This is a genomic window from Pseudoduganella umbonata (assembly GCF_014192225.1).
GTDB lineage: Bacteria > Pseudomonadota > Gammaproteobacteria > Burkholderiales > Burkholderiaceae_D > Rugamonas > Rugamonas umbonata.
In genome coordinates, this window is the sequence record NZ_JACHXS010000001.1 from 608421 (window position 1) to 722910 (window position 114490).

Annotated in this window: 105 protein-coding genes and 2 pseudogenes (1 of these 107 running past the window's edge); 56 read left to right on the forward strand and 51 right to left on the reverse strand. The window is 64.7% G+C overall.

Features of this window, described 5'->3' with window-relative positions; genetic code table 11:
- Positions 1–473, forward strand: partial view of a nucleotide 5'-monophosphate nucleosidase PpnN gene (gene ppnN / locus FHS02_RS02490; protein ID WP_137312647.1) — the 3' end only. 898 nt of this gene lie to the left of the window's left edge; 473 of the gene's 1371 nt are visible here — the last part of the coding sequence; its start codon lies off the left edge, out of view; the stop codon is at positions 471–473.
- A 238-nt stretch (positions 474–711) separates the two neighbouring features.
- Here the strand turns inward: ppnN and lysS are convergent, their stop codons facing one another.
- The 3 genes from lysS to prfB form a co-directional block, all read right to left on the reverse strand.
- Positions 712–2265 carry a lysine--tRNA ligase gene (gene lysS / locus FHS02_RS02495; RefSeq protein WP_137312648.1) on the reverse strand — a complete coding sequence of 518 codons (1554 nt, stop codon included), beginning with the start codon at positions 2263–2265 and terminating at the stop codon, positions 712–714.
- A 2-nt stretch (positions 2266–2267) separates the two neighbouring features.
- On the reverse strand, positions 2268–2960 hold the full coding sequence (locus tag FHS02_RS02500; protein WP_137312649.1) for an HAD family hydrolase: 693 nt from the start codon (positions 2958–2960) through the stop codon (positions 2268–2270).
- Between the two features lie 3 nt (positions 2961–2963).
- Positions 2964–4068 (reverse strand): peptide chain release factor 2 gene (gene prfB / locus FHS02_RS02505; protein WP_131145986.1). Its coding sequence is split into 2 segments (ribosomal slippage): positions 2964–3986 and positions 3988–4068, totalling 1104 coding nucleotides; the frame shifts between segments, so codons are not numbered across the junction.
- Positions 4069–4245: 177 nt separating this feature from the next.
- Between prfB and FHS02_RS02510 the strand changes: the two are divergent.
- Positions 4246–4616: pseudogene (locus FHS02_RS02510) on the forward strand (pectate lyase).
- Between the two features lie 186 nt (positions 4617–4802).
- On the opposite strand, the gene FHS02_RS02515 reads toward FHS02_RS02510, so the two are convergent.
- Positions 4803–5297: a PEPxxWA-CTERM sorting domain-containing protein gene (locus FHS02_RS02515; RefSeq protein WP_137312650.1), complete on the reverse strand. Its 495-nt coding sequence runs from the start codon at positions 5295–5297 to the stop codon at positions 4803–4805.
- A gap of 436 nt (positions 5298–5733) precedes the next feature.
- Between FHS02_RS02515 and FHS02_RS02520 the strand changes: the two genes are divergently transcribed.
- Both FHS02_RS02520 and FHS02_RS31345 read left to right on the forward strand, forming a co-directional pair.
- Complete coding sequence (locus FHS02_RS02520) at positions 5734–7743, forward strand: bifunctional 2',3'-cyclic-nucleotide 2'-phosphodiesterase/3'-nucleotidase (protein WP_137312651.1); 2010 nt, start codon at positions 5734–5736, stop codon at positions 7741–7743.
- A gap of 175 nt (positions 7744–7918) precedes the next feature.
- Complete coding sequence (locus tag FHS02_RS31345) at positions 7919–8320, forward strand: SEL1-like repeat protein (RefSeq protein ID WP_260115625.1); 402 nt, start codon at positions 7919–7921, stop codon at positions 8318–8320.
- 68 nt (positions 8321–8388) lie between these two features.
- Here FHS02_RS31345 and FHS02_RS02530 read toward each other — a convergent pair whose 3' ends face one another.
- From FHS02_RS02530 to FHS02_RS02545, 4 genes are all read right to left on the reverse strand, one after another.
- Positions 8389–9072, reverse strand: coding sequence for a class I SAM-dependent methyltransferase (locus tag FHS02_RS02530; RefSeq protein ID WP_229422525.1), 684 nt, complete (start codon positions 9070–9072; stop codon positions 8389–8391).
- A gap of 83 nt (positions 9073–9155) precedes the next feature.
- Positions 9156–9929, reverse strand: a complete 774-nt coding sequence (locus FHS02_RS02535; RefSeq protein WP_137312654.1) for an XrtA-associated tyrosine autokinase — start codon at positions 9927–9929, stop codon at positions 9156–9158.
- Between the two features lie 12 nt (positions 9930–9941).
- On the reverse strand, positions 9942–11471 hold the full coding sequence (locus tag FHS02_RS02540; protein ID WP_137312655.1) for an XrtA system polysaccharide chain length determinant: 1530 nt from the start codon (positions 11469–11471) through the stop codon (positions 9942–9944).
- A gap of 150 nt (positions 11472–11621) precedes the next feature.
- The gene (locus FHS02_RS02545) at positions 11622–12512 is read right to left on the reverse strand and encodes an EDSAP-1 family PEP-CTERM protein (RefSeq protein WP_137312656.1); all 891 of its coding nucleotides are present in this window, start codon (positions 12510–12512) and stop codon (positions 11622–11624) included.
- Between the two features lie 219 nt (positions 12513–12731).
- Between FHS02_RS02545 and FHS02_RS02550 the strand changes: the two genes are divergently transcribed.
- Positions 12732–13475 carry an N-acyl amino acid synthase FeeM domain-containing protein gene (locus FHS02_RS02550; RefSeq protein ID WP_137312657.1) on the forward strand — a complete coding sequence of 248 codons (744 nt, stop codon included), beginning with the start codon at positions 12732–12734 and terminating at the stop codon, positions 13473–13475.
- A gap of 1 nt (position 13476) precedes the next feature.
- Complete coding sequence (locus FHS02_RS02555; RefSeq protein WP_137312658.1) at positions 13477–15105, forward strand: FAD-binding oxidoreductase; 1629 nt, start codon at positions 13477–13479, stop codon at positions 15103–15105.
- Between the two features lie 113 nt (positions 15106–15218).
- Here the strand turns inward: FHS02_RS02555 and prsT are convergent, their stop codons facing one another.
- From prsT to FHS02_RS02600, 9 genes are all read right to left on the reverse strand, one after another.
- Positions 15219–18008, reverse strand: a complete 2790-nt coding sequence (gene prsT / locus FHS02_RS02560; protein ID WP_137312659.1) for an XrtA/PEP-CTERM system TPR-repeat protein PrsT — start codon at positions 18006–18008, stop codon at positions 15219–15221.
- Positions 18009–18090: 82 nt separating this feature from the next.
- Positions 18091–18750: a LuxR C-terminal-related transcriptional regulator gene (locus FHS02_RS02565; protein WP_229422526.1), complete on the reverse strand. Its 660-nt coding sequence runs from the start codon at positions 18748–18750 to the stop codon at positions 18091–18093.
- Between the two features lie 232 nt (positions 18751–18982).
- The gene (locus tag FHS02_RS02570) at positions 18983–19474 is read right to left on the reverse strand and encodes an SEL1-like repeat protein (RefSeq protein WP_175424709.1); all 492 of its coding nucleotides are present in this window, start codon (positions 19472–19474) and stop codon (positions 18983–18985) included.
- 429 nt (positions 19475–19903) lie between these two features.
- Positions 19904–20305, reverse strand: a complete 402-nt coding sequence (locus FHS02_RS02575; RefSeq protein ID WP_137312660.1) for an Hpt domain-containing protein — start codon at positions 20303–20305, stop codon at positions 19904–19906.
- Entirely contained in the window at positions 20302–21579 is a 1278-nt protein-coding gene (locus tag FHS02_RS02580) for an alpha/beta hydrolase (RefSeq protein ID WP_137312661.1), read from the reverse strand. The genes FHS02_RS02575 and FHS02_RS02580 overlap by 4 nt, the downstream gene beginning before the upstream one ends.
- A gap of 102 nt (positions 21580–21681) precedes the next feature.
- On the reverse strand, positions 21682–22521 hold the full coding sequence (locus FHS02_RS02585) for a proteasome-type protease (RefSeq protein WP_137312662.1): 840 nt from the start codon (positions 22519–22521) through the stop codon (positions 21682–21684).
- A gap of 51 nt (positions 22522–22572) precedes the next feature.
- Positions 22573–23376 (reverse strand): transglutaminase family protein, encoded by an 804-nt coding sequence (locus tag FHS02_RS02590; RefSeq protein WP_137312663.1) that lies wholly within the window; start codon positions 23374–23376, stop codon positions 22573–22575.
- Between the two features lie 9 nt (positions 23377–23385).
- On the reverse strand, positions 23386–24318 hold the full coding sequence (locus FHS02_RS02595; protein ID WP_137312664.1) for an alpha-E domain-containing protein: 933 nt from the start codon (positions 24316–24318) through the stop codon (positions 23386–23388).
- Between the two features lie 16 nt (positions 24319–24334).
- Positions 24335–25723: a circularly permuted type 2 ATP-grasp protein gene (locus FHS02_RS02600; protein ID WP_137317269.1), complete on the reverse strand. Its 1389-nt coding sequence runs from the start codon at positions 25721–25723 to the stop codon at positions 24335–24337.
- A gap of 202 nt (positions 25724–25925) precedes the next feature.
- Between FHS02_RS02600 and FHS02_RS02605 the strand changes: the two genes are divergently transcribed.
- Both FHS02_RS02605 and FHS02_RS02610 read left to right on the forward strand, forming a co-directional pair.
- Positions 25926–26441 (forward strand): chemotaxis protein CheD, encoded by a 516-nt coding sequence (locus FHS02_RS02605; protein WP_137312665.1) that lies wholly within the window; start codon positions 25926–25928, stop codon positions 26439–26441.
- Positions 26442–26640: 199 nt separating this feature from the next.
- Positions 26641–27357 (forward strand): SDR family oxidoreductase, encoded by a 717-nt coding sequence (locus FHS02_RS02610; RefSeq protein ID WP_137312666.1) that lies wholly within the window; start codon positions 26641–26643, stop codon positions 27355–27357.
- Positions 27358–27438: 81 nt separating this feature from the next.
- Here FHS02_RS02610 and FHS02_RS02615 read toward each other — a convergent pair whose 3' ends face one another.
- The 3 genes and pseudogenes from FHS02_RS02615 to FHS02_RS31355 form a co-directional block, all read right to left on the reverse strand.
- Positions 27439–28470: a pentapeptide repeat-containing protein gene (locus FHS02_RS02615; RefSeq protein WP_137312667.1), complete on the reverse strand. Its 1032-nt coding sequence runs from the start codon at positions 28468–28470 to the stop codon at positions 27439–27441.
- Between the two features lie 146 nt (positions 28471–28616).
- Positions 28617–29378 (reverse strand): TonB-dependent receptor domain-containing protein, encoded by a 762-nt coding sequence (locus FHS02_RS31350; protein ID WP_229422756.1) that lies wholly within the window; start codon positions 29376–29378, stop codon positions 28617–28619.
- A 976-nt stretch (positions 29379–30354) separates the two neighbouring features.
- Positions 30355–30738 (reverse strand): annotated as a pseudogene (locus tag FHS02_RS31355) (TonB-dependent receptor plug domain-containing protein); the annotation flags it as partial.
- A gap of 236 nt (positions 30739–30974) precedes the next feature.
- Between FHS02_RS31355 and FHS02_RS02625 the strand changes: the two are divergent.
- From FHS02_RS02625 to FHS02_RS02645, 5 genes are all read left to right on the forward strand, one after another.
- Positions 30975–32027: a DNA-binding protein gene (locus FHS02_RS02625; protein WP_137312668.1), complete on the forward strand. Its 1053-nt coding sequence runs from the start codon at positions 30975–30977 to the stop codon at positions 32025–32027.
- Between the two features lie 458 nt (positions 32028–32485).
- The gene (locus FHS02_RS02630; protein ID WP_229422527.1) at positions 32486–35083 is read left to right on the forward strand and encodes a TonB-dependent receptor; all 2598 of its coding nucleotides are present in this window, start codon (positions 32486–32488) and stop codon (positions 35081–35083) included.
- Between the two features lie 266 nt (positions 35084–35349).
- The gene (locus FHS02_RS02635) at positions 35350–35646 is read left to right on the forward strand and encodes an iron uptake protein (protein WP_137312670.1); all 297 of its coding nucleotides are present in this window, start codon (positions 35350–35352) and stop codon (positions 35644–35646) included.
- 12 nt (positions 35647–35658) lie between these two features.
- A complete protein-coding gene (locus FHS02_RS02640; RefSeq protein WP_137312671.1) occupies positions 35659–37338 on the forward strand; it encodes a PepSY-associated TM helix domain-containing protein in 1680 nt (559 codons plus the stop codon).
- Complete coding sequence (locus FHS02_RS02645; RefSeq protein WP_137312672.1) at positions 37331–37648, forward strand: DUF3325 family protein; 318 nt, start codon at positions 37331–37333, stop codon at positions 37646–37648. The genes FHS02_RS02640 and FHS02_RS02645 overlap by 8 nt, the downstream gene beginning before the upstream one ends.
- Positions 37649–37676: 28 nt before the next feature.
- Here the strand turns inward: FHS02_RS02645 and FHS02_RS02650 are convergent, their stop codons facing one another.
- A complete protein-coding gene (locus FHS02_RS02650) occupies positions 37677–38714 on the reverse strand; it encodes a LacI family DNA-binding transcriptional regulator (protein WP_371870551.1) in 1038 nt (345 codons plus the stop codon).
- Between the two features lie 192 nt (positions 38715–38906).
- A complete protein-coding gene (locus FHS02_RS02655; protein ID WP_221403761.1) occupies positions 38907–39068 on the reverse strand; it encodes a hypothetical protein in 162 nt (53 codons plus the stop codon).
- Between the two features lie 153 nt (positions 39069–39221).
- Between FHS02_RS02655 and FHS02_RS02660 the strand changes: the two genes are divergently transcribed.
- From FHS02_RS02660 to FHS02_RS02670, 3 genes are all read left to right on the forward strand, one after another.
- Entirely contained in the window at positions 39222–40472 is a 1251-nt protein-coding gene (locus tag FHS02_RS02660; RefSeq protein ID WP_137312675.1) for an Hsp70 family protein, read from the forward strand.
- 9 nt (positions 40473–40481) lie between these two features.
- Positions 40482–41108: a 3'-5' exonuclease gene (locus tag FHS02_RS02665; RefSeq protein ID WP_137312676.1), complete on the forward strand. Its 627-nt coding sequence runs from the start codon at positions 40482–40484 to the stop codon at positions 41106–41108.
- 179 nt (positions 41109–41287) lie between these two features.
- Positions 41288–42655: a tetratricopeptide repeat protein gene (locus FHS02_RS02670; protein WP_137312677.1), complete on the forward strand. Its 1368-nt coding sequence runs from the start codon at positions 41288–41290 to the stop codon at positions 42653–42655.
- A 147-nt stretch (positions 42656–42802) separates the two neighbouring features.
- Here the strand turns inward: FHS02_RS02670 and FHS02_RS02675 are convergent, their stop codons facing one another.
- A complete protein-coding gene (locus FHS02_RS02675; protein ID WP_137317271.1) occupies positions 42803–44656 on the reverse strand; it encodes a GGDEF domain-containing protein in 1854 nt (617 codons plus the stop codon).
- Positions 44657–44894: 238 nt separating this feature from the next.
- Here FHS02_RS02675 and FHS02_RS02680 point away from each other — a divergent pair, with 238 nt between their 5' ends.
- The gene (locus FHS02_RS02680) at positions 44895–47105 is read left to right on the forward strand and encodes a prolyl oligopeptidase family serine peptidase (protein WP_137312678.1); all 2211 of its coding nucleotides are present in this window, start codon (positions 44895–44897) and stop codon (positions 47103–47105) included.
- 167 nt (positions 47106–47272) lie between these two features.
- On the forward strand, positions 47273–48994 hold the full coding sequence (locus tag FHS02_RS02685) for a DUF4214 domain-containing protein (protein WP_137312679.1): 1722 nt from the start codon (positions 47273–47275) through the stop codon (positions 48992–48994).
- A gap of 15 nt (positions 48995–49009) precedes the next feature.
- On the opposite strand, the gene FHS02_RS02690 is transcribed toward FHS02_RS02685, so the two are convergent.
- Positions 49010–49981, reverse strand: coding sequence for a sensor domain-containing diguanylate cyclase (locus FHS02_RS02690; protein WP_229422528.1), 972 nt, complete (start codon positions 49979–49981; stop codon positions 49010–49012).
- A 457-nt stretch (positions 49982–50438) separates the two neighbouring features.
- Between FHS02_RS02690 and queE the strand changes: the two genes are divergently transcribed.
- From queE to hisC, 8 genes are all read left to right on the forward strand, one after another.
- The gene (gene queE / locus FHS02_RS02695; protein WP_137312681.1) at positions 50439–51074 is read left to right on the forward strand and encodes a 7-carboxy-7-deazaguanine synthase; all 636 of its coding nucleotides are present in this window, start codon (positions 50439–50441) and stop codon (positions 51072–51074) included.
- Between the two features lie 15 nt (positions 51075–51089).
- Entirely contained in the window at positions 51090–51536 is a 447-nt protein-coding gene (queD, locus tag FHS02_RS02700) for a 6-carboxytetrahydropterin synthase QueD (protein ID WP_137312682.1), read from the forward strand.
- A gap of 55 nt (positions 51537–51591) precedes the next feature.
- Positions 51592–52113: a tRNA adenosine(34) deaminase TadA gene (gene tadA / locus FHS02_RS02705; protein WP_137317272.1), complete on the forward strand. Its 522-nt coding sequence runs from the start codon at positions 51592–51594 to the stop codon at positions 52111–52113.
- Positions 52114–52158: 45 nt separating this feature from the next.
- A complete protein-coding gene (ldcA, locus tag FHS02_RS02710; protein WP_137312683.1) occupies positions 52159–53076 on the forward strand; it encodes a muramoyltetrapeptide carboxypeptidase in 918 nt (305 codons plus the stop codon).
- Between the two features lie 88 nt (positions 53077–53164).
- Positions 53165–54763 (forward strand): ABC-F family ATPase, encoded by a 1599-nt coding sequence (locus tag FHS02_RS02715; protein ID WP_137312684.1) that lies wholly within the window; start codon positions 53165–53167, stop codon positions 54761–54763.
- A gap of 105 nt (positions 54764–54868) precedes the next feature.
- Positions 54869–56023 (forward strand): quinolinate synthase NadA, encoded by a 1155-nt coding sequence (nadA, locus tag FHS02_RS02720; protein ID WP_137312685.1) that lies wholly within the window; start codon positions 54869–54871, stop codon positions 56021–56023.
- A 10-nt stretch (positions 56024–56033) separates the two neighbouring features.
- Entirely contained in the window at positions 56034–56912 is an 879-nt protein-coding gene (gene nadC, locus FHS02_RS02725) for a carboxylating nicotinate-nucleotide diphosphorylase (protein ID WP_137312686.1), read from the forward strand.
- A gap of 28 nt (positions 56913–56940) precedes the next feature.
- Positions 56941–57999: a histidinol-phosphate transaminase gene (gene hisC / locus FHS02_RS02730; RefSeq protein WP_137312687.1), complete on the forward strand. Its 1059-nt coding sequence runs from the start codon at positions 56941–56943 to the stop codon at positions 57997–57999.
- Positions 58000–58005: 6 nt separating this feature from the next.
- Here the strand turns inward: hisC and FHS02_RS02735 are convergent, their stop codons facing one another.
- On the reverse strand, positions 58006–58509 hold the full coding sequence (locus tag FHS02_RS02735; protein WP_137312688.1) for a GNAT family N-acetyltransferase: 504 nt from the start codon (positions 58507–58509) through the stop codon (positions 58006–58008).
- A 321-nt stretch (positions 58510–58830) separates the two neighbouring features.
- On the reverse strand, positions 58831–60543 hold the full coding sequence (locus FHS02_RS02740) for an MFS transporter (RefSeq protein ID WP_137312689.1): 1713 nt from the start codon (positions 60541–60543) through the stop codon (positions 58831–58833).
- A gap of 204 nt (positions 60544–60747) precedes the next feature.
- On the opposite strand from FHS02_RS02740, the gene FHS02_RS02745 reads away from it, so the two are divergent.
- The 4 genes from FHS02_RS02745 to FHS02_RS02760 are packed head-to-tail and all read left to right on the forward strand — an operon-like array spanning position 60748 to position 63313.
- Complete coding sequence (locus FHS02_RS02745; protein ID WP_137312690.1) at positions 60748–61050, forward strand: Dabb family protein; 303 nt, start codon at positions 60748–60750, stop codon at positions 61048–61050.
- Position 61051: 1 nt separating this feature from the next.
- The gene (locus FHS02_RS02750; protein ID WP_137312691.1) at positions 61052–61831 is read left to right on the forward strand and encodes an SDR family oxidoreductase; all 780 of its coding nucleotides are present in this window, start codon (positions 61052–61054) and stop codon (positions 61829–61831) included.
- A 25-nt stretch (positions 61832–61856) separates the two neighbouring features.
- Complete coding sequence (locus tag FHS02_RS02755) at positions 61857–62852, forward strand: NADP-dependent oxidoreductase (protein ID WP_137312692.1); 996 nt, start codon at positions 61857–61859, stop codon at positions 62850–62852.
- Positions 62853–62887: 35 nt separating this feature from the next.
- On the forward strand, positions 62888–63313 hold the full coding sequence (locus FHS02_RS02760) for a GNAT family N-acetyltransferase (protein WP_137312693.1): 426 nt from the start codon (positions 62888–62890) through the stop codon (positions 63311–63313).
- Positions 63314–63329: 16 nt separating this feature from the next.
- Here the strand turns inward: FHS02_RS02760 and FHS02_RS02765 are convergent, their stop codons facing one another.
- Positions 63330–64355 (reverse strand): alpha/beta fold hydrolase, encoded by a 1026-nt coding sequence (locus tag FHS02_RS02765; protein WP_137312694.1) that lies wholly within the window; start codon positions 64353–64355, stop codon positions 63330–63332.
- A 262-nt stretch (positions 64356–64617) separates the two neighbouring features.
- On the opposite strand from FHS02_RS02765, the gene FHS02_RS02770 reads away from it, so the two are divergent.
- Positions 64618–64917: a hypothetical protein gene (locus tag FHS02_RS02770; protein WP_137312695.1), complete on the forward strand. Its 300-nt coding sequence runs from the start codon at positions 64618–64620 to the stop codon at positions 64915–64917.
- 13 nt (positions 64918–64930) lie between these two features.
- Here the strand turns inward: FHS02_RS02770 and FHS02_RS02775 are convergent, their stop codons facing one another.
- The gene (locus tag FHS02_RS02775; protein ID WP_137312696.1) at positions 64931–65839 is read right to left on the reverse strand and encodes a LysR family transcriptional regulator; all 909 of its coding nucleotides are present in this window, start codon (positions 65837–65839) and stop codon (positions 64931–64933) included.
- A 108-nt stretch (positions 65840–65947) separates the two neighbouring features.
- Between FHS02_RS02775 and FHS02_RS02780 the strand changes: the two genes are divergently transcribed.
- Positions 65948–66955, forward strand: coding sequence for a zinc-binding alcohol dehydrogenase family protein (locus tag FHS02_RS02780; protein WP_137312697.1), 1008 nt, complete (start codon positions 65948–65950; stop codon positions 66953–66955).
- Positions 66956–67036: 81 nt separating this feature from the next.
- On the forward strand, positions 67037–67690 hold the full coding sequence (gene nfsB, locus FHS02_RS02785; protein ID WP_137312698.1) for an oxygen-insensitive NAD(P)H nitroreductase: 654 nt from the start codon (positions 67037–67039) through the stop codon (positions 67688–67690).
- Positions 67691–67790: 100 nt separating this feature from the next.
- Here nfsB and FHS02_RS02790 read toward each other — a convergent pair whose 3' ends face one another.
- From FHS02_RS02790 to ygfZ, 3 genes are read right to left on the reverse strand one after another with little or no spacing between them, the layout of a single operon-like run.
- Positions 67791–68615, reverse strand: coding sequence for an NRDE family protein (locus FHS02_RS02790; RefSeq protein ID WP_137312699.1), 825 nt, complete (start codon positions 68613–68615; stop codon positions 67791–67793).
- On the reverse strand, positions 68606–68893 hold the full coding sequence (locus FHS02_RS02795) for a DUF4936 family protein (protein WP_137312700.1): 288 nt from the start codon (positions 68891–68893) through the stop codon (positions 68606–68608). The genes FHS02_RS02790 and FHS02_RS02795 overlap by 10 nt, the downstream gene beginning before the upstream one ends.
- Before the next feature lie 45 nt (positions 68894–68938).
- Entirely contained in the window at positions 68939–69946 is a 1008-nt protein-coding gene (gene ygfZ / locus FHS02_RS02800; protein ID WP_137312701.1) for a CAF17-like 4Fe-4S cluster assembly/insertion protein YgfZ, read from the reverse strand.
- Between the two features lie 144 nt (positions 69947–70090).
- Between ygfZ and mltG the strand changes: the two genes are divergently transcribed.
- The 9 genes from mltG (at position 70091) to FHS02_RS02845 (ending at position 77018) form a co-directional block, all read left to right on the forward strand.
- On the forward strand, positions 70091–71083 hold the full coding sequence (gene mltG, locus FHS02_RS02805) for an endolytic transglycosylase MltG (protein ID WP_137312702.1): 993 nt from the start codon (positions 70091–70093) through the stop codon (positions 71081–71083).
- 26 nt (positions 71084–71109) lie between these two features.
- Entirely contained in the window at positions 71110–71739 is a 630-nt protein-coding gene (gene tmk / locus FHS02_RS02810) for a dTMP kinase (RefSeq protein ID WP_137312703.1), read from the forward strand.
- Positions 71740–71741: 2 nt separating this feature from the next.
- A complete protein-coding gene (locus tag FHS02_RS02815; RefSeq protein ID WP_137317273.1) occupies positions 71742–72767 on the forward strand; it encodes a DNA polymerase III subunit delta' in 1026 nt (341 codons plus the stop codon).
- Between the two features lie 27 nt (positions 72768–72794).
- Positions 72795–73184 (forward strand): PilZ domain-containing protein, encoded by a 390-nt coding sequence (locus tag FHS02_RS02820; RefSeq protein WP_137312704.1) that lies wholly within the window; start codon positions 72795–72797, stop codon positions 73182–73184.
- Positions 73185–73216: 32 nt separating this feature from the next.
- The gene (locus FHS02_RS02825; RefSeq protein ID WP_137312705.1) at positions 73217–73732 is read left to right on the forward strand and encodes a GNAT family N-acetyltransferase; all 516 of its coding nucleotides are present in this window, start codon (positions 73217–73219) and stop codon (positions 73730–73732) included.
- 179 nt (positions 73733–73911) lie between these two features.
- On the forward strand, positions 73912–74694 hold the full coding sequence (locus tag FHS02_RS02830) for a TatD family hydrolase (RefSeq protein ID WP_137312706.1): 783 nt from the start codon (positions 73912–73914) through the stop codon (positions 74692–74694).
- Positions 74694–75428, forward strand: coding sequence for an ankyrin repeat domain-containing protein (locus FHS02_RS02835; RefSeq protein ID WP_137312707.1), 735 nt, complete (start codon positions 74694–74696; stop codon positions 75426–75428). Before FHS02_RS02830 ends, FHS02_RS02835 begins: the two co-directional genes overlap by 1 nt.
- Before the next feature lie 326 nt (positions 75429–75754).
- Positions 75755–76672 carry a class I SAM-dependent methyltransferase gene (locus FHS02_RS02840; RefSeq protein WP_137312708.1) on the forward strand — a complete coding sequence of 306 codons (918 nt, stop codon included), beginning with the start codon at positions 75755–75757 and terminating at the stop codon, positions 76670–76672.
- 148 nt (positions 76673–76820) lie between these two features.
- The gene (locus FHS02_RS02845) at positions 76821–77018 is read left to right on the forward strand and encodes a hypothetical protein (protein ID WP_137312709.1); all 198 of its coding nucleotides are present in this window, start codon (positions 76821–76823) and stop codon (positions 77016–77018) included.
- Positions 77019–77025: 7 nt separating this feature from the next.
- On the opposite strand, the gene FHS02_RS02850 is transcribed toward FHS02_RS02845, so the two are convergent.
- Positions 77026–78120, reverse strand: coding sequence for a phospholipase A (locus FHS02_RS02850; RefSeq protein ID WP_137312710.1), 1095 nt, complete (start codon positions 78118–78120; stop codon positions 77026–77028).
- 182 nt (positions 78121–78302) lie between these two features.
- On the opposite strand from FHS02_RS02850, the gene fusA reads away from it, so the two are divergent.
- Both fusA and FHS02_RS02860 read left to right on the forward strand, forming a co-directional pair.
- A complete protein-coding gene (gene fusA / locus FHS02_RS02855) occupies positions 78303–80411 on the forward strand; it encodes an elongation factor G (protein WP_137312711.1) in 2109 nt (702 codons plus the stop codon).
- A gap of 263 nt (positions 80412–80674) precedes the next feature.
- Positions 80675–81241 carry an SRPBCC family protein gene (locus FHS02_RS02860; protein ID WP_137312712.1) on the forward strand — a complete coding sequence of 189 codons (567 nt, stop codon included), beginning with the start codon at positions 80675–80677 and terminating at the stop codon, positions 81239–81241.
- A 154-nt stretch (positions 81242–81395) separates the two neighbouring features.
- Here FHS02_RS02860 and FHS02_RS02865 read toward each other — a convergent pair whose 3' ends face one another.
- Both FHS02_RS02865 and FHS02_RS02870 read right to left on the reverse strand, forming a co-directional pair.
- Positions 81396–83792, reverse strand: coding sequence for a bifunctional diguanylate cyclase/phosphodiesterase (locus FHS02_RS02865; RefSeq protein WP_137312713.1), 2397 nt, complete (start codon positions 83790–83792; stop codon positions 81396–81398).
- A gap of 200 nt (positions 83793–83992) precedes the next feature.
- Positions 83993–84475: a hypothetical protein gene (locus FHS02_RS02870; protein ID WP_137312714.1), complete on the reverse strand. Its 483-nt coding sequence runs from the start codon at positions 84473–84475 to the stop codon at positions 83993–83995.
- A 174-nt stretch (positions 84476–84649) separates the two neighbouring features.
- Here FHS02_RS02870 and FHS02_RS02875 point away from each other — a divergent pair, with 174 nt between their 5' ends.
- Entirely contained in the window at positions 84650–85465 is an 816-nt protein-coding gene (locus FHS02_RS02875) for a M48 family metallopeptidase (protein ID WP_137312715.1), read from the forward strand.
- Positions 85466–85485: 20 nt separating this feature from the next.
- Here the strand turns inward: FHS02_RS02875 and FHS02_RS02880 are convergent, their stop codons facing one another.
- Both FHS02_RS02880 and FHS02_RS02885 read right to left on the reverse strand, forming a co-directional pair.
- Positions 85486–85974, reverse strand: coding sequence for an arsinothricin resistance N-acetyltransferase ArsN1 family B (locus tag FHS02_RS02880; protein ID WP_137312716.1), 489 nt, complete (start codon positions 85972–85974; stop codon positions 85486–85488).
- Positions 85971–87941, reverse strand: coding sequence for a peptidase U32 family protein (locus FHS02_RS02885; protein WP_137312717.1), 1971 nt, complete (start codon positions 87939–87941; stop codon positions 85971–85973). The genes FHS02_RS02880 and FHS02_RS02885 overlap by 4 nt, the downstream gene beginning before the upstream one ends.
- Positions 87942–88127: 186 nt before the next feature.
- On the opposite strand from FHS02_RS02885, the gene FHS02_RS02890 reads away from it, so the two are divergent.
- Positions 88128–89681, forward strand: coding sequence for a TerC family protein (locus tag FHS02_RS02890; protein WP_137312718.1), 1554 nt, complete (start codon positions 88128–88130; stop codon positions 89679–89681).
- Positions 89682–89744: 63 nt separating this feature from the next.
- Here FHS02_RS02890 and FHS02_RS02895 read toward each other — a convergent pair whose 3' ends face one another.
- Positions 89745–91193 carry a Gfo/Idh/MocA family protein gene (locus tag FHS02_RS02895; protein WP_137312719.1) on the reverse strand — a complete coding sequence of 483 codons (1449 nt, stop codon included), beginning with the start codon at positions 91191–91193 and terminating at the stop codon, positions 89745–89747.
- A gap of 287 nt (positions 91194–91480) precedes the next feature.
- Here FHS02_RS02895 and FHS02_RS02900 point away from each other — a divergent pair, with 287 nt between their 5' ends.
- Positions 91481–91873: an Hcp family type VI secretion system effector gene (locus tag FHS02_RS02900; RefSeq protein WP_137312720.1), complete on the forward strand. Its 393-nt coding sequence runs from the start codon at positions 91481–91483 to the stop codon at positions 91871–91873.
- A gap of 49 nt (positions 91874–91922) precedes the next feature.
- Here FHS02_RS02900 and FHS02_RS02905 read toward each other — a convergent pair whose 3' ends face one another.
- Together FHS02_RS02905 and FHS02_RS02910 are read right to left on the reverse strand one after the other, a co-directional pair.
- Positions 91923–93953 (reverse strand): LTA synthase family protein, encoded by a 2031-nt coding sequence (locus FHS02_RS02905; RefSeq protein WP_137312721.1) that lies wholly within the window; start codon positions 93951–93953, stop codon positions 91923–91925.
- A 153-nt stretch (positions 93954–94106) separates the two neighbouring features.
- Positions 94107–95204 carry an acyltransferase family protein gene (locus tag FHS02_RS02910; RefSeq protein ID WP_175424710.1) on the reverse strand — a complete coding sequence of 366 codons (1098 nt, stop codon included), beginning with the start codon at positions 95202–95204 and terminating at the stop codon, positions 94107–94109.
- Here FHS02_RS02910 and FHS02_RS02915 point away from each other — a divergent pair.
- Both FHS02_RS02915 and FHS02_RS02920 read left to right on the forward strand, forming a co-directional pair.
- Positions 95181–95420: a hypothetical protein gene (locus FHS02_RS02915; RefSeq protein WP_175424711.1), complete on the forward strand. Its 240-nt coding sequence runs from the start codon at positions 95181–95183 to the stop codon at positions 95418–95420. The genes FHS02_RS02910 and FHS02_RS02915 overlap by 24 nt on opposite strands.
- 201 nt (positions 95421–95621) lie before the next feature.
- Complete coding sequence (locus FHS02_RS02920; RefSeq protein WP_137312723.1) at positions 95622–97823, forward strand: OsmC domain/YcaO domain-containing protein; 2202 nt, start codon at positions 95622–95624, stop codon at positions 97821–97823.
- Between the two features lie 50 nt (positions 97824–97873).
- Here the strand turns inward: FHS02_RS02920 and FHS02_RS02925 are convergent, their stop codons facing one another.
- The 10 genes from FHS02_RS02925 to FHS02_RS02970 all read right to left on the reverse strand — a co-directional run bounded on the left by FHS02_RS02925 (position 97874) and on the right by FHS02_RS02970 (position 107826).
- Positions 97874–98248: a hypothetical protein gene (locus FHS02_RS02925; RefSeq protein WP_137312724.1), complete on the reverse strand. Its 375-nt coding sequence runs from the start codon at positions 98246–98248 to the stop codon at positions 97874–97876.
- 73 nt (positions 98249–98321) lie between these two features.
- Positions 98322–101417, reverse strand: a complete 3096-nt coding sequence (locus FHS02_RS02930; protein ID WP_137312725.1) for an efflux RND transporter permease subunit — start codon at positions 101415–101417, stop codon at positions 98322–98324.
- A gap of 7 nt (positions 101418–101424) precedes the next feature.
- Positions 101425–102570, reverse strand: coding sequence for an efflux RND transporter periplasmic adaptor subunit (locus FHS02_RS02935; RefSeq protein WP_371861453.1), 1146 nt, complete (start codon positions 102568–102570; stop codon positions 101425–101427).
- Positions 102567–103124 carry a hypothetical protein gene (locus FHS02_RS02940; protein WP_137312726.1) on the reverse strand — a complete coding sequence of 186 codons (558 nt, stop codon included), beginning with the start codon at positions 103122–103124 and terminating at the stop codon, positions 102567–102569. The genes FHS02_RS02935 and FHS02_RS02940 overlap by 4 nt, the downstream gene beginning before the upstream one ends.
- The gene (locus FHS02_RS02945) at positions 103121–104359 is read right to left on the reverse strand and encodes a TolC family protein (RefSeq protein ID WP_137312727.1); all 1239 of its coding nucleotides are present in this window, start codon (positions 104357–104359) and stop codon (positions 103121–103123) included. The genes FHS02_RS02940 and FHS02_RS02945 overlap by 4 nt, the downstream gene beginning before the upstream one ends.
- Positions 104360–104456: 97 nt before the next feature.
- Entirely contained in the window at positions 104457–104816 is a 360-nt protein-coding gene (locus tag FHS02_RS02950; protein WP_137312728.1) for a hypothetical protein, read from the reverse strand.
- 143 nt (positions 104817–104959) lie between these two features.
- On the reverse strand, positions 104960–105676 hold the full coding sequence (arsH, locus tag FHS02_RS02955; protein WP_137312729.1) for an arsenical resistance protein ArsH: 717 nt from the start codon (positions 105674–105676) through the stop codon (positions 104960–104962).
- Positions 105669–106097 carry an arsenate reductase (glutaredoxin) gene (gene arsC / locus FHS02_RS02960; protein WP_137312730.1) on the reverse strand — a complete coding sequence of 143 codons (429 nt, stop codon included), beginning with the start codon at positions 106095–106097 and terminating at the stop codon, positions 105669–105671. Before arsC ends, arsH begins: the two co-directional genes overlap by 8 nt.
- 9 nt (positions 106098–106106) lie before the next feature.
- Positions 106107–107387 (reverse strand): arsenic transporter, encoded by a 1281-nt coding sequence (locus FHS02_RS02965; protein WP_137312731.1) that lies wholly within the window; start codon positions 107385–107387, stop codon positions 106107–106109.
- Positions 107388–107502: 115 nt separating this feature from the next.
- Entirely contained in the window at positions 107503–107826 is a 324-nt protein-coding gene (locus FHS02_RS02970) for an ArsR/SmtB family transcription factor (RefSeq protein ID WP_137312732.1), read from the reverse strand.
- Positions 107827–107922: 96 nt separating this feature from the next.
- Here FHS02_RS02970 and arsN2 point away from each other — a divergent pair, with 96 nt between their 5' ends.
- From arsN2 to FHS02_RS31795, 4 genes are read left to right on the forward strand one after another with little or no spacing between them, the layout of a single operon-like run.
- A complete protein-coding gene (gene arsN2, locus FHS02_RS02975) occupies positions 107923–108468 on the forward strand; it encodes an arsenic resistance N-acetyltransferase ArsN2 (RefSeq protein WP_175424712.1) in 546 nt (181 codons plus the stop codon).
- A 46-nt stretch (positions 108469–108514) separates the two neighbouring features.
- Complete coding sequence (locus FHS02_RS02980; RefSeq protein ID WP_137312734.1) at positions 108515–109528, forward strand: DUF1176 domain-containing protein; 1014 nt, start codon at positions 108515–108517, stop codon at positions 109526–109528.
- A 9-nt stretch (positions 109529–109537) separates the two neighbouring features.
- On the forward strand, positions 109538–109801 hold the full coding sequence (locus FHS02_RS02985; RefSeq protein ID WP_137312735.1) for a hypothetical protein: 264 nt from the start codon (positions 109538–109540) through the stop codon (positions 109799–109801).
- Between the two features lie 50 nt (positions 109802–109851).
- On the forward strand, positions 109852–109983 hold the full coding sequence (locus FHS02_RS31795; RefSeq protein WP_259772479.1) for a hypothetical protein: 132 nt from the start codon (positions 109852–109854) through the stop codon (positions 109981–109983).
- A gap of 587 nt (positions 109984–110570) precedes the next feature.
- Here FHS02_RS31795 and FHS02_RS02990 read toward each other — a convergent pair.
- Positions 110571–110966, reverse strand: coding sequence for a cytochrome ubiquinol oxidase subunit II (locus FHS02_RS02990; RefSeq protein ID WP_137312736.1), 396 nt, complete (start codon positions 110964–110966; stop codon positions 110571–110573).
- Positions 110967–111110: 144 nt separating this feature from the next.
- On the opposite strand from FHS02_RS02990, the gene FHS02_RS02995 reads away from it, so the two are divergent.
- The gene (locus FHS02_RS02995) at positions 111111–112520 is read left to right on the forward strand and encodes an aminotransferase-like domain-containing protein (RefSeq protein ID WP_137312737.1); all 1410 of its coding nucleotides are present in this window, start codon (positions 111111–111113) and stop codon (positions 112518–112520) included.
- 326 nt (positions 112521–112846) lie between these two features.
- Here FHS02_RS02995 and FHS02_RS03000 read toward each other — a convergent pair whose 3' ends face one another.
- Positions 112847–113080, reverse strand: a complete 234-nt coding sequence (locus FHS02_RS03000; RefSeq protein WP_137312738.1) for a hypothetical protein — start codon at positions 113078–113080, stop codon at positions 112847–112849.
- 84 nt (positions 113081–113164) lie between these two features.
- Between FHS02_RS03000 and FHS02_RS03005 the strand changes: the two genes are divergently transcribed.
- Entirely contained in the window at positions 113165–113407 is a 243-nt protein-coding gene (locus FHS02_RS03005; RefSeq protein ID WP_137312739.1) for a hypothetical protein, read from the forward strand.
- A gap of 645 nt (positions 113408–114052) precedes the next feature.
- Positions 114053–114211, forward strand: coding sequence for a hypothetical protein (locus FHS02_RS03010; RefSeq protein WP_175424713.1), 159 nt, complete (start codon positions 114053–114055; stop codon positions 114209–114211).
- Positions 114212–114490: the final 279 nt, after the last annotated feature.

The window sequence follows — 114490 nt, forward strand, 5'->3', positions numbered from 1 at the left end:
AGATCAACGAGTTCATCGGGCTGACGCTGGGCGAGGAAGCGCAGAAGCGCTACAAGATCATCGTCGACGACCCGGAATCGGTGGCGCGCGAAATGCAGGAAGGGATCAAGCAGGTGCGCGAATACCGCAAGGCGCGCAGTGATGCCTATTACTTCAACTGGGCGCTGCGCATCGACGAGGAATTCCAGCGGCCGTTCGCGCCGACCCATGAAAACATGCGCAACCTGAAACTGCACAAGAACCAGCCGGTGCACGTGCTGGCCGCGCACCTGCGGCGCGCATTCTCGGGCGTGGTGGCCGGCAATGTGAAGGCCGACGGCATCCGCGCGATCGAGGAGCACGGCCACTTCGAGATCCACGGCGACGCGGCGATCATGGAGCCGATGGACCGGCTGCTGGCATCGTTCGTGGCGCAGAGCCGGATGAAGTTGCCGGGCAAAGCCTACGTGCCTTGCTACCGTGTGGTCTTGTAAGCTGGCGAAACCGGTGACGTCAAAACCGGTGACAGGCTCCGGTTCTTGAGAAATATTTCAAAATAACGGGTGTCTGTCACCGGTTTTCGAGAAATATTTCAAAATAACGGGTGTCTGTCACCGGTTTTCGGCCTTGCGCGGCTTCCAGTCCGGTTGGCGAATGAGCTTGGTCCTGCCGGACAGCACCCGAAAAAAACGCGCGGTGGAAGCCGCGCGTTTTTGGTGGAGCAGGTGAAGGTCAGTCTTCCTTGCGCAGGTGCGGGAACAGCAGCACGTCGCGGATGTTCGGCGAGTCGGTCAGCAGCATGATCAGGCGGTCGATGCCGATGCCGCAGCCGCCGGCCGGCGGCATGCCGTATTCGAGCGCGCGGATGTAGTCGGCATCGTAGAACATGGCTTCGTCGTCGCCGGCTTCCTTGGCGGCCACCTGGGCCAGGAAGCGGGCCGACTGGTCTTCCGCGTCGTTCAGCTCCGAGAAGCCGTTGGCGATCTCGCGGCCGACCATGAACAGCTCGAAGCGCTCGGTGATGCCCTTGCGGGTATCGGAGGCGCGCGCCAGCGGCGACACTTCTTCCGGGTAGTCGATGATGAACGTCGGTTCCCACAGCTGCGCTTCGGCGGTTTCCTCGAACAGTGCCAGTTGCAGCGCGCCCAGTCCCGAGTGCGCATGCGGCTTGACGCCGAATTTCTTCAGCTCGGCCTTGATGAACTCCGCGTCGTCCAGCTGCTCGTTCGTATAGTGCGGTGCGAACTTGTTGATCGCGCCGACGATCGTCAGCCGGTGGAACGGTTTCGACAGGTCCAGCTCGCGGCCGCCGTACGTCAGCACCGCGGAGCCGTGCGCATCGACGGCGGCCTGGCGGATCACGGCTTCGGTGAAGTTCATGATCCACTGGTAATCCGTGTACGCGGCGTAGAACTCCATCATCGTGAACTCGGGGTTGTGACGGATCGACACGCCCTCGTTGCGGAAGTTGCGGTTGATCTCGAACACGCGGTCGAAGCCGCCCACTACCAGGCGCTTCAGGTACAGCTCCGGCGCGATGCGCAGGAACATCTGCATGTCCAGCGCGTTATGGTGCGTGATGAACGGCTTGGCCGCCGCGCCGCCCGGAATCGTGTGCAGCATCGGCGTTTCCACTTCCATGAACTCGTTTTCCTGCATGAAGCGGCGGATCGACGAGATGGCGGCGGTGCGGGCCTTGAACGTGCGGCGCGTGTCCTCGTTCATGATCAGGTCCACGTAGCGCTGGCGGTACTTGGTTTCCTGGTCGGCCAGGCCGTGGAACTTGTCCGGCAGCGGGCGCAGCGACTTGGTGATGAGGCGCAGTTCGCTGACCTTCACGGTCAGTTCGTCGGTCTTGGTCTTGAACAGCGTGCCCGTCACGCCCAGGATGTCGCCCAGGTCGTAGGTGCGGAACGCCTCCATCGCCGCCTCGCCGGTCGCGTCCAGCGTCACGTAGATCTGGATGCGGCCGTCGCAGGCCTTGCCGGACGAATCCTGCAGCGTCGCGAACGCGGCCTTCTTGCCGGCTTCGCGCTTGAGCATCATCCGGCCGGCCAGCACCACGGGCACCGGCTCGGCTTCCAGTTCTTCGCGCGACTTGCCGGCGTATTGCGCCTGCAGGTCGGCCGCCTTGTGCTCGGGGCGGAAGTCGTTCGGGAAGGCGATGCCCTGTTCGCGGATCGCGGCCAGCTTGGCGCGGCGCTCGGCGATGATCTTGTTGTCGTCGAGGCCTGGCGCCTGGTCCTGGACTTGGCCCTGATTGTCGCCTTGATTTTCGATCGTCATGATTACTGTGCTTGTTGGATGTGTGGAGTGGTGTCGAACAGGGCGGCGATGTCGAGTTCCGTGAAGTCGCGCGCGACGCAGATCACGTTGTCGAATTCGGCGAAAGCCTCGGCCGGCAGGGTAGTGGTCAGGACCACGGCGCGCATGCCGGCGCGGCGCGCGGCTTCGACGCCCAGCGGCGCGTCCTCGAACACGATGCAGTGCTCGGGCGCGACGCCGCAGCGTTCGGCGGCCAGCAGGAAGACGTCCGGGTTCGGCTTGCCGCGGGCGACGTCGGCGGCGCCGACGACCGCGTCGAAATGGCGGCGCAGGTCAAGGCCATCGAGCGTGAACACGATGTTGGCGGGTGGCGCGGCCGTGGCCACGGCCAGGCGCACTTGCTGTTCCTGCGCCGCTTCGATGAACTGGTCGAAGCCGGCCACCGTTTCCAGGTGCGGCGCGTACAGTTCGCGGTACAGCGCTTCCTTCTCGGCGTCGAGCAGCGCTGCGTCTTCCTTCGTCAGTCCGGCGCCGAGGTAGGTGCGCATGATTTCATGGCCCTGGCGGCCTGCCGTCGCACGGAAGAAGTCGTCCGGGTCGATCGCATGGCCGCGCCGTTCGAAGAAGGCAACCCACGACTTCGTGTGGAATGCCATGTTGTCGACGATGGTGCCGTCCATGTCGAAGACGAACGCACGGGGAGCGTGGTGGCTCATGCGTTACACCCCTTGCTTCAGCGAGGCGGCGATGAAGTCGTCCAGGTCGCCGTCCAGCACGTTCTTCGTATTGCCGGTCTCGAAGCCGGTCCGCAGGTCCTTGATGCGCGACTGGTCCAGCACATAGGAACGGATCTGGTGGCCCCAGCCCACGTCGGTCTTGGAATCTTCCAGCTTCTGCTGCTCGCTCATGCGCTTGCGCAGCTCCTGCTCGAACAGCTTGGCCTTCAGCATTTCCATGGCCTCGGCCTTGTTGCGGTGCTGCGAGCGGTCGTTCTGGCACTGCACGACAATACCCGACGGCGCGTGCGTCAGGCGCACTGCGGAGTCGGTCTTGTTGATGTGCTGGCCGCCGGCGCCGGATGCGCGATACGTGTCGATGCGCAGGTCGGCCGGGTTGATCTCGATCTCGATCGAGTCATCCACTTCCGGATAGACGAACAGGGACGTAAACGACGTGTGGCGCCCGTTGGCGCTGTCGAACGGCGACTTGCGGACCAGGCGGTGCACGCCGGTCTCGGTGCGCAGGTGGCCGTAGGCGTAGTCGCCTTCGACCTTCAGCGTGGCGGTCTTGATGCCGGCAACCTCGCCGTCGGACTGTTCCATCACCTCGACCTTGAAGCCCTTGCGTTCGCAATAGCGCAGGTACTGGCGCAGCAGCATCGAGGCCCAGTCCTGCGCTTCGGTACCGCCGGCGCCGGCCTGGATGTCGATGAAGCAGTTGTTCGGGTCCATCGGGTTATTGAACATGCGGCGGAATTCCAGGCCTTCGATGACCTTGGCGATTTCGGCCGTGTCGGCGATCACCGCTTCGAGCGTGTCGTCATCGCCTTCTTCCTTGCCCATCGCGAACAGCTCGGCCATGTCGGCCAGGTCGCTTTTGGCCTTCGTCAGCGTGTCGACGATGGCTTCCAGGCCTTTCTTCTCGCGGCCCATGTCCTGGGCTTTCTTCGGGTCGTTCCAGACCGCCGGATCTTCCAGTTCGGCGTTCAGTTGTTCCAGTTTCTCCGACTTCACATCGAAGTCAAAGATACCTCCGAAGTTCGTTCTCGCGGGCCGTCAGGTCTGCGAGCTGGGCGGCGAGGGAATTGATGCGTTCTGCTTCCATGATTTTTCTGTCTCTTTAGAGGGCGATCAAACCTCCGATTATACCTTACGAGGGTTCGCCAGGCGCCGACGCCGGGCTGGCTGGGACCGGCGCGCCAAGGTGGCGGCGAGATCCCGGCGCCAGGCACCGAGCAGTGCACGATTCCCCGGCGATCCGTTGGCACACGTGCAGGACAGCGTGAAGACCGTATGGTGCGCCCAGCACGATCCGTTCACGTGCGCGCCGGCCACCGGCCATTCGTTCGAGTCGCCATCGAAGGGCGGCCAGAAATCGGTGCTGGTGATTGCCTTCCTGATGAGCCGTCTGCGACCCCGGCGGTGGCAGCCGTCGCAAAGGCTGGCGTGGCGTGGTACCGGCGAAGCGGTGCGGATGGCGGATATCGCGTTCGAGCCGCGCAGCACGCGCCGTCCGGCGCCAACCCTTTCGTGCACCGGCCCGGCGCCACGGCCTGGTACCGCTTCTACGACCGGGACACCGATACCGGCTTCTTCTGCGGCCGCCAGCCTACCGGCAACCGCCGGGTGTCGGCAGGCAGTACGGGATCATGAAGACTGGCGCCGGGAGCCGCTGCACATTCCATTGGGGTGGCGATTAAGGGACGCGTATCTGCGCTTATGCCGACAGGCTCGATATTGAGGAACCGCTCCAACCCCGGCAAAAGGGCGCGAGAAAAAGGCGCTGCTTGTGCAGCGCCTGCCGGCGATTCCGGGGATTTCCGGAGAGGGGGCGACGAATTACTTGCCTTGGCGGCGGCGCAGTGCGGCGCCGACCATGCCCATGCCAACCAGCACCATTCCATAGGTTGCCGGTTCCGGCACGGCCGAGATGGTAAGCGTATAGGTGCCCGTGCCTTCGTACTCGGTCAGCGCGTAGGTGCCAGCAGTGAAGAAGGGGCTTTCTTCGGTGCCTCCGTAGAGCTGGTCGCCGTCGGTTACCAGCAGGACCTGCGAGCCGGCATAGTCGTCGATGCTCAGGCCACCACCTTCCAGGGCGTTATAGAACGTCAGATCGGCAACGTCGGACACGGCATTGGTGTACGTGCCCACCACGTCGAAGTACGCAATGCCCACTTCTTCCAGGAAGTCGTCAGGTATCGCTTCGGAGTCGAGCTGCCAGCTTGCCGAGTAGTCGCCGCTGAGAGTGAAAGTGTACAGCTCCGCGTTGGCTGCTCCGGTCCATAGAAGTGTCGCTGCCACCACGGTGCTGCTCAAAAAACGGTTCAGTTTCATTGCATTGCCCCAAAAGTTGGTTTTGATGGATACCCAATGCCGTCATCGGCAACACGGCATTGGACAACATTAGCATGGAATGCAACTCATTCTGATCAGTAGACTTGTTTTTTTTATATTCCTAAAATTATGTCGTTTCGGTACGGTGCGGATGAGTCATGTCGGTATGTTTCGGGGGCAATCGGCAATCGGATGATCGACCAGCACCCGCAGCAGCATCCAGCCGCGGTAGCAGCAGGGACGGCGCGCCGGATAGTTCTGGCGCATCCGCTGGCTATGCATCGCCCGGACCAGCGGTGGATCGCCTCCGCTGATCGCCAGACAGGGCAGCGGGGGCCGCACGACGGCAGTGCGAGGAGGAACCCGGGCAGCGAGTCTATTGTCCGAACGCCTGTCCGTTGCGTATCATGGCCCGTCTTCCACAACTGGTTCAACGATGAAAAGTCCCACCACGAACTGCCTGCCACTGCTTTGCCTGCCGCTGCTGCTGGCCGGTTGCGCAACGATCCCCGGCGGGGGGCCGGCTGGCAGCCGGGCCACTGTCGCCATCCTGGAAACGACGGACCTGCACGGCAATGTCGTCAGCTATGATTATTACAAGCTGGCGCCGGAGGCGTCGATCGGGCTGGAACGTACGGCCACGCTGATTGCTCAGGCGCGTGCGCAATACCCGAACAATGTGCTGCTCGATAACGGCGATACGATCCAGGGCACTGCGCTGTCGGACTATCAGGCAATCGTGCAGCCGCTCGACTGCACCGAAACACTGGCGATCTACAAGGCATTCAACGCGCTGGGCTACGACGGCACCGGAATCGGCAACCACGATTTCAACTATGGCCTGGCCTACCTGAACCAGGTGTCGGGCAGCCAGTTCGATGTCGATGGCGTGACGGCCGGCAAGCGCTGCGCCGGCCCGGCATTCCCGCAGGTGCTGGCCAACGTGGTCAGCGTGAAATCGCGCCAGCCGCTGTTCAAGCCCTATGCGATCATCGACAAGCGCATCGCGGCCGTCGCGCCGGACGGGAGCGAGGTAGCGGCCACGCTTCGTGTCGGCATCATCGGCTTTACGCCGCCCACGATTCTCACCTGGGACAAGCGCTGGCTGGAAGGCAAGGTAGTCACCGAGGGTGTGCGCGAAGCCGCGCTGCGCTACATTCCCGAAATGCGGGCCCAGGGCGCGGACATCGTGGTGGCGATCTCGCACGGTGGCCTCGACGCAGCGCCATACTCGCCTTCGATGGAGAACGGCAACTGGCATCTGGCCCGGGTGCCCGGCATCGACGCGATGCTGATCGGCCATTCGCACCAGGTGTTTCCGAACGCGGCAAGCACCGTGCCGCAGTTCGACCTGCCCGGCGTGGACAAGGCAAAAGGCCTGGTGCACGGCGTGCCGACGGTGATGGCCGGCCTGTGGGGCAAGCACCTGGGTGTGATCGGCCTGTCGCTGTCCTGGAACGGCAAGGCCTGGATGGTCGACAAGGCGCATACCACGGTCGAGGCGCGGGCGATTGCGGCGGGCCGCGACGTGGTGGCCGCCGATCCCGCCATTGCGCCGCTGATCGAAGCGGAGCACGCGGCCACGATCCGCTATGTGAAGACGCCGGTCGGCCGCACCGATTTCCGCATGTCGACGTATTTCGCCGACGCGGGCGACGTCAGCGCGATCCAGGTCGTCAACCAGGCGCAGGGCGCGTACCTGCAGGACTACGTGAAAACCAACCTGCCACAGCTGGCGCACCTGCCTGTGTTGTCGGTGTCGTCGCCGTTCAAGACCGGCTCGGCCGGCGTGACCGATTACACGGACGTGCCGGCTGGCGGCATCGCGCTGAACAACGCGGCCGACCTGTATCTGTATCCGAACGCGCTGTACGGCGTGAAAGTGGATGGCGCCGGTCTCCAGGCGTGGCTGGAGAAGGCGGCCGGCCGCTTCAACACGATCGACCCGCGCCGTACCGAGCCGCAGGAACTGGTCAATACCGGCTTCCCCGGCTATAACTTCGACATGCCGGCCAGTGCCGAGCTGCGCTACGAGATCGACATCACGCAACCACCCGGCAAGCGCGTGAAAAACCTGCGCTTCCGCGATGCGCCGGTCGCTACCGATCAGGAATTCCTCGTTGCGACAAATAACTACCGCGCCAGCGGCGGTGGCGCCTTCCCCGGACTGGATGGCAGCAATACCGTGGTGGCCGCTCCGGACAACAACCGCGACGTGCTGATCGCGTACATCCGCAAGCAGGGGCAGTTGACCCGCGCCGGTCACGGCAGCAGCCGCAGCTGGCGTTTTGCCCCGGTGGCCACGGCGGGCCCGGTAGTATTCCACTCCGCACCCGGCAAGGAGGCGCTGGCGCGCGAGGCCGGGTTGTCGAATGTGCGCCAGCTGAATGCCGACGATGGCGGCGGCAAGGGCTTCGGATTGTATGCGATCGACCTGGCGCGATAAGTTCGGTGCAAAGAAGGTCGGCGCCGTAAAAGCGGGTGTGATGAGGCCAGCTCTGGCAGCGATTGCATCGCTGCTGTGGTCCGTGCCGCCCGGTTCTGCAGCCGATTCTGTTGCGACCACCGCCGCGGATCCTGTAGCTTCCCGCACGGCTGGCCTGGCAGCCGCCCGGGCTGCAATGGCCGGGCCGCCGTCTGGCTGGCCACGAGCCTTCGCCGATTTCAGCGGTGCTGCGCGCGATGGCGACGCCAACGCCGCTTATTGGGCTGGGCTGATGGTCCGCAATGGCAAGGGCACGGCTGCCGACACGACGGCTGCCGTCGCGTGGCTGGAGCAGGCGGCAAGAGGGGGCGTGCCGGATGCCATGTTCGTGCTGGCCAATATGCTGATCGCGGGCGAGGGCGGTGCGCCCGACGCGGCGGCAGGCCACGCGTGGCTGCAACGCGCTGCCGCCCTGGGGCAACCGGCCGCGCTCCAGCAGCTGGCACAGGGGGCTTACGAGGAAGGCGCCGCCGAACGGGCGGACGCGTTGCTGAAGGAAGCGGCGCACGCGCTGAAGCACCGGACGGCGTTACCGTAAAGCCCGGCTTTGGCGTGGCTTTGAGCAATAGCCTTGCGATCCATCGCACAACGTGAACGCACAGGTACCTATGCGCGTGGCCGATAGTGCAGGACGGCGGCACCTTTTTCACAGGAAATCTGGCGCTGCTCCATTTCCGGGTATTCGGCAGCCCAGCGGCGCAGGATTTGCTGTTCGTCCGGACGCTGCGCGTCGTCAAGGAAAACCGCGGCGCCGGGGGACAAGGAGCCGAACAACGCGGGCCCGGCGGGGTAGCGGGCTAGCGAACGCGTGGCCTGGGGCGGTCCATCGATGACCAGCATATCCACCTCGGCATTGCGCGGCAATCCGTCCGTGGCGTACCAGGGCCAGGTTGCACCGGCGAACTGCTGGGCAGTCAACGGTGCGTCGATCACGTCCGCCCAGGCTGTCAGCCCGTGCCTTTCGAGCTGCCGGCGCGTCTCGCGCGCATAAGCTGCATCGTGCTCCAGGCTGTACACTCTGCCGCTGCCGTTGATTTGCAAGCAGCGTGCCAGCACAATCGTCGAGGTGCCACTGCTGCATTCGACGACGACGCTTGGCTTGTCGGTCAATGCGTGCCGCGTCAATTCGAGCAGGAAGTCCGGCGATGCGGCCCAGCCGCGGGTGTCAGGCAGGCTGCGGGACAAGCCCAGGTCCGTGTACAGTCCGTGCAATGCTTCCATCTGGCGAAACAGGCAGTTGTTCTGCTTGTGCGACTGGTCCCGGACATCGTGCAGCATCAGGTGGATCATGCGTACTTTGTGCAATGTATAGGCACACAGCAGCAAGGTCGCACCAATGAAAAGTATGGATGTCACTGGAAACATGGCGGGCCCTAGTCGTAATAGGCGTACGGTTCGCTGCAGGTGAAGGGCTGGGTTTTGTTATAGATGAGACTTACATGGCGGCAGTTCTCGGTCTGGCGCAGCGCCTCGCGCACCGTACTGTGCGTGGTGCGTTCCGCTTCCACGACCAGGACAACCTGGCCCATTTGCGATGCCAGAACACCTGCCTCGGACGTCAGCAGCAATGGCGGCGAGTCGAAAATCACGATACGGTCGGCATAGCGGCTGGCGATATCGTCGAGCAGCCGGGACATGCTACCGCTGGCCAACAGCTCCGTTGCATGCTTGTTGCGCCGACCGGCCGGCAGCAGGCTGAGGGCAGGGACATTGGTGCGGAGGATCACCTCCGAGAGATCCAGCGTCTCGTCGAGCAGCACATCCATCAGGCCAGGACTAGCCCCGACGCCCAGCACGTTGAGCAATGCGGGACGTGCAACATCGGCATCGACCAGCAATACGGTAGTGTCGCGTTCCATGGCCATGCTCATTGCCAGGTTAATCGCACAGAACGTCTTGCCTTCGCCGGGCAGCGCACTCGTCACGATGATCAGGTTTCCGTGATGAATTGGCGGACTGTCGACGCCGCGCGCGCTGCGCAGCAACGGCCGTTTGATGTTACGAAAGTCTTCCGCGACACCGCTTCGGCCGCCCTCGTGCGTGATCATGCCCAGTTGCTGGAGGCGCATGAGATCGATTTCCGCGAAGTGCCCATCGGGACTGACGAGGAAAGGCTCTGTCCGGGGGCCAGTGGTGTTAGGTATCATCGTAGACTCCTGCTAAGACTGAAGCATTGACAGCGCCATCACGCCACCATAGAAGGCAAACAGAGAGGCCACGCCGGCGCCAAAGCCGAACTGGCTTCGGCGCCGCTTCTTGCGTTGTGGTTCGGTCCAGTTCATTGCGACTGCCCCGAGTACCCTTAGTCCGGTTGCGTCGCGCAACTCAGCCGGACTCTGGTAGGTAGGACGTACTTGGCTGATCAGTAGGGCCACTGCGGCACCGGCCAGTACGGCAACACCGAACACGATGCTGTAAAGCAGCGCTCTGTTGGGTCCCGTGGGACGTAGCGGCATCGTTGGCGGGTCGATGATCTTGAAGCTCAACATGTCTGTCGACGTGCTCAGGTCACCCGACAGCTTCGCCGCTTCGCGTCGCTCGATCAATTTTTCGTAATTGTCCTTGTTGATCAGGTAATCACGGTTCAGTTGCGCGAGCTGTGATTCCACCTCCGGCACGGCCTTGCTCTGCTCGACGAGTGCCGCATGCCGTTGTTGCATTTCGGCGACCCGTGCGCGAATCGATGCCACGCGCGCATCGGATTCAGCCAGGGCGACCTTCAATTGCTGCAGCATCGGGCTGTAGCCGATGCCCGGATCGGACGGCGCAGTCCGGGTTTTTGCCTCGTGGACCTTGCGCTCCTCGAGCAGCGTGATCAGGCGGCGGGTGGAGATGATGTCCGGGTGGGCCTCGGTATATTGCAACAGCAGTGCGTCGAGCGATTTGGTCAGTGCGGAAATACGGCCGTCCAGTTCCGGATTGTCGATCGCCGCCGGGCCGAGATCGGTGCCAAGGATCGGCTCGTCGCCGGCGATCTGAGAATGGATGGCCTTGCGGGCCTGTTCGGCCTCGACCAGTTCCAGCTTGGCGTTATTCAATGCGTCGGTCGACATCAATATTTGCGAACCGTAATCGACGCCTTGTCGCGGCAGCAGCGTGTTGTGCTTGAGCTTGAATTCTTTGACTGAATTTTCAGCGGCCAGCAGCCGCTCTTCGTAGCTGCGAATCTGATCGTCGATGAACTGCACGGCCTTGTCGGACTCGCCCCGCTTGCCTTTCAAGCCGCCCTCGACGAATATCGTCAGAAACGACTGCACCACGTCGCGCACCAGGCGCGGATCGCTGTTGCTATAGCTGATCGTGTAGATGTCGTAGGTGCTGGTGCCGCCAATGCGGATCTTCTGCATCAGTTCATCGACCTGCTTTTCATGTTCGCGCGGCGTAGAGGCTTTAACATCGAGGTCAACCATGCGGATGACGCGCTCGACGTTAGGCCGGCTGAGAAGAGTCCTGCTCATGATCGCCACCTGCTGAGTGACATTCGGCATGGAGGTCATGCCCGACAGCAGAGGTTTCAGAATGCTCTGCGTATCGACGAATACACGCGCCGTCGTCTGGTAATCGTCGGGGAGCAGATAGATCTTGATCGAGCCGCCCGTGGCGATGGCCCAGGCGACGAGTACTGCGCTCCAGCGATACTTCCAGATTCCCTTCAACCCGGACTGTAGCTGGGCGATGATTTCTTCCATGACCGGTCTCTCCGAATGAACCTAGTCCGATCGATTATATGGTTGTGGTTGGGGTGCAAAGTCGTAACTGCTGAGCACTTGCGTCTTGTCAAAATAAGCGTACCGCCGGTGTCACCAGCGGTACGCGCGCTGCTGATCGGGAAGGCCGGATCAGGATTTGCGGCGGCGGCTGACCAGCGACATGCTGAGCAGGCCGGCCGCGAGAATGGCCAGCGTGGCCGGCTCCGGCACGGCTTCCTGCGTGGCGTCGGCAAAGGAGGAGTGATTGATCGTGAGCTGGTAGGTCGTGCCGGCGGTCAGGATCTCGCTGGTTGCCTCGAAGAAGTCGGCAAACGTGTAGGTCGTCGTGCCGGGCAGGACCTCGGTGCGGCTGACGTTCGAATCGCCGTTGAGCTCGTCAGGCGAGAACGAGAGCACCGAGTCGCCACTGTCCAGATCGATAATCTGGATGCTCCAGGTCAGCCGTGCGGACGCTGACGACGGGTCAGTGGTGCCGACCGGAACGTGGGCGACGGTGTAGGCATCGGCGTCGAATGCCACTGTCATCGAATCGGCAGCACCCAGCGCGAAGATGAACGAGCTCGTCGTACCCGTGTTCCCGCTGCCCAATGTCTGGCCCGGTGCTGCCGAAGCGGTGGCACGGGTGCTGGCATTGGCGCCACCCGCTTCGATCGCCGAACCGATCAGTTGCGTGTCGCCATAACCGAACGTATTGAACGGGACGGGCGGTACAGGACCCGGCGCGAAGCGGGGCACGAAAGGAATCGGAGGGCAATCGCCTGCGCACGCCGGGCCGGTGAAGCTGATATCGCTGGCCGGAACGTAACCTACCGCCGTCCCCGTCGCAGTACGGGTGTTGTTCACGATCAGCGTGGAAAAATCGCCGGCAGTGAACTGTGTTCCTGCGGAGTTCAGGAAGCGCAGATTGGAGATGTTGAGGATGGAGTCTGCGAATGCATGTGCCTGGGCGCTGCCGGCGGTGCCGAATGCCAGCGTTACGGCGGCGGCGGTGGCCAGTAAACCTTTCCTGATGATGTTCATGGCGTACTACTCCTTGATAGTGGTTACGGCCAGAGGATCTGTGCCGACGAGCCACTACTCAGCAGCATTCATGCCACTTGCGTCAGGGTATGCAGAATCAACACGTTACGAAATTGCCCTGCGGCGATTGCCCACATCTGCAAAAAAGTCCGACGCTTATGGAACTCGCCCCCCGAACAGCGGTCTGAAGTGCGTATACCTTCAGACACAGGAGCAGACGTGCAACATGACGACACCATCATTTCCTTCGAAGCCGCAGCAAGACTGCGCGACCTGGTGATCCGCGAGCAGGACGCCGGCGCGGCGCATACGTATCCGATCGACATGCAGGTTTTTCATATCCGAATGGCGAGCACGGCTGGGGAACGGGAGGCGGCAGGCCTGCTGTTGCGCAAGATGTATGGTTGGCGAGGTTACGATGTCGGTGCCGACAGCGCACACGCGCCCAACCGCATAACGTTGTATGCCGAAACGGAGGGCGCGACTGTGGGCACCATGTCCCTGTGCCTCGACGATCCCGAAATCGGCCTTCCTGCCGATGAGAATTTCCGCGACAGGCTCGATGAACTCAGGAGCCAGGGGCGGCTGCTGTGCGAACCTTCCCGGCTGGCAATCGACAAGGACGTGACGAAGCGCGTGTTCGCATCGTTGATCCATATTTCCTATATTTACGCGCACAATATTCACCACTACACGGACTATGTCATCGAGGTCAATCCACGCCACGTGATGTTCTACAAGCGAATGCTGGGCTTCCACGACTTCGGCGGTGAGCGGCCCTGCACCCGGGTCGGTGCTCCGGCCGTGCTGCTGCGCCTCGAGCTGGAATACATGGGCGAACAGATTCGCACTTTTGCCGGACTCATGGAACAGGCAAAGGGCGAGCGTTCGTTCTATCCCTATTTTTTTTCGTTGCGCGACGAGCCTGGTATCACGACACGCCTGAAACAGGGGCGCGACTGAGATGGCCGCCGCCGAGAAAGCGCTGGCAGCGTGGCGCCGGCAGCTGGGTCCGGACCGCGTGCTGACGGACCCGGCCACGCTGGCGCGCTACGCGGCCAGTACGTCGTCATGGAGCACGCACCCGCTGGCCGTCGTGCGTCCGCACAGTACCGTCGAGGTGACGCAGCTCGTGCGCACGGCCACCGAGTACCGTCTACCGATCTATCCCATCAGTGCAGGGCGCAATTGGGGGTACGGCGATGCCTGCGCGCTGACCGACGGCCATGCGATCGTCGATCTGTCGGAAATGAACCGTATCCTGGAAGTCGATGCGACGCTCGCTTACGTGGTCATCGAGCCCGGCGTCACGCAGCAGCAACTGTCGCAATACCTGCTGCGCCATGACTTGCCGCTGTGGATGGACTGCACCGGCGCAGGTCCCGATACCAGCCTGATGGGCAACATCCTCGAACGTGGCTTCGGTCACTCGCCATACGGCAACCGCTTCCAGAATGTGGCCAGCATGGAACTCGTACTGGCCGACGGCGATGTCGTGCGTACCGGCTTCGGCCACTATGACTCCTCGGTCAATCATCGGGTCTACCCGTATGGCGTGGGGCCCTACGTGGACGGCTTGTTCACCCAGTCGAACATGGGCATCGTCACGAGCCTGGGCCTGTGGCTGATGCCGAAGACCGAAGCGTTGAACCACTTCCTCGGCTCGGTCCGGGAACATGACGACATCGCACCTGTCATCGATGCGCTGCGCCCGCTGCGGCTCGACGGGACCTTGCGCAGCATCCTGCATATCGGCAACGATTTGCGGGTGATCTCAGGGGGGACGACCTTCCCGCGCGAACTGGCCGGCGGCAAGATGCCGTTGCCGGAAGAATTACGCCGTCAGCTTCGGGCGGCCGCGGGAGTAGGGGCCTGGACCGTTTCCGGCGCGCTGTACGGCAGTAATGCCCAGGTCGCAGCTGCACGACGCGCGGTGCGCAGAGCCCTGATGCACACCAGTGCCAGAGTCCAGTTCCTGGACGAACGCAAGCTTGGCCTGGCGGATGCCGCCGCCCGCCTGCTGGGCAGCACCGCTGCTGGAAAGCGCCTGGCGGCCAGGGTGGCGCTGGGGCGTTCGCTGTTTGAAATGAATCGCGGTATTCCCAACGGTCGTTTTCTGGCTGGCGCTTACTGGCGCCGACGTGCCGGCTTGCCAGCCGACTTTCCCGCCAATGCCAACCCGGCCTTGGATAACTGCGGCATGCTGTGGGTATCGCCAGTGCTGCCGATGCGTGGCGCCGATCTGTTGCGCGTTCACGAACTGGCCGCGCCGATTTTCCGCGCGCATGGCTTTGACCTGTTTGTCACGTTCAGCATGATCAACGAGCGCGCGCTGGGCGGGGTGCTGACAGTGGCTTACGATGCCGATGAGCCAGCCGAGGTAGAGCGGGCACGGCTGTGCTATCGACAGGTGTTTGAAACGATGATGCGTGCCGGTTATATTCCTTACCGCGTCGGCCTGCAATCGATGGCGGACCTGGACAGTGGCGACGATGGCTACTGGCGCATGATCGGCAGGATCAAGGCAGCGCTCGATCCAGCCAATGTCATCGCGCCTGGCCGCTATTCAGCACGGTGGCAGCCGCGCGGATGACATGCCACGGTTGCGCCAGTGCGACAACCCGAAGATGCCGGTAGCGGCCGCAGCGCCGGTTCCCTTATTTCGGGCGCGACTTACCACTGGCCCCTGCTGCCGTGCTGGTTGAGTCACAGTTTTGCCATCAGCGCGCGCACATCGGCGTGGCGCTTGAAGTCGCGAACCGCCATCAACTGCTCGCACTGGGATCTGGCGCCGTTGCGATCGCCCGACATGAACAACGCCCGCGCGAAGCGAAGCCGGATGTCGTTGTCGGCTGGCGCCTGTTCCGTTGCCATCCTTAACAGCGGCACGGCACGGGTGGTGTCGCCCTTGTCGAGCAGGATTGCTGCCAGCGTATCGGCGATGGCGGGACTTTTCGGTGCCAGCTTGTAAGCTTTCTCCGCAAAGCCGAGTGCGCGCGCATCCTTCGACTGCAACAACGACCATGCGTAATCGTTCAGCATTGCAGGGTTGTCCGGGGCCCTACGCAAGATCTGTTCGTATTGCGCATTCGCAGCCTTGTGATCGCCGCCGCTCATCAGTGCACTGGCATAGTAGGTGCGCGTTTGCAGGTCTGCCGGCTCCTTGTCGAGCCAATGCCGCACCTGGGCGACCGCTTCCTGCGGCCTGCCCACGTCGACCAGCGCGCGGTGCAGTGCGGTAACGATGGGGCCGGAGGGCGAAACCTGCATGGCACGCTGGTAGCGTTGTACCGCGTCTCCGGGCTTCTGCTGCGCCATCAGCATGTCGCCTTCCAGCTTGAAGCCGAGCGACCAGTCGGCATGACGAATCTGCAGCGACTGTGCAGCGGCAAGGGCTTCGCTGTACGCCTTTTTCTCGATCAGCAGTCCATGCTGCAGTACAGCGGCCTCGGCGCTGTCGGGATCGGCCTTCACCGCCTTGCGCGCCGCCTGGAGCGCATCGTCATAACGCTTCGCGGACAGGTGGATTCCCGCGATTCGCATCTGCACCGCGGCTAATCTGGGCTGCAGCGCGGCGAGCCGTTCCCAGCTTTCCAGTGCGGCTTCGTTCTGCCGGTTCAGTTCCTGGGCTTGGGCAAGCAGCGCCAGTGCACCCGCATCTGCGGTGTCGGTGGCATGTAACTTCTGCGCCAGTGTTAACGCTTTCTGCTTCTCGGCCGTTTCCAGGTAGAAGCTCGCCAGTTGCTGAGATGCAGCCTTCTCGTCCGGGTTCTCCCGGACTGCCTGTTCCAGCCAGCGTACAGCGTCGGCCGGCTTGCCGGCACGTGACTCCAGCCTGGCGAGCGAGGTCATCAACGCGACATTTTTCTTGTCGCGTGCGAGCGCCGCTGCATAGCGCTTGCGCGCGTCGCCGGGCTTGTTTGCCATGATGTCGAGATTGGCCAGATTATCGAGCGCCGGCACATGCGTGGGATCAAGTGCGAGTGCCTTCATGAACCCGGTACGTGCGCCGACGATGTCGCTGTTCCCGAGCAGAACGCCGGCGCGCAAATTCTGCAGCATCGCACTGTCGCCCCTGCCAATCATGGTGTCCACTGCTTTCAAGGCCTTGTCGAACTGCTTGTCGCGCAAGTGGCCCAGCACCAGCAGCGTTCCGGCGCGCTCCGAGCCATTGCTACCCGCCGCTGCGCGCTCGAGTTCCGTGGTCGCTTTCGAATTTTCACCCAGGCGCAGCCGGCTGAGACCATGGCCGAGCCGATAGTCGGCACGCTCTGGCGCCAGTTCGCTTGCCTTTTCAAAGTAAGCCGCCGACTGCTTGAAATTCTGCGCCTGCAATTCCGCTTCGCCGGCCAGGGCCAGCAGGTCGGCATCATTCGGGACATCCTTCAGCACCGTGCGCATGATGCCGATGGCGTCCTCTCTTTTACCGCCGCGCAGCGCAACCGTTGCCAGCAGCTTGGTCGCATACGGGTGCCTGGGATTCGCCTGCAGGAACTGGTTCAGATATTGCTCGGCGTGGATATCTGAACCTGTCAGCACCGATACCGCACCGGCCAGCAGCACGCTTGGCATATGTTCGGGTGCCACGCGCAGCACGTGCTGGACTTGTTCCAGGGCGGCGTCGTAGCGCCTTTCGCGAAAGTCCAGCAACGCTTGCGAATATGAAATCAGCAGGTTCTTCGGCTGTGCCTTGCGGGCCAGCTTGATCTGCCGGCGGGCTTCGTCGAGGCGATCCTCCTGAATGGCCAGATTGGCCAGGTCCAGGTGGGCCTGCACATTGTTCGGCTTGACTTCGAGGATGCGCTCGTAGGTCTTGCGCGCGGCGGCGGGATCTTTTCCGGCAAGCTGCAAATCACCCTTCAGGCGTAGCGACTCGACGCTGTCGGGATTTTGGGCAATCGCCCTCTCCACCAGTTGCCGGGCCTGGTCGGACTTTTGATGGAACAACGCCAGCTTCGCCAGGCCGAGCGTGGCATCGGCAAGCTCAGGTTTCATTTGCAGTGCACGTTCGAACATCGGCTGTGCGTCTTCCGGCCGGTTCAGGCCGAGCATGGACTGGCCGCGCAGGGTCAGTGCTTCCGCATTCCCTTGAGCCTCCGGAAATTCGTCCAGCAAACGCTGGAACTGCCCTTGCGACAGTAATGCTTTACCCAGCGCAGGTTGTACGAGGTCGGCTTGCGCTCCCAGTTCGCGCGCCCGCCGTAGTTCCTTTTCGGCCGATGGCAGGTCGCCGGTATCGAGATAGATCTGTCCCAGCATCAGCCGGGCTGGCGCATGGTCGGGTTGTTGCTGGACAACGTTTTTCAACTGGATGATCGCAGCTTTAGCGTCGCCCAGGCTGGCAAAACGACGGGCATCGGCCATCAGTTCGTCCGCAGGCAGCGGCTTGCTGCAGGCGCCGAACGCCAGCAGCAAGGGCAAGACGCTGATTGCCTTGAAAAGTGGCGTTGGATGAAAGCGGGTGCTGGTAAAGCGATTCGGCATGACGATCTCCATGGCGGGATGAAATGCCAGCGTAGGAAATCGCCGGGCAGGCTCCGTTGAGCGCAATCAACGAAACCCGCCATTGTGAACACGCTTACTGCATGGCAGCGCCGACGCGCGGCTGGCGTCCCGGCAGTGGCACGGGGCGGGCGCCACTGCCGATCAGGCCGCGTTGGGCAGCGACGACCACCGCATGCGTGCGCGCGGTAGCGTCGAGCTTGCTCATCAGCCCCTTGACGTGCGTCTTGACCGTGCCGACGCCGATGCCGAGTTCACGGGCAATCGACTTGTTGCAGCAACCACGGGCCAGCAGCAGCAGCACATCGGTTTCCCGTCCGGTCAGTGATTCCCGGCTCAAGCTGTCCGCCACGCAGCGGGTCACCGCTTCGGCCAGATAACGCATACCCTGGCTGAGTTGTTGCACGGCCCGTACCAGCTCTTCCGCCGAGCAACCTTGCAGAAGATAACCGTGCACGCCGCTGTCCATCGCCGTACGCACCTGCCACTCCTTGTCGAGCTGCGTCACGATCAGGACGCGCGGCGCCACCCCAAGCCGGTCCGGCGACAATTGCCTGGCCAGGATGATACCGCTATCGTAGTCGGCAATGATTACGCGCGCATGGGCTTGGCCGTTTGGTTGCCGATCGTGCGAGGTCAGGTGGAATTCGCCGTGTGCGGCGAGCAGGGCGTGAATGCCGGCGGCCATGACGGCATCGCCGTGCATGATGTGGACGGCAGGGTATGGGACTTGCATGGTGTTCTCCTGTTCCGCAACAGCAGACGGCTGTTGCTTCTCATGCATTCATAATGAAACTGCAATGAGCAGAAGGCAAGTTAAGTGATGTTAAAGGCGTTAAACCAGCGTGCGCCCGATGCCGTCAGCGCAGCGAATCACGTTTGCAGGGTTCGCAAAAATGGGGTCATGCCGCGCGGCGCTGATTCGCCACGCGGTGGGCGCTTTCGTGCAAGCGCGTCGAAAAGCCGTGTTATTTCAGGTGCCCGGCAACCGCCAGCCAGCGGGCCGCTTCCTCGCTGCCGCCTTGCGCCAGTGATGCAAGGCGCAACACCGCTTTCGGATGCCGGTGTTCGGCAGCCTGGGCATACAGCGGCCACGCCTTGTCCGGCTCGTGGCTGCTGCCGTTCGCGGTGTGGTGATACATCTCGGCGAGCTGGAATGCCGACTCGGCATCGCCGGCACGCGCCGCTTCCTCGAACAGGCGCATGGCTTCGCCGCGGCGCGGTGCCTTGTTCTGGTAAAGCATGCCTAGTTCGCGCTTGGCAACAATCGATCCCTGCTCGGCCCACTCACGCAGCCTGCGCTCCGCGGCCGCGCCACCGTGGGCACCGAGACGCTGCGCAACCGCTTCGATCACGGGTGCCGGCGGTACGGCGCCTTCCTTGGCCTGACAGGCAATCAGGGACCCGACCATGACCAGCACCGACGAAATCAGTGCACCGGACTTGTTGAATAATTCCATATTGTTCTTGTTGCCTTATTCGAGTCTGCACTGCAGTGTCTGCACTGCGAAATCTGCCCTGGGTCTGCACTGAAAGCGTAATCTGCGGGCAGACAGCGGCCGGCACCGCGCGGTCGAAAGATGCAAATGATACCGATTACTGCTGAGCCAGGGCGCACGAGCGCGCATTCGCGCAAGGACGCGCGAGCACATGAACACGCATGGACGTGCCCCGGCGTTCCATCCAGCGCTGGCAGCCGAAGTGGAACGTTGACGATCTTAGCATGTTGACTTTGCGGAAAGGCAGCGAAGGGTTCGCCGCGAGGGTAACAATTGTAACGAGACGTTAGCGTGGTTCAGCTTGCTTGCGTGCAGGCTGACGCGTCCAGGCGCGGCTCGATACCCTCGACCAGTGCAGAAGCCGCCTTCCGGTGCCTGTCGGCGCCGACGTCAGCCGCGCTGCGATGCGCGGCCCGCATGCTGGTCCAACCAGGCTCCGGCATGGTCCATCACGAGTCGCAGTTCCGTTTCAGCTGCGGTGAACAGCAGCGGAATTTCGATCACCCTGCCTTCCGTGAGGGCCAGCTCCAGCGCCAGACACGCGCCCACGAACCGGCTTGCGCCCAGCTCGCTCACATCGTGCCGCAGGTTGTGCAGGATGCGCCGTGCTTCCATGAAGCGCGCCTGCTGCACCGCATCGCCGGCCAGGTTCAGCGGCTCGATTCCGTTGCCGATGCAGGCGCGTACGCGGCGGACCACCTTCGCCACGGCGCGTTCGTCGCCGCCCATCTGATCGACAAGCTCGTCGACAGAGAAGATCGTGTCATCCGAGGCACTTGCATATGCGGTCATGAAACCTCCCGTTGGTTGAATGTCCAGTAGCGCCCCGTGGGGGCATCCACAGCCCGGAGTCCGGCACGATGCGAAGGCGGCAATTGCCCGGCAATGAGCTGGCGCATGTCCGCCAGGGCCGAGGGCCGCGGCGCATCGTGCGATACACGGATGAGACTGGTGTCGACAGCGCTGGCATCGATTGTATCCACGCCGGGTGCCACGACCAATGTGTCGCCGCTGTCGCCAGCACGCGGATAGGGGTGCGTGCGCTGCGCCACCCGCAGTGCCTCGTCGCCGGACGACGCATACAGCGTGATCCGGCCGCCAGTCGCTGCCAGTGCGGGGGCCAGGTCGCGGCTGAAGGCTTGCGCTTCGATATCGGGCGCCGCCAGGATGATCTCGCGCAGTCTCGGCCCCAGGTCGGGGCGGGCACCCGCCGCGGCTGCGACAGCGCGCGTCAACGCCCGCGCGCCCATCCCGTGGCCGAGGAGATGCAGGTGTCGCACCGGCGTTTGCTGGACCAGGTCGGTCAAGAATGCCGCCAGCCTCGGCAGCGCCCATTCCACATTGGCTTCGTCCACGGTGTACCCGGACAGCCGCCCCTGCGACGGCCAGCTGTAAAACACCGGCACGCCGGCAAAGCGCAGATCGCTGGCGATCTGCGCAGTGCGGCGCGCGGCATCCTCGAAGCTCACGCGGTAGCCGTGCACGAACAGCAGGGCGCTGTTGCCGGACCTGGCGATGGCTTCCGCCAGGGCAGGGAAGAACGGCTGGGCCGACTGGACTTCCGCGCGCAGCAGCACCGCATGGCCGTCCGCATCGGGACGCGATTGCCGTCTCAGCTGTGTCGGCAGGACCGCTTCGTCATCCGGGCCGGTGCGCTCGATGGCCACCTCGCAACTTCCATAGTTGAGCCCGCCACGCGCGGCGCCGAACTGCCGCGCCGGATGCCGGTCGCCGGTCGGCTGGCGGTCGGTGGCAAAGAACACCTGCAGCACCACCCCCGACTGATCCGCCGGCACGGCGGGGCGCAACGCACGCCGCCGTTCCACCTCCTCGACAAGGTTGCGTGCGGCGGCACGCAAGTAGCGGTCGCCGGCAAGCCCGGCGGCGGCAAGCGCGTCGGAAACGGCAAACTGGCGCGACAGCGAGCCAGGATCCTGTTCCAGATCGGTGATCGCTTCATCCACCCGCGGTGACTTGCCCGTCAAGCGGGATTTCAGCATCGTGTACGCGACATCGGTGCCGCCATCGGCGATCGCGCCAGTCAATGCGGTGGTGATCACATCCATGCGGTTTGGCTCCGGGCTGATTGGGCATATCTCACCACAGCCGGCATTGCAAGTCCAGTCGGAAGTCAAGCGTGCCGCGGATGCCCCGGCCGGGAAGCGCCGCTATTTGCCGTCGCCGGACTGCTGCGCCATCGATTGCAGCACCGGCGGCGCCAGCACCGGCGGCACCGCCGCCGGCAGCGGCATGCGCACGGGCTGGTCGTCCGCATCCGGCATGGGCTGCCAGGTTGGCGCGTCGATGCCTTCGAACACCTGGCGCAACTGCGCCCCCCAGGTGCCGCGCAGCATCTGGAAGTAGGCGTTTTTCTCATCGATGGTAACGAAGCGGGTGACCGCCAGGCTATCGGCTTCATAGACCAGCAGGTCGAGCGGCAGGCCCACCGAGATGTTCGAGCGCAGCGTGGAGTCCATCGAGATCAGCGCGCACTTGACGGCGTCGTCGAGCGATGACCTGCGCGTGACGACACGGTCGATGATCGGCTTGCCATACTTCGCCTCGCCGATCTGGAAATAGGTGTTTTCGTCGTGCGCCTCGATGAAGTTGCCGGCCGCGTAGATCTGGAACAGCCGGCATGTTTCGCCTCGGATCTGCCCGCCAAATATGATCGACACGTTGAATTCGATATTGAACTGCGCCAATGCCTTCGCTTCCCGCACATGAATGGCGCGCACCGCTTCGCCGACGATGCGGGCCGCCTCGTACATGTCGGGCGCGGTCCAGATGGTGGTCCCATTGCTGCCGACATGGTCATGCAGCAGTTGCAGCACCGATTGGGAGATCGACAGGTTGCCGGCGGTCATCAGCACCATCGTCCGGTCGCCCGGGTTTTCAAACACAGTCATCTTGCGGAACGTGCCGATCTGGTCGACACCGGCATTGGTGCGCGAATCGGAAAGAAACACCAGCCCCGCATCCAGGCGCATCGCGACACAATAGGTCATTGAGTACTCGTCAGGGAATCGTTGGTGGGAGTCCGGAGCGTGCCGCGCCGACTACTGCTGGACGATGCGCACGTCGACATCGAGCGCCTCGTCGCCGCCGCCGTGGCGCACGCCGCGCACCGGTGCGGCGGCCTCGTAGTCGCGGCCGACGGCAATGCGGCAATATGCATCCGTCATCAGCCGCGAGTGGGTGACATCGATGCTGATCCAGCCATCGTAGCCCGGATCGCTGGCCCATGCGTCCACCCAGGCGTGGCTGGCGGCGTGGCCGGTATCTTCCGGATCGATGTAGCCTGATACATAGCGGGCTGGAATGCCGTGGGCGTGGCAGCATGCCAGGAAGATATGGGCGTGGTCCTGGCAGACGCCGCGACCCAGTTGCAGCGAGGTGCTGGCCGGCGTCGCCACGCCGGTCGCACCGCTTTGATACCGTACCGCACCAAAGATGTGCTCGGCCAGCTTCATCAGGTGGCGGCTGCGGGCGCGGCCTTCCGGCAGGCAGGCCGCAGCCAGTTCCAGGATCCCCGGCGTCGGTGCCGTGAGCCGTGTCGGCATCGTGTAGATCAGTGGCGACAGCGAATCGTTGGCGGCGATCCGGCCCTGCCAGGGCACGCTGGTCTCGACCACGCCCTGGGCCACGATCGACAGCGCGCCGTGGGCCTGGTCCAGCGTCAGCATGTGCGACAGGTTGCCGTAGGCATCCGTGTAGGCATTCAGGTGTCCGGGCGCCAGCAGCTTCCAGTGCACCGCGCGTTGCTGTGGTTCGATCCGTGGTGTCAGGTGCAGTTGCTGGATCGTGTAGGCCAGCGGTTCGGTGTACGTGTAGCGGGTTTCGTGGCGGATCGACAGTTGCATGGTATCTCCTCAGGCGGCCAGGGGCACGAGGAAGTCGCGGCTCACGCGGTTCCCCAGTTCGTAGATGCGGCGCAGGAATCTGGTCAGGTAGTCGTGCAGGCCGTCCTGCAGGAAGTCTTCGATGCGGGCAAAGCGCAGCTCGGCGTGCAGCTGGCCGGCCAGCCGCTCCGTTTCACCGGAAGCGGCGTTGCGCACCTCGCGCAGGTTGTTGACGAGCGCTTCCATGCAGGCCAGCAGCGAGCGGGGCATGTCCGCCCGCAGCATCAGCATCTCGGCCACGCGTTCCGGCGTGATCACGTCGCGGTACATCTTGCGGTAGGTTTCAAAGCCCGAAACCGAGCGCAGCAGCGCCGCCCAGTAATAGAAATCGCGGCCGCGCTCGTCGCCGCCGCCGAGGAATTTGACGTCCAGGATGCGTGCCGTATTGTCGGCCCGTTCCAGGAACGTGCCGAGGCGGATGAAGTGCACCGCTTCGTCCTGCAGCATGGTGCCGATGGTGACGCCGCGCGACAGGTGCGAACGGTACTTGACCCACTCGAAGAACCGCACCGGATCGCGTTCGTGCAGGCGCTCGCGCAGCTTGGACTGCAGGTCCAGCCAGGTCTGGTTCTGTACCTCCCACACTTCCGTCGTCAGCGCGCCGCGCACCGCGCGCGCATTTTCACGGGCGCCGTTCAGGCAGGCCGCGATGGACGATGGATTGGACGGATCGCGCACCATGAAATCGATCACGTCGCGCGGCGCCAGCGCGGCATGGCGGCTGTCGTAAGCCTGCTGCAGTTCGGAAATGCCCAGCATCGCGCGCCATGCCTGCTGGGCATCTGCATCCGACTGCGGCAGCAGCGCGGTCTGCACGTTCACGTCCAGCATGCGGGCGGTATTCTCGGCCCGTTCGGTATAGCGCGCCATCCAGTACAGATGATCCGCGGTACGGCTCAGCATGGTGTTCCCCTTTTCATCAGTTTTCCAGTACCCAGGTATCCTTCGTGCCGCCACCTTGCGAGGAGTTGACGACCAGCGAACCCTCCTTCAGCGCGACGCGAGTCAATCCGCCGGGCACGATCGAGGTGGTCTTGCCGGACAGGACGAACGGGCGCAGGTCGATGTGGCGCGGCGCCACGCCCGAAGCGACGAAAGTAGGGCAGTTCGACAGGGCCAGCGTCGGCTGCGCGATGTAGCCGTCCGGCCGTGCCAGCAGGCGGGCGCGAAAATCCTCGATCTGCGCCTTGGTCGAAGCGGGACCGACCAGCATGCCGTAGCCACCGGCGCCGTGCACCTCCTTCACCACCAGGTCCGGCAGGTTCGACAGCGTGTACTGGAGATCCTCGCTCTTCCGGCACTGGTAGGTCGGCACGTTGTTCAGCACCGGCTGCTCGGACAGGTAAAAGCGGATCATGTCGGGCACATACGGATAGATCGACTTGTCATCGGCCACGCCGGTGCCGATCGCGTTGGCCAGCGTCACCCGCCCGGCGCGATACACCGACAGCAAGCCCGGGACGCCGAGCGCCGAGTCGGCGCGGAACGCCAGCGGATCGAGGAAGTCGTCGTCCAGCCGGCGGTAGATCACGTCGACGCGCTGCGGGCCGCGCGTGGTGCGCATGTAGACGGCATTGTCGTTGACGAACAGATCCTTGCCTTCGACCAGTTCGACGCCCATCTGCTGGGCCAGGAAGGCATGCTCGAAATACGCCGAGTTGTACATCCCCGGCGTCATCACGACCACCGTGGGATCCGCCGCGCCGACCGGCGCCACCGAGCGCAGGTTGTCCAGCAGCAGGTCGGGGTAATGGTCGACCGGGGCGACCCGGTGCCGCGCGAACAGTTCCGGGTACAGCCGCATCATCATCTTGCGGTCTTCCAGCATGTACGACACGCCGGACGGCACCCGCAGGTTATCTTCGAGCACGTAGAATTCGCCTTGCCCCGCGCGCACGATGTCGACGCCGGCAACGTGGGCGTAAATGTCGGAGGCCACGCTGATGCCCTGCATTTCGGGCCGGTACTGCGCATTGCGGTAGATTTGCTCGGCCGGTACCACGCCGGCACGGATGATGTGCTGGTCATGGTAGATGTCGTGGATGAACATGTTCAGCGCCTGCACGCGCTGGACCAGGCCACGGTGCAGATGCGCCCACTCGGCCGCCGGAATGATGCGGGGAATCGCATCGAACGGTATCAGCCGCTCGGTGCCGGCATCGTCGCCGTACACCGCAAACGTGATGCCGACACGGCGGAACGTCAGGTCCGCCTCGATGCGCTTGCGCTCGAGCGCTTCGGGTGTCTGCCGGGCCAGCCAGCTGTCGAATTCCCGGTAATGGGGCCGGACACCGTCCGGCCCCGTCATTTCATTGTAGAAGTGCACGTTGGTTTTCCTCCCGCGAATATGGGATTTTATGCAATCGCCGTGCCAAGTTCATGCACGATTGAGAATGTGCGCTCCCGGCATGAAAACCCTTTACAGGTCAGTTTCCTCAGTGCATCATTACGTGCCGACCCAATCAACGTCCGGCGCCTGTTTTTCCTGACAACTTCAAGATTGGGTTCGCATGTCCTTCACCGTTCCGCAGCCGGCCGCGCCCGGCACCGCTCCACGCTCCCCGCAGGCCGACGTCCGGCACGTGTGGGCGGGCGCGTTCGCGGTCGGCATGGGCGACATGGTATTGACGGCGCTGCTGGGTTCCTGCGTGGGCATCGGCATCATCTGGCGCCGCAAGAAGCGCTGCGCGCTGGCGCACTGCCTGCTGGGGGAGGCGCCTGCCGGCGACACCGGCCTCGATGTCCGCTACGTCAGCAATGCCGTGCCGGCGCTGTTGCGCGGCCTCGGTGCGCGGCCCGCGGACTACGCGGAGCTCGAGGTCGTCGTGGCGGGAGGCGCCAGCCTGTTCGAGCGCGGCCAGTCGCCGATGCGCGTCGGCGAGCGCAACATCGCCGCCTTCGAACGCGCGATGGCGCTCCATGGCCTGCGGGTCGTCCACCAGTTCCTCGGCGGTAGCCACGGATCGCGCATCACGCTGAACTGCGCCGCGCTGACCTACGAAACGCGGCGCCTCGCAGCCGGTTGAGCGCGCGGGCGGCACACCGCTATCCTTCCAGGTATTTGCATACGACACGGTGCTCGGGGTGCCGTTCGGCGCGGACCGCGACCAGTTGCCGGCCCCGATGCAGGGCATGTGCCGGCATGGCCACCTGGTCGCTGCCATGCCCGGAAAGTCAAACAGACAATGGCTACAATGGCGGTTTTTGCCTGGCAGGGAGGAACATATGAAAGCCATCGTCACCGGACACAGCCGAGGGCTGGGGGAAGGGATCGCCCGCGCACTGCTGGCGCGCGGCGCGCAAGTGATGGGCATCGCGCGCCATGGCAATCCGGCACTGGCCGGCGTGCACGAGGTCGCGCTCGACCTGGCCGATGCGGCTGCACTGCAGGCCTGGCTGGAGGGCGGCGAACTGGCCGCCTTCCTCGCGGGTGCGAGCAGCGCGCTGCTGGTGAATAACGCCGGCGTCGTGCAGCCGGTCGGTGCGCCCGGCACGCAAGGCAGTGCACGGCTGGCGCTGGCAGTGTCGGTGAATGTCACGGCAGCGCTGGTGCTGACGGACGCCTTCGTGGCGGCCACCCGCGATTGTCCCGACCGCCGCGTCGCCCATGTCTCCAGCGGCGCGGGCAGGGCGCCATACAGCGGCTGGAGTATCTATTGTGCGACCAAGGCGGCGCTGGACATGCACGCACGCGCCGTCGCCCTCGACGCGCTGCCGGGCCTGGCGATCGCCAGCATTGCACCCGGCGTCATCGACACGGCCATGCAGGCGGACATCCGCGCCACGCCGGAACATGACTTTCCCGCCATCGGGCGTTTCATCGCGCTCAAGCAGGACGGTGCGCTGGCCGATCCCGGTACTGCCGGAGCGCAACTGGTCGAGTATGCGACAGGCAGGGACTTCGGCACCACGCCGCTGGTGGATTTGCGCGAGATCGGCTGAGGTCCCGGGCTGAGGTTACGGGATGACTACCTGGGATAAGGTCTGAGGGGCTGGCTTGCCGGACCAGGTTTCCTGGCTGGTTCAGGGGGCGCTGGCGGCGAGCCCGGTCACCAGTGCCAGGTCGGCTCCAGCCATGCCGGGCCAGGCAAACCGCGCGCCATCGACGGCCGCGCCGGCAAAATCGCCGCGGCGGCATATGCTGCGGGCAAAGTCGGCACCACTGGCGCGCGCCCGGTGCAGGCGCGCGCCGATCAGGCAGCAGAACGGGAAATGCGCATTGTCGAGCAGGGTGGCGGACAGGTCGCAGGTGCCGAAATCGGCGCGCACGAAGCGCCCGCCCGACAGGTCGGCGCCGGCCAGCCGCGCGCCGTGGAAGTTGCAGTCGACCGCGCGGGTGCCCCGCAGCAGCGCCCCCTGCCAGTCGGTGCCGGCTGCCGCCTGGAGGCCGTCGAGTTCGGCGTACTGCCAGGTGCTGCCCGCCAGTTCCGCGCCGCTGAGGGCGCAGCCGCGCAAGCGGGCCTGGCGAAAATCGGCATGCGGCAAGTGCGCCCGCAACGCCAGCACCTTGTCCCACCGCGCGCCGCGCCAGCGGCTGGCCTCGCCGCGCGCATCGAGCAGCACCATCGACCTGGCCCTGCTGCGGTCCAGCACCGCATGGGTCAGCGTGATGCCGACGGCCACGAATTCATCGAGCAGCGCGTCGCTCAGGTCGGCGCCGGGCCAGCACGCATCGTTGGCCCGTACGCCGCGCAGCGAGGCGCCGCACAGTCGCGCATGCCCGGCCCGGCTGCCATCGAGGCAGGCACCGTCGAAAAGGGCTCCCGAGCAATCCGCATCGTCGAGCGATACGCCGGTGAGCAAGGCGTGGCGCAGCTGCGCGCCGCGCAGGCTGGCACCGCGCAGGTCGGCCCGCTCCAGCACCGCGCCGGACAGGTCGGCGCCATCGAGCACCACGCCGCGCAGGTCAGCTCCGGAGAAGTCGCGGCCGGCCATGGGCGCGCCGGCAGCCAGCAGCTCGCGCAAGTGCGCAGCGGCGGGCACATGGGCCGCAGGCGGGCGGCGAAGGGCAGGGCGGCGCAGCTTGTCCCATGTTGCTGACGAAAAGATCTTCATTGCCGGTCTCCAGCGTCGGGTACACCGGGTACCCACGAGACCGATTATGGACCTGTGATCGCGGCCGATTAAACCCCTGGCTCAGCGAGATGCAATAGTTTTGATAAAACGCAAACGATTCCGGGGAACTTTGCAGCGGCGACGAGTCAAAAGCTGCGCGTATAGCTAACCGAGAACGTCCGGCCGCGGCCGGCGAAGTAGGACAGCGGGTCCTTGAAGTTGACCGATTGCGGGTAGTAGCCGATGTATTGGCGGTCGGCCAGGTTCTCGATGCCGAGGCCGAAACGGCCCCAGTCGGTGTCCCAGGTGCCCGCCAGGTCGGCCAGCGTGTAGCCGTCGAAGTGCTCTTCCAGGTTGATCGGGCCGGCCGTGCGGCCGATGTTGATGTCGCGATCCGCCAGGCGCGTGGCCTGCAACCGCAACTGCGTACGCGGCAGCGGCTGCCAGTTGGCTCCCAGTACCAGCTTGTCCGGGCCCTGCGAGCGGGCGCCCAGTGCCAGGTCCATCGGCGCACCGGCAGCGGCGGCGGTCCGGCCCATCGTCCGGGCATAGGTGCCGAACGCCGAAAGGGTCGTGGTGGGGCGGAACTCGGCGGATACTTCCCAGCCGCGCACGGTCGTCGGCACGCGATCCAGTACGCCGAGGCCTTCGGAATTGATCCGCATGACGGTACCCAGCTTGGAGCGCGAGTCGTAGAACGACGCGCCCGCGCTGCCCCGCGCGCCGCGCCAGTTGATGCCGATTTCCTGGTTGCGGGTAATCACCGGCTGCAGTGAGAACAGGCCGTCGACCGACTGGCCGGGACGGTTGACGCCGCGCAGCACCACGCCGACGTCGGGCAGGCCAAAGCCTTCCGACGACGACACGAATGCCGACCAGGCAGGGGCGAAGCGCCAGACCGCGCCGATGTTCTTGACCGCCTTGTCGAAGGAGCGCTTGCCGCCCCCCCACCTGGACGCCGCCGTACGACCACAGCGTCGTGTACGAGTCGACGTCGAGCCTGGCGGATTCGTGGCGCACGCCGCCGCGTACCGTGACCGGGCCGGCCTCGTATTCCAGCTGCAAAAATGGTGCGGTCGAGGTGAAGTCGAGGGTCGGCACCCACGTGCGGTTCGTCAACGCCATGCGCTGGCCGCTGCGGTCGCGCAGGTGATCGATGCCCAGCGTGGCCTCGAGCCCCGGCAGCAGCAGGCCGGGTCGCACCCATGTCAGCTTGGCGCCATGCTTGGCGGCGTTGATCTCGGACTGGTCAAACAGCATGCCGACCGGGGCCAGGCGGGCGTCCTGGAACGTGATCGTATTGCTGCCGCCATACAAGGCCGTGAAATCCTGACTGAATACCTGCGCAGCAAAAGTGCCGCCCAGCAGGGCGCCGTGGCGGTAATCGAGGCTGGCGGTACGCACGTCGTTGCGAGCCGGGTTGCCAGGCGGGCGCCCCGGCGTGGAGGACGTGGGGATGCCTTTCGCGAAATCGGCGGGCACGGTGCGGTAATCGAGCTCCCCCCGGAAATTGAAGCGGTTGACGGTCAACTGCACGCGCTGTTCGCCTACGTCACGCCCCAGCTTGAGGAACAGGTCGTGGCCGCCGGCGTCCAGCGTGTCGCCTTGCAAAGCATCGATGCCGATTCGACGGCCGCTGCCGTCATAGGCCATGCCGCGCCGCTGCACGCTGGCATAGCCGAACAGGTCGAACGCGGCGGACTTGTGCGTCACCGAAAAACCCGTCTTCCAGTCCACGTTATCGTCGCGGAACCCGGTGGCCGCCCTGGCGTGCACGGCAAACGCGGTGCCAGGCTGGCGCGGCGTCTTCGTGATGTAGTTGATGATCCCGCCCGTGGCGCCCATGCCTTGCATGGCGGAAGCGCCAGCGATGACTTCGATCCGCTCGATGATCGCCGTATCGGCGAAATATCCTTCGCGCATGCCGGCGCGCAGTGGATTGGACTGCGGAACGCCGTCGAGAAGGATCAGCGGCATGCGTCCGCGCAGCGATTCGCCCGTGGACGAAATCTTTTGCCGGCTGGGGGCGTAACCCGGAATGTACGTGGCGAGTGCGGCGGATGGATCGTCCGCCAGCAGATACTGCGTTTCCAGTTCCCGCTGCGCCACCACGGTCACCGCGCCAGGAATCCGGTCGACCGATTTCGCATTGCGCGTCGCCGTCACGACGACTTCGGCCAGCGGCGTTTCCTCGGCCCGCACCGGCAGCTGCCCCAGCGCAAGGCATGCCAGCGCCAAGGCGTGCGGAATCGGATGCGGGTGGACCATGCCAATGGCTCCTGTAAAAAAGTAAAAGCCGGAAATAATAACCGTTCTTGAAAGCAACAGCAAATCGCAGATTGATATCGGTAATGTAATAAATGATTACATTTTACGTTTTACTTGCTTCTTGTGTGCTGGCACCCGGTGTAGCGTTTGACTCATCGTTTCTTTTACAGCAAAGGATTGGCGGATGCATCAGAAATGCAACATAATACGTTGTATTACTAACCAGATTATGTACCATGACCCTTCCGATTGCCGACAAAACCGCTGCCAGATCCGCTGAAGAATTGCTGCTGGACGATATAGAAGCCTTGCGTGCCCGTTGTGCCAGCACGCAGGAGCTGTACGGCGAGGTGTGCGCGGTCATGTTCTTTCGCTATGGCATGACGCCAACGGCGAACCGGCTCTACCAGCTGGTACGCAAGGGCAGCATGTCGGCACCGGCTGACGCGCTGGCCAGATTCTGGAGCCAGTTGCGTGAACGCAGCCGGGTAACCATCGAAGGGCCGGACCTGCCTGACAGCCTGCGCACGGGCGCGGGTGAGTTGCTGGCGGCGATGTGGCGGCAGGCGCAGGAAGCTGCCGGCGCATCGCTGGCTGTGCTGCGCGAGGAAGCCGAGGCGCGGATCGCTGCGGCCGGCCAGGCGGAGGAGGCGGCGGCGGCGCGCATCGCTGCACTGGAAGTCGAATTGGCGACGGAGCGTGCGGTGTCGGCCGCGGCGCGCGAGGACGTTGCGACGCTGCGCCACCAGTTCGCCGCCAGCGAAGCTCTGAACGCCAAACTGCGCCAGCGGATCGACGACGCGCGCAAGGAACTCAACGAGCAGCATGCCTGGTTCAAGACTGTCGAGCGAGATCACGCCGCCACGCTCGACAAAGTGCGCGTGCAATTGCAGGCCGAGCGCGACGCTGCCGACGCGGCCCGTCGGCACGCGGCGCAGGCGCTGGAGCGCGAACGTGCCAACGCGGACCGCCTGCAGCAAGCGCTCGACGCCGAACGCGCCGCCGCCTCGGGCGCCGCCGAACGTCATCGCGTCGAGCTGCGCGAAGCACAAGCCCGGCTTACCGAGCTGTATCAGCGTATCGGCGTGCTGGACGGCGGCGCCGCCGCCGCATCAGCCGAACGCGACCGCGCGCTCGATGAGCTGGCGGCCGCGCGGCATGCACTGGCGACCGCGCAGGCGGAAGCCGCCGCAGCCACGGGTCGTGCCGTGGCACTGGAGGCCGCCCTGCGACATGCCGGGGACCGTCCCGTGCCGGCCAGGCCACACACCCGGCTGCAGGCCGACTGAGTTTTGCCCTTCACACCGCTAGTAACTATGTGTGGCGCGATTGGTACAAATCGGGCGCTACACGGCAGTGCTGCAAGGAGTTCTCTGGCGGCAACATCGGAGACCGTGAATGATCGAAACCTGAGCATTGCTTGCGCAATTGCCGATCGCTTCGCACCGCCGTAAATGAAATTAAATCCTTTCAAATCAATACGAAAGATCGGCGCGGCGCAGTCAAAGGATTTCTTGGAGAAATAAGAATTGTCCAAAAGAATTTTAGCAATCTGCCATGCGATATCAAATACGATATCGAATACCCTAAAAAAGTCATTGGATCGGTGTCGGTGTGGTCCCTACTATTGGCTCGCAGCATCAAGTTGACAGTGGTAGCACACGTCTTTGACAAAAACTATAACGATCAGGAGATCTACATGACATCGACTTTGTTCGGTCAAACTCCCCCATCGCATCAGATGAAAATGAAGCTGACGGTCGCCGTGCTGGCGGGCGCCGGCATCCTCAGCAGCGCCTCCGTATGGGCGCAGAATGCCCAGGCCGTCGCGGAAGCGCAGGCCACTTCCGCACCGGTTGCGGTCGTCGTCACCGGCGTGCGCCGCGCCGCGCAAAGTGCGCAAACGATCAAGAAGAACTCCGACGAAGTAATCGATTCGATCGTTGCGGAAGAAGCGGGCAAGTTCCCGGACAAGAACGTCGCCGAGATCCTTGGCCGCGTCACCGGCGTGCAGATCCGCCGCGCAGGCGGCGAAGCCAGCGATGTGATCATTCGCGGCCTGCCGGGCCTGACGACGCTGCTGAACGGCCGCGAAGTCTACACGTCCACCAACCGCAACCTGCACCTGGCGGACATCCCGACCACGATGCTGCAGCGCGTCGACGTCTACAAGACGCAAGGCGCCGAGATGGTCGAAGGCGGCACCGCCGGCGTGATCGACGTGCGTACCGCGCGTCCGTTCGACTTCAAGGGCTTTTCCGCCAGCCTGACCGGCCGCGCTGAAAACCGCGACAAGGCCGACACCACCGATCCGCAAGTGTCCGGCATGATCTCGAACCGCTGGAAGAATGACCTGGGCGAATTCGGCGCCCTGTTCGGCGTGTCGTACCAGAAGGGCCACTATTTCGATGAAGTGACCTGGAACTCGCCGCCGGACAATACGGTGACCAACAACACCAGCAAGCCGAATCCCGCGGTCACCGGCCCGGTCGACCTGGGACACTCGAGCACGATCGGCGTGCGCGAACGCTACTCCGCCAACTGGGCATTCCAGTTCAAGCCGGCGCGCAATGTGGAACTGTACGCGGAAGGCTGGTCGACCCGCATCGATCACGACCGCGAAAGCCAATTCTTCCTCGGTAACCTGGGCTGGGGCCCGGCGACGCAATACACCGTATTCCCCGGTACCAACCAGGTCGACACGGTCACGTCGTCCGGCAGCCCGTTTGCGCTGAGCTCGAACCAGACGCCGCGCGACGATTCGGAAACGCACCAGGGCGCGATCGGCGCCAAGTGGAGCGTCACGCCGGACCTGCGCGTATCGACCGAGTTCGTCCGCACCACCGCCCGCTGGAAGCAGGACATGCCGATCATGGAGATGCTGGCGCATCCGACCACGATCGTCGGCCAGACCTATGTCGACGGTGGCGCGCGGTTCGACTACCCCGGCTACAACATGCTGGACCCGAACAACTACACGCTGCACAACTTCATCGACAATTGGCAGGCCTCGGGCGGCCAATCGAAGGACTGGCGCGCGGACGCGACCTACAACAATGGCGAGGAAGGCTTCTTCCGCGAGTTCAGCGCCGGCGTGCGTATCGCCAAGCGCAGCGCACGCTACCAGCATGAAAGCCTGAACTTCCTGCCGGCGGTGCCGGGCCTGCCCGCCGTCAGCTCGCTGCCTGGCCTGACCTGCCCGTCGCAGCGGTTCTCGAACGACTACGGCATGAACCAGTGGCTGACCGTCTGCGGCGACTACCAGCACCGCAACATCGATGCCGTGCGCAAGCTGTACGGTCGTGACGGCCGGACGGCGCCGGATCCGTTCTCGCTGTACACCAACAACGAAGACACCAGTGCCCTGTACGGCAAGACCCGCTTCGGCTTCAACGCCGGGCCGGTGCCGGTCGAAGGCACGGTGGGCGTGCGCGTCGTCAAGACCAAGCTGGACGTCAATGGCTTCTCGAACATCAACAACCAGCCGGTGGCGGTGAACAAGAAGTCCTCCGACACCGACGTGCTGCCGAACCTGACGCTGAAAGCCAACCTGACCGACACGCTGATCGGCCGCATCAACGCCGGCAAGACCATCCAGCGCCCGGCCTTTGGCGACTTCAACCCGGGCATTTCGCTGGGCGCGACTCCGGACGGCCTGGGCATCTACGGCGGCAATGGCGGCAATCCGGACTTGAAGCCGGTCACCGGCAAGAATGCCGACGTAGCGCTGGAATGGTACTTCGCGCCGACCGGCAGCCTGACCGCGACGGTGTTCAAGCACAAGTTCGAGAACTACATCATCCGCTCGCTGGCGATGGAAACGTTCGATGGCAAGCAGTACCGCATGGACCGCCCGCGCAACGTCAACGAAGGGCAGCTGGAAGGCATCGAGATCGGCTACCGCCAGTTCTACGATTTCCTGCCGGGCTGGCTGGGTGGTTTCGGCATGGAGGCGAACTACACGTACATGAAGGGTCACTTCCTGGACAACGGCAAGGAAGCGCCGTTCCAGGGCATGTCGAAGAACGCCTACAACATCGTCGGCTTGTATGAGCGCGGTCCATGGTCCGGCCGCCTGGCCTATAACTATCGCAGCCGGTTCGTCGACACGTTCAACTACCGCGCGATCGCGGCGCCGATCGGCCCGATCGACCTGATCGTCGATCCGATTGAGACGGTGGATGCATCGATCTCGTACAAGATCAACGAGAACATGGGCATCACGCTGGACGTCGAGAACCTGAACGACCGGACGTACAACGATTACCACGGCATCGCCAGCAACCCGCGTGACGTGCGCCGTTACGACCGCGTGATCGGCCTGACGCTGCGCTGGAAGCTGTAATCGGCAGGTATCCCGTTTGACGCGCCGCCCGGAGGGGCGGTCGATGAAGCGCGCTGTCCGGCTTTGGCCGGCAGCGCGCTTTTTTTGTGCACCGCTTTTGCGCAACCCCTAGTGCGTGCAAGTTCCCGTAAATATCCCGGCATCATGGTTGGCCTGCGCGGAAACGGCTGCTAAAATGCGAATAGTTCTCATTATAGTTCTCATCCCTGCTTGTGCCGCGGCATCTCGCGCAGGGATCGAACCTTTCCAACGTACCCGATACCGCCATGGCCGCACTGACCTCATCCCGTTTTCACATCGTCTCCCGCACGGCCGCTGCAGTACTCGGCGGCTATGCCTTCAGCTGGGGCGTGATCGCGTTCGGCACGGCCCTGCTGTTTGCCGCGGGCATGGAATTCCACGATGCCGAGCACCTGTCGTATATCGTCGGCCTGCTGGTGTTCCTGGTGGCGTTCCTGCTGGCTTTCGCGGCGCGCAGCCTGCCGCGGGTCTGGCTGGTGCTGGCCGGCGGCGGCGCGCTGCTGGCGGGCGCGGCGACGCTGCTGCAACAACAACTCGTCTGAGCGAGGCTTAACATGTTCCAGAATTTCCGCCTGGCGATGGCCTGGCTGCACACGTGGTTCGGCCTGTTCCTCGGCTTCGTGCTGATGGTCGTGTTCTTCTTCGGCGCGCTGTCGGTATTCGACCGCGAGATCGACCGCTGGGCAATGCCCGCGACGCGCTTCGAGCCGCAGCCGATGCCGTCGTTCGACAAGCTGCTGCGTCCCGTGTTCGAGGACATGCAGCCGCTCGAGGATGCCCGTGCGGCGATGCGCGACCAGGTCAACGGTCCGCTGCCCGAACGCTTCGATACCGTGGCCCGGATGGGCGCGTACACGACGCACCGCGATCCCGTGCTGGGCCTGTTCGTCGGCTATGAAGTGCCGAATGCGAAGGAAAAGGAAACCCAGATCTTCGCGCTGCGCACCGTCGACCCGCGCACCGGCACCGCGTTGCCGGACGACCGGCTGAAGATCGGCAGCGGCTTCTTCTATCCGCTGCACTACAGCCTGACGGTCGAATGGAAGAGCCTGGGATACTGGATCGTCGGCTTCGCCGCACTGATGATGCTGGTGGCGCTGGTCACTGGCGTCATCATGCACCGCAAGCTGTTCCGCGAACTGTTCACGTTCCGGCCGAACAAAAGCACCCAGCGCAGCATGCTGGACCTGCACAACCTGACCGGCGTGGTAGCGCTGCCGTTCCATTTCTTCTTTGCCTTCACGGGCCTGGTCATCTTTGCCGGGATTTATTTCCCGGTCACCCACACCCAGCTTGCAGCGCTGCATGACAAGCACGAGCAGGTCGAGGCACTGGAAACCGGGCTGCCGTACGCACGCGCCGGGGTTGCCGCGCCGTTGGCGCCGGTGGATGCGATGGTCGCCGAGGCGCAGCGCCGCTGGGCCGCGAAGGGGATGGCCGGCGACGTCGGCTTCCTGGCCGTGCAGTTCCCCGGCGACGCCAATGGCTATGTGTCGGTCTACCGCGCCGGTACCGACCGCATCGCTCTGACCGGGGAAGGCATCCATTTCAAGGCATCTACCGGCGAACTGCTGCGCGAGGACCCGCCGCCCACGGTGGTTGCGCGCATCAACGAATTCCTGACCGGCCTGCACCTGCAGCATTTCCGGCACTGGCTGCTGCGCTGGCTGTACGTGCTGGGCGGACTGGCCGGCTGTGCCTGTATCGCGACCGGTTTCCTGTTCTTTGTCGAGAAGCGCAAGCGCCAGCACGCGAAGCAGGGCAGCGCCGGCGCCCGCATCGTCGACGCGCTGGCCGTCACCACCGTCACCGGCATGATGATCGCGGCGCTCGGCATGCTGATCGCCAACCGCTTGCTGCCGGATGCGATGCCGGCCGGCTGGCCGTGGCGCGGCGATATGGAGAAGTACTGCTTCTGGGGCGCCTGGGTCCTGGCGATGGCGCATGCGGTGTGGCGTACCGCACCGGTGGCCGCCGGCCGCCTGGCGCCGGCCTGGCGTGAACAGTGCCTGGCGATTGCCGTGCTCGGCATTGCGGCGCCGCTGCTGAACTGGATCACCACCGGCGACCATCTGCTGCGCACGGTGGGTGCCGGCTACTGGCCGGTGGCCGGTGCCGACCTGTTCATGCTGGCGGGTGCCGGCCTGGCGTTCCTGGCGGCACGCCGGCTGCGGCGCCGTGCCGAAATGCCCGCGGCGGCCAATGCTGTGGCGATGGAGGCCGGCCATGCGTGACGCACTGATGTTGCTGGCGGCCCTCATCGCCAGCCTTGCAGGAATGGGCTGGTTTGCGTTGTCGATGGAAACCCATTGGGCACAGGTGAGGGGAGCGGTACCCCAGCCGGCGGCATTGGCGCGCCAGCTGCGTGGACTCGGCACGGCCGCGCTGGCAACGGCGCTCGTCCTGTGCCTGCTGGCCGATTCGGCCTCGATCGCGGTGCTGGTGTGGCTGATGGCGCTTGCCGCCGCCGCGCTGGCGGTGGCATTCACGCTGACCTGGCGTGCTCGTATCCTGGCAGTCCTGGTCTTCTGGGCCGGCCGCTGACGCTTGGGCGTCCAGGCAGGCGCGGCTGCTACGCAGCCAGCGATGCATCCCCGATGGGCGACAGCCGGGCGGTTGCGCCTTCCACCAGTTGCGGCGCGAAAGTGCGCTTTTCGGCAAGGTGGCTGCCGTGCGACTCGATCATCGAGGTCAGCAGGTCGGCTGCCGCCAGTGCCATTTTGTGCATTGGCTGGCGCAGCGTGGTGAGGTTGCAGCTCAGCCAGCTGGCCGGTTCGATCGCGTCGAATCCGGCGATCGACATGGTGCCCGGGACGTCGATGCCCAGTTCATGGCGCGCCAGGTCGAGGCAGCCGAGCGCCATCACGTCGTTGCCGCAGATGACGGCGTCCGGCAGGTGGCCCAGCCGCTCGATGATCTCGCGCAGGCCCTGCGCGCCGCTGGCATAGTCGAATTGTCCGCCGACCACGACGGGAGGCGGCAGGCCCAGTTCCTGCAGCCGGTCGCAGGCGCCCATCCGGCGCTCGGCGGCCACCGTCGGCGCATCGGGCCCGGCCACGATGCCGAACTGGCGATGTCCGGCGGCGGCGAGGCGCGTGGCAAGCATGCGGCCCGCTTCGTAATGGTCGCACAGCACGCTGTTGACGGTGCGGCCGCGCAGGTTGCGGTTGAAGACCACCAGCGGCAGGCCGCGCCGTTCGAATTCCTGCACCTGCTCGTCGCTGACGGGGGCGGCGATGATCGCGCCGTCCACCTGGTATTGCCAGATGTCGCCGAGGATGTGTTCCACGTCGGATTCCTGCTGGATCGTGAACAGCAGCACGCGCTTGCCGCGCCGCGTCAGCTGCTGGGACAGTTCCGCCAGGGCTTCGGGTGAGTACACGTTGGCGAAGTGGGGCATCACCACGGCAACCATGTTCGAGCGCCGCGTGATCAGGCTGCGCGCCGCCGCGTTGGGAATATAGTCCAGCCCGGCCGCCGCCTTCATCACGCGTGCATAGGTTGCCGGCGATACGCTGGCGCCGGGCTTGAAGCAGCGCGACACGGCCGACTGCGATACACCGGCGACGAGCGCCACGTCATAGGATGTGACGCGCCGGTTTTCACGCACGACCGCGGCCTTATACTCGGCCGCCCGGGCAACGGCCACGTTCTCTGCCGGAGGTGGTGTCTTGGTTTTTCTCATCGTCTTGGGTTGGCCCGTGGCGGCACCGTTTCGGTCGAGGATAACGCATGAGCTTGCGTTGTGGCAATTATTGCCATGGGAAAATTGCAAGGCGCTGGCGCGAGTGTGGCACCAGCGCTACCCGCCAATCACCATCGTCACCGCGATGACGGCCAGCAGAACCCCGGTCGCGCCTGCGCGGCGGCGCCAGCCACCGCGCAGGCGTTCCCGGGTACGGCCATGACGCGGCGTCGCGCGGCCGCCGCGGGACTGGCCCGCCGTTCCCGTCTCTTCGTTCATGTTGTACCGCACCTGTGCCGAACCTCTGCTGTAGCCTGCCATATCGGTCTCCCGTGTTGTCGAATTTCCTAGCGTAACTATGTACGCGGTGCGGGATTTGATGCAGGTCAAGCCAACTCTGGTAAAATTTTGCCCCTTTCAGATGAGGTAGCGATGGCAACAGCGTGCGGTGTCGACTTCGGCACGTCCAATTCCACGGTCGGGTGGGTGCAACCGGGCCGGCCCGTGATGTTGCCGCTCGAAGACGGCAAGGTCACGTTGCCATCGGTGGTGTTTTTCAATGCCGACGACGATGACGTCACGTTCGGCCGCGCGGCGCTGGCCGATTACCTGGCGGGCTACGAAGGCCGCCTGATGCGTTCGCTCAAGAGCCTGCTGGGTACGCCGTTGATGGATGGGCAGACCGAGGTGGCCGGGCGCGCGCTGTCGTTCCGCGAGTTGCTGGGCCAGTTCATCCGCGAGTTGAAGCGCCGCGGCGAAAGTGCCGCCGGCCGCGAGTTCGACGCGGCGGTGTTTGGCCGGCCCGTGCATTTCGTCGACGACGATCCGGCCGCCGACCGGCTGGCCCAGGACACGCTGGCCGAGATTGCCCGTGCCGCGGGCTTCCGCGAGCTGGCATTCCAGTTCGAACCGATCGCCGCCGCGTTTGATTACGAGTCGCAGATCGACCGCGAGGAACTGGTGCTGATCGCCGACATCGGCGGCGGCACGTCGGACTTTTCGCTGGTGCGGCTGGCGCCGTCGCGGATGGCCCGCCGCGACCGCCGCGACGATATCCTGGCCAGTGCCGGCGTGCATATCGGCGGTACGGATTTCGACAAATACCTGAGTCTGGTGACGGTGATGCCTGAGCTCGGCCATGGCAGCGAACTGAAGAACGGCAGCGCGGTGCCGTCCAGTTATTACTTCAACCTGGCGACCTGGCACACGATCAACCAGGCGTACACCAGGAAGATGTCGGCACAACTGGGCGAACTGGTGCGCGACGCGCGCGAGCCGCAAAAGCTGCTGCGGCTGCAAAACCTGATCGAGGACCGCGCCGGCCACTGGCTGGCGATGCGTGTCGAGGAAACCAAGATCGCGCTGTCGGACCAGGCCTCGGTGCGGCTGGAACTGGACCGGCTGGCGCCGCCGCTTGCACTGGATGTGGAAAGAGACTGCTTCGTCGCGGCGATCGGCGCGCTGGTCGACACGGTCGGCGGCAGCGTGGCGCGGCTGCTGGCCGACGCCGGTGTGCGCAGCGAACAGGTCGATACCGTGTTCTTTACAGGCGGCTCGTCCGGCGTGGCGGCATTGCGCGAACGGATCGCGGCCACGGTGCCGGCCGCGCGCCGCGTCGAAGGCGACCGTTTCGGCAGTATCGGCGCCGGCCTGGCGCTGGACGCTGTCCGGCAATTCGGCTGAGGGGACGACATGCTGACCAAACCGATCGTCATGCTGGACTTCGAGACCACCGGGCTGTCGCCGGACATGGGCGACCGCATCACCGAAGTGGCCGCGCTGCGCATTGCCGACGGCGTGATCGTCGATCGCTATGTGTCTCTGGTCAATTGCGGTGCCCGCATCCCCGCGTTCATCACCAGCCTGACCGGCATCACCCAGCAGATGGTGGACACGGCACCGCCAGTGCACGAAGTCGTGCCGCGGCTGCTCGAATTCATCGGTGCCGACGCACTGGCGGCCCACAATGCCAGTTTCGACGAAAAATTCCTGCGCGCCGAAAGCATGCGGCTGGGCATGGCACCCGCGCACGGGGGTACCGTGTGTTCGTTGAAACTGTCGCGGCGCGTCTATCCGCAACTGTACAGCTATAAACTCGGCAACCTGGGCAGCCAGCTCGGCATCCCGTTCCGCGGCACCGCCCACCGGGCCGAGGCCGATGCCGAGGTGGCGGCGGAGGTATTGCTGCACATCGGGCGTCATCTTGCGTCAAGCTACGGCATTGCCGCCGTCGAGCCGGCGCTGCTGATGTCGGTCAACAAGCTGGCCGCCGCCAAGGTCCACGCCTTCCTGAGCAAACAGTCCGCCACTCAGGGCTGAACGGCCCCGCCACTGCCGCTAGCCCGCTGCGCCGGGCGGCGCCTCCTGCCGCGTCAACGTTTTCCACCGAGTCATCGACCATGACAAAACGGTCGGGCAATTGAGCCTTCTCAAAAGCACTGCGCAATCGTTTATTAAGCTTTATGCAACATACCGACGCGCAGGATGGGAGAGCACGCATGAACAACCGTTACTCGAGGGAGGACGTCAACGTCTACGCATGGTTTCGCGAAGCGTCCGAGAAAGGCGATGCGTATGCGCAGTTCAACCTGGCCCTGATCTACAAGCGCGGCAAGGGCGTCAGGCCTGACGAGGACGCCGCATTCATCTGGATGCGGCTGTCGGCATTGCAGGGCATCGCATTCGCCCAGAACCACCTGGGTGCCATGTACTATAACGGCGCCGGTACCAGGCCGGACGATACCGAAGCCGTGTTCTGGTTCCGCATGGCCGCGCGGCAGGGCGACGCGTCGGCGCAGCAAAACCTGGGCTTGATGTACCGCAAAGGCCGTGGCGTGCCGCGCAGCGATGAAACGGCCCTCACCTGGTTTTGCCGGGCTGCCGAACAGGGTGTCGCCAGCGCCCAGGCACTGCTCGGCGAAGCGTATGCGCAAGGGCTCGGCACAAGGCGCAATTTCCAGCTGGCACTGGCATGGTTCCGCAAGGCCGCATTGCAGGGCGACGCAACCGCGCAGCTGAACCTCGGCCTGATGTACCGGCGCGGCCACGGCGTGCTGCAGAGCGATACGCAGGCCGTGGCGTGGTATCGCCAGGCGGCCGCGCAGGGCATGGCCGCCGCGCAGCGCCATCTGGGCGTCGCCTACGCGGAAGGCCGCGGCGTGCAGATGGACCTGGAACGGGCCTGCTCCTGGCTGCGCCGCGCCGCCGAGCAGGGCGACGCCAATGCCCAGTTCAACCTGGGCGTCATGCTGTCCAACGGTTACGGTGCACGCAAGGATGAAGCGCTGGCATCCGACTGGTACCGCCGTGCCGCCAGTGCGGGCCACATGCTGGCGCAGTACAACCTGGGCGGGATGTACGCGCAAGGCCGTGGCGTTGCCCGCGATCCCGCCGAAGCGCTGGCCTGGTACCGGAAGGCCGCCGACCAGGGCGCGGCGAATGCCCAGTTCAACGTCGGCGTCATCTATGCGAATGGCCATGGCGTGCCGAAGGATGAAGTCCGCGCCGTGGCCTGGTACCGGAATGCCGCGGCGCAGGGCGATGCCAGCGCGCAAAACAATCTTGGCGTCATGTACGCGAATGGCCAGGGGGTGCCGCAGGATAATGCCGAGGCGGTGCGCTGGTACCGCAAGGCGGCGGAGCAGGGCCATCCGCTGGCCCAGTACAACCTGGGCGGCATGTATGCCGGCGGTCGCGGTGTCGAGCGCGACCCCGTTCTGTCCTACATGTGGATCTCGCTGGCGGCCGAGGCCGGCGATGAAGCCGCGTGCAACAACCGCAAGCTGATCGAACGCAAGCTGACACGTGAAGAAATCGGTTCCGCCGAACTGATGACGCGGCGTTGGCGCGACGCCCACCGCGCCTGACCGGCGCACCGTGTCATTGCCTCTTTTCGCCGACGGATCTTCGGGGCCGGCAAATTCACGGGCTGGCAAATTCGAGGATGCAAATTCACGCGCTGGCCCATCTGCGGGCCGGCAAAGATCGAGGCCGGCAAATCTCCCGGCCGCGCTTCAGCGTGCCGGCATTTGCCGACGGTCGAGAAACAGGCTGTTGCCGTGGATTTTCTTGGCCTGCTTCTTTGCTTCGGCTGCGCTGGTGGCAACCTGGTGATGCGAATGGAATTGATGCGGTTCCACGCGGATGGCACCCACCGACAGGCTCATCAGCGGGTGAAACACTTTGCGCCCCTGCCGGTCCTCGCCCAGGTAGCCGCCACGCTCACGGTCGCCGTCGCTGTAGAGCTCCAGTCCCGTAGCGGCGAACTCGGCCAGCATCGCGCGGCAACGCGCTTCCCAATCCTCGCTCTGGAACAGGATCACGAAATCGTCGCCGCCAATGTGGCCGACGAAATCGCGATCGGGGTCGCCATGCCGTGACAGGATATTGCCCAGCAGACCAATCACATCGTCACCGCGTCGATAGCCGTACACGTCGTTGAACGGCTTGAAATGATCGAGGTCGCAATAGCACACCCAGAAGCGCGTCCCGCTGTGCAGCAGGCGGTCGATGTGCTCGTTGATCGGCACGTTGCCGGGCAAGCCGGTCAACGGATTCGCATAGCGCGCCGCATGGATCTGCAACTGCGTGATCTCGCGCATCAGGTCGTGACCCGTACCCATGCCAAGGTAGCGGCCGCCATCGGTGATGATGAAGCCATTGAACAGGTGATGCGCATCCGAGGCGGCCATCCGGAACGACAGGTCTTGCAGGCTGGTGTCCTTGTCGGCGACCAGGGGCGCTGCGTCCATGAACTGCCGGCATGACTTGCGACCGTACAGCTCGCGTTCATACGGACGGGCGAAATGGGCGATCATGTTGAAACGGGAGATCAGGCCAAGCGGCAGCCCGTCGTCGACGACCGGGATGATCATCAGTTGCGGATCGGCTTCGAAGCACCGGTACACGTCGTTGTTCGTCATCGCCGACGGCACGGCCGGCACGTGATGCAACAGTTTCAGGATGCTGACGGCATTCTTTTCCATGCTCCGCTGCGGGTATACCGCCACGCCCGTCCGGGTCAGGGTGCCGATCACGTCAGCCGGCAAGGTGCGTGCCGGGTTCACCTCCGGATGGCCCAGGTGGTACCCTTGCGCGAACGCGACCCCCAGGTCGCGCAGCACCATCAGCTCGGCGCTTTTCTCGATGCCCTCGGCGATCACCAGCGTGTGCGACTTCTCGGCGATTTCCTGGATCGACCGGACGAACTGCAGCTTCACCGGATCATGGTTGATGCCCTGGATGAAGTGCATGTCGATCTTCACGTAGTCGGGCCGCAGCTCCGACCAAAGCCGCAGGCTGGAAAAACCTTCGCCCAGGTCGTCGATCGCGATCTCGAAACCGCGGGCGCGATAGTGCAGCACCGCTTCGCGCATCCGTTCGTAATCGTAGGTCGGCTGGTTTTCCGTCAGTTCGATGATCACGCGGTCAGGGCGCAGGCCAAGCTGGCGGATGCAGCCGAGCGTTTCGCCATCGCCGGCGCCGCGGCGCGGCAGCAGGCATTCAGGGCTCACGTTGAGGAACAGCTTGCCCGGCAAATCCAGTTCGGCGAAACGTTCCAGCACGATGCGGCGGCACAGATATTCCACTTCCAGGGTCAAGCCATGCTCGCGAGCCGCCCCGAACAGCTTCATCGGTGCGTGCAGCGGACTGTCCGACGGGCCCCGGATCAAACCTTCATAGCCGATGATGTCGCCGGTCTGGGTGCGGATCACGGGCTGGAACAGCGCGGTCAACCGGCGCCGCGCAAGAATATCGAGCAGGTGCGCACAGACGGGGGCGCCGGCATGGGCACGCAGATAGCTGACGTTGGCGGGCAGGACGTCGGCGTCCTTCGTGGCGGCCGGCCTGATGGTGGCTGGCTTCATGTCGGCAGGCTTGAAGTCGGCTGGCGCGGTGCTGGCTGGCGGGAAAGCGGAGGCGGGATTCACGATGGTTCACTAAAACAAGTCGCATGAATAATATGAATAATTTATGACCGGCTGATGAAACGGCCGAATAAACTGCACCGTTCCCGCGGACAGAGCCTTTCTAATTTGCCACGGATGGCGATATGATCGAAAAGTCCGCCGTGCCAAGGCGGGCTTCCACATCATAAGGACATTCATGCATCTGAAACGCGCTACCCTTGCTACCGTCGTCTCTGCGCTGCTGGCCGGTACCACCGGCCAGGCCCTGGCCCAAACCTGCGCGGCCAGTGCCGGTTCCCAGTCGCCCCTGACCTACCCGGTCACGAAAAAAATCGACCAGCGCGACGATTACCACGGCACCACGATCGCCGACCCTTACCGCTGGCTGGAAGATGCCAACAGCGCAGAGACCAAGCAGTGGGTCGATGAACAGAACCGCCTGACGCAAGGCTTCCTGGGGCAGATTCCGGAGCGCGCGGCGATCCGCCAGCGACTCACCCAGCTGTGGAACTTCGAACGCTACTCGGTGCCGTTCAAGGAAGGCGGCCGCTACTTCTACAGCCGCAACGACGGCCTGCAGAACCAGGCCGTGCTGTACACATTGAAAACGCTGAACGACCAGCCCCGCGTGCTGCTGGACCCGAACAAGCTGGCCGCCGACGGCACCGTGGCGCTGGCCGGCATCGCCATCAGCCCGAACGGCAAGCACCTGGCCTACAGTACCGCGGCGTCCGGCTCCGACTGGAACGAAATCCGCGTGCGCGACATCGATACCGGCAAGGACACGGTCGACCACATCAAGTGGGTGAAGTTCTCCAACACCGCCTGGGCGCACGACGGTTCCGGCTTCTACTACAGCCGCTACGACGAACCGGCCGAAGGGGCCAGGCTGGCCGGCGTGAACTACTTCCAGAAACTGTACTTCCACAAGCTGGGCACGCCCCAGGAACGTGACGTCCTGGTCTACGACCGCCCGGACCAGAAGGAATGGGGCTTCCAGGCCGAAGTGACCGACGACGGCCGCTACCTCGTCATCAACTCGAGTCAGGGTACCGATCCGAAGAACCGCGTCTTCATCAAGGACCTGAAACAGAAGGGCGGCAAGGTCGCCGGCCTGCTCGAAGCATTCGACGCTTCCTACACCTTCATCGACAACGACGGTCCGCTGTTCTACTTCGTCACCGACAAGGACGCGCCGAAATCGCGCATCGCGGCGATCGACGTGCGCAACGGCAAGTGGACGGAAATCGTGCCGGAGACGCAGCAGACGCTGAAGGGCGCGAACATCGTCAATGGCCAGCTGGTCGCCGAATACCTCGCCGACGCGTACAGCGCGGTCAAGGTCTTCGACCTGAAAGGCAAGCCGCTGCACGACGTGGCGCTGCCCGGCATCGGTTCCGCCGGCGGCTTTGCCGGCAAGCGCGGCGACACGGAGACCTTCTACTCGTACACCAGTTTCACCACGCCGGCGACGATTTACCGCTACGACCTGAAGGCGGGCAAGAGCACGGTCTACCGGCAGCCCAAGGTGGACTTCGACCCGACCGCATTTGAAACGCGCCAGGAATTCTTCACGAGCAAGGATGGTACGCGGGTACCGATGTTCATCGTCGCCAGGAAAGGCATCAAGCTCGATGGCAGCAATCCCACCTACCTGTACGGCTACGGTGGCTTCAACATTCCGCTGACACCGGCATTCTCGGTCGCCAACCTGGCCTGGGTCGAGATGGGCGGCGTGTATGTGATGGCCAACCTGCGCGGCGGCGGCGAATACGGCGAAGCATGGCACCAGGCGGGGACCAAGCTGCGCAAGCAGAACGTCTTCGACGATTTCATCGGCGCTGCCGAATGGCTGGTGGCCAGCAAGGTGACGTCGCCCGCGAAACTGGCGATCGGCGGCGGCAGCAATGGCGGCCTGCTGGTCGGCGCGGCGATGACGCAGCGGCCGGACCTGTTCGGCGCGGCATTGCCGGCGGTTGGCGTCATGGACATGCTGCGGTTCCACAAGTTCACGATCGGCTGGGCATGGACGTCGGACTATGGTTCGTCCGACAACGCGGAAGAGTTCAAGGCGCTCGTCAAGTATTCGCCGTTGCACAACCTGAAGGCCGGCACCTGCTACCCGGCCACGATGGTGACGACGGCCGATCACGATGACCGCGTCGTGCCGGCGCACAGCTTCAAGTTCGCCGCGGCCGCCCAGGCGGCCCAGGGCGGGCCGGCTCCGGTGCTGATCCGCATCGAAACCAAGGCCGGCCACGGCGCCGGCAAACCGACCTCGAAGCAGATCGAGGAAGTGGCGGACCGCTGGGGCTTCCTGGCACGCACGCTGGGCATGCCCGCTGCGGCGGGCACGGCGGCTACCGTGCCGGCTGCATCGTCGGCAAAGCAGGGCAGTGCGCCGTAACGGCTGCGACAACCAGGATTGACGACGGTCATGGGCGCTTCGGCGCCCATTTTTTTTGGCGGGCAAACCGGGGTATGATGCTAAAATGCAACACTGTGTTGCACTGCCGCACTGCTGCCTGCCCCGCGTGCTACCATCCAACCCAACTGTCTTTTCCCCCGATCATCATGAGCCTTATAACCGGCAACAACGCCATCGATGCCCTCGTCTACAGCAGCTGGAACATCGCGCCGCAGACTCCCGTCACGTTGACCTACAGCTTCCTGACCCGCGCGCCGCTCGAGGCAACGTCCGACGATCGTGCCGGATTCAAGGCCATGTCGACTGCCCAGCAGGTGGCGGTGCGCGAGGCGCTGGGCCAATGGGCAGCGGTGGCGAACATCACGTTCGCCGAGGTATCGGCCGATACCGGGCAACTGCAGTTCGGCACCAATACGCAAAGCGACAGCAGCGCTTATGCGTACCTGCCCGATACGGGCGTGCGCTCGGTGCAGATGTACGTGAACAATGCCAGCGACACGCCGTACAACTCGGTCTTCACGGCGGGTACCTACGGCCCGACGGTGCTCATCCACGAGATTGGCCACATGCTGGGGCTGAAGCATCCGGGCAACTACAACTCGTCCGGTGGCGGTGCCGACGGCCCGTTCCTGCCAGCAGCGACCGACAACGGTGACTACACGCAGATGTCGTACAACGATCCGAGCAGCTACGCCATCAACCGGACGTTCGCGACCACGGCGATGCTGTACGACATCCAGGCGATCCAGTACCTGTACGGCGCCAACATGAGCTACCACGCGGGCAACGACAGCTACCGGCTGGCGAGCGGCACGCCACCGATGTGCATCTGGGATGCCGGCGGCACGGATACGCTGGACTTCTCGGCCTGCACCGGCACCTCCGTGATCAACCTGAACGCGGGCACGTTCAGCGAGACCGCGCGCGGCCTGAACAACGTGTCGATCGCCTACGGCGTCACGATCGAAAGCGCGATCGGCGGCTCGGGCGGCACCACGTTCTACGCCAACGGAAACGGCAACAGGCTGACGGGCGGCGCAGGCGCGGACACCTTCAACCAGGGCACCGGTAACGATACGATCGCCGGCGGCGAAGGGCAGGACGCTGTCGTCTTCACAAAGAACTTCGCCAGCTATGTGGTGTTGCGCGAAGGCGATACGCTGACGGTGAAGGGCGACGGCGCCGACGTGCTGACCGGGATCGAAAGCCTGCGCTTTGCCGACCGCACCGTCGCCGCCGACAGCATCGCGCAGCTTGCGCAGCAGGTGGGCACGGCCGGAAACGACGTGATCACGGCGGTGGCGGGTGCCGCCCGGATCGACGGTGGCGGCGGTGTCGACGTCGTGCTGTATGCCGGCAACCGCTCCACCTACCAGATTGCAGCCAATGCCGATGGCTACACCGTGCTGGAAAAGGCTACCGGCATCGCCGACATCCTGACCGGTGTCGAGCGCGTCGAGTTTGCCGATGCCAGCGGCGTCGCCCTCGACGTGCGGGCCGCGGCGGGCCAGATCTACCGCCTGTACGAAACGGCGTTCAACCGCACGCCCGACAACGGCGGCATGGCCTTCTGGCTCGACGCGCTCGATGCCGGCATGACGCTGCAGCAGGCAGCGCAGCGCTTCACGCTGAGCCCCGAGTACCAGGTACTGTATGGCCAGAACGACAATGCGGCCTTCGTTGCGCAGCTGTATGTCAATGCCTTGGGCCGAAGCTACGAAGAAGCCGGCCTCAAGTACCACGTCGCCGCACTGGAAAACGGCGCGACGCGCGGCCAGATCGTCACGGGATTCTCGGAATCGCCCGAGCTGCAGCTGCGCCTGATCGGTGCGATGCAAGACGGCATCGAGTACCAGGTACTCGGCTGACGGGCCCGGCCACGTTCACGCCGCGCCGTCGCTCTCCCGCGTCAGGCTGATGCGGTTGCGTCCCATGTGCTTGGCGCGGTACAGCGCCGCGTCGGCGGTGGCCAGCAACTGTGACGGTTCGTATTCCGGCGCCGGCAGCGCGGTCGCGGCACCGACGCTGATGGTCACGAACTGCTTCGCCGCCCCCAGGTTCGGCAGGTGCAGCTGCTCGACGCGGCAGCGCATGCGTTCGGCGACGATCGCGGCGCCTTTCAGCGACTGGTTCGGCAGTATCACGGCGAATTCCTCGCCGCCGTAGCGGGCGACCAGGTCATTCGCGCGCATCTCCTTCGCCACGGCGCCGGCGACCCGCCGCAGGCATTCATCGCCGCCCACGTGCCCGTACGCATCGTTGTACTGCTTGAAATTATCGACATCGACCATCAGCAGCGACAGCGGCTGCTGCTGGCGCAGCGCGCGCTGCCATTCGGCATGCAGCGTGTCGTCGAAGCAGCGCCGGTTGGCCAGCCCGGTCAGGCCGTCGCGCGTGGCCAGTTGCTCCAGCGAGATCTGGGCCTGCTTTTCGTCGGTCATGTCGCGCAGGGTTTCCACCACGGCCGCCAGGTGGCCGTGTTCGTCGCAGATCGGGCTCACGTCCACCGCCAGGTAGCGCCGCCGGCCCGCATACGGCATGTCGCACCAGCCTTCCGCGCTCAGGTGGCCCGGCTCGTCGCAGAGCTGCGCGTGGGCGTCATACAATGCTCCCACCTCATCCATGCGCTCCTGTATCAACAGGTCGGCCAGCGTGGGGCGCGGATCGCGGTGGAAGCAGCTCCATGCATTGGCACTGCCCAGTACCTCGTAGCGGGGCACGCCGGTCAGCCGCTCGCAGGCGCGATTCCAGGCAATGGCATGACCGCGCGCATCGAGCACGAAAGCGGGAATGGCAAGCAGTTCGAGCAATCTGAACGTGTCGCCGCCGGCCTGGCCGGGGTAGGTAACATCCATCAGATGCTGCGCTTTTTGCGAATTGTTCATTGGCTGGCCCGGGATTGTCGACTGCGCATCGCGCCGCTTGCTGACTTGGGTTCGTCTGTTTAAGCTCGTCTGTTTCAGCTCGTCTGTTTCAGCTCGTCTGTTTCAGCTCGTCTGTTTCAGCTCGTCTGTTTCAGCTTGCGTTTTTCAACTCGTTTTTTCCAGCGTGTCTTGCGCTGAATCTCGATTGTGCAGCGTGGTATCGCGTCGACGTTTGATGCAGAACAAACGCGCCGCAAGCGGACTGGGCGGAATTGTCGACGCCATTGCGTGGCAGCGGACAGATCGTCGATGCGCCAGCGTCCGGCGATCCGGGCAAGGAGGGCGGCGGCAACATGTCCTGCCCTGCTTTGGCATATAATCGAGGGTTCGCCATTCGCCGATGGCCCGCCAGCCCGTCTGGCGCATGCCAGGCTCATCAGGATTCATCGTGACTTACAGTATCAAAGAGATTTTCTATACCTTGCAGGGCGAGGGCGCCCATGCAGGCCGGCCCGCGGTATTCTGCCGCTTCGCCGGCTGTAACCTGTGGACCGGTCGCGAGAGCGACCGTGCCACCGCAACGTGCCAGTTCTGCGACACGGATTTCGTCGGTACCGACGGCGAGCGCGGCGGCAAGTTCGCCACGCCGCAGGCACTTGCCGAGGTGATCGACAGCCTGTGGCCGGAAACCTACCCGGCCAGCAAATACGTCGTCTTCACGGGCGGCGAGCCGCTGCTGCAGCTCGATGCGCCGCTGATCGACGCGATGCACGCCGCCGGCTTCACGATCGCCATCGAAACCAACGGCACCGTCGCCGTCCCGCCGGGCATCGACTGGGTCTGCGTCAGCCCGAAAGTCGGCTCGCAGCTCGTGGTATCGAAAGGCAACGAACTGAAAGTGGTGATCCCGCAGGCCAACCAGGATCTCGCCGACTATGAACACCTGGATTTCGAAAACTTCTTCGTGCAGCCGATGGACGGCCCGCTGGCAGCCTTCAACACCACGCTGGCGATTGAAACGTGCAAGCGCCATCCGAAGTGGAAGCTCTCGCTGCAGACCCACAAACTCCTGAACATTCCCTGAATTTCTCCACACATCATGTTGACTATCACCCGCAAGCTGGAATTCGATGCCGGCCACCGCATTCCCGACCATAAAAGCCAGTGCCGCAACCTGCACGGCCACCGCTACACGCTGGAAATCACGCTGACCGGCGAAGTAATCTCCAGCGAAGGCAACTCCGACAACGGCATGATCATGGACTTTTCCGACGTCAAGGCGCTCGCCAAGGAGCACCTGGTCGATGTGTGGGACCATGCCTTCCTGGTCTACGACAAGGACAGCGCCGTCAAGGAGTTCCTCGCCTCGCTGCCCGGGCACAAGACCGTCGTCATCGACCGCATTCCCACCGTGGAAAACCTGGCCGCCGTCGCCTTCGGCATCCTGAAGGCGGCCTACAAGGACCGCTATGGCACCGGCCTGAAGCTGCACAAGCTGGTCCTGCACGAAACGCCGAACTGCTGGGCCGAGATCACCGATGCCTGAAGCAGGGCCTGGAGCAGGGGGTGACCAGCGCGCCGTCGACGGCGAGGCCGCCTTCATGCGCGAGGCCCTTGCCGAGGCGCAGCGGGCCTGGGATCTCGGTGAAGTCCCGGTCGGCGCGGTCGTCGTCAAGGATGGTGTCGTCATCGCGCGCGGCTTCAACCAGCCGATCGCCGGCCATGATCCCACCGCGCACGCGGAAATCGTCGCCATGCGCGCCGCCGCGCAGGCGCTGGGCAACTACCGGCTGCCCGGCTGCGAGCTGTATGTGACGCTCGAGCCTTGCGTGATGTGTTCCGGCGCCATGATGCATGCGCGCCTGGCGAAGTTGGTGTACGGTGCGCGCGATCCGAAGACCGGCGCCGCCGGTTCGGTGGTCGACCTGTTCGCGTCGGAGCAGCTGAACCACCATACCGCGGCCGCCGGCGGCCTGCTCGAAGAGGAATGCGGCAACCTGCTGAAGGCATTCTTTGCCAGCCGCCGCGCCGCCGCCCGTGCGGCGCGAGTCGCGCGCGACAATGAGGCGGAGCGGGCGGCGATCGTCGCCGCGCGTCTTGCTGGCGGCGACACCGGCGGGTAAGATGGCCGCGCCTCTCGTTTAAGCGAGTCTTTTGCGGAATCCATCTTGAACAATATCGGTATCGCCATCGTCGCCCCGGGCGGCTATGCCCTCGACGAAGCGGCGCTGGCGCGCGGCATCGCCCGCCTCGAGCAGCAGGGCTGCACAGTCCACAACTTCTACCAGCCCGCCGGGAAATACCTGCGCTTCGGCGGCACCGATGATGCCCGCGTGGCGCAGCTGGAAGCGGCCGCGCGCGATCCCGACGTGCAGGTCGTCGTCGCGCTGCGCGGCTCGTACGGCATCTCGCGCATCCTGCCGCGCATCGATTTCGGGCTGATGGCCGACAGCGGCAAGCTGTTCACCGGCTACAGCGACTTCACCGCATTCCACATGGGGATGATGGCGGCCACCGGCCGCAAGAGCTTTGCCGGCCCGATGATCTGCGACGATTTCATCCGCGACGAACCGGTGGACTACACGCTGGACCAGTTCTGGAACTGCCTGCGCGGCCCGGTCCACGCGGTACGCGGCACGGCCACCGGCAATCCGGTCGTCGACGTCGAAGGCCCACTGTGGGGCGGCAATCTCGCCATGCTGAATCACCTGGCCGGCACGCCGTACTTCGCGCGCGTGCCTGGCGGCATCCTGTTCATCGAGGACATCAACGAACATCCTTACCGCGTCGAGCGGATGGTGCTGCAACTGCTGTATGCGGGCGCGCTCGACGGCCAGCGCGCGCTGGTGCTGGGTGATTTTTCCGGCTACCGGCTGGCCCCGTTCGACAATGGCTACGACTTCGACGCCATGCTGGCTTACCTGCGCGCAACACTGCCGATCCCCGTGCTCACCGGCCTGCCGTTCGGGCACGTGAAGCACCGCTGCACGCTGCCGTTCGGCGGCCTGGCCCGCCTGACATCGGATGCCGAAGGGTTCGACCTCACCGTCGGCGACTATCCGACGCTGGCCGACCCGCGGCGGTGACGGCCGGCTTGCCTGTGCCGTGCCAGGCACGCAGGGGAAATGATAAAATGCGCGGTTCATCGAAATACATCAACGCAAGGGCTCATCAGTGCTATCCACCGCAAACATCACCATGCAATTCGGCGCCAAGCCGCTGTTCGAGAATATCTCCGTCAAGTTCGGCGACGGCAACCGCTACGGCCTGATCGGCGCCAACGGCTGCGGCAAGTCCACCTTCATGAAGATCCTCGGCGGCGACCTGGAGCCGTCGGCCGGCAACGTCATGCTGGACGTGAATGAACGCCTGGGCAAGCTGCGCCAGGACCAGTTCGCGTACGAGGAAATGCGCGTGCTGGACGTGGTCATGATGGGCCACACCGAGATGTGGGCCGCGATGCAGGAACGCGACGCGATCTACGCGAACCCGGAAGCGACCGACGACGACTACATGAAGGCCGCCGACCTCGAAGGCAAGGTGGCCGAGTACGACGGCTACACGGCCGAAGCGCGCGCCGGCGAACTGCTGCTCGGCGCGGGTGTCGAGATCGAACTGCACCAGGGACCGATGAGCGCCGTGGCGCCGGGCTGGAAGCTGCGCGTGCTGCTGGCGCAGGCGCTGTTCTCGAATCCGGACATCCTGCTGCTCGACGAGCCGACCAACAACCTGGACATCAACACCATCCGCTGGCTCGAGGATGTGCTGAACCAGCGCAACTCGACGATGATCATCATCTCCCACGATCGCCACTTCCTGAACCAGGTGTGCACGCACGTGGCCGACATGGATTACGGCACGCTGAAGATCTACCCGGGCAACTACGACGACTACATGCTCGCTTCCACGCAGGCGCGCAACCAGCAGCTGGCCAACAACGCCAAGGCCAAGGAAAAGGTCGCCGAACTGCAGGACTTCGTGCGCCGCTTCTCGGCCAACAAGTCGAAGGCCCGCCAGGCCACGTCGCGCGCCAAGATGATCGACAAGATCAAGGTCGAGGACATCAAGCCTTCGTCGCGCGCCTATCCGTTCGTGCGCTTCGAAGGCGAGAAAAAGCTGCACCGCCTGGCGGTGGAAGTCGACAGCATCTCGAAAACCTACGACAAGACGCTGTTCAAGAACTTCTCGATCATGGTCGAGGCGGGCGAACGCATCGCCATCATCGGCGCGAACGGCGCCGGCAAGACCACGATGCTGCGCTGCATCGCCGGCGAGATGGCGAACCTGCAGCCCGATACCGGCTTCGTGAAATGGGCGGAGAACGCCAACGTCGGCTACATGCCGCAGGATCCGACCGAGGATTTCGCCACCGACGCCAACCTGACCGACTGGATGGGCCGCTGGACGAAAGAGGGCGACGATGACCAGGCCGTGCGCTCGATCCTGGGCCGCCTCCTGTTCGGCGGCGACGAAGTGAAGAAATCGGTGCGCGTGCTGTCCGGCGGCGAAAAGGGCCGCATGATGTACGGCAAGCTGATGCTGGGCCGCCACAACGTGCTGCTGCTCGACGAGCCGACCAACCACATGGACATGGAGTCGATCGAATCGCTGAACATCGCGCTCGACAAATATGCCGGCACGCTGATCTTCGTCTCGCACGACCGCGAATTCGTGTCGTCGCTGGCGAACCGCATCCTCGAGATCAAGGAAAACGAAGTGGTCGACTTCCGCGGCAACTACGAAGAGTACCTGACCAGCCAGGGTATCAACTGATAGAACCTCGTGAACCTATTGCGCAGCGCCAGCCAGGTCTGGCGTCGTGCATGACGCTTTCCGAGGTTCCGAACTGTTGCGGATAATTTGCGAGAGACCCAAGCGATGAACAGCGTAGCCATACCTATTAAAACCGTCGAGTACGAGAAGCCGCTGCTGGAGCATAACGAGCAGGGTGGCAGCTGCGTGGCCCACGCGTGGGCGCGCACGCCGGCACCGGTGCCGGCGGATGAAAAGATTTTGTTGAAGGAGCGCATCCGCACGCTGCTGCGCGAACGCGATGCCGTGCTGGTCGCCCACTATTACGTCGATGGCGACCTGCAGGACCTCGCCGAGGAAACCGGCGGCTGCGTGTCCGATTCGCTGGAAATGGCGCGCTTCGGCCGCGACCATCCGGCGAAAACGCTGGTGGTCGCGGGCGTGAAATTCATGGGCGAGACGGCGAAGATCCTGTCGCCGGAAAAGACCATCCTGATGCCGGACCTGGATGCGACCTGCTCGCTGGACCTGGGATGCGATCCGGCCGAATTCACGGCGTTCTGCGACCAGCATCCCGATCGCACCGTGGTCGTGTATGCCAACACCAGCGCGGCCGTGAAGGCGCGCGCCGACTGGATGGTCACGTCGTCGATCGGGCTGGACATCGTCCGGCACCTGCACGAGCAGGGCAAGAAGATCCTCTGGGCGCCGGACAAGCACCTGGGCTCGTACATCCAGAAGCAGACCGGTGCCGACATGCTGCTGTGGCAGGGTTCCTGCCTGGTGCACGACGAGTTCAAGGGCGTCGAGCTCGACCTGCTGAAGGCCGAGCATCCCGATGCGAAAGTGCTGGTGCACCCGGAGTCGCCCGCCAACGTGGTCGACCATGCCGACGTGATCGGTTCCACGTCGCAGCTGATTGCGGCCGCCGTCAGCCTGCCGGCGATGAAGTTCATCGTCGCCACCGACAACGGCATCCTGCACAAGATGCGCCTCGCCGCGCCGCACAAGACGTTCATCGAAGCGCCGACCGCCGGCAACAGCGCCACCTGCAAGAGCTGCGCGCACTGCCCGTGGATGGCGATGAACGGCCTGCGCAACCTGGCCGACGTGCTGGAAAACCTGTCCAACGAGATCCACGTGGATCCGGCGGTGGGCCAGCAGGCCAAGGTATCGATCAACCGCATGCTCGACTTCGCCGCGGCGAAGAAGGCCAGCGTGGCGCCGGGCGCGGACCTGGCCAAGGAAGCAAAACTGTTTTCGGGAATCGGACCTGCATGAGTACCTCATTATGAGCACATTAGTGAATCGTTTCGCGCCGTTCGATGCGGCGCTGACCCGCGCCTTCGAGGGCAACCTGCTGGCCGCCCTGCTGGAAGATGTCGGCACCGGCGACCTGACCGGCAAGCTGGTTCCCGAGGCCAGCCGCGCCATCGCGCGCGTGATCGTCCGCGAGAATGCCGTGCTGTGCGGCGCGCCCTGGTTCGAAGGCATCATGCATGCGATGGACCCGGCGATCGGCATCGAATGGCATTACGCCGAAGGCGAAGCCATGAAGGCCGATACACCGGTCTGCACGCTGGCCGGCCCGTCGCGCGCGATCCTCACGGCCGAACGTTCGGCGCTGAACTTCCTGCAATTGCTGTCGGGCGTCGCCACGGCGACGCGCCGCTATGTCGATGCGATCGCCGGCACGCGCGCCGCCATCCTCGACACGCGCAAGACGCTGCCCGGCCTGCGCCTGGCGCAGAAGTACGCGGTGCGCGTCGGCGGCGGCCAGAACCAGCGCCTGGCGCTGTACGACGGCATCCTGATCAAGGAAAACCATATCGCGGCAGCCGGCGGCATCACTGCGGCGTTGGTGGCGGCCAAGGCCGTGGGCGGCAAGGTGTCGGTCCAGGTGGAAGTGGAAAACCTCGCCGAACTGGAAGAAGCGCTCGATGCCGGCGCCACCTCGATCCTGCTCGACAACTTCGACCTGGCGCTGATGCGCGAGGCGGTGCAGGTGAACCGCGGGCGCGCGCTGCTGGAAGCGTCCGGCGGCGTCAGCTTCGACACCGTGCGGGCCATTGCCGAAACCGGCGTGCACCGCATCTCGATCGGCGCGCTGACGAAGGACGTCAAGGCCACCGACTATTCGCTGCGCATCGTCGACGGCGCCGCGGCCTGATGTTCCGGATATCCATCGAAAGAAGTGCATGAGCCGTTTCTGGAGTGACGTCGTCCATCGCCTGACCCCGTACACGCCGGGCGAACAGGTGCAGATTCCCGGCCTGGTCAAACTCAATACCAACGAGAATCCATACGGTCCGTCGCCGCTGGCGCTGGCCGCCATGCGCGAGGCGGCCGGCGACGGCCTGCGCAAGTATCCCGACCCGAACGGCACCGCGCTGAAGGATGCGCTGGCGGCCAGCCACGGGCTGCGGCGCGAGCAGGTCTTTGTCGGCAACAGCTCGGACGAAGTGCTGGCCCACGTTTTCCAGTCACTGCTGAAGCACGAGCTGCCGCTGCTGTCGCCGGACATCAGCTACAGTTTCTACCCGACCTATTGCAGCCTGTATGGCATTGCGCTGCGCACGGTGCCGCTGAACGATCGTTTCCAGATCGACGTGGCCGATTACGACCAGCCGTGCGGTGCCGTCATCCTGGCCAACCCGAACGCGCCGACCGGCCATCCGCTGTCGCTGGCCAGCATCGAGCGGCTGCTTTCCCTGCATCCGGACCGGGTGGTGGTGATCGACGAAGCCTACGTGGACTTCGGCGCCAGCAGTGCAGCGACGCTGATCGACCGCTACGACAACCTGCTGGTGGTACAGACATTCTCGAAATCGCGTTCGCTGGCCGGCCTGCGGGTCGGCTTCGCCCTCGGCCATGCCGACCTGGTTGCGGGGCTGGAGCGCGTCAAGAACAGCTTCAATTGCTACCCGCTCAGCCAGGTCGCACTGGCCGGCGCGGTGGCTGCCGTCGAAGACGTGGCGTACTTCGAGCAGACCCGCGCCGCGATCATCGCGAGCCGCGAACGCCTGGCTGCCGATTTGACGGCGCTGGGCTTCGAGGTGCTGCCGTCGCAGGCGAACTTCGTGTTCGCGCGCCATCCGGAGCATGACGCGGCCGCATTGGCCGCGGCGCTGCGCGAGCGGGCCATCCTGGTCCGCCATTTCCGGCAGCCGCGCATCGAGCAGTTCCTGCGCATCTCGATCGGCACCGATGCCGAGTGCGGCAAGCTGGTCGCCGCGCTGCGCACGCTGGTGGCGTAACGGGGCTCAGTCGAGCAGCAGGCGCATTCCCTGCTCATGCAGTCCGCTCCTGCCGGTCATGGGCACCGGCATTCCCGTTTCCACGAACCCCATGCGACGGTACAGCCGCACCGCCGGCGTATCGCCCGCTGTGACCTCGAGTTCGATCGTCGTCGCGCCACGCTCGCTCGCCCAGCCGATCGCCCGGGCAAGCAGCGCCTGCGCGATGCCGTGGCCGCGCTGCTCCGGCGCCACCCATACCTGGTACAGCGTGGCGCTGCCTCCCTCGACTTTTGCCCACGCCAGGCCGGCCGGCTGGTTACCCACCACAGCGAGCAGCGGCAAGTGCTGGCCGGACGCCACCGTCTGCGCCAGCAACGCCTGCCAGGTCTCATCCGCGCGCGCCTGCGCATCGGCCAGCGTGGCGGCGAACGCATCGGGCGAATCGGCCAGCGCCCGCAGGCGCAGCGCCCGCCATGCCGGCCAATCTTCCGCCACGAAGGGGCGGATCGTGACAGTCGGATCAGTCATCGGATTTTATTGTCGAGTTCACGGAATCCCATTGTAGCGGCCGGCTCCCGACTGTTGCCAAAAATCGGGGACAGTCCCGGATATCCGGGACTGTCCCCGGTGTTGCAAAACAACCAGCTCGGCCGGAAGAAATCAACGACTTACGGTGTTGCTAAAATTCGGGGACAGGAAGGAGTGATGGCTTGCAAGCCATCACTGCTTGGCTGGCGCGGAGCATGCTCCACGAAACCCCTGCCGCGCCCTCGGTGTTGTGTTGAAACCAGCCGGGCAGTAAAAAGGCCGCCCGAAGGCGGCCTGGTATCGCGACGCGTGGCGAGAAAATCAGTCGGCGTCGGCGGCGTAGATGTCGCGGTCCTTGGTTTCGCGCACGAACAGCGCGCCGATCACGAAGGTGACGAGGGCCACCACGATCGGATACCACAGGCCGTAGTAGATGTCGCCCTTGAACGCCACCAGTGCGAACACCGTGGTCGGCAGCAGGCCGCCGAACCAGCCGTTACCGATGTGATAGGGCAGCGACATCGACGTGTAGCGGATCTTGGTCGGGAACATCTCGACCAGCATCGCCGCGATCGGGCCATACACCATCGTCACGTACAGCACCAGGATGAACAGCAACAGCACCATCATCGGCTTGTTGATGCGCTCCGGGTCGGCCTTGGCCGGGTAGCCGGCCTCGCGGATCGCACTGGTGACCTGGGCCTTGAAGGCGGTTTCCTGTGCCTTGCTGGCGGCATCGAAGTTCAGGTTGTCCGCCGTCATGACGGCGTTGAACGAGGTCAGTTCCTTGTCGCCCACCTTGATCGTGGCGACCGTGCCGGCCGGCGCATCCTGGCGCGTGTAGTTCACCGCGGAAGCCGACAGGACACTCGTCGCGATATCGCACGAGGACGGGAATTTTTTCGTGCCGGTCGGGTTGAACAGGAAGTGGCACGATGCCGGATCGGCCACCACCACCACCGGTGCGTTGGTCTGCGCGGTTTCCAACTGCGGATTGCCGTAGTGGGTCAGCGCCTTGAAGATGGGGAAATAGGTCAGCGCGGCGATCAGGCAGCCGCCCAGGATGATCCACTTGCGGCCGATGCGGTCCGACAGCACGCCGAAGACCACGAAGAACGGCGTGGCCAGCAGCAGCGAGACGGCGATCAGGATGTTCGCGGTGGCCGATTCGATCATCAACGTCTTTTCCATGAAGAACAGTGCATAGAACTGGCCCGTGTACCACACCACCGCCTGGCCCATCGTCAGGCCGATCAGCGCCAGGATGACGATCTTGAGGTTCTTCCACTGGCCGAACGCCTCGGACAGCGGCGCCTTCGATGTCTTGCCCTCGGCCTTCATCTTGGCGAACGCCGGGGATTCCTGCATCGCCATCCGGATCCACACCGAAATACCCAGCAGCAGCACCGACACCAGGAACGGAATGCGCCAGCCCCAGGCCTGGAATTCTTCCTCGCCGACGGCGGTGCGGGTGGCCAGGATGACCAGCAGCGACAGGAACAGGCCCATCGTCGCCGTGGTCTGGATCCATGACGTGAACAGGCCGCGCTTGCCTTCCGGAGCATGCTCGGCCACGTAGGTGGCGGCGCCGCCGTATTCGCCGCCCAGCGCCAGGCCCTGCAGGATGCGCAGCGTGACGAGGATGATCGGCGCGGCGATGCCGATCGATGCATGGCCCGGCAGCAGGCCGACGATGAACGTGGACAGGCCCATCAGCAGGATCGTAATCAGGAATGTGTACTTGCGACCGATCATGTCGCCCAGGCGGCCGAACACGACGGCACCGAACGGACGCACGATGAAGCCGGCCGCGAACGCCAGCAGCGCGAAAATAAAGGTGGTGGTCGGGTCGCCGATGAAGAATTGCTTGGCGATGATCGATGCCAGCGAACCGTACAGGTAAAAGTCATACCACTCGAACACGGTGCCGAGCGAGGAGGCGAAGATGACCTTCTTCTCCTCCTTCGTCATCGGCGTGGACTTCCCCTTGCCCCCCAGGTTCCGCGGATCCGCGGTGCCAGATGTTGTAGCCATGATAGTAGTCTCCAGTTTATCGGTTGTGCCGTCCGGGTGACTCCCGGTTATTGTTTGGCAAGGCCAGTGTGGGCGCCGAACCTTACGCGATTCTTTCATGAAACTTACACGAAACTTACCGAAAACATCCGCCGCCGGTCCGGCAGGCAGCGCTGTGGTATCCTCCCGCGCTTGTACTCTTAAGCAAACAACAAGGATGCAGGAATGATCAAGCACATCGTCATGTGGAAGCTGAAGGATGAAGCCGAAGGCGCCGACCGCGCCACCAATGCGCGCAAAATCAAGGCATTGCTCGATGCGTGCATCGGCCTGGTGCCGGGCATGGGCACGTTCGAAGTAGCGCTGGCCCAGCCGGAGCTGGAAGCGACCTACGATGTGGTGCTGTACTCGGAGTTCGCCGACAAGGCGGCGCTCAATGCCTACCTCGACCATCCGCAGCACGTTGCGCTGAAACCGTTCATCGCCGCCGTGCGTGAAGGGCGCCAGTGCATGGATTACGAGGTGTGACGTGACCGCCGTGCGTGAGCTGTTCAGCCTGCACGGCAAGACCGCCCTCGTCACGGGTGGCTCGCGCGGGCTGGGCTTGCAGATGGCCATGGCGCTCGGCGAGCAGGGTGCCGCGGTCGTCATCAGCGCACGCCGGCAGGCCGGGCTCGACGAAGCGCTCGCCGTGCTGGCGGCGCAGGGCATCGCGGCGCATGCCATCGTCGCCGACCTGGCCGATCCCGCCGCGGCCGACGCGCTCGCGCTGGCGGCGCTGGACAAACTGGGCCATGTCGACATCCTCGTCAACAACGCCGGCGCCAGCTGGGCAGCGCCGGCCGAGGATACGCCGCCCGATGCGTGGGACAGGGTGATGAACCTGAACGTGCGCGGCGTATTCCTGCTGACGCAGGCCATCGGCCGCCGCTCGATGATCCCGCGCCGCGCCGGCAGCATCATCAACGTCGCCTCCATCGCCGGCCTGGCCGGCAATCCGCCGGGCACGATGAAGACGCTGGCGTACAACACGTCGAAAGGCGCGATCGTCAATTTCACCCGCACGCTGGCCGGCGAGTGGGGCGCCTATGGCATCAACGTCAACGCCATCGCGCCGGGTTTTTTCCCGTCGAAGATGACGCGCGGTGTGTTGAGCGAGATGGGCGAACGGCTGGCGGCCGATGCGCCGCTGGGCCGGCTGGGCGGCGACGACGACCTGAAAGGCGCCGTCGTGCTGTTTGCCTCGCGGGCGGGACGGCACATCACCGGCCAGGTTCTCGCCATCGATGGCGGCGTTTCCGCCGTCTGAACGTTTAATTGGGTTTAACAAGCAGATGAATACGTACCAGAGGATCGTCCTGGCGGCCCGCCCGCAGGGCGAAGTGACGCCGCACCATTTCCGGCTCGAGACAGTGCCGGTTCCCGATCTCGCGGAAGGGCAGCTGCTGATCCGCAACCACTACCTGTCGCTGGACCCCTATATGCGCGGCCGCATGAACGATGCGCGCAGCTACGCGGCGCCGCAGGCGCTGGGCGAGACGATGATCGGCGGCACCGTCGGCGAAGTGGTCGCTTCGCGCCATCCGTCGTTCGCGGCGGGGGACTTCGTCGCCGCCATGGGCGGCTGGGCCGAGATGGCGGTGTCGGACGGCACCGGCCTGCGCCGGCTGGACCCGGCCGCGGTGCCGCTGTCCGCTTACCTTGGCGTGGTCGGCATGCCCGGCATGACGGCGTGGTATGGGCTGAACCGTATCCTGGAAACGCAGGCCGGCCAGACGGTCTGCGTGTCGGCCGCCAGCGGCGCCGTCGGCAGTGCCGTCGGCCAGCTGGCGAAGCTGCGCGGCTGCCGCGTGGTCGGCATTGCCGGTGGCCCGGAGAAGTGCGGCTATGTCGTGCGTGAACTCGGCTTCGATGCCTGCGTCGACTATCGCGCCGGCAACCTGCGCGCCGACCTGAAGGCCGCCACGCCGGATGGCATCGACGGCATTTTCGAAAACGTCGGCGGCGAGGTGTTCGACGCGGCGCTGGCGCGCACCAACCCGTTCGCGCGCGTCGCCCTGTGCGGCATGATCGCCGGCTACGACGGTGCCGACATCCCGATGCGCAACGTGCGCCTGCTGCTGGCCAACCGGATCACGCTGCGCGGCTTCATCGTCACCGAACACCTCGACGACTGGCCGGCCGGGCTGGCCGAGCTTGGTGCGCTGGTGGCGGCGGGCCAGCTTAAATACCGCGAAACGGTGGCGCAGGGCCTGGCGTCGGCGCCCGACGCTTTCATCGGCCTGCTGAAAGGCCGCAATGTCGGCAAACAACTGGTGAAACTGGTGTGAGCGAGGTGAGCATGAATGTGAGCATGAGCGGCAGCATGAATTCGCACGAAATCCGCTATGGCGACTGGGCCACGCTGTGCGCCGACGCCCAGGCGATCCGCATCGCCGTCTTCGTGCAGGAACAGAAGGTTCCCGCCGAACTGGAAATGGACGAAAAGGACGCCGTCTGCCTGCACGCGGTCGCCTACGACGGGGCCGGCATCCCGGTCGGCACCGGCCGTCTGCTGCCGGACGGGCATATCGGCCGCATGGCCGTCATGAAAACCGTGCGCGGTACCGGTATCGGCAGTGCGCTGCTGCGCGGCCTGATGGCGCATGCCCGAGAACGGGGGCATCCGGACGTGCAACTGTCCGCGCAGACGCACGCCGCGCCGTTTTACCGCGCGCACGGTTTCGACCAGGTGGGCGACGAGTTTTACGAAGCGGGCATCGCGCACGTCGAGATGCGGCACCGCTTCTGACGCGCGCCCGCGAGCGCTACACCAGCTTCGCCACATCCAGGATCGCCTGCGCAAACTCCCTTGGCGCCTCCTGCGGCAGGTTGTGGCCGATTCCGCCCTTCAGGTCGCGATGCTCGTACTTGCCGGGGAATTTCTTCGCATAAGCCGCCGGAGCGGGATGCGGCGCCCCGTTTGCATCGCTTTCCATCGTGATGGCTGGAACGGTGACGTTCGGGAAGGCGGCCAGTTGCCGCTCCAGGCTTTCATACCGGCTTTCGCCTGGCGCCAGCCCGAGCCGCCAGCGGTAGTTGCTGATGGAAATCGCAACGTGGTCCGGGTTGTCGAGAGAAGCCGCCGAGCGTTCGAAGGTGGCATCGTCGAACTGCCACTGCGGCGATGCCAGCTCCCAGATCAGCCGGGCAAACGCATGGGTGTTTTCCCGGTACCCCAGCTCGCCGCGCGGCGTGGCGAAGTAATACTGGTACCACCATTGCAGTTCGGCCTTCGGCGCCAGCGGCTTGCGGTTGCCTTCCTGGCTGCCGATCAGGTAGCCGCTGACGGACACCAGGCCGTGGAACCGCCGGGGCCACAGGGCGGCCAGCGTCGTGGCGATCCGTGCGCCCCAATCGAAGCCGGCCACGATGGCCTTGTCGATCTTCAGCGCATCCAGGAATGCCACCGCGTCCGCCGTGAAGCTGGCCTGCTGGCCGTTGCGCGGCGTATCGGCGGAAAGGAAGCGCGTGGTGCCATAGCCGCGCAGGTGCGGGATGATCACGCGATAGCCGGCAGCGGCGAGGATCGGCGCCACGTCGATGAAGGCGTGGATGTCGTAAGGCCAGCCGTGGAACAGCACGACCGGGCGTCCGTTGGCGGGGCCCATGTCGACATAGCCGACATCGAGCACGCCGGCGCGGATCTGCCGGACCCCTGTGAAGGTGGTCGTGGCGGGTGAAATGCCACTGGCGGCGGCCGCGTTGCCGATGAAGCCGGCCTGGCTGGCTGCGATGCCGAGGGCGGCGGTGCTCAGGAAGTTCCTGCGGCGCTGGTTGACTGCTGGGTTCATGGTTTGTCCTTGTGAAGCGGCGCGTCGTCATCGAGCGTGCGCCCTGGGTTTGTCATGTTTGTCATTGCGATGCCGCGCTTGCCGCGACAGCCATGCCATTACACCGTTGCCGGGTATCGGAGATATGTCACCGGCAGCGGCGGGTGCATCGGCGTGTATCCCCGGCAATCTGGATACGCCGGGATACAAACCGCCGCCGCCATCCGTGCGCTGATCCCGTCGCGACGCTGCCAAGATGGCGGCTTCACAGGGAGATGTAGCGATGGATGAGCTGGAGGAACGGGTGCTGGCGGAGTTGCGGCGCTATGCCGCCAACCGGTTGAAGGATGTGGCGCGGGGTGCCGAGACGCGCGAGCTGGCCGGCTTGCTGGTGGAAAAATACGGCTATGGACTGGCGAAGGCGTTGGCCATTGCCCGGGAACTGGCCGGCGGCCCGGCTTCGGACCTCGGCCGGGAAATCGAAAGTATCGTGCGCGAGGTGGACCCGGAGGCGGCAGAGCACCGCAGCCGCCGGTGGGATGCCGCGCCCGCCGGCCTGTCGCTGCCGCCGAGGCGGGTCTAGGCGAACGCGATGCCTACGGTGGCGCGCCGATCTCACCGCAGCGCTCCGCCAGCAGTGCATGCAATTGCCGCACGGCCGGCGAAAACTGCCGCCGGTGCGGGCAGATCAGCTGCAGCGGTGCCGGTTCGCCCGGCTGCTCCGGTAGCACGACAGCCAGCCGGCCGGCACGCACGTCGGCACTGACGTCGAGCCACGATTTGTAGGCGATGCCTTCGCCGGCGATGGCCCAGCGGCGCACCACGTCGGCATCGTCGCTGGCCAGCGGGCCTTTCACCTGTACCGTGCGCCGCCCCTTGTCGAGCGGGAAGCCCCATTTGTCGTACAGGCGCCCCTGCAGGTGCCACAGCAGGCAGGAGTGACGAGGCAGTTCGTCGAGCGATTGCGGCGTGCCGCACTGCTCCAGGTAAGCCGGCGACGCGACCAGTACGCGCCGGTTGTCCGGCGCGACGGCCAGGGCGACGAAGCTGGCATCGTCGACACTGCCATAGCGCAGCGCGATGTCGACCGGATCGCGGAACACGTCCGTCACCTGGTCGGAGAACTGCACGCGCAGTTCCAGCTTCGGGTGGCGGCGCCGGAAGGCCGTCAGCCACGGCAGCAGCACGTTGCGGCCGAAGTCGGACGGCGCGGCGATCTGCAGCGTGCCGGAAAGCACGTCGTCGCTGCGGTGCAGTTCGTCGCGGCCGCTGCGCAGCAGGTCGATCACGTCGCGCGCATAGGGCAGGTAGCGTTCTCCTTCGCCGGTCAGGCGCAGGCTGCGCGTGGAACGGGCGAACAGCCGGATATCGAGATCGCGTTCCAGCCGCAGGATGGCGGCGCTGACCTGGCCGGGCAGCAGGTTCGCCTCGCGGGCGGCCTTGGTGAAACTGCCGCAGGCGGCGGCGCGGACAAACAGGGACAGGTCGTCGAAACGGATCGTCATGGAGGCGATTTTCACGCGGCAAGAGAAAGTGTTGACCGATTATATGGGTTTTCCAGTTGCCGCTTCCGCCCTATGATGCGGGCAACCCAACCCACTGGAGCAAGCAATATGAAAGCTATCGTCTACACCCGGCATGGCCTGCCGATCGAGGATCCGGAATCCCTGGTCGAGATGGACTTGCCGGACCCGGAACCCGGCCCGCGCGACTTGCTGGTGCGCGTCCACGCGGTATCCGTCAATCCGGTCGACACCAAAGTGCGGCGCGGCGCGGCTGTGACAGCGCCCCGCGTGGTGGGCTGGGACGCGGCCGGCATCGTCGAAGCGGTCGGCAGCGACGTGACGGCCTTCCGGCCGGGCGACGCAGTGTATTACGCCGGATCGCTGACCCGTCCCGGCTCGTACAGCGAACTGCACCTGGTGGACGAGCGCATCGTCGGACGCAAGCCGGCATCGCTGGGCTTTGCCGACGCCGCCGCATTGCCGCTCACGTCGCTGACCGCGTGGGAACTGCTGTTCGACCGGCTGAAAGTGCCCGAACAGGGTGGCCAGGGCCGCACGCTGCTGGTCATCGGCGCCTCCGGCGGCGTCGGTTCGATCCTCACGCAGCTGGCCGCCAGGCTGACCGGCGTGACCGTGATCGGCACCGCATCCAGGCCGGAGACGGCGGACTGGGTCCGCGAACTGGGCGCGCACCACGTGATCGATCATTCGCAGCCGATGAAGGCGCAGCTGCAGGGCCTCGGCCACGAATACGCCGACATCGTCATCAGCCTGACGCACACGGACCAGCACTACGCCGACATCGTCGACATCCTCGCGCCGCAAGGCCAGTTCGCGCTGATCGACGACCCGGACACCCTGGACGCGATGCCGCTCAAGCGCAAGAGCATCTCGCTGCACTGGGAACTGATGTTCACCCGTTCGATGTACGAGACGGCGGACATGGCGCGCCAGCGCGAGATCCTCGACCGCGTGGCTGCGCTGGTCGATAGCGGCGAGCTGCGCACGACCGTTGGCGAGCACATCGGCAAGATCGATGCGGCGAACCTGCGCCGGGCCCACGCCGTCATCGAGAGCGGCAAGGCGCGCGGCAAGCTCGTGCTGGCCGGTTTCTGACCGCACCGGTAGCGTGCCGGCGCCGGGTGGCGCGGCACGCTACCATGCGCCATTTTTACTTTTACAAGCAGGAGAAAACAGATGGATATCGTTGCCAAGGCGCGCCAGCGCTACACCGTGAAATCGTATGACCGCGAACGCAAGGTCCCGGCCGAGATCATCGGCCAGCTGCGCGAAGTGCTGCGCCTCGCGCCGTCGTCGGTGAATTCGCAACCGTGGCATTTCGTCGTCGCCGCCACGCCGGAAGGCAAGGAGCGCATCGCCAGGGCTGCCGAGGCGGGCTTCCAGTACAACGCTGCGAAGATCCGCGACGCATCGCACGTGATCGTGCTGGCCACCAAGGTGGCGCCGGACGAGGCGCAGCTGGCCGCCGTGCTGGAACAGGAAGCGCAGGACGGACGCTTCGTCAACGACGCGGCGAAGTCGGCCCAGCATGCCGGCCGCATGTCGTACACCAACCTGCACCGTTTCACGCAGAAGGACGTACCGTTCTGGTACGAGAAGCAGACCTACATCGCGCTGGGCAACCTGCTGCAGGCCGCCGCGCTGCTGGACGTGGGCGCCACGCCGATGGAAGGTTTTAATGCCGAGGTTCTGGACAAGGAACTGGGCCTGCGCGACAAGGGTTTCACGGGCACCGTGATCGTCTCGCTGGGCTACAGCAGCGGCGAGGATTTCAACGCCAGGCTGCCCAAATCGCGGCTGCCCGCCGAGCAGGTGTTCACGGATATCTGATGTTGCAAATTAACCGGTGACAGACACCGGTTTTTTTGCAACGCATGTTCCAAAATAATAGGTGTCTGTCACCGGTTTTCGGTTCCGACAGGGGGCTGGCTCAGCGGTACACCTGCTCGTGCAGCACGGCGGGGGCTTCGGCGTACAGCTTCACCACGGTCGAGGTACGGGTGCCGTAGTCGGGCGATTCGATCTTCACGGCGGACAGCTGGCGTTCCCGCTCCAGCGGAATGCCCGTCTCGGGCAGGCGCTGGTCGGGGGCGCGGGTGGTGTCGGCCAGCATCTCGAAGTAGGCTTCCTCCGGCGCGCCCAGGCACAGCAGGCTGGCGAATTGCGCCTTGGTCTTCACCACCTTCGGCCACGGCGAATCGAGCAGCGCGTTGGACAGTCCGTACACGCCCGGGCCCAGCGGCTGTCCGTTGCGCGGATCCGCGTCGCCGCGGTTCGAGAACCACACCAGTTCCTCGCCGTCGCACAGCACCAGGTTGAAGCCGTTGTAGGCCCCGGCACCGGGCCGTATCTGCTCGACGTAGTCGCGCGCGCTCATCGTCGCTGACAGGAAATTCGACACCAGCATGCCGCGCGACGGTGCGTGCGGGTCGTGGTCGTGCGGTGCGCGGATATTGGTGATCGCGGCGAAGCGCGAGGGCGCCTTGACGTCGCTGTCGACCGGTGCGAAGCCGCCGTCCTGGCAGCGGGCGCGCAGCGGCGAGACGTTGGCGGCCCACCGGCAGTCCGGGCCTTCGGGACGCGTCACGCCCATCCAGCTGCCGCCGGCCTTCAGGTCGCGGCCCGCCACCACTTGCGGGTTTTCTTCCCATGGCGCGGCCGCGGCGCTGGCACGGTCATAAAATTCGTCGCGGTTGGCAGCGGCGATCAGCGGCACGCCGGGGACCACGCGCCAGGCGAAAACGATCAGGCACATGAGGGGATATCCATGAACACTTCGGTATGTCGGGGACCCGCGATCAGCGGGTCCAGTCCGGCGGCGGACACGGATTGTGCCAGCGCCGCCGTGAATCCAGCCGTGGTGGCCGGGTAGACCTCCATCCACGTCTGCACGCCGTCCGGGCTGTCCGGTCGGCGTTTCAGTTGCGGGGCCACGCCATGCGCGTCCGCCAGGGCCTGCTGCATCGCGCGCACGCGGGGCAGCAGCAAGTCCGCGTCGCCGCCGCGGACGCGGTAGTAGACGTACAGGTCCATCAGCAGCAGTCCATCAGTGCAGGTCCATCAGCACAGGGGCATACGTCATATGTCCAGCTTGTCCAGCACATAGGGCAGCGGCTGGAACGCCAGGGCGGGACCGTCGGCGGCGCGGGCACGCACATCGCCCGCTTCCAGTGCGTCGAGCTTCATCTCGACCAGCGCATCGACGCCGCCCAGGCCGTTCGGCGCGGCGTTGACGACCATGCCGCAGGGCTGGCCGGGATCGGCCGGCGTAAACACTTCCGTCCCCGGGGCAACGGTGGCATCGCCGATCGTCGCCAGCGCGGTGCGGCGCTTGAGCTTGCCCAGGTACTGGCTGCGGGCGACGATTTCCTGGCCCGGATAGCAGCCCTTCTTGAAATTGACGCCGCCCAGCAGCTCGAAGTTGATCATCTGCGGTACGAACTGTTCCTGCGTCGCCGCGGCGATCAGCGGTACGCCCGCATGGATGTCCGACAGGCGCCAGGCCGCGTTGCCGCCGACGACGAGCCGGTCGGCCAGTTCGGGCGCAACGGTCGTGACCGTTTCCGGCGTCGTCAGCCACAGGTAGCGGGGCGCGCCGAACGCGTCGGCGACGCGCAGCACCGTGCCAAGCGGATGCTCCAGCTTCGTGTAAGGCGCTTCGGGCAGGGCGTCGAACCAGGTTTGCAGTACAGCTTCGGCCAGGGCGCCGCCCAGGCCCAGCGCCACGCGCTGTTCCGTCACGTCCGCCGCCTTGGTCTTGGCGCGCAGCACGAACATCTGCAGCCGCTTCTGGATCGCCGGCTGGATGTCGCGTGCCAGTTGCAGGTACACCGACTGTTCGTCCTTCCACATCAGGAAGCTGGCCTGCAGGCGGCCCTTCGGCGAACAGTACCCGGCCAGGCGCACTTCGTGGGCGCCGAGGTGCTCGACGTCGTTCGTCAGCTGCGAATGGAGGAACGAGGCCGTATCGTCGCCCGTGAAGGCGATCAGTCCCAGGTCGGTGATGGGGACCACGAAGCCGGCGGCAAGCGCGGTGCGCGTCGGCGCTTCGGCGGGGGTGGCAAGGAGTTGATTCCAGTTGTTCATATATTTGGATACTTTGGCTAGCAATTTGGCCACTAAGTTGCCTGTGGAGGCATTATCATTACGGGCTCATTATAAAGATCCCGCGCCAAACGCGCCGGCCACCCCCAAAACGGGTCGCGCGGCCCAGCGCGGGAAGTACACGACATGGCATTCATTGCAAAAACGCTCGCGCTCGGCGTGCTGGTCGCGGCGGCCGCGGCCGGCGGCTTCGCCTGGTGGTCGCAGCAGCCGATCGTCGGCGAGGGAGACAGCATCCCGTTCACGATCAACAAGGGCAGCGGCGCGCACGCGGCCGGCCAGCAGATCGCCGAGGCCGGGGTACCGATCCAGCCACTGTTGTTCAACCTGCTGGCACGCTTCACCGGCAAGAGCGGCAAGCTGAAAGCCGGCTCCTACGAGCTGAAGCCGGGCACCACGCCGCAGCGCCTGATCGACCAGCTGGTGCGCGGCGAATTCGCGCAGGAATCGCTGACGATCATCGAAGGCTGGACCTTCCGCCAGATGCGCCAGGCGATCGCCGCCCACCAGGGCCTCAAGCACGACACGGTCGGCCTGTCCGACGGCGAACTGATGGCAAGGCTCGGGTCCGAATACAAGCAGCCGGAAGGCATGTTCTTCCCCGACACGTACCTGTTCGCCAAGGGTTCCTCGGAGCTGCAGATCTACCGGCAGGCGCATGCGGCGCTGCTGCAGCACCTGGATACCGCGTGGGCACAGCGCGCGCCCGACCTGCCGTACAAGGACAAGTACCAGGCGCTGACGATGGCGTCGATCGTCGAGAAGGAAACCGGCCAGAAGTCCGAGCGGGCGATGATCGCCGCCGTGTTCGTCAACCGGCTGAAGCTGGGCATGATGCTGCAGACCGACCCCACCGTCATCTACGGCCTTGGCGAGAAATTCGACGGCAACATCCGCAAGAAGGACCTGGAAACGGACACCCCGTACAATACCTATACGCGCAACGGCCTGCCGCCGACGCCCATCGCGCTGCCCGGCGTGCAATCGCTGGGCGCCGCGCTGGCGCCGGCAAAGACCACGGCATTGTATTTTGTGGCACGCGGCAACGGCACCAGCCATTTTTCCGATAACCTGACCGACCATAACCGGGCGGTCAACCAGTACCAGCGCAGGCAATGAAAGAAAGGTCCATGACAGGAAGGTCCATGACCCAGGGTAACCCGGCAGCACGCGGCAGGTTCATCACGTTCGAGGGCATCGACGGCGCCGGCAAGTCCACCCACATCCAGTTCGTGGGTGAGCTGATCCGCGCGCGCGGCATGGAACTCGTCAGTTCCCGCGAACCGGGTGGCACGCCGCTCGGCGAAAAGCTGCGCGAACTGGTGCTGCACGAAGCGATGCACCTGGAAACGGAAGCGCTGCTGGTCTTCGCCAGCCGCCGCGAACACATCGCCCAGGTGATCGAGCCGGCACTGGCGCGCGGCGCCTGGGTCATTTCCGACCGCTTCACCGACGCCAGCTTCGCCTACCAGGGCGGCGGCCGGGGGCTGGAACTGGTCAAGCTCGACACGCTGGCCAACTGGGTGCACCCGGAGCTGTGGCCGGACCTCACCATCCTGTTCGACGTACCCCTCGAGGTGGCGCGGGCCCGGCTCGACGCCACCCGCCAGCTCGACAGGTTCGAGCAGGAGAAGGCCGATTTCTTCCTTGCCGCGCGCAACGAGTACCTGCGCCGCGCCGGGCAGGAACCGCGGCGCTTCCGCGTCATCGATTCCACCCAGCCGATCGATGCGATCCGCGTGCAGCTGGCGGCCATCGTCGCCGCACTGGAGTAATGATGGAAAACACGTCCGCCATCTATCCGTGGCAGCAGGACGCCTGGCTGGCGCTGCAGGGCGTGCGCCAGCGGCTGCCGCACGCGGTGCTGTTCCATGGCCCGGCCGGCATCGGCAAGGCCGACTTCATCGAGCATTTCGCCCAGGCGCTGCTGTGCGAGGACGTGCGTGCCGACGGCCACCCGTGCAACGCCTGCGCCTCGTGCGGCTGGTTCGTCCAGCAAAGCCATCCCGACTTCCGCCGCATCCGCCCTGAAGCCTTCGAAGAGGATGGCGCGGGCGATGGCGAGGAGGGCGAGGAAAAGAAGAAGAGCAAGGCCCCGTCGAAGGAAATCAAGATCGAGCAGGTGCGCGCGCTGGCCGATTTCATGAACATTTCCACGCACCGGCAAGGCTTGCGCGTGGTGGTGCTGTACCCGGCCGAGGCGCTGAACATGCCGGCCTCGAACGCGCTGCTGAAAACGCTGGAAGAGCCGCCGCCGGGCACCGTGTTCCTGCTGTCGTCGAACAGCCTGGACCGGCTGCTGCCGACCATCCTGTCGCGCTGCCGCAAGTTCGCGCTGACGATGCCGCCCCATGCCGATGCGCTGGCGTGGCTGCAGTCGCAGGGCGTGGCCGAGGCAGACGGCTGGCTGAGCGAGCAGGGCGGCGCGCCGCTGGCCGCGCTGGCGCAGGCCGAAACGGGCAGCCGCGAGGACATGGACACGCTGCTGCAATATCTGGCCCATCCATCCGTCGAGAATGCGCTGCGCACGGCGGACAAGATGCAGAAGGTGCCGCTGACGTCGGTGGTGGCGTGGCAGCAGCGCTGGCTGTACGACCTGTTTTCGCTGAAGCTGTCGGGCCGGATCCGCTACTATCCCCGTTACCAGCGCGAGCTGAAGGGCCTGTCGGACCGGGTACCGGTCTCCGGCCTGCTGGCGGCGATCAAGAGCACGGCCGAGCGGCGCGCCACGTCGGACCACCCGCTGTCGCCCAAGCTGTTTTTGGAAGACATGCTGCTCGACTATACGTCGTGCTGCCACTGACGCCGGGTTACCGCCGATCCACTTCCGATGAATACGCTCCCTCCCGATCCCAACGCCGCCGGCAATGCCGGGCCGCTCACGCGGCCGGCGGTGCTGTCGCTGGCGATCAAGGAAAAGGCGGCGCTGTACGCGGCCTACATGCCGTTCCTGAAGAACGGCGGCATCTTCGTGCCGACCACGCGCAGTTACCGGATCGGCGACGAGATCTACCTGATCCTGTCGCTGATGGACGACCAGAACAAGTATCCCATCGCCGGCAAGGTGGTGTGGATCACGCCGCCCGCCGCGAACAATAACAAGGCGCAGGGCATCGGCGTCCACTTCCCGGACGACGAGGCGGGCCAGCGCACCCGCGCGCGCATCGAGGAAATCCTCGGCGCGGCCCTGCGTTCGTCACGCGCCACCCATACGCTGTAACCGCCACCTTTCATTTCTATTTCTTTCCTCACATGTCTTTCCAACACCGTCTCGCCACCCTCGACGACCTGCCGGCCATCGTCGCCATCTATAACAGCACGATCGCGTCGCGCGAAGTCACCGCCGACACCGAGCCGGTATCGGTCGAATCGCGGCTGAACTGGTTCCACGAGCACCAGCCCGAGCGCCGCCCGCTGTGGGTGATCGAGCGCGCCGGCGACACCTCCAGCCAGCCCGGGATCCTCGGCTGGATCTCGTACTCGAACTTCTACGGCCGCCCGGCCTATTCCGGCACGGCCGAGGTGTCGATCTACATCCACGAGGCGTGGCGCGGCAAGGGCATCGGCAGGTACGCGCTGGCCGAGGCGATCGCCTTCGCACCGCAAGTCAAGGTACACACCGTGCTCGGCTTTATCTTCGGGCACAACGGTGCCAGCCTCGCGCTGTTCCGCAAGTTCGGCTTCGAGGAGTGGGCGCATTTCCCCCGCGTCGCCAACCTGGACGGCGTGGAGCGCGACCTGATCATCCTCGGCAAGCGCGTCGCCTGAACAACCGAAAACCGGTGACAGGCACCGGTTAATTTGAAATGTTTCCAGAACCGGTGGCAGGCCGCAATGGCTAAAAGTTGCTTGGAAAATGGGGTACGTCCCCATTTTTCAGGCAATGTTTCTTTACGGCTTCATGCTTCCGATCAGCGCGATTGCGTGGCGTCGGCTACAATCGACCCATGTTCATCGATTCACATTGCCATATCGACTTCCCGGAGCTGGCAGCCCGGATGCCGGAAATCCGCGCGAAAATGGCGGAAAACAGCGTGACGCATGCGCTGGTCGTTTCCGTCGACCTGCCAGACTTTCCCCGCGTGCTCGCGCTGGCCGAGCAATATCCGAACTTCTACGCTTCCGTCGGCGTCCATCCCGACTACGAGGACACGCCCGAGCCCACCGTCGAGCAGCTGGTCGGGCTGGCCAGGCATCCGAAGATCGTTGCGATCGGTGAAACGGGCCTCGATTACTACCGGCTCGAAGGCGACCTCGAATGGCAGCGCGAGCGCTTCCGTACGCATATCCGCGCGTCGCGCGAGGCGAGGAAGCCGCTGATCATCCATACGCGGTCGGCGAGCGAAGACACCATCCGCATCATGCGCGAAGAGGGTGCCGGCACGGACCGGGGCGGTGTCGCCGGCGTGATGCACTGCTTTACCGAATCGCTGGAAGTGGCCCGGGCCTCGATGGACATGGGCTTCTACATATCCTTCTCCGGCATCGTCACGTTCAAGAGCGCCAAGGACCTGCAGGCGGTGGCGCTGGAGGTGCCGCTGGAGCAGATGCTGATCGAGACCGATTCGCCGTACCTGGCCCCGGTGCCCTACCGCGGCCGGATGAACGAGCCCGGCTACGTGGCCCACGTGGCCGAATTCATCGCCAGGCTGAAAGGCGTCACGGTCGAGGAGGTGGCGGCGGCGACCAGCGCCAACTTCTTCAGACTGTTCGCCGCGGCGAGCGCCTGATGCGCACCGGCCTGCGCGACCTGGCAAGACGGCTGCGCAAACTGCGCACGCGGCTGCGCAACCGGATCGCGCTGCGGCTCGGCATCGCCACTGTCGCCGTGGCGTCGGCATTTGCCCCGGTGCCCGCCGCCGCGCAGGCCGATGACGCGGTCTACTTCTTCCGTGCCGCGCAAGTCAATGACGCCGGCCGCATCAAGCCCCTGCTGGCGCGTGGCCTCGATCCGAACGTGCGCGAGCCGGAGCGGGGCGAGACGGGCATGATCGTCGCGCTGCGCCACGACGCGATGGACGTGTTTGCACTGCTGCTGGCGCAGCCGAAGATCGATCTCGAAGCACAGGCCGGCAACGGCAATACCGCGCTGATGATGGCCGCGTTCAAGAACAATATGGCGGCCGTGAAGGCACTGCTGGCCAAGGGTGCACAGGTCAACCGCCCCGGCTGGACCGCGCTGCACTACGCGGCGGCTGCCGGCGCCCTCGACATCATGCGCCTGCTGCTGGACCAGCATGCGTACATCGATGCGGAATCGCCGACCAAGGTCACGCCCCTGATGCTGGCCGCCCGCGAAGGGCAGGAGGAGGCCGTCAAGCTGCTGCTGCGCGAAGGCGCGGACGCCAGCCTGCGCGATGCGGGCTTTCATATCGATGCCGCCGAATTCGCCGAACGGGCCGAGAAGCCGTGGATCGCCAAGGCGATCCGCCAGCACGTGGCCGAACAGGTCATGAGCCGCTGACGCTGCGGCCGGCACCCATCCCCTTCAAAGGCTGAGCCCGTATTCACGTGCCTGCGCCCGCATCCGCGTGGCTGAGCCCGTGTCCCGGTGCCAGGCACGCGGACACGGGCTCAGCTGCAGCCGGCCGATGTCCTCGTGCCAGGCACGCTGACACGGGCTCAGCCACAGCCGGCCGATGTCCTCGTGCCAGGCACGCTGACACGGGCTCAGCTGCAGCGGGCCGGTGGACCAGCCTGCCGAATTAAGCGGTTTTTCCCGTCAACCTCCGCGTTTTGCGGAGGCAAGCCGTTGCGCATAATGTTGTTGTCGCCACGAGAGGAAAAACCATGCTGTCCGAACGCGAACTCGAAAGCTGCTACCTGGGGCAGTTCATCCCGGTTCACTACCACCACAACATGCTGACGGACACGAACCGCATGCACAGCTTCCGCGCGGCGATCGCGCACGTGGTGCGGCCCGGCATGAAGGTGCTGGAGCTGGGCGGCGGCACCGGGGCGCTGTCGTTCTTCGCGGCGCAACGGGCCGACAAGGTGTATTGCGTGGACTTCAATCCGGACATGGTGCGCGAAGCGCGCCGCTTCCTCGCGCTGAACCGCTGCGCCGACAAGGTGGAGGTGATCCACGCCGATGCGTTCGAATACCTGCCGCCGGAGCCGGTCGACGTCGTCATCTGCGAAATGCTGCACGTGGCCATGCTGCGCGAAAAGCAGGTCGACGTGATCGAGCATTTCAAGCGGCGCTACCTGCAGAAGTTCGGCGGCCAGCTGCCCGTCTTCCTGCCGGAGGCCGTGCTGATGGCGGCCCAGCCGATGCAGCACGAATACGATTTCGACGGTTTCTATGCCCCGATCGTGCAGTTCCAGCAGCCCGGCACGGCCCAGCCCGGCACGCTGGAGTTGTCCCAGCCGGCCGTGTACTCGGTGATCGATTTCACGCAGCCGAACGACAGCAGCTACAGCTGGGAAGGCAAGTTCGTCATCGACCGCGACGGCACGGTGAACGCGATCCGTTTCATCACGAAGACGATTCTCTCGGTCGTCCAGGAACGCGCGACGACGATCGACTGGCTGAACCATTTCATGTCGCTGCCGCTGGAGCAGCCGGTCGACGCCAAGGCGGGCGACGTGCTGCAGGTCGCCTTTGCCTACCGGGCCGGCGGCTCGATCCCGTCGCTGCAGGCGCGGCTCACGGCCCGGCTGCTGTACCAGGCCGCACTGCAGCCGCAGGTCGTCGCCTACGCCTGAAGGGGGACGGCCCCTGGCGCGGGCCGCGCGCCATTCACCCCCGCTTTTCGACAGCCGGTCGCCCGATCCGGCCTTCCATCGCGCCGCCGTTGAGCGGCGCCGCCGCGCCCGCCATCATGTGTGCTTCGATTACCTTCGCGAGGACGCCATGCTGAGCTTCATCCTGTGGTTGGCACTGTTGCTGGTCTGCTGGCCGCTGGCCTTGCTGGCGCTGCTGCTGTATCCGGTGGTGTGGCTGCTGTTGCTGCCGTTCCGGCTGATCGGCGTCGGTGTCGACGCCGTGTTCGAGCTGCTGCGGGCGGTGGTGATGCTGCCCGCGCGCGTGCTGGGCGGCGGGCGGCGCTGATCCGCCGTCAGAACCCGACCAGGAAGCCGGCGCCCAGCGACATCTGCGAGTAGTTGTAGTCGATCAGGCTCTGGCCGTACCCCGAGAAGAACTGCACATAGCCCTTCAGGTTGGCCCGCAGGGGGACTGCCCAGCCCAGCTGCAGCGCGCCATGGTCGGTGTGCAGGTTGCGGCGCGCCAGCAGCGAATATTCGCTGCCGCCGTCGCGGTACACCAGGCGCAGGTCGCCATGGCCGAGGAAATCGGTGATATCCAGGTTGTCGTTGTCCGACGCGGAATTGTCCAGGCGCTTCCAGATGCGCGCCGTCACGGCCAGCTTGCCGTACTCGCCGCCCAGCTCGGCGTACGCGCGGTTCCAGCTGCGCGACAGCGTGGCCGTCTGGCCGTTCGACTGGTGCACGACACCCAGGCCCGCATAGCGGAAATCGAAACCCAGCAGCCGCTTGCCGATCGGCGCGATGGCCATGACCTCGGGCTGGTAGTTGGTTTCGCGGAACGGGCTCGATTCGTCGCGGTTGTAGGCCTGCCAGAAACTCTGCTGCGTATAGCCGAACCACAGGTCGACCGGCGAGCCGGCGATGGTCTCCAGCATCTTCATCTTGAAGGACAGCTGGTAGGCCAGCTCGACGTGCTTGGCATCGATGCCGCCCGGCGTCACCTCGTTGAACGGGGCATTGTTGGTACTGTTGCTGTAGTTCGCCAGCAGCAGGTAATTGTCGCGGTGGGGCCGGAAATTGAAGACGCCACGCTTGCTGTCCTTGTCCAGTTCCCACAGCGGTACCTGCACCGACACCACCGGCTGCTCGGCCTGCGGCGCATTCGCATCGACGGGCTTGGCGACCGGGCCGCCCGGGAACGCGCCTTGCTGCTGGTCCGAAGCGGCGGCCGCCGGCGCGGGCATTGGCGCTGCGGCCACGGCCGGGGCGGGATCCTGCGCGCGGTTCGCCAGCGCGTCGTAGCAGCCGAGGCGCTCGGTCGGGTCGGCCAGCAGCGAGCAACGGCCCAGCGCGGGATCGACGGCGGCCGGCACGGTCTGTGCCGCGACTACGCAAGGAGAGAGGGCCAGCAGGGCCGAAAGGCAGGGGGAAAAGTGTTTTTTCATTGTCATGATCTTGTTTTTTGGCATCGTGCGAATTTTTGGCATCGCGCGAGTATAAGCACGAACGTGCCGGGCAGTCGCACGGCTGGGGTTGAAAAAAAGAAACCGGCCGTCAACTGCGGCAACCCGATGCTGCTACAATTTTTGAGCGCGATCAGGCGATCGCGCCATCCCAGGAGAATGCCATGAGCCGCAAGACCCCTATCGAGCGCTACCGGAATATCGGCATCAGCGCCCACATCGATGCCGGCAAGACCACCACCACCGAGCGCATCCTGTTTTATACGGGTGTCAATCACAAGATCGGCGAGGTGCACAACGGCGCGGCCACGATGGACTGGATGGAGCAGGAACAGGAACGCGGTATCACGATCACGTCGGCGGCCACCACCGCGTTCTGGCGCGGCATGGCCGGCAACTTCCCGGAACACCGCATCAACATCATCGACACCCCGGGCCACGTGGATTTCACGATCGAGGTGGAACGCTCGATGCGCGTGCTCGATGGCGCGGTGATGGTGTACGACGCCGTCGGCGGCGTGCAGCCGCAGTCGGAAACCGTGTGGCGCCAGGCGAACAAGTACAAGGTGCCGCGCATCGCCTTCGTCAACAAGATGGACCGCGTGGGCGCCGACTTCTTCCGCGTCCAGCAGCAGATCCGCGACCGCCTGAAGGGCAATGCCGTGCCGATCCAGATCCCGGTCGGCGCCGAGGACCATTACCTGGGCGTGATCGATCTCGTCAAGATGCGCGCCATCATCTGGGACGATGCCAGCCAGGGCGTGAAGTTCACCTATGAGGACATTCCGGCCGAGCTGAAGGAACTCGCGCAGAAATGGCACGACAACCTGGTGGAAGCGGCCGCCGAAGCGACGCCGGAGCTGACCGAGAAGTACCTGAACGGCGACACGCTGTCCGAAGCCGAGATCAAGACCGCGCTGCGCGAGCGCACGGTGCGCGGCGAAATCGTGCCGATGCTGGCCGGCAGCGCGTTCAAGAACAAGGGCGTGCAGGCGATGCTGGACGCGGTGATCGAATACCTGCCGTCGCCGCTGGACGTGCCGGCCATCGCCGGCCACGACGAGGACGACAACGAGATCGAACGCCATCCCAGCGATTCGGACCCGTTCGCCGCGCTCGCGTTCAAGATCATGACCGACCCGTTCGTCGGCCAGCTGGCGTTCTTCCGCGTGTATTCGGGCGTGGTGAACTCGGGCGACACCGTCTACAACCCCACCAAGGGCCAGCGCGAGCGGCTCGGCCGCATCCTGCAGATGCATGCCAACGAACGCAAGGAAATCAAGGAAGTGTTTGCCGGCGACATCGCCGCGGCTGTCGGGCTGAAGGGGGTGACGACGGGCGACACGCTGTCCAATCCCGATCACGTGATCGTGCTGGAAAAGATGGTGTTCCCGGAGCCGGTGATTTCGCAGGCGGTCGAGCCGAAGACCAAGGCGGACCAGGAAAAGATGGGCATTGCGCTGTCCCGCCTGGCGCAGGAAGACCCGTCGTTCCGCGTCCATACCGACGAGGAATCGGGCCAGACGATCATGGCCGGCATGGGCGAGCTGCACCTGGAAATCCTGGTGGACCGGATGCGGCGCGAGTTCGGCGTCGAGGCTTCGGTGGGCAAGCCGCAGGTGGCTTACCGGGAAACGATCCAGAAGCCGGTGTCCGACGTCGAAGGCAAGTTCATCAAGCAGTCCGGCGGCAAGGGGCAGTATGGCCACGTGGTGCTGAAGCTGGAACCGCTGGAGCCGGGCAAGGGCTACGAATTCGTCGATGCGATCAAGGGCGGCGTGGTACCGCGCGAATTCATCCCGGCGGTGGAGAAGGGCATCACGGAAACCCTGCGCTCGGGCGTGCTGGCCGGCTACCCGGTGGTCGACGTGCGCGCGACACTGACGTTCGGCTCGTATCACGACGTGGACTCGAACGAGAACGCGTTCAGGATGGCCGGCTCGATGGCCTTCAAGGACGGCATGCGCCGCGCCGACCCGCAACTGCTCGAACCGATCATGGATGTCGAGGTGGAGACGCCCGAGGAATTCATGGGCAACGTGATGGGCGACCTGACGGCGCGGCGCGGCATGGTGCAGGGCATGGACGAGATCCCCGGCGGCGGCGGCAAGCTGGTGCGCGCGCTGGTACCGCTGGCCGAGATGTTCGGCTACTCCACGACGCTGCGCTCGCTGACGCAGGGCCGCGCCACGTACACGATGGAGTTCACGCACTATGCCGGCGTGCCGAAGCATATCCTCGACCAGATCGCCACGTCGAAGATCCGGGCCTGATACGGTTAGTACGCCAAGTCAGGGCCGGTGGACACCGGTGTCGGACACCGAATGGCCGGTGTCCGACACTTGTCCGCCACCGTCCGTTCGCATTGACCTGCGGAAAAGTTTCAAACATTGACAGCGCAGGCCTACAGCCGTATCGGAATCTGCCCTATAGGCCGCTCTCCCGGACAGGACTAGCATTCGAGATCCAGCCTTGGCGCGCGGTACGGCGCCGGCTCGTCCCACCACCTGCTAATTCACCACGACATGGAGGTAAGATGAAACGACTACTAGCGCTCGCCGCAGTTGCGGCCGGCGGCGCCTATCTCGCCAAATACCTGAAGGGCAAGGGCGCCGGCCAAAGCGGCTCGACGGCACGTGAAACCATCACCGTCGATGTACCGGTGCGCACCGCCTACGACCAGTGGACGCAGTTCGAGGAGTTTCCGACGTTCATGGACAGCGTGCACGAAGTCCGCCAGCTCGACGACAAGCGGCTGCACTGGAAGGCCGACGTGCTTGGCAAGCCGATCGAATGGGATGCCGAGATCGTCGAGCAGATCCCGGACCAGCGGATCGCCTGGCGCAGCACCACCGGCACGCCGAACAGCGGCGTGGTGCGCTTCGAACCGCAGGGCGACACGCGGACCAGGATCGTGCTGGAGTTGAGCTATACGCCGACCGATGCGGTCGAGGCCGCCGGCGATGTGATCGGCGCGGTCGGCATCGAAGCGCGCGGCAACCTGGAACGCTTCAAGAAACTGATCGAATCGCGCGGCAAGGAAAGCGGCGCGTGGCGCGGCACCATCCAGGGCGGGCCGGAAGGACCGCGGGTAACGCACTGATGTAACGAGCGACAGCGAAGGCGCGGACCGGCAGCCAGGCCGTTCCGCGCGCTGGCGCTCGGTTCCCATGTTTTCAGTGCCCAGCAAGTACTCAGTGCTCAGTGCCCAGTGCCCAGTACTCAGTGCCCAGTACTCAGTGCCCAGTGCCAGGTATTCAGTGTTGCAGCAGCCTGGCGAATTCCTCGGCCGGCAATGGCCGGCCGTACAGGTAGCCTTGCCCCTGCTCGCAGCGCAGCAGTTTCAGGAACTTGGCTTCCTCTTCCGTCTCGATGCCTTCGGCGACGACCTTCAGCTCCAGCGTGTGCGCCAGCTGCACGATGGTCTGCACCATGCCCATGTAGTTCGCATCCTGCGTCATCTTGACCACGAAGGAACGGTCGATCTTCAGCACGTCGACCGGCAGCGTGACGAGGTAGGCGAGCGACGAGTAGCCGGTGCCGAAGTCGTCGATCGCCACCGGCACGTCCAGTTCGCGCACGCGGTTCAGGATATCGACCACGCGGCGCTGGTCCGCCACCAGGCCGCTTTCCGTGACTTCGATCGACAGCGGCCGCAGGCTGGCCTCGGCCGTGTTCAGTGCCCGTTCGATGTCGTCGAACAGGGAATCGCAGCGGAACTGGGCCGGCGCCACGTTGACGGCGATCTGCGGCGGCTTCAGGCCCGCGTCGTGCCATGCGCGCCAGTCTTCCATCGCGCGCTGCATCACGTTGCGGCCGACCTGCGTGACCAGGCCGCTGCGTTCCAGCACTGGCACGAATTCGGTCGGCTGGATCAGGCCGCGCTGCGGATGGCGCCACCGCACCAGCGCCTCGGCCCCGGCCAGCTTGCCCGTCTTGAGGTCGATCTTCGGCTGGTAGAAGTTGATGAACTCGCCGCGCTCGACCGCCTCGCGCAACTCCGCCTCCATGCTGATCTGGCGCGCCAGCGCATGGTCGGCGTCGCGGTCATAGAAGCCGATCTGTTCCTCCTGCGCGCGCGAGCCGGCCAGCGCATCCCAGGCCTTGACCAGCAGTTCGTCGGCGCTGGTGCCATCCTCGGGCAGCATGGCGGCGCCCACGTTCACGGTGCACCAGATCTTCTGCTCGTCCACCTGGTAGGAGCCCTCCAGCATGGGGATGATCGTGTCGCGCGCATAGGCGCGCGGCGAGCGTGCTTCGTCGACCGGGTAGAACAGGGCGAAACGGCCGATCCCCACGTGCGACAGCGCCATCCGCGGTGCCACTTCGGTCTTCAGCCGCTGCGCCACCTGCCGCATCAGGCCGATCGCGGCCGTGTTGCCGTAGGCGGAACTGATCTCGTCGAAGCGGTTGATGTTGATCAGGAGTACCGTGCCGCTGGCATTGACGGCGGCCAGCGCGGCGACCTCCTCGTCGAAATGCAGGCGGCTCGGCAGGCCGGACAGCGCATTCGTGCGCGCCAGCCGGAACAGTTCCTGGGCATTGATCAGCCGTTCCAGCCCGAAGCTCAGTTCGTTGCCGAGTTCGCCGGCCCGTTCGCGGTAGAAATGGTCGAAGAAGTCCGGCCGGTGGGAATAGAACGCGATCGCGCCCCAGCACTTGCCGTTGACGAACAGCGGGATGGCCATGCAGGACGCGACCCGCTGCTGCGTGCCGGCCAAATGGTTCGATACCTGCAGGCGCCCGGTCGCAACGGCGGCATCCGCCAGTTCGCGCGCGCACCAGTCCGCTACCGGTCCCGCCTCCGTGCCTGCCTCCGGTGGGCCACCGGCGCGACGCATGTCGTGCCAGCGATGCTCGGTGCCGTCCCGGCCAGCGGAGGTGAACAGTTCGAGGGCGCCGGTAGCATCGTCGACGCGGCTGATGTCCACGACCTCCAGGCCCGGCTGGTGGCAGGCGAAGCGGCAGGTGTCCATGCACAGCGCTTCGAGCGTCCTGGCGCGGGTGATGATCGCCGAAAGGCGCGACAGCAGCACGTAGAAATTATCGTGCCGGATCAGCGCGCGCTCCTTTTCCACCTCGGTGGTCATGTCGATCGCCGAACCGCCGAGGAAGGGCTCGCCATCGACGTCGATCGGGAACTTGTGCACCAGCCAGTGGCGGGTACCGTCGTGCGATGTTTCCATCGTCTTGATCGTCTCGCCGTTTTCCAGCACGGCGCGGTCCTGCTCTTCGAGGCTGTGGCGGATGTCTTCCGGCCAGAAGTGGCTGTCGTCCATGCCCACCACGGTGGGCACGCCGAAGAAGCCATGCAGCGCCGCATTGCCCATCACGTAGCTGCCGCTGCGGTCCTTGATCCACAGCGGCGAAGGCGAATGCTCGGCAAAGCCGGACAGGAAACTTTCGGCGCGCGCCAGCTTGCGTTTCAGCTCGCGGCAGGCCGCCGCCGTGGCGGCCAGGTCGGCCAGCGCCTGGCGCTGCTCGGGGCTCATCGCCGGCGGTGCGCAGGCCAGCAGGGCGCACTCGTCATCCAGTGCCTGCGGCGGCTCGCTGCCGCACAGGTGGGCGGCAAGCCGCACGAGTTCCGGCGGAAAGGCATCCTGCTCGCCTTCGACCGGCAGCACCTGTTGTTCCTGGGGGGCGATAATGTTCATTTAGGCGTTCTTTTCACATCATCCATCGTGGCACCCCGCGCCGCGGCCGTCCTGCCGCTTTGGGGGGAGGGGTGTCAGTCCTTGAGTCTGGCTCAGTCCTCGAGCTTGTATCAGTCCGTGAGCTTGTATCAGTCCGTGAGCTTGTATCAGTCCGTGAGCCTGGATCAATCCGTGAGCGTGGATCAGTCCGGGAGCTTTCATCAGTCCGTGAGCTTGAACTTGAGCTGGATGGTCAATGCGCCGTGCAGGCGATCCTTGTACTTCGGTACGATAGCAAAGTTCACCCCCACCCGTTCGTACTCCACGCTGACGACGGGGATCAGCGCGGGGAACCAGCCGCCGTCGCGATGTTTCGGGTAGCCGTCGAACGCACCGACCACGGCGCCCAGCCGCAACGGCCCCAGCGAGAAGGGCTGGTAATAGATGCCGGCGTAGTTCGAGATGGCGCGGTCGCTGTTGCGGAAACGCCCCACCGTGGCCGATGCCACCGTGGAAAACCGGTATTCGGCGCCAATGCCGGGGTTGGTGTCGTCCAGCCCCGCGTCGCGGTCGAAGTGGTACGAATAAAAGCCGGGATTCACCCACAGTTCGCTGCGCGGCTGCGATTCGATCACGCCGAACGGATTGGCGTGCGCCCCCGCCTGTGCAAGCAGCAGCGCGGCTCCCAGCATTGCGTATTTCATGCAGTTTTCCCCAGATTGTTTATGGCGCGGCAATTATAGCGACAGCTCAAGCATGCCGCGTTATTTCCAGGATTTCAAAGCATGTTTGATGCCGGTAAAGCTATTTCTGTTTGGAAATTGACTGCCTGTCGGCAATGCCGGACAGTAGCCATCCCACATGACAGGGAGTCCGCAATGAAGAAGCATACGATGGTGATTTGCGCCGCCGTCTCGGTATTGACGGCATGCGCCTCGACGACGAAGCCGGGCATGGTCGGCGTCCAGCGGCAGCAGCTGATGCTGGTGTCGGCCGAGAAGGTGGAGCAGATGGCGCTGGTGAACTACACGCAGCAGAACCGCGACGCCCAGGTCAAGGGCAGGCTGGTGACCAAAGGAGCCGAATACGAACGGCTGAAGAAGATCGCTGCCCGCCTGCAGGCGCAGGTGACGGCGTTCCGCGACGATGCGGCGAAGTGGCACTGGCAGCTCGCGCTGATCGATGCGCCCGTGATCAACGCCACCTGCGCGCCGGGCGGCAAGATCACGTTTTATACAGGGCTGCTGCGCCAGCTGAAGCTGAACGACGACGAGATCGCCATCATCATGGGCCATGAAATCGCCCATGCGCTGCGCGAACATGGCCGCGAACGCGTCTCGCGGGCCTATGCGCAGAATGCGCTGACCACGACCGCGCTGATGGCGGCGCCGGACAGCCAGGCCCAGATCGAGGCGGCTAACACGGTGGCGCACTACCTGTACATGCTGCCCAATTCACGCCAGAACGAATCGGAAGCCGACGCGATGGGCCTGGAACTGGCGGCCCGGGCCGGCTACAAGCCGGAAGCGTCGGTGGCGGTATGGAAGAAAATGCAGGCGCTGGAGCGGAAGGAGGGTGGCAAGCAGGGCGCCGAATTCACGTCCACGCACCCGTCGAACGAAACGCGCATCACCGACCTGACCGCGATGCTGCCGAAGGTGGCGCCGCTCTACCAGGGCGCGGCAAGGAAATAGGTGGTTTGCGCGGCAGCGTGCTACAGCCGCAGTTCCCAGTAGCCCACATCGAGCCAGCGGCCGAACTTGAAGCCCACTTCTCCGAAGTGGGCAACTTTTTTGTACCCCAGTTTTTCATGCAGGGCCACGCTGGCATCGTTCGGCTGCGCGATCCCGGCGATCGCTAGGTGGCAGCCACGGGCGCGAAGGCGCTCGAGCAGGGCCAGGTACAGCGCCGTGCCATGGCCTTGTCGTTCGCTGCCCCGCGCCAGGTAGACGGAAGTCTCCACCGAAAAGCGGTAGGCATGCCGCACCCGCCATGCCGTAGCATACGCATAACCGGCGATGGCGCCGTCCGGCAGTTCCAGCACCAGCCATGGCAAAGCGCCATCCTGCACCGCGGCGATGCGTCCGCCCATGTCGCCGGCGGACACGGCCACCTCTTCGAAGCTGACGGTGGTGTCTTCGATATAAGGGTTGTAGATCGCGGCGATGGCTGCGGCATCGCCCGGCCGGGCCTCGCGGATCAAGCGCGCGGGCGCTGCTTGTGGAACACCAGCGGGCTGTACGGCACCGCCGATGGCGGCGGCGAATGCAGGATGCCCGGCTTCATCGCACCGACGACGTGCATCTCGCACGGCTTGCAGTCGAAGCGCAGCGTGTAGGTTTCGCTGCCCGAGACCAGCGTCATCGGTTCCGCCTTCACCTGGCCCTGCACACCCTGCACGCCCTTGGCCTGCTTCGGGCACAGGTTGAACGAGAAGCGCAGGCAGTGCTTGGTGATCATCAGCGGCACTTCGCCCGCCTCCTCGTGCGCCTCGTAGGCAGCGGCGATCATCTGCACGCCGTGCTTGTGATAGAACGCCCGCGCTTTTTCGTTGTAGACGTTGGCAAGGTAGGTCAGCTGCGTGTCCGGATAGACCGCCGGCGGTTCGGCCGGCGCCTTGCGCGGAGGACGCTGCCAGGCCGCCAGGCGGGCCGCCTCGTGGGCGGCGATCGCTTCGCGCCGCAGCGCATTGATCGCGCCGGACGGCACGAACCACGGCTGCGACAGCTTCAATTCGACACTGCCCGCCTGGAACATCGTGTTGCCCAGCTTGCCCAGGCTGGTGCGCAGTGCCGCCTCGGCCTGCGCCGCCTGCTGGGCGGGTTGCAGCGCCAGCGCCGTGGCCGTCGTGCTTGTGATGCCGTCCTCGTCGGTAACCGCCAGCGCCAGTCCTTCGGCATGCTCGGCCAGCACCAGGTGCACGGCCACCTTGCGGTCCGACGATTTCTTCGCCAGCGCCGCTTCCCACTGGTTGTCGCGGTTACGGTGGATCTCGGTGCCGACCTTCAGGCCGGTGAGGCTGGCCATCGGCTCGTTGGGAAAGACGCGCCAGCGCTGGCCCTCGTCGTTCTCGCCCAGTTTTTCCACCGTATTGGCCTGCACCCCGGCCGACGTGCGCTTGACCATGTAGTTCAGGCCGTCGCCGTTGGCCATCGGCGCATCGGTCAGCAGGTCGAAGTGGTCGCCGCCCAGCCGCGTCACGGTACCGAGCTTGACGCCCAGGTACTTCGGCGAATCGAACGCGCCGATATCGTCCTGCCGGCCGCCGGCGAAGTAGTCGGTATGGCCGCGGTGGAAGTTCTTGTCCACGTCCGGCGTGAACATGACCTGCGTGCGGCCGCTCGACGCGCGCACGAATTCGGTACGGCGCTCCAGGATCTCGTCCAGCAGCAGCCGGTAATGGGCCGTGATGTTCTTCACATACCCCATGTCCTTGTAGCGGCCTTCGATCTTGAAGGAACGGATGCCCGCATCGACCAGGGCTTCCAGGTTGCGGCTCTGGTCGTTGTCCTTCATCGACAGCAGGTGCTTGTCGTAGGCCACCACGCGGCCCTGGCCGTCGGACAGCGTGTACGGCAGCCGGCAGGCCTGCGAACAGTCGCCGCGGTTGGCGCTGCGGCCCGTGTCCGCATGCGAGATGTAGCACTGGCCGGAGAACGCCACGCACAGCGCGCCATGGATGAAGTACTCGAGCGGTGTGTCGACTTCGGCGCGGATCTTGCGGATCTGTTCGATCGTCAGTTCGCGCGCCAGCACCAGCTGGGAAAAGCCCACGTTGCCGAGGAACCTGGCCCGCTCGACGGTACGGATGTCGCATTGCGTGCTGGCATGCAGCTGGATCGGCGGCAGGTCCATTTCCAGCAGGCCCATGTCCTGGATGATCAACGCATCCACGCCCGCTTCGTACAGCTGCCAGATCTGCTTGCGAGCCAGCTCGAGCTCGCTGTCATGCATGATCGTGTTCATCGTCACGAAGATGCGTGACCGGTAGCGGTGCGCGAACGCGGTCAGCGCGGCGATGTCTTCCAGGGGATTGCTCGCATTGTGGCGCGCGCCGAATGCCGGGCCGCCGATATAGACGGCGTCGGCGCCATGCAGGATGGCTTCGCGGCCGATCTCGGCGGTTTTGGCGGGCGACAGCAGTTCGAGTTCGTGGGCGAGGAGAGACATGGTAAATCCTGGGTGGAGGGAAACGCGCCTGGGCGAAGGGGCAGATTATAGCTTTCCGGACCGGGGATGTCATCGCCGGCCTGACATCGCCACCCTCCCGAGCGGCCGCTGGGCGGCGCGTGCCGGGCTCGCCCATCCCGGCAATTCCCGTACACTTCCTGCATCGTCCGCCCCGGGAACCCGCACATGGAATGGCTGTCCGACCCCAATATCTGGATTGGATTGCTGACGCTGATCGTACTGGAGATCGTGCTCGGCATCGACAACCTGATCTTCATTGCGATCGTTGCCGAGAAAGTGCCGCCCCACCAGCGCGACAAGGCGCGATTGCTGGGGCTGTCGCTGGCGCTGCTGATGCGCCTCGGCCTGCTGAGCGTGATTTCCTGGATCGTCACGCTCACCGAACCGCTGTTCACGGTCGGCGCGATGGCGTTTTCCGGGCGCGACCTGATCCTGCTGCTGGGCGGTATCTTTTTGCTGTTCAAGGCCACGATCGAGCTGCACGAGCGGGTCGAAGGGCAGGTCCACGCCAAGAGCGGGCCGGTCGCGTATGCCCGCTTTGCCGCCGTGGTCGGCCAGATCATCGTGCTCGACGCCGTGTTCTCGCTCGATTCCGTGATTACGGCGGTCGGCATGGTCGACGACCTGGCCGTGATGATCGCCGCCGTCATCGTGTCGATGGCCGTGATGATGTTTTCCTCGAAGCCGCTGACGCGCTTCGTCAACGCCCACCCGACCGTGGTCGTGCTGTGCCTGTCGTTCCTGCTGATGATCGGCCTGTCGCTGATCGCCGAGGGCTTCGGCTTCCATATCCCGAAAGGCTACCTGTACGCGGCCATCGGCTTCTCGGTCGTGATCGAGGCGCTGAACCAGCTGGCGCGGCGCAATTTCGCGCGCCAGCAGGAACACCTGCCGCTGCGCGAACGCACCGCCAACGCCGTGCTGCGCATGATGGGCGAAACCACTGGCGACGGCACCGCCGAAGCGCCGGCAACCCAGGGCGAGCCGGTGGAGCAGCCCACGTTCGAGTCGGCCGAGCGCCACATGGTCAGCGGCGTACTCAGCCTGTCGCAGCGGCCGGTGCGCTCGATCATGACGCCCCGTTCCGATATCTCGTGGGTCGACCTGGACGACGATGCCGCTTCGGTCCGCGCCCAGCTGCTCGATGCGCCGCACAGCTTCTATCCGGCCGGCCGCGGCCAGCTGGACAATATCGTCGGCGTGGCGCGCGCGAAAGACGTGATCGCCGACCTGATGGACGGCGGCCATATCGACCCGGCGCGCAGCATCCGGCCGCCGATCGTGATGCCGGATACGGCCGGCGTGCTGCAGGTGATGGAAACGCTGAAGCGTTCGCACGGCCAGCTGGTGCTGATCGCCGACGAGTACGGCACCATCCAGGGCCTGGTGACGCCGATCGACATCCTCGAGGCGATCGCCGGCGAATTCCCGGACGAGGACGAACAGCCGGTGGTGCAGGCGCTCGGCGAGGGCCGCTGGCGCGTCGACGGCGGGGCGGACCTGCACCACCTGCAGCAGGTGCTGGAATCCGACGCGCTGGGCATCGCCACCGGCGACTACACGTCGCTGGCCGGCTTCATGCTCGAGCGTTTCGGCACCTTGCCGCACGTCGGGCAGGTGCTGGCGCTGGACGACCTGCGGCTGGAAGTGGCGGAGGTGCGCGAACGCCGCATCACGTCGGTGCTGATCAGCCGCACCGGCGGGGAGGGAGAGGCCTGAGTGTCTCCAGGCACCTGGTCGTCCGTGCACCTGATCGGCTGTGCCCCCGGACGACGATCCCGCTCAGGGGATCTTGCGCCGCAGCGGCATCGGGACAGGTGTCTCCCGCGTCGGCATCGGCGCGCGGTCCGGCGGATTCAGTCCGGTGACGAGGTCGGCGATCCTGACCGACTGGCCGGTCTCGAAACACTGGTTGGCAGCGACCCCGATCAGGATCGACCAGGCGCCGGAGCGCTCGTCGGCCAGGCGCTTGTACTTGTCCGCCGGGGCGTTGCCGAAGATTTCCTCGAGCATCACGGCATCGCCGCCGCCGTGGCCGCCCGTGCCGGTCCAGGGTTCCACCTCGCGTGGCGCGCCGCGCAGCGGAATCACGCGGGTTTCCACGACATTGCTCTTGCTCTGCACTTCGCTGGCGCCAGCCGCGCCGACCTGCTCGACGATCCGGTGTTCCAGGCGCCCCTTGGTGCCGTTGAAGGCCACGTGGTAGCCCTCCCACGCATCGTAGGCGGACAGTGCATAGGTCAGCTGTGTGCCATTGTCGTAGCGCACCATCACGTTCATCGTGTCTTCGATATTGATTTCCGGGCGCCACACGCACTGGTCGCGGTAGTAGCCGTCGTGCTTTTCGTTGTCCAGGTAGATTGCCTTCAGGCCGGGATCGGCCGCCAGGTCGAAGTAGAACGTGCATTTCTGCTTTTCCGGGCAGGTCAGGCAACGCTCGTGCGCGCCGGTCAGCCCCATGCGTTTCGCGGTGGCCGGGGTGTAGAACTGGCGCGAGCCGAACGCATGCACAAGCTCCGGCTGGGCACCCAGCCACCAGTTGACCAGGTCGAAGTGGTGGGTCGACTTGTGGATCATCAGCCCGCCGGACATGGCCTTGTTGCTGTGCCAGCGGCGGAAATAATCGGCGCCGTGGACGGTATTGAGCAGCCAGGTGAAATCGACCGACATCACGTCGCCGATCTCGCCGCTCATCAGGATGTCCTTCACCTGCGAGCGCGGCGGCGTGTAGCGGTAGTTGAACGTCACGCGGATGTGGCGGCCGGTGCGCTTGACGGCATCGAGGATGCGCTGCGCCTTTTCCGCCGTCGTCGTCATCGGCTTTTCCGTGATCACGTCGCAACCCGCTTCCAGCGCGCGCACGATGTATTCGTCGTGCTTCGCGTCGGGCGTCGTGACGATCACGTATTGCGGCTTCGTTTCGCGGATCATCCGGTCGAAATCGGCGGCCTGGTAGGCCGTCGGCTGGCTGGCGCCGGTAGCGGCGATGGTACGCACCGCGAGCGCGGCGCGGCCCGGATTGCTGTCGCAGATCGCCACGATCTCGTTGCCGTCGCGGTACTTGCCGGTAATTGCGCCGGTAAACATGCGCGCCCGCGAACCCACGCCGACAACCGCGTAGCGCTTGCGCGGGGTTGCGGCAAAGGCGCTTGTCGCCAGCATGATGCCGGCTGCGCCGGCGGCCTTCAGGACAGTGCGGCGATCGGTTGGGCCGGCATTGTTTTCGCTCATCGAAGTGTCTCCAATAATAGTGGTTGGGCAGCGCGCCACCACTCTTCTGGGGAGAGTTGATCGTTGGCGGCGGCTACGCCGATGGTAGGTCCAATCGATCTATGTGGCAAGACCAGTTGAGTCAACTGGACGGACCAATCATCTTCGTGATCGATCGGGCGTGGATCCACGGCATGGGCGGGACGCGATTGAAGTTTTCGCATGTTGAAGCTTGAATAACGATATCATCATGCTTTGTAGGAATTTACTTACAGGCCTAGGAATTATCTTTATTTCTGGAGGTGTGGATGGCGATGCACTCTTACCTGCGGATCGACGGCGTCCCGGGCGGTTCGACCAGCAGCGGTTACGAAGGATGGATCGCCTGCGATTCGGTCAGCTGGTCGCTGCGTCATGCGGGGGCAGGGCAGGGCCTGGCGGAGATCCGCTTCGTCAAGCCGAAGGACGCGGCGTCGCCGGTGCTGGAACGGCTCTGCATCAGCGCAACCCTGCTGCCCAGCGCGCGCTTCGATTTCGTGCGTGCCGCCACGGATGGCGAACCGGTCAAATGCTACGAGATCGAACTGGAGAACGTCACCGTGGCCAACGTGGCTTCCGGGCCGCGCGGCGAGGCGGCGACGCTGGAGACGGTGGTCCTGACTTTCGCGCAGGCCCGGCTGACGGCTGTCGCGATGGGCTGACCGGCAGGAGCGGCTTATTTGGCAAGATTATGGCGGGATTATGGCGGGATTATGGCGAAAGCCGGTAGCGCTGCTCGCGGTACAGCAGCGACGGCAGCATCACGTGCGCCATCGCGCGCTCCACCAGGGCTGCGGGCGGAGGAGACGAGGCCAGGGTCAGCGCGCCGCTTGCGCGATCGTATCGCCCGGCCAGCGGCGCCTGCCCGGGCCGCAGGATCGTCGCCGAGTCGCCTTCCAGCCACGCGAAGGTGTTGTCGAACTGAAGCATCGCCCGGCCCGGCACTTCTCCGTCTATTCCGCTGTCAGTGCCGCTGTCGCGCGCCAGGTCGCGGCCGATCATCGGATGCTCGCTCGACACGCCCATCAGTGACAGCAGCGTCGGCCCCAGGTCGATCTGGCTGGCCAGCGTGCGGATCTGGCGGGGCTTCAGGTCGGCCCCGAGGATCAGGCCGGGAATGTGGAATTTGTTGATCGGCACGAGGCTGTCGCCGTACACGCGGTTGTCATGGTCCGCCACGATCAGGAACACCGTATCCTTCCAGTAGTCCTGCTGCTTGGCAGCCGTGATGAACTTCCCCAGGGCAAAGTCGGCATACTTGACCGCATTGTTGACACCCGCCTTGACGGGGTCGTGCAGGGTGATCTTGCCGTCAGGGAACTCGAACGGCTCGTGGTTCGACGAGGTGAAGACCAGGCTGAAGAACGGCTTGCCTTGCGCATGCAGGTATTTCAGCCGTTCCAGCGCGGTGTCGAACAGGTCTTCGTCGGACGCGCCCCAACTGCCCTCGAAGCGTGGATGCATGGCACGCCGGTCGACCACGCTCTGGAAACCGTTGCCTGTGAAGAAACCGCGCATATTGTCGAAATGCGCTTCGCCGCCATACACGAACTCGGTCTGGTAACCCTGCCGGCCCAGTCCCAGCGCCAGCGTATAGAAATTGCGCTGCGCCAGCGACAGCTTCACCACGCTGCGCGCCGGCGTGGGCGCATAGCCGGACACCACCGCTTCGATGCCGCGTACCGAGCGGGTGCCGGTGGCGTACAACTGCTCGAACCACCACCCTTCGTCCTTCAGTTTTTCCAGCTCCGGCGTCACGGGCAGCCCGCCCAGCGATTTCACGAACGTGGCGCCCAGGCTTTCCTCGAGCACGATGACGAGGTTCAGCGGCCGGTCGCGCCGGTAGGCGGCCTGCTGGTGGTGCAGCGTGGGCAGTTCGGCCGACGGGAACCGGTAGCCATTCATCCACGGCGCGGACCGGACCTCGGCCAGCACCCTGTCGCGCCCGATATCGCCGTAGATCTCGGACGAATGCGCTTCCTTGCGCATCGATCCGACAGCGTCGAGCACCGACCAGGCGGAATTGATCACCAGCGAATTGACCAGTGCATCGCCGCTCAGCGCAAACAGGGCCGGGTTGGCCGGCCGGTGCGCGGTGGTCGAGCGGATCTGCAGCGCCACCACTAGCAGCAGCAACGGCCACGTCAGCAGCAACCTGCGCGATGGCCACGAGACCATGTGGCGCGACGCGGCTTTCAGCACGCGGTGTACCAGGGCGGCGAGCAGCATGGTCACGACGACGGTGGCGAACAGGGCCAGGCGGTAGCCGTGCCACAGCGTGCCGAACACCTCGGCCGGATACGCCAGGTACTCGACGAACAGGCGGTTCGGCCGCATGTCGTACTGGAGGATGAACTGCGGCGTGGCCAGCTCCATGAAACCGATGAACACCAGTGCCGCGGTGGTCCACCAGGCGGTCAGCGCGGTCCACAGACGTGCCGTCCGGCGGTGTGCCAGCAATGGCGCGAGCGCCAGCGGAATGGCCAGGAAATAGCCCAGCAGGATCAGGTCCGCCCGGATGCCCTGCACGAAGATGTCGCCCAGGACGCCGGCCGCCGCCACGCGCTCGCGCTGCCAGATCACCAGGGCGATGCGCGACAGTGACAGCAATGCCAGGCCGGCGGCCAGCAGGCAGAACAGGTTCAGGTAAGGACCTGTGCGCTGCCACCATCGAAGCGTGGCCCGGCCAGGGAAGGAAGGAGCGGGGCGGGAAGGGTAATCGCGGGCGTTTGCCTGGGTCATGGGGTCGATGCGGTCTGGGTGGCGGATGGGGCAGAAGCGTGGCGGCCTGCGCAAGCCAGCGCACTGTAGCGAAGCCGCTGTCGCGGTCCCGTTAAGCCAGGGTTAATTTCCCGTTAAAAGGCACCGCCGGCACATCACTGCCGGCACTTTTGCTCATCCGGATGATTGTTCATCGGCGCACCGGTACCGGGAAGCGACGGTCAAAGGCCTGCGCAGCCAGCGGTCGCGCAGGCGCAGGCCGGGCCGTTCGACCGCCAGGTAGAGCAGGGCGGCCACCGCCACCGACACACTTGCGTAAATCAGCAGGGCGCTCGCCGGCGCCTGCCTGCCCACGTCCGGCAGCGCGGTATCGAGTGCCGCATACACTGCCTTGTGCGTGAGGTACAGGCTGAAGGCCAGCACGGCCAGCGGCCGCACCCCCGGCAGGTGCTGGCGCCCGAGCCAGGTGCGCGGACTGGCAGCACCCACCACCAGGCAGGCGCAGCCGAGCGCCACCACGGGAAACAGGAATACGGCGCCGGTGGCGCTGACCGGCTGCATGCGGGTGCAGCCGGCCACGATCGCGGCGCCCAGCGGGAGGAACAGCCATGCCCGGCACATCAGTCGCTCCCACCACGCTGGACGGAAGGCTCGCACCGCCGACAACATCACGCCTGCCAGCAAGCCATCCAGGCGCGACCACGTGGGGTTATAGATCGTTGCGATGAACTGGCGCATGGCCGTGGCGGTATCCCCGGCGTCCAGGTACGGTGCCACCTGGTGCGACCACAGCCAGGCCCGCAGTGCCATCCCCACGGCGACGATGCCGGCCGCCAGCGCCGCGACCAGCCAGCCGCGCGACCGGGCGGCGATCGACCAGGCCACGACGGGGAACAGCAGGTAGAAATGTTCTTCGACGCACAGCGACCACGCATGGGAGTAGGCGGTTCCGCGTTCCCATTCGGGATGCAGGTTCAACGTAAATGTGAGGAACTTCCATGGTGCCTGCAGGTCACCGCCTTCGCGCCATTGCGGCAGCAGCACAGGCATCAGCAGATACAGCGCCAGCACCGTGTAATACGCTGGCAATATCCGGAACGCGCGGGAGAGCATGAACCGGCGCCAGCGCGGTGCGGCGCCCCGCGCGTATTCCCGCAGGACTTGCCAGCCGATCAGGTAGCCGCTGAGGACAAAGAACAGGTCGACGCCCATCCAGCCGTGTTCCACGAAAGCGGGCAGGGCAATGCCGTGGCTGCTGATGTGGTACAGCATGACCGCGGCAATCGCCAGGGCGCGCAGCAGGTCGATCCCGGGCGCACGCCCGGCATCATGATGCGAAAGCAGTCGTTCGCCTCGGTGGACGATGTTGTACGGGGCGGCGATGCGCAACTCTCCACTGGAAACCTGGCCGGACAGGTGCCCGGCAAAATAAACGCTGCCGCAAGGTACTACAAAAAGGCGGAGCCAATCAATCAGCCCAATGACTGAACAAATATTTGCAACTAACCGAAAGATATCACCAACCCGGCGACCTCGAAAACCAGGCCTGATCGACCAACTGGTCTTTAGCCCGAAAGGGCCGGGCATCACGAACCCGCATCCGGCAGCGGGCAGACAATCTATGCCATCCAGCAGAAACAACGGATAATGGCGGCCTTACTCAATTCGAGCACTATCTGGAACACTCCCATGGAAATCAAGGTCAACTTTCTCGACAAGCTTCGTCTCGAAGCCAAGTTCGACGATTTCACGGTCATCGCCGACCAGCCGATCCGCTACAAGGGCGACGGCTCGGCACCTGGTCCGTTCGACTATTTTTTGGCATCGTCGGCCTTGTGCGCGGCCTATTTCGTGAAGCTGTATTGCTCGACTCGCAATATTCCCACTGAAAATATCCGCCTGTCGCAGAACAATATCGTTGACCCGGAAAACCGTTACCAGCAGATTTTCAAGATCCAGGTCGAATTGCCGGCCGATATTTCCGCCAAGGACCGCGAGGGTATCCTGCGTTCGATCGACCGCTGCACGGTGAAGAAAGTGGTGCAGGCCGGCCCGGAGTTCGTGATCGAGGAAGTGGAAAACCTCGATGCGGATGCCCAGGCGCTGCTGACGGTCGCTCCCGATGCCGCGACCAGTACCTATATCCCCGGCAAGGACCTGCCGCTGGAACAGACCATCGCCAACATGTCGAGCGTGCTCGCGAATCTCGGCATCAAGATCGAAATCGCTTCCTGGCGCAATATCGTGCCCAATGTGTGGTCGCTGCATATCCGCGACGCCCATTCGCCGATGTGTTTCACCAATGGCAAGGGATCGACGAAGGAGAGCGCGCTGGCGTCGGCGCTGGGCGAGTACATCGAGCGCCTGAGCAACAACCACTTCTATGCCGGCGTGTTCTGGGGCGAAGACATCGCCAACGCGGACTTCGTGCATTATCCGGAAGAGCGCTGGTTCAAGCCGGGCCGGGGCGACAAGCTGCCGTCGGAAATCCTCGATGAATACTGCCTGGACATCTACGATCCGGACGGCGAATTGCGCGGCTCGCACCTGGTCGACACCAATTCCGGCAACGTGGCCCGCGGCATCTGTTCGCTGCCGTATGTACGGCGCTCGGACGGTGAAACCGTCTATTTCCCGTCCAACCTGATCGAAAACCTGTTCGTCAGCAATGGCATGAGTGCCGGGAATACGCTGGTCGAAGCGCAGGTGCAATGCCTGTCGGAGATTTTCGAACGGGCGGTCAAGCGCGAAATCATCGAGGGCGAAATCGCCTTGCCCGACGTGCCGCAAGAAGTGCTGGCGAAGTATCCCGGCATCGTGGCCGGCATCAAGGGGCTGGAAGAGCAGGGCTTTCCGGTGCTCGTGAAGGATGCGTCGCTGGGCGGCGTCTACCCGGTGATGTGCGTGACGCTGATGAACCCGCGCACCGGCGGCGTGTTCGCCTCGTTCGGCGCCCATCCGAGCCTGCAGGTCGCGCTCGAGCGCAGCCTGACGGAATTGCTGCAGGGGCGCAGTTTCGAAGGCCTGAACGACCTGCCGCAGCCCACCTTCGCCAGTCACGCCGTGAAGGAGCCGAACAACTTCGTCGAACACTTCATCGATTCCAGCGGCATCGTCTCGTGGCGCTTCTTCAGCGCCAGGTCCGATTACCAGTTTGTCGAATGGGATTTCTCAGGCCACGGCGAAAACTCCAATGCCGACGAAGCGGAAACCCTGTTCGGCATCCTGGAAGGCATGGGCAAGGAAGTGTATACGGCGGTCTATGACCACCTTGGTGCCACCGCCTGCCGGATCCTGGTGCCGGGCTATTCGGAAATCTATCCGGTCGACGACCTGGTCTGGGACAACACCAACGTCGCGCTGCAGTTCCGTGCCGATATCCTGAACCTGCACCGGCTGGACGACGCGGCCCTCGAAGCGCTGCTCGAGCGCCTCGAAGAAAGCGAGCTGGATGACTACACCGACATCGCCACGCTGATCGGCATCGATTTCGACGAGAACACCGACTGGGGGCAGCTGACGATCCAGGAACTGAAGCTGCTGATCCATCTGGCCCTGCAACAGTTCGAGCCGGCCCACGAGCTGGTCGGTGCATTCCTGCAGTACAACGACAACACGGCCGAGCGCCGGCTGTTCTACCAGGCCATGAACGCGGTCCTGGAAGTGGTGCTCGACGACGACCTGGAGCTGGACGACTACGTGGCCAATTTCCGCCGCATGTTCGGCAACCCGCGCATGGACGCGGTGCTGGGATCCGTGGACGGTACCGTGCGCTTCTTCGGCCTGACGCCGACCAGCATGAAGCTGGAAGGCCTCGACCGCCATGAGCGCCTCATCGACAGTTACCGGAAACTGCACAAGGCACGGGCGAAGGCGGCGGCAGCGCGCTAGATCTGCAGTGACAGCTTCCGCGGCCGGCGCACGCCATTACGTGATTGCCATTATTTGATGGCGAAGCGCACGCTGACGGACTGCTTGTTCGGCAGCACGACCGCGGCAACGACCTTATTCCCGCGCGCCAGGGTGACGGCTTCCCTGGCGACGAGGGTATTTTTTTCGCCCGGCACCAGGGCGAACTGGCTCTTCTCGGTGCCTTTCAGGACCGTCAGCGTACCGGAAGCGCCGGCGGTTGCCATTTCCTGGCCGTGATCGTCGACGTAGAGCGTCGTCTTGCCTTCCTTGTTCACCAGTTCGAACGACATGTCGCCGGCGCTCTTGACGATGCCGCCGTGCCTGGCCGGGCTCTCGTGGGCGAGCACCGGGGCGGAACCTGCGAATGCCAGCGCCAGCGCCAGCATGGTCATGACTTTTTTCATCTGTTTCTCCAATCCGGGTATGTGGCGGCAATCCGGGCCGCCGCCACCTGGCCCATTTCAACATCAATAAGAATCAATATGTTTCGCTGTCCGCTTGCGCGAGAAGGCGTTCCAGTGGCTTCCTGCCCACCAGCCAGAAGATGAGGGGCGTCAGCAGCGAATCGAGCAGGGTGGAACTGATCAGGCCACCGAAGATCACGACAGCGACCGGATGCAGGATTTCCTTGCCGGGGGCATCGGCCGCGAGCAGCAGCGGCACCAGCGCGAAGGCGGCCACCAGCGCCGTCATCAGCACCGGCGTCAGCCGCTCCAGCGAGCCGCGCACGATCATCGGCCAGCCGAACGCCTCGCCTTCGAACTTGCAGAGATTCACATAGTGGCTGATCTTGAGGATGCCGTTGCGCGTGGCGATGCCTGCCAGCGTGATGAATCCGACCATCGACGCCACGGACAGCGAAACGCCGGCGATCCACATCGCCACCACGCTGCCCACCAGGGCAAACGGAATGTTTCCCATGATGACGGCGGCCAGCACGCCGGAGCGATAGCGCGAGTACAGGACGAGGAAAATGAGGAGCAGGGAAGCCAGCGACAGGCCGACAATGAGGCGCTGCGCCTGTTCCTGCGCCTGGAACTGCCCTTCGATGCTGACGAAGTAGCCGCCGGGCAACGCCGATGCGGCGATCGTCTTCCGGACGTCGCCGATGATCCGCGACATGCTGGACCCGTCCGTGTTGGCGTAGACGACGATGCGGCGCCGTCCATTCTCCCGTCCGATCTGGTTCGGCCCGTCGCCTTCCTCCACGGTGGCGATGCTCGATAGCGGGATGCGGCCGGCGGGGCTGTCGATCATCAGCCGCCCCAGGTCCTGCGGTGTACGATCCGCATCCGCCAGGCGCAAGACCAGGTCGTAGCGGCGTGCGCCATCGATGATCTGGGTGATCTTCGTGCCTTCCGACATCGCTTCGATGGCAGCCAGGACCTGTCCTGTCGCCAGCCCCATCTGGGCGGCCTTGCGGTAGTCGACCCTGACCTTGATCTGCGGGATGAGCACCTGGCGCTCCACCGACAGGTCGACCAGCCCCGTCACCGCGCCGAGCTGGCCGCGCAGGCTGTCGGCGAGTCCCCGCAGCGTATCGATGTCGTCGCCATAGATCTTGACGGCGATCTGCGCACGCACGCCGGACAGCAGGTGATCGAGGCGGTGCGAAATCGGCTGGCCGATCGCGACGGATGCCGGGATCGACGCCAGCTGCGCGCGGATACTGGCCATGATTTCCTCGCGCGACCGTTCCGATGCCTTCAGGTCGACATCGATCTCGGACGAGTGCACCCCCTCGGCATGTTCGTCCAGTTCGGCGCGGCCGGTGCGGCGGCCCACCTTGGTCACCTCGGGCACCTGGCCGATGAGTGTTTCCGCGAGGGCGCCCAGCCGGTTTGCCTCGCCTAGCGAGGTGCCCGGGGTAAATGTCATTCCCATCACCAGCGAACCCTCGTTGAACGCCGGCAGGAACGCACGGGGGAAGAACGGGACCGACGCCGCGGCGAGCAGGACGGCGATCAGGGCCACCGCCAGCACGGTGCGGACATGCACGAACGACCAGGCCAGCAGTTTGCTGTCCCACGCCTTGAGCCGTGCGACCAGCGGGCTGTCGCCATGATGCAGGCGTTTCATTTTCGGCAGCAGGTACATCGCCAGCACGGGTGTCACCGTCATCGACACCACCATCGATGCAAGGATCGAGGCGATATACGCGATTCCCAGCGGTGCGAACAGCCGGCCTTCGATGCCGGGCAACGCGAACAGCGGCACGAATACGAGCACCACGATGATCGTCGCATAGACGATGCCGGAACGGACTTCGACCGAGGCATGCCAGATCGTTTCCAGGATCGACGTATCGGCGCTGCGCTGCTTCAGCCGGCGCACGATGTTCTCGACATCGACCACGGCATCGTCGACCAGTTCGCCGATGGCAATCGCCAGCCCGCCCAGCGTCATCACATTGATCGACTGGCCAAGCAGGTGAAACGCCAGGGCGGTAACCGCCAGGGACAGCGGGATGGCAATCAGCGAGATGGCGGTGGTCCGTGCGCTGAGCAGGAACGCAAAAAGCACGACGGCGACCAGGATCGCGCCGTCCCGGAGGGCCTCCACCACATTGCCGATCGACGCGTCGATGAAGTTGGCCTGCCGGAACAGCACCACGGGCGCGGCCAGGCCGGCCGGCAGCCCCTGCTTGAGCTCCGCCAGCGCGGCTTCGATGTCGTGCGTCAGCTTCACCGTGTCGCCGGTCGGCTGCTTCTGCACGCTGACGATGACGGCGGGCTGGCCGTTCATGCCGGCATCGCCACGCTTGAACGCCGGCGCATAGCGCACTTCGGCAACCTGTTCGAGCAGCACCGGCGTGCCGTTCCGGTAATCGACGGCCAGGCCGCGGACGTCCTCGAGCCGCGTGGTGCGGCCCAGGTTGCGGATCAGGTATTCCCGGCTATTGAGGTCGATGAAGCCACCGCTCGTGTTGCTGGCAAAGCCCTGCAGCGCTCCCGTCACATGGGCGAGGCTGATCCCGAACTGCGCCATCCGCGCCGTATCCGGCGCGACGCGCAACTGGCGCACATCGCCGCCGAGCGGAATCACCTGCGATACGCCGGGGATCGACAACAGCCTGGGGCGCAGCACGAAATCGGCATATTCGCGCGCCTTCATCGGGTCCGTCTTCCGGACGTCGATCGGCAGGGCGATCAGCATGATTTCGCCCATGATCGACGATACCGGGCCCATCACGGGCGCAATCCCGCCGGGCAGCTGCTCCTTGACGAGCGCCAGGCGCTCGGCCACCAGTTGCCGGTTGCGGTAAACGTCGGTACCCCAGTCGAATTCGGCGTAGACGATCGACAGGCCGACGCCGGAGACCGAACGCACGCGGGTCACCCCGGGCATGCCGTTCAGCGTCGTCTCGATCGGGAAGGAAACGATCTGCTCGACTTCTTCAGGTGCCATGCCGCCCGCCTCGGTCAGCACCGTGACGACAGGTTTGTTCAGGTCCGGAAAAACATCGACCGGGGTGCGCAGCGCAACCACGGCCCCGTACACCATCAGCAGCAGCGCCGCCGCCAGCACCAGCAGCCGGTTATGGAGGCTGAATCGTACAATCGCGTTGAACATGGGCGCCTTACCGGATCTGGTTGATCAGCGAGGCACCCGACACGACCACGCGGTTCTCCGGGCTCAACCCCTTCGTGATCACTACCGTGTGCGCATCCAGGGCTTGCGCCTCGACCGGCTGCGCAATGAAGCGCATGGCGCCCGACTTGACCCAGACCACCGTTTCGTTGGCGGGATTGCGGACCAGTGCCGCCGCCGGCAGGGCGATGCCTTTCACCGTCGTCGTCAGCTTCAGCAACACGGTTACAGGCTGCCCCACCGCCAGCGGCAACGCGGTACCCTGCGCGCGGAAGCTGATCGGCAGCGCTCCGTCGCGCAGGCTGCGCCCGCCGCCAACCAGGGTCAGTCGTACATCTTTCGCCGACGCCAGGCTGGCACTGCCGATCTGGCCGGCCAGCGCCACGTCGGTCGATGTCGCTTCGACCAGCAGGCGGGCCGGGTCGACCACGTCGAACAGCACGTCACGCGCCTCGACGATCTGGCCTGCCAGCACGTTGCTGCTGGCAATCACGCCGCTGGCCGGTGACACCACGGTTTCCACGCCGGCGACCGATGCGCCGATCGCTTTTTCGCGCCCGCGAATGCTGGCCAGCTCGGCGCGCGCGGCGTCGATTTCCTTTGCCGGGACGGTGCCCTCCAGCGACTCCAGCCGGACAACACGCCGCTCGGCGAGCCCGCGCATCGCCCGCAGGTCCGCCAGCGCCGCTTCCTGGTTGCCCCGTTCGACCGCGCTTGCCACCGGAATCAGCCGTGCCAGCACCTGGCCTTTGCGGACAGTTTCGCCAGCGACCGGCAGGCCGGCTGGTCCCGCGACAATGCGGCCGGCAAATGGCGCCTGCACGCGGCCCCCGGCATTGGGGTCAATGGCCACACGGCCGTTCAGTTCGACCGTTCTGGGGTGACTGTCTTCCTGCACCATCGTCGTGCGGATCACCATCCGCCGCTGGGCCAGCTTCGGCACATTGACACTGCCGTCGGGAAGCCGCGCCAGGCCGCTCGCCGTGGCCGCGGTTTGCCCGTCGAGATGTTCGCCATTCGGGCCATGCGCTCCCGGCGAGGCATGCGCGATGGGAGAAAATGCGATGGTAGAAAATGCGATGGGAGCAAGTGCGATGGCGGTGGCCATCACTGCATGGGCGATCGTGTTCTTCATGCTGCGGCTTCCTGGGTAGAGTGACGGCGGCGCCTGCGACGGATGGCAATGAGCAGCGCGGCGATGGCAGTGAGCGGGAGCAGTCCGAGCAGCAGCCAGCGCCAGTCGAAGCCATGCTCGTGATTCGCTACGGCAGGCACGTCGAGCGTGCCTTCCAGCAGATCGCTCTCGCCGTTTGCCACGACGGTAAAGAGCAGCGCGTGCCTGCCCGGCGCGCCGATGGCTTTCAGGAACTTCACGTCGTCGATGGCGTAATCGCCCATGTCGGCGTGGAATTTTGCCTTCGCCTTCAACTGCTTGTACTGCACATCGAGCTCGCCCCCGAGCACCGGCTCGTTCGTATCGTAGCGGTCGATCATGACCGACAATTCGCCGCCGGACAGCTGTCCGACCAGCTCGAACAGCTCGCTGAAGGTCTCGACGCGTGGAATATTGCCGGTACCCGTGGCGGTGGCGGTGCCGTCGAGATGCTCGCCGTTCGGCCCATGCGCGCCGGGCGATGCGATGGCCAGCGTCGCAGCCAGCAGGAGGATGAGGGGGATCAGTCGTTTCATGGGAGGACTCCAAATGCTTGATTCAGTTGGGCATGCGCAAGGCCGACGGCGATGCGCTGCTGCCGCACCGCGACTTCTGCTTCGTGGGTCAAGGCGCGGGAGCGCAGCAGTTCGGCCAGGCCGCGTTCACCCAGCGTGAAAGCTTTGTCGAACAGCGCGGTGTGCTCGCGCATCGTCGTGGCGCGCGCCAGGGCAAGGTCGAGCGCTTGCCTGGCGATCTCCAGCTGTTCCCGGGCGAGCAGGATGTCGCTCTCGATCACGCTCTGGGCTTCCGCCTTTTCCGCGGCGGCAGTCGCGACCTGCGTCGCAGCCAGTGTCTCGGCCGGACGGTTGCGCATCCTGCTGCCAAGCGGGATCTGCACCGCGATACCGATGCTGCGGTCGGCGGCGGCCAGATTGGTGTCGCGCTCACGGCGCATGGACAGGGCCACCGTCGGCGCACCGTTCACGCTGGCCGCGGCCAGCTCCAGGGCGGCCCTGGCGCGCTGTTCGCCAGCCTGCGCGGCGCGCAAGCGCACGTGTTCTGTCGCCGGCTGTTCCGGCAGCAGATCGGGCAGCAGTTCGGGCTGCAGCGCGGGCAGTTCCGCGCTGCCGGTCAGGATGCGAAAGCGAGCCAGCGCCTCGCCCGCACGCATGCGGGCCAGCGCGACATCCGCCTGCGCGGCCAGTACTTCCTGCTCGGCCAGCAAGCCATCGCTGCGGGCCAGGTCGCCGGACTTGACGCGCCGCTGCACTTCATCGCGAAGTTCCTCGAGGTGATGCAGGTGGTCGCTCTTCTCCGCCAGCGCCTCGCGTGCGGCGGCCGCCTCCCACAGGCGCTGCCTGACTTCGCCGGCGATGGTCAGCCTGGCACGGGCGACCAGGGAGGCGGATTCCTCCGAACCGCGTGCGGCAAGGGCCTGGCGCGCAGCGTGCTGGCCTGGCAGGACGATCGGCGCGGCAATCGTTACTTCGGTTTCGCGTTGATTACGCTGGTCTGTCCAGCGGTCGGACCGGTCCGACAGCCCAAGGGTCGGCGCGGCGGCAAGCCAGGACCGCGACAGGTCGCGCGCCGCGGCGGCTTCGTCCTGGCGTGCCTCGAGCGTCCGGGCGAGGGGCGAGCGCTGCCAGGCGTTGTCGACGAGGGCGCGCAGGGTGGGTGCGGCAGGTTCCGCCATTGCCGGCAGCGGCTGTAACAGCGCCGCTGCGGCAAGAAATATGGGCAGGTGAAACAGGTGCAGGCGAAAAACGCGCATGCGAACTCCATCGGGTGAAATGAATCATCACCGAGGGCAACGCACAGACGCACGACGGGCGTGCTAGGGAATCAAGTGTGCGGTCTCCCTCGGCAGCTCAGCCGAGGGTCTGCGCAGGAGGTCGATGCGGGCAGGGAATCGCGGGATCGGGAATGCTGGCCGACCTTTCAGGTACCACCAGCGTGATCAGTTCCGCCGGCACGGCAAGCAGCGGTTTGCCGACGAGGTCGGCGGCCGGAGGCGACGTCGAATGATCGAGCACGTGCTGAACGGACTCTGCGGAGTCGTCGTAGTGGATCGAATCGTCATCGTGGTGATGGTGATGCTGGACGTTGTGATCGTGCTCGAGCTGGTGCTCGATCGACACCGCATCGGCCGCCAGCAACGGCGCCCACTGCATGGCAAAGCCTTGCAGCGGGAGGCACATCAGCAGCCAGATACAAATGAGTCGTCGCACGAAATCGGTCCTTTGAGCCCGCGGATTATAGCAGGACGGATTATCGCGCTGCGATAGCCGAGGCAGCGCGGGATGCGATTGGGGGCCGGCGCATACAGCGCCAGCCCGTCAATGGCTGGTTTCGACAGGCGCGCACACCGAAGTCATAGCTTCTGCAGTTGCCGGTCGATCGCCTTCAGCGCCCGTTCACTGCGTTCGCTGTACCGGTCGGTCAGGTAATCGGTGCGGCCGCGCATCAGCAGCGTGATCTTGTACAGCTCCTCCATGACGTCGACCACCCGGTCGTAGTACGCGGAAGGGCGCATGCGGCCCTCGTCGTCGAATTCCTTGTAGGCCATCGGCACGGACGACTGGTTGGGGATCGTAAACATGCGCATCCACCGGCCCAGCAGGCGCAGCGTGTTGACCACGTTGAACGATTGCGAACCGCCGCAGACCTGCATCACCGCCAGCGTGCGGCCCTGGCTCGGACGCAGCGCGCCCTGTTCCAGCGGTATCCAGTCGATCTGGTTCTTCATCACGGCAGTGATGGCGCCGTGCCGCTCGGGACTGCACCATACGTGGCCTTCGGACCACAGGCACAGCTCGCGCAATTCGACGACTTTCGGATGATCCTCGGGCACGCTGCCGGCCATCGGCAGCTCGGTGGGATCGAAGATCCGCACGTCGCCACCGAAATGCTCGAGGATGCGGGCCGCTTCCTCGGTCAGAAAACGGCTGAACGAACGTTCGCGCAACGAGCCATACAGCAGCAGGAAGCGCGGCGGATGGTCCATGCCACCGACGGGCTCCAGCTTCGGCAGGGCCGGCATGTCGAGCTGGTCGGCACGGATGTTGGGCAGGTTGGCAATCTTATCCATGGTGAATGCGCTGGCCTTTCCCGTCGACGACCGCTTCGCCGTCTTCCTTCGTGAACGCACCCCGTTGCGGTTCGGCGAGAATGTCGAGCACGAGCTCCGACGGGCGGCACAGCCGCACGCCGGCCGGTGTGACGACGAACGGGCGGTTGATCAGGACAGGGTGGGCCAGCATGGCATCGAGCAGCTGCTCGTCGCTCACGGCCGGGTCATCCAGGCCCAGCTCCAGGTACGGCGTGCCTTTTTCGCGGATCGCCTCGCGCACGGTCAGTCCCGCCTGGGCGATCAGCCCGGCCAGCGTCGCGCGGTCGGGCGGATGCTGCACATATTCGATGACGACCGGCTCGATGCCGGCATTGCGGATCAGCGCCAGTGTGTTGCGGGACGTGCCGCAGGCGGGATTGTGATAGATGGTGACGCTCATGATGTCTCCTCAGGCTAGACGGATGGCCAGTGCGGCCAGGGTAATCAGCAGGACCGGCAGCGTCAGCACGATACCGACGCGGAAGTAATAGCCCCACGAAATATGGATGCCCTTGCTGTCCAGTACATGCAGCCACAGCAGGGTGGCCAGGCTGCCGATCGGCGTGATCTTGGGCCCCAGGTCGCTGCCGATCACGTTGGCATACACCATCGCTTCGCGCACCACGCCCTGGGTGGCCGTGGCATCGATCGACAGCGCGCCGATCAGCACGGTTGGCATGTTGTTCATGATCGACGACAGGATCGCCGTGATGAAACCGGTGCCGAGCGCCGCGCCCCAGACGCCGTGCTCGGCACAGCGGTTCAGCAGCGCGGTCAGGTAGTCGGTCAACCCGGCGTTACGTAACCCGTAGACGACCAGGTACATGCCGAGCGAGAAAACGACGACCTGCCAGGGCGCGCCGCGCAATACCTCGCGGGTGGAGATCCTGTGGCCACGCGCCGCCACGACCAGCAGCAGCGCGGCGCCCACGGCCGCGACGGCGCTGATCGGCACGCCCAGCGATTCGAGCCAGAAAAAGCCGACCAGGAGCAGCGCCAGCACCCACCAGCCGGTGATGAAGGTTGCGCGGTCGTGAATGGCTTCATCGGGCCGCTTCAGTTGCGCCAGGTCGTAGTCGGCGGGAATGTCCTTGCGGAAGAACAGCAGCAGGCCGCAGAGCGTGGCGGCGACGGAGACGAAGTTCACGGGCACCATGACGGCTGCGTAGCGGGCGAAGCCGATATCGAAATAGTCCGCCGACACGATGTTGACCAGGTTGGACACCACCAGCGGCAGGCTCGCCGTGTCGGCGATGAAGCCGGCGGCCATCACGAAGGCTAGCGTCGAGCGCGCGTCGAAGCGCAGCGCGCGCAGCATGGCGATCACGATCGGCGTCAGGATCAGGGCCGCGCCATCGTTGGCGAACACCGCGGCGACGGCCGCGCCGAGCAGGACCAGCATGGCGAACAGCCGCTTGCCGTTGCCCTGGCCCCAGCGCGCGACGTGCAACGCGGCCCATTCGAAGAAGCCGGCCTTGTCCAGCAGAAGGCTGATGATGATCACGGCCACGAAGGCGCCGGTCGCGTTCCAGACGATGTGCCAGACCACGGGAATGTCGGCAATCTGGATGACACCGGCCAGCAGGGCGGCCAGCGCGCCGGCGGAGGCGCTCCAGCCGATGCCGAGGCCGCGCGGCTGCCAGATGACGAAGATGAGTGTGACGAGGAAGATCAGGAACGCGATCAGCACGGGTCTATCCTAAAGAAATGAAATACGGCGCGCACTGGCGGCGTGAGGAAATTCGCTGGCCGTGGCGAGCAAGCTTCGGCTACGGCGCTCCGAGCGGGTCGGGTCACTGCGGGGCTCAGCAGAGCTTTGCCTGATCGCTGCCGGGGCTGCAGGGAACGCCGCCGCAGCAGTTTTCGGTCAGGAAGCCGATCAGGCCGTTCATCGTCGGGATGTCCGCGGAATAGATCACGAAGCGGCCTTCCTGCTTCGAGGTCAGCAGCTTCGCGTGCGTCAGTTCCTTCAAATGAAAAGACAGCGACGATGGCGCGATATCGAGCTCCTCGGCAATCCTGCTCGCCGCCAGCCCGGCGGGGCCAGCCTGCACCAGGAGCCTGAACACTGCCAGCCGGCTTTCCTGAGCCAGTGCGGACAGCGCCGCCAACACGTCCTTGGTCTGCATGGTCATTGCTCCATTTTTACATTTCAACAATCATGGAAACATCATACAATGTTACGTACGACATTTCAAAGATTATCGAAGTGTCGTGACTGGACGATGACAGCGTTCGTCACCAGGATTTGCTGGACCGTTTCTATTCCGGAAAACAGTCAGGGAGGGAAGATGGAGAACTTATTGACGTATCGATCGGCCACCGCGGCAGACTGGCCAGCCATCGAAGCACTGCTGCTCGCAGCCCGCCTGCCCCTGGACGGCGCTCGGGATCACCTCGAACAGTTTCTCGTCGGCGAGGATGGCGGAGAAATCTGCTGTGCCGCTGGCTACGAACGGTACGGCGAACTGGCTTTACTGAGGTCGGTAGCGGTGGCCCAGCGATGGCGCGGCCAGGGCATGGGCAAGCAGATGCTGGAATCGATCAAGGCGAGGGCGCGCATCCACGGCATCCGCCGACTTTATCTGCTCACCACGACGGCTCCCGAATTCTTTGCAGGGCACGGATTCGTGCGAGCCGCACGCAATACCGCACCTGCCGCGCTGCAGGCATCCCGTGAATTCCAGGGCGTCTGCCCTGCATCGGCGACCTTCATGGTGGCCTCGCTGGACTCTGATCGAGATATCGGCATGCCGGCGGCTGCCCTATAGTCCAGGCCACCGATCTTCCCCGATCTTACTGCGAGCCAACTGGCCGATGACGATATCCGGACCGCTTCGAACCGCCTTCCTTGCTGCGGCCCTGTCGGCGCCGCTCCTTTGCGCCGCGCAGGCATATGAAGACTGGACCGTGCAGTGCGATAACGTCAACCACTGCGAAGCGGTCGGCTACGGACCGGATCGCGACACCGCACAGTGGATCGCCGTTCAACTGGTACGCGACGCGGGGCCCGCTACACCGGTAACAGTCAGGATCATCGTCGCCGGCGATGGGCCGGGGGAGCCCGTCGACATCACCATAACGGTTGACAATAGTCCGCCAGTGCGAGTGCGGGCCAACCAGCCCATCCCGAAGGAAGCGGCGCATAAGCTGCTCGGCAGGATGATCGACGGCAGGGCGGGTGTGCTTGATGACGGCGCGCAGCAGTGGGCCCTGCCGCTTGCCGGCACGAAGGCCGCGCTGCTGCGCATGGATGCCCTGCAGGGACGGCTCGAAACCCCGGGCGCGCTGGTGCGGCGCGGTGGCCGGCCGGAAGCCGCCGTGCCCGCAGCGCCGGCCATGCCGGCCTTGCGTGCGGCGCCGAGTGCGGACGAGATCCACGATCGGGAAATCGAGGCGGCGTTGCTCGCGGAACTCGGTCCGTCCGAGGAAGGCTGGGGCGGCCACCTTGGCCTGTACCGCCTGTCCAATGGCCAGATCCTGGTCCTGCTTGAATCGGACCGCGGCCCGACGTCGAGTTACTACGAAGCGTGGCTGGCCAACGGGAAACCGCCATATCAGCCGCGCCGGATAGACCTTCCAACCAATGGCCTGGCATCGGATGGCCTGGCGAATGCCGATTTCGACGGCCAGGTGCTTGGCTCATACTCCGGGCGGACCCTTTCCGACTGTTTTCACGTCTCTAAATGGCTGTGGACGGGCAGCAGATTCGAATTGCTGGCGATGCACCACGCCGATCACTGCCGCGGCATGCTGGCCTCGATCGACAATCGGAAGTGGGTGGCGCGAAAAGCTCCTCCGGTCTCGCCCCAGCATGGGCAAAAGCACTAGAATGGCAAGATGAAAGCGATTCTCCTGTTGATGTTGGCATTGTGTCTGTGCACGAGCGCTGTCGCTGGACAGCGCGCGCCGCATGACTGCTGCCCGGATCAGCATTGTTCGCTGCAATGTATCGACATGGGTTGCGCACCTGGCGCGCTGGCGATCGCGCCACCGCCGGCGCTTGTCAACTGGCCGGCAGTCACGGCCAGCGTCGATCGGATTTCCGACGCCGGCGGTGCATTGCCGTCGCCTTGCCGAACCGTCTGGGTTCCTCCCGATTGATACGTAGCGTCATTCACCCGCTATATTTCAATCTTAAAAGGAATACAACCATGAAATCGAAACTCATCAAAATCTCTATCGCCGCCGGTCTGCTGGCTGCTTCTGCCGGTGCCTTTGCCGCTGCCAATGGCTGCTGCGGCAGCATCGAGTGCTGCCTCAAGATGCTGGCGTCCTGCTGCTGATGCCTGACGGCGCCAGCTAGATAAGAAGGGCGGCTTCGGCCGCCCTTTGTGTTTGGCGCTATCCGAGTTAAGTCGCGTTTGCCTGTCGCGTCGATCCGAGGCACGCCAGTAATGGTGTCGCCAATCACCGCCGCACTGGCGACACGCTGGGTGCGCGACGCCACGGCCGATCTGGCCCTCAACAACATTCGCAAGGCGCGCGCGGTGCGCCAGAAGATTGCGGCCGTGCGCTGCCTGCGGGCAGTTATGCCTCGCACCCCGAAGCATTCCACCTGTGGATCCCGTTGCCGCAGCCTTGGACACGGGGAGAACTCGTGTCGAGAATGGAGTCGCGCGGCATCGGCGTAGTGCCCAGCGATTCCTTTGACCGTATCGCCGCAGCGGGAGGAGGGCGTGCGGATCTGCATCGGTGGCACGGCAAGCCGGGACGACATCCAGCATGCGCTGGAGCAGGTGGCGCGGGCGCTACGGGCCTCGCCGGCGGTAGTGTGATTGCCGGCGAAGGCCGCCGGGTGGACGCGATGCGCTCACGCATGATCGCCACATCCGTGCGCCACCTGCGACTCGACTGGCTTGTAAAGGTCGAGCTAGTGCGTTACACCCCAACCCAGAAAGATGAGCACGGCAATGGTGACGATTGGCATAGCCCATGCAGCAGCTTCCTTCTTGATCCAGTGTGAACGCAATGACGAATGCTCGCCGGTTATGGTGGATGCACGGCGGCGCGAGATGAAATATATGTTCAGCGCCATTATCGGGATGGCCATCAGCAGCGTCACGGCGGAGGCGAAGAAGATCAGATTCTTTTCCTGGACACTAATATCGCCTGCCGAATTCATCAGTTGTACGGCGTAACCGATCAGCATAGCCAAGATCGCATACATACCGGCACACTTAACCGATTTCACGTGGTTGCTTGACTTTGCCTGCTCCACACGAGCTGGAAGGCCAGTCATGCCCTGCAAAGTGTTTACGTTTTTCATTTGGTCTGCCTTTGAGATAAACATGGCAAACCTGGGGGTTCGCCAAATACTTCCAGATGAGGAGGGAAAGCGCGTCCCGGAGCCATGTAACGCTGGTCCTTCCACGCCTTCTGATGCATACTACTTCGAAACAATTTCCATACATTGGGACAAAATGCCCCAGTTGAAAACCATGCAAGAACAGCTGTACCACCATGGCCGCCGCAACTACGCCGTGGCGCCGGTCCACGTTTTCTCCAGATCGCGGACGCATTGCAGCAGGCTGTGACCGATGGTTTGCTCAAACCAGGCAATCGCCTGCCTCCACAGCGCGAGTTGGCTGCGCAGCTTGACGTGGACTTGACAACGATCACCCGGGCGTACGACGAAGCCCGGCGCAGAAATCTGCTGGAAGGACGTGGCGCTCGCGGTACCTATGTTGCGGCGCCGAAGGTGGATCTGACATCGGTCCTTGACCTGAGCATGAACACGCCGCCCCCGCCGGACGGCGTCGACTTCGGCGATCTGCTGAAACAAGGTCTCGCGCAAGTGCTGATGCGGGCGGATAACGAACTGCTGATGACTTACCATCTGGGCGGCGGCAGCGCCTCCGACCGCGAAGCCGGGACCAGGTGGATAGCGCCGATGTTTGGAAGCATGCATGCGGACCAGGTAGTCGTCTGTCCCGGCGCACAGGCAGCGATCGCAGCACTGATCCTGGTACGGACCGCGCCCGGCGATGCCATTCTTGTGGAACGGACGAGTTATCCCGGGTTGCGTGCAGCGGCAACGCAGTTCGGACGCCGTGTTACTCCGGTCGGGACGGACAAGGATGGAATGCTGCCTCAGGCCTTTGAAGAAGCTTGCCGGCAGCATAGCCCCAAGCTCGTCTACCTCAACCCGACACTACAGAATCCGACGACAGTCACGATGCCAGAGAAGCGGCGCAAGGAATTGGCAGCCGTGGCAAAACGCTGCAACGTGCCGATCATCGAGGACGACCCTTACTGGCTGCTCGCCGAGTCGCCGCCGCCGCCCATTGCTACCTACGCGCCCGAACACGTCTATTACATTTCCACTTTGTCGAAATGCCTTACGCCTGGGCTGCGCGTGGCTTTCGTGCTGGTGCGTGACCCTGTCGAGCGTGAACGCTTTCTCGTGGCCCTAAGGTCTTTCGCATTGATGGTCGCGCCCCTGACCGCTGCGCTGGCTACTCAGTGGATCCTCGACGGCTCGGCAAACCCGTTGATGCTAGGCGTGCGAGGCGAGGCCCGCGCGCGTCACAAGATGGCCAGCGACGTGCTGGGAGGACGATATGCCCGGCCCGGGGATGGGCTGCACATATGGGTCGAGCTGCCGGCATACTGGCGGCCCTACCAGCTCGCGCAAGCCGCAGAGAGCGAAGGGCTAGCAGTCACACCGGCGGAGGCATTCGCAACCGATGGCGAATCTGAGAACGCGATCCGGATCTCGCTGGGCAACGTTAGTGACCGTGCACGCTTAAGGGCAGCCCTGCAGCGCCTGTCTCGGTTGCTGGAGCGGCGGCCCGACGCATATGGCGGTGCTGTTGTATGAAACGCACCCGGACCCTCTGGTTCGAGCACGACAGGTTCTTCTGCTTCCATTGTCGACCCGCGGGAGGCTTCCTGGAGCGGGTTTGTCCCTGTCTGAAGAAGAAACGAAGAGAGCCGGTGCGGTAACCGTAAAGTGGCAGGCGCTGAAAAACGCTTGCAGACAGCGCGCACGCCCAAGATGCGCCTGCGCTCGCCAAGGCGGACGTCGGACTGGCAATTGGCTCCGGCAACGACGTTGCGATGGAACTTGAACCATTCAGGTCGTCGTATGCGCGTGAACGCTGTCAGTCCAGCTATTCCGGCACCTGGCGGTGGGTAGGTGGACGGTTACCCAATTTGATTTGTCAACCATTGCAGCCTGCCGCGCACCTGCCATTTGAAAATGGGGCCCGCCGGCACGTCCAGCTGCGTTAGCCAGATCGACACATCATCGTCTTGCATGGCTTTCAACTGGGGCATTTTGTCCCGATGTATGGAAATTGCTTTTGCGTAGAATGCGTTGAAACGTGCGGCAAAACCATACTTCGATACCATCGCGCTGGCGTTCGGATTGTTGAACAAGAGATAAAGCTGCTGCTGCAGTGTTTGAGGTCGTGCTCTTCACGATGAACAGTGTCAAGTAATAGCCTGAAAGTAACCGAAACCATGGATTGGTTCCCTATAGTCGCCGGCGCATTCAAAGTTCTCGCATTATGCACGGGCATGTTTTACGCCATTAAGTGGCATTACGATCAAGGCAAGAAGGGAAAGGCGTATGTGAAGGACAAACGCGCGCTGCTACGTGCTGGAGGCACGGTAGCCGCAGCCTTCATGCTCTCGCTGCTAGGCCTGGGGCTCGTCGCCTTCGCCTTGCTCAGGATGCTCGGTAATGACTTGAGCTTCCCATGATCGCAAACAAGAGTCGGCCGACATCCAATGATTCGGCGGCTATTGTCCGATGCGGCTATTGACCAGCGTCACCAAGCAGGCCACAGCCCGCTTCGGCAAATACCAGCGGCACCGCTGCGGAACTATTAGCTGGCAAACCGGTTAGACCCCTTCGGAATGGCTCAGTGCAGCCGAGCAGGTTGCGCCCACCGCGCCGCGTCGTAATCGCGTGTGACGGCGCAAGGCGCAAGTCGATCTGCGAGGCAAGCCGGCGCTAAGCAGGCAGCGGGCGCCGGTTCCAAGGCTGGCACCCGTGTGGCTTCTGTCCCGGCAAGCCTTGCGGCTGTAGTCAACAGTAGTGCACGGGAAGCAGCGAGGAGGGCGCAGCGCTTGCCGTCGACCTGGCGGCAAACGAACAAGCCATATCTGGAGAAGGAAGTCAGCCGGCGTCTCGAGCGTAAGGTCGAGCAATTCCAGGCGATGGAAGCTCATGCACAGTTCCGGAAAGCGAAGGCAGGGACACAACAACCTGACCGTCCCACATCGCCTATCCTGCGATCATTGCCCGCCAACGCGACCTGTCGTCCCGGACAGCGTCGGTCAGAAGAGCAGGGAGGCTTAGCCCCATCAGTAATTCCGGGCCGCTTTTCAAGGCGGAACAACTCTATGCCATTCCTGGACGACAACGACATTATCCTGACTCCGCGGCAGTATGAGCTTGCCGTGAAAGAGATCCTCGACGGCAGCGGTCTCGGGCTTGAGCAGTACACCTCGGGTCACCTGAACGCCAACAAAGCACCGGATGAAACCTATATTTCGATGTGACGGTACGCTCAGTGCGCTCGGCGCAGATTTTGAAATACGCGACAACGCATGGGATCGCGCTTGTACAGCTTGCAAACGGCAACTCAACGTGGTTCACGAAAAGCATGGCAACCTACAACGGCGCCACCAGCTTGGCTGGACATCCTGGAGTTCGTTGGCTGGTGGTGCGACGATAGTCGGATGAGCGTCATGTCTAAAGCAAGGGAAAGCTCACACGCGAGGCTCTCGGCTTTTCTGCACGTGAAGCCGAAGGATTACGCCGACGGTTGTAGCTTCGGT

Coding starts and splice junctions, on each gene's coding strand:
- FHS02_RS02520 (WP_137312651.1), top strand. CDS start 5,734: ATGAAAAGTCCCACCACGAACTGCCTGCCACTGCTTTGCCTGCCGCTG.
- FHS02_RS02980 (WP_137312734.1), top strand. CDS start 108,515: ATGACGATATCCGGACCGCTTCGAACCGCCTTCCTTGCTGCGGCCCTG.
- FHS02_RS02515 (WP_137312650.1), bottom strand. CDS start 5,297: ATGAAACTGAACCGTTTTTTGAGCAGCACCGTGGTGGCAGCGACACTT.
- FHS02_RS03010 (WP_175424713.1), top strand. CDS start 114,053: ATGCCATTCCTGGACGACAACGACATTATCCTGACTCCGCGGCAGTAT.
- FHS02_RS02925 (WP_137312724.1), bottom strand. CDS start 98,248: ATGAAAAAAGTCATGACCATGCTGGCGCTGGCGCTGGCATTCGCAGGT.
- FHS02_RS02655 (WP_221403761.1), bottom strand. CDS start 39,068: ATGAACGAAGAGACGGGAACGGCGGGCCAGTCCCGCGGCGGCCGCGCG.
- FHS02_RS02595 (WP_137312664.1), bottom strand. CDS start 24,318: ATGCTGAGCCGTACCGCGGATCATCTGTACTGGATGGCGCGCTATACC.
- FHS02_RS02900 (WP_137312720.1), top strand. CDS start 91,481: ATGGCGATGCACTCTTACCTGCGGATCGACGGCGTCCCGGGCGGTTCG.
- FHS02_RS02895 (WP_137312719.1), bottom strand. CDS start 91,193: ATGAGCGAAAACAATGCCGGCCCAACCGATCGCCGCACTGTCCTGAAG.
- FHS02_RS02945 (WP_137312727.1), bottom strand. CDS start 104,359: ATGCGCGTTTTTCGCCTGCACCTGTTTCACCTGCCCATATTTCTTGCC.
- FHS02_RS02570 (WP_175424709.1), bottom strand. CDS start 19,474: ATGGAATTATTCAACAAGTCCGGTGCACTGATTTCGTCGGTGCTGGTC.
- FHS02_RS31795 (WP_259772479.1), top strand. CDS start 109,852: ATGAAATCGAAACTCATCAAAATCTCTATCGCCGCCGGTCTGCTGGCT.
- FHS02_RS02590 (WP_137312663.1), bottom strand. CDS start 23,376: ATGCAACTGTCGATCCGCCACGAAACCCGCTACACGTACACCGAACCG.
- FHS02_RS02920 (WP_137312723.1), top strand. CDS start 95,622: ATGGAAATCAAGGTCAACTTTCTCGACAAGCTTCGTCTCGAAGCCAAG.
- FHS02_RS02850 (WP_137312710.1), bottom strand. CDS start 78,120: ATGAAAAAACACTTTTCCCCCTGCCTTTCGGCCCTGCTGGCCCTCTCT.
- FHS02_RS02675 (WP_137317271.1), bottom strand. CDS start 44,656: ATGAAGCCAGCCACCATCAGGCCGGCCGCCACGAAGGACGCCGACGTC.
- prsT (WP_137312659.1), bottom strand. CDS start 18,008: ATGGAGATCGTCATGCCGAATCGCTTTACCAGCACCCGCTTTCATCCA.
- FHS02_RS02845 (WP_137312709.1), top strand. CDS start 76,821: ATGCTGAGCTTCATCCTGTGGTTGGCACTGTTGCTGGTCTGCTGGCCG.
- FHS02_RS02585 (WP_137312662.1), bottom strand. CDS start 22,521: ATGACCTATTGTGTCGCGATGCGCCTGGATGCGGGGCTGGTGTTTCTT.
- FHS02_RS02575 (WP_137312660.1), bottom strand. CDS start 20,305: ATGACCGCATATGCAAGTGCCTCGGATGACACGATCTTCTCTGTCGAC.
- FHS02_RS02940 (WP_137312726.1), bottom strand. CDS start 103,124: ATGAAACGACTGATCCCCCTCATCCTCCTGCTGGCTGCGACGCTGGCC.
- FHS02_RS02755 (WP_137312692.1), top strand. CDS start 61,857: ATGAATACGTACCAGAGGATCGTCCTGGCGGCCCGCCCGCAGGGCGAA.
- FHS02_RS02555 (WP_137312658.1), top strand. CDS start 13,477: ATGGCCGCCGCCGAGAAAGCGCTGGCAGCGTGGCGCCGGCAGCTGGGT.
- FHS02_RS02840 (WP_137312708.1), top strand. CDS start 75,755: ATGCTGTCCGAACGCGAACTCGAAAGCTGCTACCTGGGGCAGTTCATC.
- FHS02_RS02765 (WP_137312694.1), bottom strand. CDS start 64,355: ATGAACCCAGCAGTCAACCAGCGCCGCAGGAACTTCCTGAGCACCGCC.
- ygfZ (WP_137312701.1), bottom strand. CDS start 69,946: ATGAACAACTGGAATCAACTCCTTGCCACCCCCGCCGAAGCGCCGACG.
- FHS02_RS02680 (WP_137312678.1), top strand. CDS start 44,895: ATGCATCTGAAACGCGCTACCCTTGCTACCGTCGTCTCTGCGCTGCTG.
- FHS02_RS02870 (WP_137312714.1), bottom strand. CDS start 84,475: ATGAAATACGCAATGCTGGGAGCCGCGCTGCTGCTTGCACAGGCGGGG.
- FHS02_RS02875 (WP_137312715.1), top strand. CDS start 84,650: ATGAAGAAGCATACGATGGTGATTTGCGCCGCCGTCTCGGTATTGACG.
- FHS02_RS02985 (WP_137312735.1), top strand. CDS start 109,538: ATGAAAGCGATTCTCCTGTTGATGTTGGCATTGTGTCTGTGCACGAGC.
- FHS02_RS02735 (WP_137312688.1), bottom strand. CDS start 58,509: ATGACTGATCCGACTGTCACGATCCGCCCCTTCGTGGCGGAAGATTGG.
- arsN2 (WP_175424712.1), top strand. CDS start 107,923: ATGACAGCGTTCGTCACCAGGATTTGCTGGACCGTTTCTATTCCGGAA.
- FHS02_RS02815 (WP_137317273.1), top strand. CDS start 71,742: ATGGAAAACACGTCCGCCATCTATCCGTGGCAGCAGGACGCCTGGCTG.
- FHS02_RS02535 (WP_137312654.1), bottom strand. CDS start 9,929: ATGATACCTAACACCACTGGCCCCCGGACAGAGCCTTTCCTCGTCAGT.
- FHS02_RS02685 (WP_137312679.1), top strand. CDS start 47,273: ATGAGCCTTATAACCGGCAACAACGCCATCGATGCCCTCGTCTACAGC.
- hisC (WP_137312687.1), top strand. CDS start 56,941: ATGAGCCGTTTCTGGAGTGACGTCGTCCATCGCCTGACCCCGTACACG.
- FHS02_RS02565 (WP_229422526.1), bottom strand. CDS start 18,750: ATGCAAGTCCCATACCCTGCCGTCCACATCATGCACGGCGATGCCGTC.
- FHS02_RS02775 (WP_137312696.1), bottom strand. CDS start 65,839: ATGACGATCCGTTTCGACGACCTGTCCCTGTTTGTCCGCGCCGCCGCC.
- FHS02_RS02935 (WP_371861453.1), bottom strand. CDS start 102,570: ATGAAGAACACGATCGCCCATGCAGTGATGGCCACCGCCATCGCACTT.
- FHS02_RS02545 (WP_137312656.1), bottom strand. CDS start 12,512: ATGAACATCATCAGGAAAGGTTTACTGGCCACCGCCGCCGCCGTAACG.
- FHS02_RS02860 (WP_137312712.1), top strand. CDS start 80,675: ATGAAACGACTACTAGCGCTCGCCGCAGTTGCGGCCGGCGGCGCCTAT.
- FHS02_RS02740 (WP_137312689.1), bottom strand. CDS start 60,543: ATGGCTACAACATCTGGCACCGCGGATCCGCGGAACCTGGGGGGCAAG.
- FHS02_RS02625 (WP_137312668.1), top strand. CDS start 30,975: ATGACCCTTCCGATTGCCGACAAAACCGCTGCCAGATCCGCTGAAGAA.
- FHS02_RS02660 (WP_137312675.1), top strand. CDS start 39,222: ATGGCAACAGCGTGCGGTGTCGACTTCGGCACGTCCAATTCCACGGTC.
- FHS02_RS02830 (WP_137312706.1), top strand. CDS start 73,912: ATGTTCATCGATTCACATTGCCATATCGACTTCCCGGAGCTGGCAGCC.
- FHS02_RS02890 (WP_137312718.1), top strand. CDS start 88,128: ATGGAATGGCTGTCCGACCCCAATATCTGGATTGGATTGCTGACGCTG.
- FHS02_RS02865 (WP_137312713.1), bottom strand. CDS start 83,792: ATGAACATTATCGCCCCCCAGGAACAACAGGTGCTGCCGGTCGAAGGC.
- mltG (WP_137312702.1), top strand. CDS start 70,091: ATGGCATTCATTGCAAAAACGCTCGCGCTCGGCGTGCTGGTCGCGGCG.
- FHS02_RS02605 (WP_137312665.1), top strand. CDS start 25,926: ATGTCCTTCACCGTTCCGCAGCCGGCCGCGCCCGGCACCGCTCCACGC.
- FHS02_RS02670 (WP_137312677.1), top strand. CDS start 41,288: ATGAACAACCGTTACTCGAGGGAGGACGTCAACGTCTACGCATGGTTT.
- FHS02_RS02825 (WP_137312705.1), top strand. CDS start 73,217: ATGTCTTTCCAACACCGTCTCGCCACCCTCGACGACCTGCCGGCCATC.
- FHS02_RS02790 (WP_137312699.1), bottom strand. CDS start 68,615: ATGTGCCTGATCGTTTTCGCCTGGCGCGTGGTCCCCGGCGTGCCGCTG.
- FHS02_RS02795 (WP_137312700.1), bottom strand. CDS start 68,893: ATGGACCTGTACGTCTACTACCGCGTCCGCGGCGGCGACGCGGACTTG.
- FHS02_RS02835 (WP_137312707.1), top strand. CDS start 74,694: ATGCGCACCGGCCTGCGCGACCTGGCAAGACGGCTGCGCAAACTGCGC.
- arsH (WP_137312729.1), bottom strand. CDS start 105,676: ATGGATAAGATTGCCAACCTGCCCAACATCCGTGCCGACCAGCTCGAC.
- FHS02_RS02665 (WP_137312676.1), top strand. CDS start 40,482: ATGCTGACCAAACCGATCGTCATGCTGGACTTCGAGACCACCGGGCTG.
- FHS02_RS02760 (WP_137312693.1), top strand. CDS start 62,888: ATGAATTCGCACGAAATCCGCTATGGCGACTGGGCCACGCTGTGCGCC.
- FHS02_RS02770 (WP_137312695.1), top strand. CDS start 64,618: ATGGATGAGCTGGAGGAACGGGTGCTGGCGGAGTTGCGGCGCTATGCC.
- FHS02_RS02615 (WP_137312667.1), bottom strand. CDS start 28,470: ATGAAGATCTTTTCGTCAGCAACATGGGACAAGCTGCGCCGCCCTGCC.
- FHS02_RS02630 (WP_229422527.1), top strand. CDS start 32,486: ATGAAGCTGACGGTCGCCGTGCTGGCGGGCGCCGGCATCCTCAGCAGC.
- FHS02_RS02970 (WP_137312732.1), bottom strand. CDS start 107,826: ATGCAGACCAAGGACGTGTTGGCGGCGCTGTCCGCACTGGCTCAGGAA.
- FHS02_RS02635 (WP_137312670.1), top strand. CDS start 35,350: ATGGCCGCACTGACCTCATCCCGTTTTCACATCGTCTCCCGCACGGCC.
- FHS02_RS02780 (WP_137312697.1), top strand. CDS start 65,948: ATGAAAGCTATCGTCTACACCCGGCATGGCCTGCCGATCGAGGATCCG.
- nadC (WP_137312686.1), top strand. CDS start 56,034: ATGAGCACATTAGTGAATCGTTTCGCGCCGTTCGATGCGGCGCTGACC.
- fusA (WP_137312711.1), top strand. CDS start 78,303: ATGAGCCGCAAGACCCCTATCGAGCGCTACCGGAATATCGGCATCAGC.
- FHS02_RS02530 (WP_229422525.1), bottom strand. CDS start 9,072: ATGATCCACCTGATGCTGCACGATGTCCGGGACCAGTCGCACAAGCAG.
- FHS02_RS02580 (WP_137312661.1), bottom strand. CDS start 21,579: ATGGATGTGATCACCACCGCATTGACTGGCGCGATCGCCGATGGCGGC.
- FHS02_RS02640 (WP_137312671.1), top strand. CDS start 35,659: ATGTTCCAGAATTTCCGCCTGGCGATGGCCTGGCTGCACACGTGGTTC.
- FHS02_RS02645 (WP_137312672.1), top strand. CDS start 37,331: ATGCGTGACGCACTGATGTTGCTGGCGGCCCTCATCGCCAGCCTTGCA.
- lysS (WP_137312648.1), bottom strand. CDS start 2,265: ATGACGATCGAAAATCAAGGCGACAATCAGGGCCAAGTCCAGGACCAG.
- FHS02_RS02910 (WP_175424710.1), bottom strand. CDS start 95,204: ATGCTGTACCACATCAGCAGCCACGGCATTGCCCTGCCCGCTTTCGTG.
- FHS02_RS02885 (WP_137312717.1), bottom strand. CDS start 87,941: ATGTCTCTCCTCGCCCACGAACTCGAACTGCTGTCGCCCGCCAAAACC.
- FHS02_RS02540 (WP_137312655.1), bottom strand. CDS start 11,471: ATGGAAGAAATCATCGCCCAGCTACAGTCCGGGTTGAAGGGAATCTGG.
- FHS02_RS02930 (WP_137312725.1), bottom strand. CDS start 101,417: ATGTTCAACGCGATTGTACGATTCAGCCTCCATAACCGGCTGCTGGTG.
- queD (WP_137312682.1), top strand. CDS start 51,090: ATGTTGACTATCACCCGCAAGCTGGAATTCGATGCCGGCCACCGCATT.
- nadA (WP_137312685.1), top strand. CDS start 54,869: ATGAACAGCGTAGCCATACCTATTAAAACCGTCGAGTACGAGAAGCCG.
- arsC (WP_137312730.1), bottom strand. CDS start 106,097: ATGAGCGTCACCATCTATCACAATCCCGCCTGCGGCACGTCCCGCAAC.
- FHS02_RS03005 (WP_137312739.1), top strand. CDS start 113,165: ATGGATTGGTTCCCTATAGTCGCCGGCGCATTCAAAGTTCTCGCATTA.
- FHS02_RS02820 (WP_137312704.1), top strand. CDS start 72,795: ATGAATACGCTCCCTCCCGATCCCAACGCCGCCGGCAATGCCGGGCCG.
- FHS02_RS02690 (WP_229422528.1), bottom strand. CDS start 49,981: ATGGATGTTACCTACCCCGGCCAGGCCGGCGGCGACACGTTCAGATTG.
- FHS02_RS02745 (WP_137312690.1), top strand. CDS start 60,748: ATGATCAAGCACATCGTCATGTGGAAGCTGAAGGATGAAGCCGAAGGC.
- tadA (WP_137317272.1), top strand. CDS start 51,592: ATGCGCGAGGCCCTTGCCGAGGCGCAGCGGGCCTGGGATCTCGGTGAA.
- FHS02_RS02990 (WP_137312736.1), bottom strand. CDS start 110,966: ATGAAAAACGTAAACACTTTGCAGGGCATGACTGGCCTTCCAGCTCGT.
- FHS02_RS02905 (WP_137312721.1), bottom strand. CDS start 93,953: ATGACCCAGGCAAACGCCCGCGATTACCCTTCCCGCCCCGCTCCTTCC.
- tmk (WP_137312703.1), top strand. CDS start 71,110: ATGACCCAGGGTAACCCGGCAGCACGCGGCAGGTTCATCACGTTCGAG.
- FHS02_RS02500 (WP_137312649.1), bottom strand. CDS start 2,960: ATGAGCCACCACGCTCCCCGTGCGTTCGTCTTCGACATGGACGGCACC.
- FHS02_RS02610 (WP_137312666.1), top strand. CDS start 26,641: ATGAAAGCCATCGTCACCGGACACAGCCGAGGGCTGGGGGAAGGGATC.
- FHS02_RS31345 (WP_260115625.1), top strand. CDS start 7,919: ATGGCCGGGCCGCCGTCTGGCTGGCCACGAGCCTTCGCCGATTTCAGC.
- nfsB (WP_137312698.1), top strand. CDS start 67,037: ATGGATATCGTTGCCAAGGCGCGCCAGCGCTACACCGTGAAATCGTAT.
- FHS02_RS02600 (WP_137317269.1), bottom strand. CDS start 25,723: ATGACGGGGCCGGACGGTGTCCGGCCCCATTACCGGGAATTCGACAGC.